The organism is Brumimicrobium glaciale, assembly GCF_004152935.1.
GTDB classification, from domain to species: Bacteria; Bacteroidota; Bacteroidia; order Flavobacteriales_D; family Crocinitomicaceae; genus Brumimicrobium; species Brumimicrobium glaciale.
The window spans coordinates 576,716-692,058 of the sequence record NZ_SETE01000002.1 but is presented as its reverse complement, the minus strand read 5'-3'; the positions used below and the strand labels follow the sequence as shown (position 1 = coordinate 692,058).

106 protein-coding genes and 1 riboswitch (1 of these 107 cut by a window edge) are annotated in these 115,343 nt (G+C 33.5%); of the genes, 41 read left to right on the top strand and 65 right to left on the bottom strand.

From position 1 onward, the window contains the following. Positions 1-675: 675 nt before the first annotated feature. The 4 genes from yajC to ERX46_RS06585 are packed head-to-tail and all read right to left on the bottom strand — an operon-like array spanning position 676 to position 3,470. Positions 676-963, bottom strand: a complete 288-nt coding sequence (yajC, locus tag ERX46_RS06600) for a preprotein translocase subunit YajC (protein ID WP_242494543.1) — start codon at positions 961-963, stop codon at positions 676-678. 46 nt (positions 964-1,009) lie between these two features. Further along, positions 1,010-1,405: a DUF1573 domain-containing protein gene (locus ERX46_RS06595; protein ID WP_130093046.1), complete on the bottom strand. Its 396-nt coding sequence runs from the start codon at positions 1,403-1,405 to the stop codon at positions 1,010-1,012. 11 nt (positions 1,406-1,416) lie between these two features. Beyond that, entirely contained in the window at positions 1,417-2,367 is a 951-nt protein-coding gene (gene nusB, locus ERX46_RS06590) for a transcription antitermination factor NusB (RefSeq protein ID WP_130093045.1), read from the bottom strand. A 5-nt stretch (positions 2,368-2,372) separates the two neighbouring features. Beyond that, positions 2,373-3,470 (bottom strand): Glu/Leu/Phe/Val dehydrogenase dimerization domain-containing protein, encoded by a 1,098-nt coding sequence (locus ERX46_RS06585; RefSeq protein WP_130093044.1) that lies wholly within the window; start codon positions 3,468-3,470, stop codon positions 2,373-2,375. 94 nt (positions 3,471-3,564) lie between these two features. Between ERX46_RS06585 and ERX46_RS06580 the strand changes: the two genes are divergently transcribed. From ERX46_RS06580 to ERX46_RS06560, 5 genes are all read left to right on the top strand, one after another. Beyond that, entirely contained in the window at positions 3,565-5,322 is a 1,758-nt protein-coding gene (locus ERX46_RS06580; protein ID WP_130093043.1) for an ABC transporter ATP-binding protein, read from the top strand. A gap of 92 nt (positions 5,323-5,414) precedes the next feature. Beyond that, positions 5,415-8,198 (top strand): excinuclease ABC subunit UvrA, encoded by a 2,784-nt coding sequence (uvrA, locus tag ERX46_RS06575; protein WP_130093042.1) that lies wholly within the window; start codon positions 5,415-5,417, stop codon positions 8,196-8,198. A 173-nt stretch (positions 8,199-8,371) separates the two neighbouring features. After that, a complete protein-coding gene (locus tag ERX46_RS06570) occupies positions 8,372-8,779 on the top strand; it encodes a hypothetical protein (protein WP_130093041.1) in 408 nt (135 codons plus the stop codon). A gap of 178 nt (positions 8,780-8,957) precedes the next feature. Beyond that, positions 8,958-9,746 (top strand): T9SS type A sorting domain-containing protein, encoded by a 789-nt coding sequence (locus ERX46_RS06565; RefSeq protein ID WP_130093040.1) that lies wholly within the window; start codon positions 8,958-8,960, stop codon positions 9,744-9,746. Between the two features lie 179 nt (positions 9,747-9,925). Continuing rightward, positions 9,926-10,333, top strand: coding sequence for a hypothetical protein (locus ERX46_RS06560; protein WP_130093039.1), 408 nt, complete (start codon positions 9,926-9,928; stop codon positions 10,331-10,333). Between the two features lie 97 nt (positions 10,334-10,430). Here the strand turns inward: ERX46_RS06560 and ERX46_RS06555 are convergent, their stop codons facing one another. Together ERX46_RS06555 and ERX46_RS06550 are read right to left on the bottom strand one after the other, a co-directional pair. Beyond that, complete coding sequence (locus ERX46_RS06555) at positions 10,431-11,003, bottom strand: TlpA family protein disulfide reductase (protein WP_130093038.1); 573 nt, start codon at positions 11,001-11,003, stop codon at positions 10,431-10,433. Between the two features lie 2 nt (positions 11,004-11,005). Continuing rightward, positions 11,006-11,371, bottom strand: coding sequence for a CoA-binding protein (locus tag ERX46_RS06550; RefSeq protein ID WP_130093037.1), 366 nt, complete (start codon positions 11,369-11,371; stop codon positions 11,006-11,008). 385 nt (positions 11,372-11,756) lie between these two features. Here ERX46_RS06550 and ERX46_RS06545 point away from each other — a divergent pair, with 385 nt between their 5' ends. Genes ERX46_RS06545 through ERX46_RS06520 form a run of 6 tightly spaced genes read left to right on the top strand, consistent with a single transcriptional unit; the run spans position 11,757 to position 18,821 of the window. Next, positions 11,757-12,950, top strand: a complete 1,194-nt coding sequence (locus tag ERX46_RS06545) for a pyridoxal phosphate-dependent aminotransferase (protein ID WP_130093036.1) — start codon at positions 11,757-11,759, stop codon at positions 12,948-12,950. Continuing rightward, positions 12,950-13,942: a bifunctional heptose 7-phosphate kinase/heptose 1-phosphate adenyltransferase gene (locus tag ERX46_RS06540; RefSeq protein ID WP_130093035.1), complete on the top strand. Its 993-nt coding sequence runs from the start codon at positions 12,950-12,952 to the stop codon at positions 13,940-13,942. The genes ERX46_RS06545 and ERX46_RS06540 overlap by 1 nt, the downstream gene beginning before the upstream one ends. Further along, the gene (locus ERX46_RS06535; protein ID WP_130093034.1) at positions 13,936-15,762 is read left to right on the top strand and encodes a TrkH family potassium uptake protein; all 1,827 of its coding nucleotides are present in this window, start codon (positions 13,936-13,938) and stop codon (positions 15,760-15,762) included. Before ERX46_RS06540 ends, ERX46_RS06535 begins: the two co-directional genes overlap by 7 nt. A gap of 2 nt (positions 15,763-15,764) precedes the next feature. After that, a complete protein-coding gene (gene ubiE / locus ERX46_RS06530) occupies positions 15,765-16,499 on the top strand; it encodes a bifunctional demethylmenaquinone methyltransferase/2-methoxy-6-polyprenyl-1,4-benzoquinol methylase UbiE (RefSeq protein ID WP_130093033.1) in 735 nt (244 codons plus the stop codon). A gap of 28 nt (positions 16,500-16,527) precedes the next feature. Then, positions 16,528-17,253: a type IX secretion/gliding motility protein PorT/SprT gene (porT, locus tag ERX46_RS06525; RefSeq protein WP_130093032.1), complete on the top strand. Its 726-nt coding sequence runs from the start codon at positions 16,528-16,530 to the stop codon at positions 17,251-17,253. Then, entirely contained in the window at positions 17,253-18,821 is a 1,569-nt protein-coding gene (locus ERX46_RS06520) for an NAD(P)/FAD-dependent oxidoreductase (protein ID WP_130093031.1), read from the top strand. The genes porT and ERX46_RS06520 overlap by 1 nt, the downstream gene beginning before the upstream one ends. A gap of 129 nt (positions 18,822-18,950) precedes the next feature. Here ERX46_RS06520 and ERX46_RS06515 read toward each other — a convergent pair whose 3' ends face one another. Then, positions 18,951-19,673: a TrmH family RNA methyltransferase gene (locus ERX46_RS06515; RefSeq protein WP_130093030.1), complete on the bottom strand. Its 723-nt coding sequence runs from the start codon at positions 19,671-19,673 to the stop codon at positions 18,951-18,953. 124 nt (positions 19,674-19,797) lie between these two features. On the opposite strand from ERX46_RS06515, the gene ERX46_RS06510 reads away from it, so the two are divergent. Both ERX46_RS06510 and tamL read left to right on the top strand, forming a co-directional pair. Then, complete coding sequence (locus ERX46_RS06510; RefSeq protein WP_130093029.1) at positions 19,798-20,124, top strand: hypothetical protein; 327 nt, start codon at positions 19,798-19,800, stop codon at positions 20,122-20,124. A gap of 156 nt (positions 20,125-20,280) precedes the next feature. After that, a complete protein-coding gene (gene tamL / locus ERX46_RS06505; protein WP_130093028.1) occupies positions 20,281-22,947 on the top strand; it encodes a translocation and assembly module lipoprotein TamL in 2,667 nt (888 codons plus the stop codon). A gap of 408 nt (positions 22,948-23,355) precedes the next feature. Here tamL and ERX46_RS06500 read toward each other — a convergent pair whose 3' ends face one another. Continuing rightward, complete coding sequence (locus ERX46_RS06500) at positions 23,356-23,817, bottom strand: transposase (RefSeq protein WP_130093027.1); 462 nt, start codon at positions 23,815-23,817, stop codon at positions 23,356-23,358. A 661-nt stretch (positions 23,818-24,478) separates the two neighbouring features. Here ERX46_RS06500 and ERX46_RS06495 point away from each other — a divergent pair. The 11 genes from ERX46_RS06495 (at position 24,479) to ERX46_RS06445 (ending at position 41,240) form a co-directional block, all read left to right on the top strand. After that, positions 24,479-25,108, top strand: coding sequence for a DUF4494 domain-containing protein (locus ERX46_RS06495; RefSeq protein ID WP_130093026.1), 630 nt, complete (start codon positions 24,479-24,481; stop codon positions 25,106-25,108). 3 nt (positions 25,109-25,111) lie between these two features. Next, positions 25,112-25,771, top strand: a complete 660-nt coding sequence (pdxH, locus tag ERX46_RS06490) for a pyridoxamine 5'-phosphate oxidase (RefSeq protein WP_130093025.1) — start codon at positions 25,112-25,114, stop codon at positions 25,769-25,771. 9 nt (positions 25,772-25,780) lie between these two features. Further along, positions 25,781-27,013: a M16 family metallopeptidase gene (locus tag ERX46_RS06485; protein ID WP_130093024.1), complete on the top strand. Its 1,233-nt coding sequence runs from the start codon at positions 25,781-25,783 to the stop codon at positions 27,011-27,013. Between the two features lie 84 nt (positions 27,014-27,097). Next, the gene (locus ERX46_RS06480) at positions 27,098-28,636 is read left to right on the top strand and encodes a PAS domain-containing sensor histidine kinase (protein ID WP_130093023.1); all 1,539 of its coding nucleotides are present in this window, start codon (positions 27,098-27,100) and stop codon (positions 28,634-28,636) included. Between the two features lie 142 nt (positions 28,637-28,778). Further along, the gene (locus ERX46_RS06475; RefSeq protein ID WP_165366171.1) at positions 28,779-30,311 is read left to right on the top strand and encodes a histidine kinase dimerization/phosphoacceptor domain -containing protein; all 1,533 of its coding nucleotides are present in this window, start codon (positions 28,779-28,781) and stop codon (positions 30,309-30,311) included. Positions 30,312-30,434: 123 nt separating this feature from the next. Continuing rightward, positions 30,435-31,955: a PAS domain-containing sensor histidine kinase gene (locus ERX46_RS06470; protein WP_130093021.1), complete on the top strand. Its 1,521-nt coding sequence runs from the start codon at positions 30,435-30,437 to the stop codon at positions 31,953-31,955. Positions 31,956-32,027: 72 nt separating this feature from the next. Further along, positions 32,028-33,455: a PAS domain-containing sensor histidine kinase gene (locus tag ERX46_RS06465; RefSeq protein ID WP_130093020.1), complete on the top strand. Its 1,428-nt coding sequence runs from the start codon at positions 32,028-32,030 to the stop codon at positions 33,453-33,455. 257 nt (positions 33,456-33,712) lie between these two features. Beyond that, on the top strand, positions 33,713-35,239 hold the full coding sequence (locus ERX46_RS06460; protein WP_130093019.1) for a PAS domain-containing sensor histidine kinase: 1,527 nt from the start codon (positions 33,713-33,715) through the stop codon (positions 35,237-35,239). Positions 35,240-36,324: 1,085 nt separating this feature from the next. Beyond that, entirely contained in the window at positions 36,325-37,863 is a 1,539-nt protein-coding gene (locus ERX46_RS06455; protein ID WP_130093018.1) for a histidine kinase dimerization/phosphoacceptor domain -containing protein, read from the top strand. Positions 37,864-38,119: 256 nt separating this feature from the next. Further along, entirely contained in the window at positions 38,120-39,646 is a 1,527-nt protein-coding gene (locus tag ERX46_RS06450) for a PAS domain-containing sensor histidine kinase (protein WP_130093017.1), read from the top strand. 64 nt (positions 39,647-39,710) lie between these two features. After that, positions 39,711-41,240, top strand: coding sequence for a PAS domain-containing sensor histidine kinase (locus ERX46_RS06445; RefSeq protein WP_130093016.1), 1,530 nt, complete (start codon positions 39,711-39,713; stop codon positions 41,238-41,240). 209 nt (positions 41,241-41,449) lie between these two features. On the opposite strand, the gene ERX46_RS06440 is transcribed toward ERX46_RS06445, so the two are convergent. From ERX46_RS06440 to ERX46_RS06405, 8 genes are all read right to left on the bottom strand, one after another. Next, positions 41,450-42,859, bottom strand: coding sequence for a hypothetical protein (locus tag ERX46_RS06440; protein ID WP_130093015.1), 1,410 nt, complete (start codon positions 42,857-42,859; stop codon positions 41,450-41,452). A 251-nt stretch (positions 42,860-43,110) separates the two neighbouring features. Further along, positions 43,111-43,524, bottom strand: coding sequence for a DUF6691 family protein (locus tag ERX46_RS06435; protein WP_130093014.1), 414 nt, complete (start codon positions 43,522-43,524; stop codon positions 43,111-43,113). Positions 43,525-43,539: 15 nt separating this feature from the next. Then, positions 43,540-44,100 (bottom strand): YeeE/YedE family protein, encoded by a 561-nt coding sequence (locus tag ERX46_RS06430; protein ID WP_130093013.1) that lies wholly within the window; start codon positions 44,098-44,100, stop codon positions 43,540-43,542. A gap of 6 nt (positions 44,101-44,106) precedes the next feature. Next, entirely contained in the window at positions 44,107-44,940 is an 834-nt protein-coding gene (locus ERX46_RS06425; protein ID WP_130093012.1) for a universal stress protein, read from the bottom strand. Between the two features lie 4 nt (positions 44,941-44,944). Continuing rightward, the gene (locus ERX46_RS06420; protein ID WP_242494541.1) at positions 44,945-45,343 is read right to left on the bottom strand and encodes a rhodanese-like domain-containing protein; all 399 of its coding nucleotides are present in this window, start codon (positions 45,341-45,343) and stop codon (positions 44,945-44,947) included. A gap of 119 nt (positions 45,344-45,462) precedes the next feature. Next, positions 45,463-46,875 carry an MBL fold metallo-hydrolase gene (locus ERX46_RS06415; protein WP_130093011.1) on the bottom strand — a complete coding sequence of 471 codons (1,413 nt, stop codon included), beginning with the start codon at positions 46,873-46,875 and terminating at the stop codon, positions 45,463-45,465. Positions 46,876-46,992: 117 nt separating this feature from the next. Then, positions 46,993-47,592 carry a methyltransferase domain-containing protein gene (locus ERX46_RS06410; protein WP_130093010.1) on the bottom strand — a complete coding sequence of 200 codons (600 nt, stop codon included), beginning with the start codon at positions 47,590-47,592 and terminating at the stop codon, positions 46,993-46,995. 104 nt (positions 47,593-47,696) lie between these two features. After that, positions 47,697-49,430, bottom strand: coding sequence for a SulP family inorganic anion transporter (locus tag ERX46_RS06405; protein ID WP_130093009.1), 1,734 nt, complete (start codon positions 49,428-49,430; stop codon positions 47,697-47,699). A gap of 215 nt (positions 49,431-49,645) precedes the next feature. Here ERX46_RS06405 and ERX46_RS06400 point away from each other — a divergent pair, with 215 nt between their 5' ends. Together ERX46_RS06400 and ERX46_RS17500 are read left to right on the top strand one after the other, a co-directional pair. Beyond that, entirely contained in the window at positions 49,646-50,068 is a 423-nt protein-coding gene (locus tag ERX46_RS06400) for a nucleoside-diphosphate kinase (RefSeq protein WP_130093008.1), read from the top strand. A 43-nt stretch (positions 50,069-50,111) separates the two neighbouring features. After that, positions 50,112-50,522, top strand: coding sequence for a hypothetical protein (locus tag ERX46_RS17500; RefSeq protein WP_165366170.1), 411 nt, complete (start codon positions 50,112-50,114; stop codon positions 50,520-50,522). A gap of 150 nt (positions 50,523-50,672) precedes the next feature. Here the strand turns inward: ERX46_RS17500 and ERX46_RS06395 are convergent, their stop codons facing one another. The 17 genes from ERX46_RS06395 to ERX46_RS17495 form a co-directional block, all read right to left on the bottom strand. Next, complete coding sequence (locus ERX46_RS06395; RefSeq protein ID WP_130093007.1) at positions 50,673-51,998, bottom strand: pyruvate dehydrogenase complex dihydrolipoamide acetyltransferase; 1,326 nt, start codon at positions 51,996-51,998, stop codon at positions 50,673-50,675. A 14-nt stretch (positions 51,999-52,012) separates the two neighbouring features. Beyond that, on the bottom strand, positions 52,013-53,065 hold the full coding sequence (gene pdhA / locus ERX46_RS06390; protein WP_130093006.1) for a pyruvate dehydrogenase (acetyl-transferring) E1 component subunit alpha: 1,053 nt from the start codon (positions 53,063-53,065) through the stop codon (positions 52,013-52,015). Positions 53,066-53,310: 245 nt separating this feature from the next. After that, positions 53,311-53,784: a cytidine deaminase gene (gene cdd, locus ERX46_RS06385; protein WP_130093005.1), complete on the bottom strand. Its 474-nt coding sequence runs from the start codon at positions 53,782-53,784 to the stop codon at positions 53,311-53,313. 220 nt (positions 53,785-54,004) lie between these two features. Next, positions 54,005-54,388: a hypothetical protein gene (locus tag ERX46_RS06380; protein WP_130093004.1), complete on the bottom strand. Its 384-nt coding sequence runs from the start codon at positions 54,386-54,388 to the stop codon at positions 54,005-54,007. 326 nt (positions 54,389-54,714) lie between these two features. Continuing rightward, positions 54,715-55,092 (bottom strand): nuclear transport factor 2 family protein, encoded by a 378-nt coding sequence (locus ERX46_RS06375; RefSeq protein ID WP_130093003.1) that lies wholly within the window; start codon positions 55,090-55,092, stop codon positions 54,715-54,717. Between the two features lie 194 nt (positions 55,093-55,286). Next, positions 55,287-55,760 (bottom strand): HigA family addiction module antitoxin, encoded by a 474-nt coding sequence (locus ERX46_RS06370; protein WP_130093002.1) that lies wholly within the window; start codon positions 55,758-55,760, stop codon positions 55,287-55,289. Between the two features lie 11 nt (positions 55,761-55,771). Further along, positions 55,772-56,248 (bottom strand): hypothetical protein, encoded by a 477-nt coding sequence (locus ERX46_RS06365; protein ID WP_130093001.1) that lies wholly within the window; start codon positions 56,246-56,248, stop codon positions 55,772-55,774. Between the two features lie 345 nt (positions 56,249-56,593). Beyond that, positions 56,594-56,902, bottom strand: coding sequence for a hypothetical protein (locus tag ERX46_RS06360; protein WP_130093000.1), 309 nt, complete (start codon positions 56,900-56,902; stop codon positions 56,594-56,596). A 36-nt stretch (positions 56,903-56,938) separates the two neighbouring features. Continuing rightward, positions 56,939-57,130 (bottom strand): hypothetical protein, encoded by a 192-nt coding sequence (locus tag ERX46_RS06355; protein WP_130092999.1) that lies wholly within the window; start codon positions 57,128-57,130, stop codon positions 56,939-56,941. 51 nt (positions 57,131-57,181) lie between these two features. Continuing rightward, positions 57,182-57,751: a hypothetical protein gene (locus ERX46_RS06350; RefSeq protein ID WP_130092998.1), complete on the bottom strand. Its 570-nt coding sequence runs from the start codon at positions 57,749-57,751 to the stop codon at positions 57,182-57,184. A 70-nt stretch (positions 57,752-57,821) separates the two neighbouring features. Beyond that, positions 57,822-59,492 (bottom strand): serine hydrolase domain-containing protein, encoded by a 1,671-nt coding sequence (locus ERX46_RS06345; protein ID WP_130092997.1) that lies wholly within the window; start codon positions 59,490-59,492, stop codon positions 57,822-57,824. A 182-nt stretch (positions 59,493-59,674) separates the two neighbouring features. After that, positions 59,675-60,373, bottom strand: coding sequence for a DNA alkylation repair protein (locus ERX46_RS06340; RefSeq protein ID WP_130092996.1), 699 nt, complete (start codon positions 60,371-60,373; stop codon positions 59,675-59,677). A 46-nt stretch (positions 60,374-60,419) separates the two neighbouring features. Beyond that, on the bottom strand, positions 60,420-61,127 hold the full coding sequence (locus tag ERX46_RS06335; RefSeq protein WP_130092995.1) for a DUF3307 domain-containing protein: 708 nt from the start codon (positions 61,125-61,127) through the stop codon (positions 60,420-60,422). Further along, a complete protein-coding gene (locus ERX46_RS06330) occupies positions 61,109-61,837 on the bottom strand; it encodes a fumarate hydratase (protein WP_207214128.1) in 729 nt (242 codons plus the stop codon). Before ERX46_RS06330 ends, ERX46_RS06335 begins: the two co-directional genes overlap by 19 nt. 159 nt (positions 61,838-61,996) lie before the next feature. After that, the gene (locus ERX46_RS06325; protein WP_130092994.1) at positions 61,997-62,557 is read right to left on the bottom strand and encodes a GNAT family N-acetyltransferase; all 561 of its coding nucleotides are present in this window, start codon (positions 62,555-62,557) and stop codon (positions 61,997-61,999) included. Between the two features lie 67 nt (positions 62,558-62,624). Further along, positions 62,625-62,870, bottom strand: coding sequence for a hypothetical protein (locus tag ERX46_RS06320; RefSeq protein WP_130092993.1), 246 nt, complete (start codon positions 62,868-62,870; stop codon positions 62,625-62,627). 65 nt (positions 62,871-62,935) lie between these two features. Then, the gene (locus ERX46_RS17495; RefSeq protein WP_165366169.1) at positions 62,936-63,091 is read right to left on the bottom strand and encodes a hypothetical protein; all 156 of its coding nucleotides are present in this window, start codon (positions 63,089-63,091) and stop codon (positions 62,936-62,938) included. A 684-nt stretch (positions 63,092-63,775) separates the two neighbouring features. On the opposite strand from ERX46_RS17495, the gene ERX46_RS06310 reads away from it, so the two are divergent. Then, positions 63,776-64,159 (top strand): hypothetical protein, encoded by a 384-nt coding sequence (locus tag ERX46_RS06310; RefSeq protein ID WP_130092992.1) that lies wholly within the window; start codon positions 63,776-63,778, stop codon positions 64,157-64,159. A 399-nt stretch (positions 64,160-64,558) separates the two neighbouring features. On the opposite strand, the gene ERX46_RS06300 is transcribed toward ERX46_RS06310, so the two are convergent. Further along, entirely contained in the window at positions 64,559-65,011 is a 453-nt protein-coding gene (locus ERX46_RS06300; protein WP_130092990.1) for a hypothetical protein, read from the bottom strand. 274 nt (positions 65,012-65,285) lie between these two features. Between ERX46_RS06300 and ERX46_RS06295 the strand changes: the two genes are divergently transcribed. Beyond that, positions 65,286-67,124, top strand: coding sequence for an AAA family ATPase (locus tag ERX46_RS06295; protein ID WP_165366168.1), 1,839 nt, complete (start codon positions 65,286-65,288; stop codon positions 67,122-67,124). Further along, positions 67,121-67,702: a retron system putative HNH endonuclease gene (locus ERX46_RS06290; RefSeq protein ID WP_130092988.1), complete on the top strand. Its 582-nt coding sequence runs from the start codon at positions 67,121-67,123 to the stop codon at positions 67,700-67,702. The genes ERX46_RS06295 and ERX46_RS06290 overlap by 4 nt, the downstream gene beginning before the upstream one ends. A gap of 205 nt (positions 67,703-67,907) precedes the next feature. On the opposite strand, the gene ERX46_RS06285 is transcribed toward ERX46_RS06290, so the two are convergent. From ERX46_RS06285 to ERX46_RS06255, 7 genes are all read right to left on the bottom strand, one after another. Then, entirely contained in the window at positions 67,908-68,597 is a 690-nt protein-coding gene (locus ERX46_RS06285; protein WP_130092987.1) for a hypothetical protein, read from the bottom strand. Between the two features lie 179 nt (positions 68,598-68,776). Then, positions 68,777-72,463 carry a phosphoribosylformylglycinamidine synthase gene (gene purL, locus ERX46_RS06280; RefSeq protein ID WP_130092986.1) on the bottom strand — a complete coding sequence of 1,229 codons (3,687 nt, stop codon included), beginning with the start codon at positions 72,461-72,463 and terminating at the stop codon, positions 68,777-68,779. 524 nt (positions 72,464-72,987) lie between these two features. Further along, positions 72,988-73,485, bottom strand: coding sequence for a glycosyl-4,4'-diaponeurosporenoate acyltransferase CrtO family protein (locus ERX46_RS06275; RefSeq protein WP_242494540.1), 498 nt, complete (start codon positions 73,483-73,485; stop codon positions 72,988-72,990). Positions 73,486-73,623: 138 nt separating this feature from the next. Continuing rightward, the gene (locus ERX46_RS06270) at positions 73,624-73,806 is read right to left on the bottom strand and encodes a hypothetical protein (RefSeq protein ID WP_130092984.1); all 183 of its coding nucleotides are present in this window, start codon (positions 73,804-73,806) and stop codon (positions 73,624-73,626) included. A 1,061-nt stretch (positions 73,807-74,867) separates the two neighbouring features. Further along, positions 74,868-75,809, bottom strand: a complete 942-nt coding sequence (locus ERX46_RS06265) for an alpha/beta fold hydrolase (RefSeq protein ID WP_130092983.1) — start codon at positions 75,807-75,809, stop codon at positions 74,868-74,870. A gap of 81 nt (positions 75,810-75,890) precedes the next feature. Further along, the gene (locus tag ERX46_RS06260; RefSeq protein ID WP_130092982.1) at positions 75,891-76,445 is read right to left on the bottom strand and encodes a hypothetical protein; all 555 of its coding nucleotides are present in this window, start codon (positions 76,443-76,445) and stop codon (positions 75,891-75,893) included. A 197-nt stretch (positions 76,446-76,642) separates the two neighbouring features. Continuing rightward, positions 76,643-78,898 carry an FUSC family protein gene (locus ERX46_RS06255; RefSeq protein WP_130092981.1) on the bottom strand — a complete coding sequence of 752 codons (2,256 nt, stop codon included), beginning with the start codon at positions 78,896-78,898 and terminating at the stop codon, positions 76,643-76,645. 225 nt (positions 78,899-79,123) lie between these two features. Next, a riboswitch (cobalamin riboswitch) is annotated at positions 79,124-79,305 on the top strand. A 93-nt stretch (positions 79,306-79,398) separates the two neighbouring features. Here ERX46_RS06255 and ERX46_RS06250 point away from each other — a divergent pair. Continuing rightward, on the top strand, positions 79,399-81,132 hold the full coding sequence (locus ERX46_RS06250; protein ID WP_130092980.1) for a T9SS type A sorting domain-containing protein: 1,734 nt from the start codon (positions 79,399-79,401) through the stop codon (positions 81,130-81,132). A 118-nt stretch (positions 81,133-81,250) separates the two neighbouring features. Here ERX46_RS06250 and ERX46_RS06245 read toward each other — a convergent pair whose 3' ends face one another. The 8 genes from ERX46_RS06245 to ERX46_RS06210 all read right to left on the bottom strand — a co-directional run bounded on the left by ERX46_RS06245 (position 81,251) and on the right by ERX46_RS06210 (position 91,838). Further along, positions 81,251-81,481 carry a ribbon-helix-helix protein, CopG family gene (locus ERX46_RS06245; RefSeq protein WP_130092979.1) on the bottom strand — a complete coding sequence of 77 codons (231 nt, stop codon included), beginning with the start codon at positions 81,479-81,481 and terminating at the stop codon, positions 81,251-81,253. A 427-nt stretch (positions 81,482-81,908) separates the two neighbouring features. After that, positions 81,909-82,496 (bottom strand): hypothetical protein, encoded by a 588-nt coding sequence (locus tag ERX46_RS06240; protein WP_130092978.1) that lies wholly within the window; start codon positions 82,494-82,496, stop codon positions 81,909-81,911. A gap of 267 nt (positions 82,497-82,763) precedes the next feature. Continuing rightward, positions 82,764-83,597, bottom strand: coding sequence for an anti-sigma factor (locus ERX46_RS06235; RefSeq protein WP_130092977.1), 834 nt, complete (start codon positions 83,595-83,597; stop codon positions 82,764-82,766). Next, on the bottom strand, positions 83,588-84,139 hold the full coding sequence (locus ERX46_RS06230) for an RNA polymerase sigma factor (RefSeq protein ID WP_130092976.1): 552 nt from the start codon (positions 84,137-84,139) through the stop codon (positions 83,588-83,590). Before ERX46_RS06230 ends, ERX46_RS06235 begins: the two co-directional genes overlap by 10 nt. A 139-nt stretch (positions 84,140-84,278) precedes the next feature. Further along, positions 84,279-84,998, bottom strand: coding sequence for a DUF4328 domain-containing protein (locus ERX46_RS06225; RefSeq protein ID WP_130092975.1), 720 nt, complete (start codon positions 84,996-84,998; stop codon positions 84,279-84,281). A 257-nt stretch (positions 84,999-85,255) separates the two neighbouring features. Next, complete coding sequence (locus tag ERX46_RS06220) at positions 85,256-86,383, bottom strand: AI-2E family transporter (RefSeq protein WP_130092974.1); 1,128 nt, start codon at positions 86,381-86,383, stop codon at positions 85,256-85,258. A gap of 695 nt (positions 86,384-87,078) precedes the next feature. Continuing rightward, entirely contained in the window at positions 87,079-90,501 is a 3,423-nt protein-coding gene (locus ERX46_RS06215) for a hypothetical protein (protein ID WP_130092973.1), read from the bottom strand. A gap of 41 nt (positions 90,502-90,542) precedes the next feature. After that, complete coding sequence (locus ERX46_RS06210) at positions 90,543-91,838, bottom strand: metallophosphoesterase family protein (protein WP_130092972.1); 1,296 nt, start codon at positions 91,836-91,838, stop codon at positions 90,543-90,545. Positions 91,839-91,975: 137 nt separating this feature from the next. Here ERX46_RS06210 and ERX46_RS06205 point away from each other — a divergent pair, with 137 nt between their 5' ends. Next, entirely contained in the window at positions 91,976-92,212 is a 237-nt protein-coding gene (locus ERX46_RS06205) for a 4a-hydroxytetrahydrobiopterin dehydratase (protein ID WP_130092971.1), read from the top strand. 131 nt (positions 92,213-92,343) lie between these two features. Further along, positions 92,344-92,796 (top strand): IS200/IS605 family transposase, encoded by a 453-nt coding sequence (gene tnpA / locus ERX46_RS06200; RefSeq protein WP_130092970.1) that lies wholly within the window; start codon positions 92,344-92,346, stop codon positions 92,794-92,796. A 145-nt stretch (positions 92,797-92,941) separates the two neighbouring features. On the opposite strand, the gene ERX46_RS06195 is transcribed toward tnpA, so the two are convergent. From ERX46_RS06195 to ERX46_RS06145, 11 genes are all read right to left on the bottom strand, one after another. Continuing rightward, positions 92,942-93,937: a S41 family peptidase gene (locus tag ERX46_RS06195; RefSeq protein ID WP_130092969.1), complete on the bottom strand. Its 996-nt coding sequence runs from the start codon at positions 93,935-93,937 to the stop codon at positions 92,942-92,944. A gap of 3 nt (positions 93,938-93,940) precedes the next feature. Continuing rightward, positions 93,941-94,834, bottom strand: a complete 894-nt coding sequence (locus ERX46_RS06190) for a hypothetical protein (RefSeq protein ID WP_130092968.1) — start codon at positions 94,832-94,834, stop codon at positions 93,941-93,943. Positions 94,835-94,912: 78 nt separating this feature from the next. After that, positions 94,913-95,842, bottom strand: coding sequence for a c-type cytochrome (locus ERX46_RS06185; protein WP_130092967.1), 930 nt, complete (start codon positions 95,840-95,842; stop codon positions 94,913-94,915). Further along, complete coding sequence (locus tag ERX46_RS06180; RefSeq protein WP_130092966.1) at positions 95,835-96,257, bottom strand: DUF6998 domain-containing protein; 423 nt, start codon at positions 96,255-96,257, stop codon at positions 95,835-95,837. Before ERX46_RS06180 ends, ERX46_RS06185 begins: the two co-directional genes overlap by 8 nt. A gap of 79 nt (positions 96,258-96,336) precedes the next feature. Beyond that, positions 96,337-97,098, bottom strand: a complete 762-nt coding sequence (locus ERX46_RS06175) for a hypothetical protein (RefSeq protein ID WP_130092965.1) — start codon at positions 97,096-97,098, stop codon at positions 96,337-96,339. A gap of 155 nt (positions 97,099-97,253) precedes the next feature. Continuing rightward, a complete protein-coding gene (locus tag ERX46_RS06170; RefSeq protein WP_130092964.1) occupies positions 97,254-97,856 on the bottom strand; it encodes an SOUL family heme-binding protein in 603 nt (200 codons plus the stop codon). Positions 97,857-97,878: 22 nt separating this feature from the next. Then, on the bottom strand, positions 97,879-98,448 hold the full coding sequence (locus tag ERX46_RS06165) for a hypothetical protein (RefSeq protein ID WP_130092963.1): 570 nt from the start codon (positions 98,446-98,448) through the stop codon (positions 97,879-97,881). Then, on the bottom strand, positions 98,448-98,948 hold the full coding sequence (locus ERX46_RS06160; protein ID WP_130092962.1) for a hypothetical protein: 501 nt from the start codon (positions 98,946-98,948) through the stop codon (positions 98,448-98,450). The genes ERX46_RS06165 and ERX46_RS06160 overlap by 1 nt, the downstream gene beginning before the upstream one ends. 51 nt (positions 98,949-98,999) lie before the next feature. Further along, positions 99,000-99,284 (bottom strand): TRL-like family protein, encoded by a 285-nt coding sequence (locus ERX46_RS06155; RefSeq protein WP_130092961.1) that lies wholly within the window; start codon positions 99,282-99,284, stop codon positions 99,000-99,002. 341 nt (positions 99,285-99,625) lie between these two features. Continuing rightward, complete coding sequence (locus tag ERX46_RS06150; RefSeq protein WP_130092960.1) at positions 99,626-100,333, bottom strand: ZIP family metal transporter; 708 nt, start codon at positions 100,331-100,333, stop codon at positions 99,626-99,628. Between the two features lie 171 nt (positions 100,334-100,504). After that, positions 100,505-100,735 (bottom strand): FeoA family protein, encoded by a 231-nt coding sequence (locus ERX46_RS06145; protein ID WP_130092959.1) that lies wholly within the window; start codon positions 100,733-100,735, stop codon positions 100,505-100,507. A gap of 57 nt (positions 100,736-100,792) precedes the next feature. Here ERX46_RS06145 and ERX46_RS17490 point away from each other — a divergent pair, with 57 nt between their 5' ends. After that, a complete protein-coding gene (locus ERX46_RS17490; RefSeq protein ID WP_165366167.1) occupies positions 100,793-100,948 on the top strand; it encodes a hypothetical protein in 156 nt (51 codons plus the stop codon). 102 nt (positions 100,949-101,050) lie between these two features. Beyond that, on the top strand, positions 101,051-101,428 hold the full coding sequence (locus tag ERX46_RS06140) for a GxxExxY protein (protein WP_130092958.1): 378 nt from the start codon (positions 101,051-101,053) through the stop codon (positions 101,426-101,428). 228 nt (positions 101,429-101,656) lie between these two features. Here ERX46_RS06140 and ERX46_RS06135 read toward each other — a convergent pair whose 3' ends face one another. The 3 genes from ERX46_RS06135 to ERX46_RS06125 form a co-directional block, all read right to left on the bottom strand. After that, positions 101,657-103,381: an amidohydrolase gene (locus ERX46_RS06135; RefSeq protein ID WP_130092957.1), complete on the bottom strand. Its 1,725-nt coding sequence runs from the start codon at positions 103,379-103,381 to the stop codon at positions 101,657-101,659. Between the two features lie 22 nt (positions 103,382-103,403). After that, complete coding sequence (locus tag ERX46_RS06130) at positions 103,404-103,847, bottom strand: hypothetical protein (RefSeq protein WP_130092956.1); 444 nt, start codon at positions 103,845-103,847, stop codon at positions 103,404-103,406. Positions 103,848-104,363: 516 nt separating this feature from the next. After that, positions 104,364-106,694, bottom strand: coding sequence for a multicopper oxidase domain-containing protein (locus ERX46_RS06125; protein ID WP_130092955.1), 2,331 nt, complete (start codon positions 106,692-106,694; stop codon positions 104,364-104,366). Positions 106,695-106,915: 221 nt separating this feature from the next. On the opposite strand from ERX46_RS06125, the gene ERX46_RS06120 reads away from it, so the two are divergent. The 7 genes from ERX46_RS06120 to ERX46_RS06090 all read left to right on the top strand — a co-directional run bounded on the left by ERX46_RS06120 (position 106,916) and on the right by ERX46_RS06090 (position 113,393). Then, positions 106,916-107,284 carry a hypothetical protein gene (locus tag ERX46_RS06120; protein WP_130092954.1) on the top strand — a complete coding sequence of 123 codons (369 nt, stop codon included), beginning with the start codon at positions 106,916-106,918 and terminating at the stop codon, positions 107,282-107,284. Between the two features lie 126 nt (positions 107,285-107,410). Beyond that, positions 107,411-107,944, top strand: coding sequence for a hypothetical protein (locus tag ERX46_RS06115; protein WP_130092953.1), 534 nt, complete (start codon positions 107,411-107,413; stop codon positions 107,942-107,944). 625 nt (positions 107,945-108,569) lie between these two features. Then, the gene (locus tag ERX46_RS06110) at positions 108,570-108,926 is read left to right on the top strand and encodes a hypothetical protein (RefSeq protein ID WP_130092952.1); all 357 of its coding nucleotides are present in this window, start codon (positions 108,570-108,572) and stop codon (positions 108,924-108,926) included. Positions 108,927-109,178: 252 nt separating this feature from the next. Then, positions 109,179-109,802 (top strand): 7-carboxy-7-deazaguanine synthase QueE, encoded by a 624-nt coding sequence (locus ERX46_RS06105; RefSeq protein WP_165366166.1) that lies wholly within the window; start codon positions 109,179-109,181, stop codon positions 109,800-109,802. A 3-nt stretch (positions 109,803-109,805) separates the two neighbouring features. After that, on the top strand, positions 109,806-111,827 hold the full coding sequence (locus tag ERX46_RS06100) for an OmpA family protein (RefSeq protein ID WP_130092951.1): 2,022 nt from the start codon (positions 109,806-109,808) through the stop codon (positions 111,825-111,827). Next, positions 111,824-112,780, top strand: coding sequence for a geranylgeranylglycerol-phosphate geranylgeranyltransferase (locus tag ERX46_RS06095; RefSeq protein WP_130092950.1), 957 nt, complete (start codon positions 111,824-111,826; stop codon positions 112,778-112,780). Before ERX46_RS06100 ends, ERX46_RS06095 begins: the two co-directional genes overlap by 4 nt. A gap of 10 nt (positions 112,781-112,790) precedes the next feature. Then, entirely contained in the window at positions 112,791-113,393 is a 603-nt protein-coding gene (locus tag ERX46_RS06090; protein ID WP_130092949.1) for a Maf family nucleotide pyrophosphatase, read from the top strand. 28 nt (positions 113,394-113,421) lie between these two features. Here the strand turns inward: ERX46_RS06090 and ERX46_RS06085 are convergent, their stop codons facing one another. Then, positions 113,422-114,354 (bottom strand): J domain-containing protein, encoded by a 933-nt coding sequence (locus tag ERX46_RS06085; protein ID WP_165366165.1) that lies wholly within the window; start codon positions 114,352-114,354, stop codon positions 113,422-113,424. 2 nt (positions 114,355-114,356) lie between these two features. Beyond that, positions 114,357-115,343: the 3' portion of an AMP-binding protein gene (locus ERX46_RS06080; RefSeq protein WP_130092947.1), read on the bottom strand. Its footprint extends 6 nt past the window's final position; the window shows 987 of its 993 coding nt (coding positions 7-993); its start codon lies beyond the right edge, outside the window — the gene reads right to left on this strand; its stop codon occupies positions 114,357-114,359.

The window sequence follows — 115,343 nt, the reverse complement described above, 5'->3', positions numbered from 1 at the left end:
ACAGTCGAAATGAAGAAGCCATTTATCTCGGTACCTTCGGCAAGCTCAGTCACCGATGAACATTCCAATTTTAAAAAGTAATCAGTTAATGAAGCTTGCGCTGCAGAGCCTGTAGAGAGCAACAAATGAACATTCCAATTTCGAAGAGTAATGCGTTGACTGAGTCTGTCGAAGGCAACAGTCGAAATGAAGAATCCATTGATCTCGGTACCTTCAATAAACTCATTCGCCGAAGAATATCTCAATTTCAAAGCGTTATCCGTTGTCTATTCTGCCGATGTGAGCTTGTGGAAATGTCATCCTTCTATTTCTGAAATCTGGAATTTCTTGAAATAATAGGATCTCTTTTTGTTTATTGGTAAAGTAACTGAAATGCATTGAATGCCTAGAAAAAAAATCTTTTATAAACTAGAGCTTACTTATTCATCACAAAACCAAAAAGACCAGTTCCGACATCAAATGTCAAAACTGGTCTTTAAATATTTTTGAAAGAAACTAATTTCTAAGAGTAGAAACTAATTTTTGATTTAGAAAGTTCAATAGCCAGCGCTGCACTGAGCATTGTCGATGTGGCGCATTTATTTTTAAAATCCAAGGCATCCCGACTATATAAGTTGGGATAACTGTTTTTAAAAATGAGCGCAAAGCAGCTATTGGGCTTTATAAATAAAAATCTTATTTGCTTGCTTGTGCTAACTGTTGCTCATCTGCTCCAGTAGAAACTGCAGATTTCTCTACACGAATCTTAGAACTTCCTTCGCAACTTAGCAAGATGCTTGTATCACCCATTTCCAAAACTTTTCCGTGGATTCCACCGATAGTAACAACTTTGTCTCCTACAGCTAATGTCTCACGGAACTTTTTAAGCTCTTTTTGCTTTTTCATTTGTGGACGTATCATAAAGAAATAAAATACACCCAAAATAAGTAATAACATAACTAATTGCATTCCACCTTCTCCCATAACTTACTTTTTAATTTAAAATTTAAAATTCTATTTATTGTTTAGACTAGTCTAAAACCGTTGCTTGAATCATAATAACAGTTGAAGACGGACGTGTATTTGCCGATACTGATATTGGCTTTCTAATTACACCATTCCCTGTTTCATCTGTATTGATTGAAGCTCTGATGATTGTTGTTTCTCCTGGTTGTATTGGCTCTTGATCATATTCTGAAACTGTACAAGCACATGCAGCAGAAATTTTCGCTATTACAAGTGGATAATCTCCTGTATTCTTCATCTTGATTTCTGCCTCAACGATTTCTCCTTTAGCAACAGAACCGGCATTGTACAACTCTTGAACTTCAATAGTCGTATATTGTCCAACTTGTGCTTCTGTTTGTCCTCCTCCACATGAAAGTAGACCAAGAGAAATTACAGCCATTAAAAATACTTTTTTCATCTTATTATTTTTTATTTCATTAAACCTCTACCCACTTTTTGAATGTCACCAGTACCTTCAAGTTTCGTGATCGCTTTGTCTAAAATTCCATTGATGAACGCATTACTTTTTGGAGTACTGTAAAATTTAGAAATTTCAATGTACTCGTTCAATGTAACTTTCGTAGGGATATTACTGAATGTTGTTAACTCAGTAATCGCCAATTCCATCAATAAAACATCCATTTTAGCGATACGATCAAGTTCCCAGTTTTCCGTTAATTCATCGATGATTTTTAAATTCTCAGGACGATTTTTAATTGCTTGTCTCAATAAGTCAGCAATAAAATCTTCTTCATCGTCATTTGGTTTGTACAAAGGTAAAATAGCATGTTCTTCGCTACCTTCTTTGAATCCTTTGATGGTTTTAATCACCATAGAACAAGCCAAATCGATATCGTCCATCCAATAAACGCTTCTTTCTTCTAGATAATCGTATAAAAGTGGAAAGTTCGCTACTTCAGTTTTAAATAACTGAACGATGAATTCTTTGTCCTCATCAAATCCTTCTTTTTCATTATTCATGAATTCAAAGTAAATCTCTGATTGACGGATGTGGTTGTACAATTTACGCATCAATTCTTGACGATCATCACCAATCCAATTGGCTTTGTTGTCTTCTGCTTGATGACGCAATTCTGCACTTTCTTCAAGGATTTGAATAATTTTATTGTCAATGAACTTTAGATTTGGATTTAGATCCTCTTCCGCCGGTAACATTTTCTTTTTATTCTCTTCCACACGATGTTCTCCCTTTAGTTTTAACTCAGGGAAAATCATGAGCAACGAAATGTACAATTCATACATTTGGTCAACTGCTTTGAATAGTTCTTTTTTAGCCCACAAAAACTCTTTGTCCTCATGCTGTGAAAAAGCATAAAGCGTTTGGAGTACTTTTATACGTAAGTGTCTTCTGTTTAACATCTATTTTAATAAGGTAATTTAACTTTACCAACAGCTTCAATTCTTTCCTCAGCTACTTTGTTAGCAATAGCGTAAGCTGGAATATTTTCGTCTGATGAACGTTTTATGATTTCGTAAATTGTATCGTAAATACCTTCTGCTTTTTGTAATGCCCAAGCAGATGTATTACTCGTTAACTCTGCGTAAACGTTAATTACACCACCAGCATTAATTGCATAATCAGGAGCATAAATAATTCCTTTGTCAAGAACAGCTTGACCATGCTTAATTTCGTTTGCCAATTGGTTATTTGCAGATCCAGCAATGATTGAACATTTCAAACGAGAAAGTGTGTCATCATTTACCGTTGCACCTAAAGCACATGGAGCATAAATGTCCATATCGATGTCATAAATATCATTTAATCCAACAACTTTAGCTCCATAAGTTTCAGAAACATGCTTCAAAGTACCTTCATCAATATCAGAAATATAAACTTCTGCATTTTCAGCACGTAAATGTTTTACAAGGTATTCACCAACATGTCCAACTCCTTGAACTGCTATTTTTTTACCTGCTAAACTATCGCTTCCGAATTGTTTTTTAGCACATGCTTTCATTCCCATGTAAGTTCCCAAAGCAGTAATTGGAGAAGGATCTCCACTCTTACCTGGCAATCCAACAACGTGGTCAGTTTCCATATTTACCCACGTCATGTCTGTTGGAGAAATCCCAACGTCCTCAGCAGTAATGTATCTTCCCGCAAGACCGTTAACAAATTTTCCAAATCGACGGAATAAAGCTTCCGATTTCATTGTTTTTGAGTTACCAATGATTACAGCTTTTCCACCTCCAAGGTTCAATCCTGAGATAGAGTTTTTGTAAGTCATTCCACGAGACAAACGCAAAACGTCGTTTAATGCCTCAATTTCGTTGTTGTACATCCACATTCTTGTTCCTCCCAAAGCAGGACCTAAAGTTGTGTTATGTACAGCGATTATTGCTTTTAATCCCGTTGCATTATCATTACAAAATAATAGTTGCTCGTGATCGTACTCACTCATTGCTGCAATGACTGGATTGTCTACCAAATCCTCAGCGGTAACTTTTCTTGTTTCTATCATTGTATTATGCTTTTTTATACTTCATATAAAATCAAATGGCTACTTTTGTAGAACAAAAATGCTCATTCATTGTGCAAAAATAGGAAATTAATAGATGAAGTCTCTAAGCTATCTCAACAAATATTTTTTTAAGTACAAATGGCGCCTTTTATTAGGTGTTTTGTTCATTATAGGATCCAACTTTCTATATGTAAATATGCCCGTTATTGTGGGTGATGCTGTAGATCAATTCAAATCTGGTTTTGATGCTGATAATTGGCTCAATTTCGCATTGTCGTTAGGTGGAATGTATATTCTACTCTCGCTGGGAAAAGGAATCTTTTTATTCATGCAGCGCCAAACTATAATTGTTGTTTCTCGATATATTGAATTTGATTTAAAAAATGAAATTTACGCCCAATATCAAAAGCTTTCTTACAACTTTTACAAAAGAAATAATACAGGTGATTTAATGAACAGGATTTCTGAAGATGTTTCACACGTGAGACAGTATTTAGGTCCCGGAATAATGTACACAATTAGTACGACTATTCTTTTCGCTTTTACCGTAACTTTTATGGTGAATATTAGTCCAGAATTGACATTTTATACGCTATTGCCACTTCCATTATTGACTTTTATTATTTACAAAGTTTCAAGTATTGTAAATAAACAAAGTGTTAAAGTTCAGTTTCAACAATCGAAGATTTCAACGAAAGTACAAGAATCATTTTCTGGAATTACGGTGTTGAAAGCTTATGGCGCAGAAGAAAAATTCCAAGCTGATTTTAATGTTCATGTGAAAGGATATTTAGATCGTCACATGGATTTAGTGAAGACAAATGCTTTCTTCATGCCAACGATTACTTTTTTAATTGGACTGAGTACAATCATGGTTATTTATTTTGGAGGAATTCTTTCTTTTGAAACTCAAAATGGATTGACTTCAGGAGATATCGTAAAATTTATTTTCTACGTTAATATGTTGACTTGGCCATTAGCGAGTGTGGGTTGGGTAACCTCTATGATTCAACGAGCTGCGGCAAGTCAAGAGCGAATTAATGAGTTTTTAAGCGAAAAGCCAGACGTTGAAAATGCGACGAATGCACCTTTTGTTTTTGATGGAGATATTGAATTCAAAAATGTAAGTTATACTTTTCCTACTTCTGGTATTCAGGCAGTAAAGGACTTAAGTTTTACCATTAAAAAAGGCGAAACATTGGCCATAATTGGTAGAACGGGTTCTGGGAAAACAAGCGTTATTAATTTATTGATGCGTCAATTTGATCCAACTTCTGGAACTATAGCAATTGATGAAAAAGATTTGAAGGATATCAACGTAAATGATTACCGTAAACAAGCTGGAGTCGTGCCACAAGGTGTATTCTTATTCTCAGATTCTATTCGGAATAATGTAAGATTTGGATTGGCTGCAAATCAAGAAGCTACCGAAGAAGATGTAATTAAAGTTTTGGAAACAACGCATGTTTGGCACAATATCAAAGACTTTAAACAAGGTTTAGATACTGTTTTAGGAGAACGAGGTGTGAATCTTAGTGGTGGACAAAAACAAAGAATAAGCATTGCAAGAGCTTTAATCAGAAAACCAAAATTATTGATTTTTGATGATTGTTTATCTGCTGTTGATACCGAAACAGAAGAGATTATCTTGAATAATTTAAAAGAGACGCTTCATGGAACAACTTCATTGATAGTAAGTCACCGAGTTTCTTCAATTCGAAATGCGGATAGAATTTTGGTTTTAGCTGAAGGTGGAAAAATAGAAGAAGGAACACATGATGAACTTTTGGACTTAGGTGGTGTTTATTCGGAGACATACAACAAGCAATTACTGGAAGAACAAGAGGATTAATAATTGATAATTTATAATTGACAATTGATAATTCGTAACGTCAATTCGTAATTGATATTCCGATAGCTATCGGAACGTAATTTTTTTTTAAAATGAGAACAGAATTTATTCATATAAAAGGAGCCAAAGAACACAATCTTAAAAACATCGAAGTTAAAATTCCACATGGAAAAATGACTGTGATTACTGGATTGTCGGGTTCTGGAAAATCTTCTTTAGCTTTTGACACTTTGTATGCCGAAGGTCAGCGCCGATATATTGAAAGTTTATCTGCTTATGCGAGACAATTCCTTGGTAAATTAGACAAGCCAAGTGTTGATTTCATTAAAGGAGTTGCACCGGCAATTGCCATTCAACAGAAAGTTACTTCAACCAATCCGCGTTCAACTGTGGGAACGGTTACAGAAATATATGATTATTTAAAAGTCCTTTTTGCACGTGTAGGAAAAACATATTCGCCAATTAGTGGAAATGAAGTAAAGAAGCACGATGTTACTGATGTTGTAAATTTGATCAACAGCAAAGAAGAAGGTGAAAAGTTCATGGTTTTAGCTCCGGTTAAGAATTATGAACGTTACGGAATTGAACGTCAATTAAACATCTTTAAGGAACAAGGTTTTGCCAGAATTCGCATTGATGGAGAAGTTTTAAAAGTGGATGAAGCACTTGAGAAATCTTTAAAGAAAATCAAGACTTTAGAATTGGTAATCGACCGTTTAGGAGTGCGTAAAGAAGATGAAGACCATCAATCAAGAATAGCAGATTCCATTCAATTGAGTTTTGCTGAAGGTGATGGTGAATGTTGGATTTATTTCCCTAAAAATGAAGAAATTGTTCCGTTTTCTAATCGTTTTGAATTAGATGGAATGCAATTCGCTGAGCCCAATTTACATTTTTTTACTTTCAATAATCCTTACGGAGCTTGCGGAACTTGTGAAGGTTTCGGATCTGTAATTGGAGTGGATGAAGATTTAGTTATTCCAGATCGTTCACGTTCGCTTTATGACCAAGCTGTAATTCCTTGGAAAGGCGAGAAAATGAGCGAATATTTGAATCAATTCATTTCCCAAACATCTTCAATTGACTTTCCTATTCATAGACCAATTAAGGATTTAACGGATGAGGAATATGACATTCTTTGGAATGGTAGAAGAGGAATAAATGGAATAAATGATTTTTTCGATTACTTAAATACCAAAAAATATAAAATTCATGTGCGTGTTATGTTGGCGCGTTTTCGTGGTAAAACGAAATGTCCAGATTGTAAAGGAACACGGTTAAGAAAAGATGCCAATTATGTAAAACTAGGAGGGAAGAACATTTCAGAAATGATTTTGACTTCCATTGAGGATAATTTGGTGTTTTTTGAGAATATTGAATTAGATGCACAACAATTAGAGATTGGAAAGCGAATTTTAATAGAAATTCAAAACCGTTTAAATTGGCTGAATGAAGTTGGTTTGGGGTATTTAACTTTAAATAGACAAGCCAATACTTTATCTGGTGGCGAATCTCAAAGAATCAATTTAGCGACTTCTTTAGGAAGTAGTTTGGTCGGTTCAATGTATATTTTGGATGAACCAAGTATAGGATTACACCCAAAAGATATTGAGAAATTAGTAGGTGTTTTGAATGAATTGAAAGATTTAGGAAATACCGTAATCATTGTGGAGCATGAAGAAGCAATTATGCAAGCAGCCGATGAAATAATCGATATTGGTCCGCTGGCTGGTGTAAATGGAGGGGAATTAGTTTTTCAAGGAACGCACAAAGAGTTAATCAATGCGAAAAATAGTCTAACCGCTGATTATTTAACTGGAAGAGCTAAAATTCCCGTTCCAGCTAAGAGGCGAAATTTAAAAAGCGCTATTCATATTATTGAGGCATCAGAAAATAATTTAAAGAAAATCAGTGTTAAAATTCCATTGCACGGTATGGTTTGCGTTACTGGCGTAAGTGGTTCTGGGAAGTCGACATTAATTAAAGATATTTTATATCCAGCCTTATCAAAACAATTAGGAATTCATGGAAATCCAATTGGTAAGCACGCTGAAATTACGGGTGATTTTTCAGAAGTTGAAGCAATAGAATTTGTAGATCAGAATCCAATTGGACGTTCTTCAAGAAGTAATCCAGTGACTTATGTGAAGGCATTTGATGAAATCAGAACATTATATTCTCGTTTGAAATTATCAAAAATGAGAAATCTTAAACCAGGTTTCTTTAGTTTCAATGTTCCAGGTGGAAGATGTGAGGTTTGTGAAGGAGAAGGATTGATCACCGTTTCCATGCAATTTATGGCAGACATTCAATTGACATGTGAAGCCTGTAATGGTAAGCGATACAAAGAGGACGCATTAGAGATTAAATACCAAGATAAATCTATAGCTGATTTGTTAGCGATGGATATTGAAGAAGCTTTAGAATTCTTTAAAGCGCAAGAAGGGAATCTAGAAAAGAAAATAGTCGATAAAATTCAACCATTAGTTGATGTCGGATTAGGTTATTTAACAATGGGACAATCTTCTTCAACGTTATCAGGAGGAGAAGCACAAAGAATTAAATTGGCGTCTTTCCTAGTCAAAGCAAAGAATCCAACTAAGACATTGTTCATTTTTGACGAACCAACAACAGGATTACATTTTGATGATGTCAATAAATTATTGATTTCATTGAATCGATTAATCGATATCGGACATTCTGTTGTAATTATCGAACACGATATGGATGTGGTTAAAAATGCCGATTGGGTTATTGATTTAGGTCCCGATGGCGGAGTGAACGGAGGGAATCTCGTTACACAAGGAACACCAGAAGATATCATTAAAGTGAAGGAAAGTTATACGGGTCAGTTTTTGAAGGAAAAGCTTTTGTAATTATTAATGGTGAATTAATAATGTTTAATGGGTTGAAACTTTCTACTTAAACATTAAAAACACACGTTAATAATTAAACCTTAAACCTTAGTCATTTAAAGACAACCGTCTAGCGATAAATACGTTAAATATTAAACATTAATTAATAATTTTTTTTAAAAAAAACTATTATTATGAAAAACATTCTCAAATTTCTATTTGCTTTTTTATCTTTTGTTTTGATATTCTCTTCATGTAACAAGTATGAATTGGGTCCTGGATTAACTATTTTAACTAAAAAACAAAGAATCACAGGGAAATGGGAAAAACATTTGACCTATTCAGGCAATGGTTTTGAAGTAAAAAATGAAGGGATTCGAGAAATGGAAATCTTCAAGGACGGATTAATAACATATACATTAGATACTACTAGGTTTACTGGAAATTGGGAATTCATAAAAGATAAAGAATCCATTTCTATTACCAATGATTACTTCAAGCCTTCATCTTATAAGATGTTTAGGATCATAAAACTTAAAAATAAAGAGTTTTTGCTGGAAGATGAATTTGGCGTTGATCACCGCTACAAAAAAATAAAATAATCTATTTTCCATTTCTCAATTCTTTAATTATACTAAAGGCTATGCAGCTGATATTCTTAATTTAAGGTGGAATTCTTCTGTTCTATCGAAGAATTCCACCTTTCTTTTTATAATAATTATATAAAAAGCCAACCCTTTGTTTTACCTGTCGTCTAAAGGCAAATCAAAACAAATAAATATGAATAAAAATTACTTTTTAGCTGGATTTGCAGCATTGTTTATGGCTTCAACGGTGAATGCTCAAATCGTTTATACTGACATAACTGATGGAATTCCTGCTGGAATTGACTTTGATACTGACGGAACATTAGAATTTGAAATTACTGACGGGAGTGGTACAGCTGATTACATCACTTATTGGAACGGAGGAGCAGATAACAATATTCACGCAATTGGTAATATGACAGCAGGTGATTGGGATACGCCAGACTGTGTTGCTGATGGATTTACAATAGATGCTTCTAATAATTGGGAAGGTCAAGGAGATGCCTCAATCACAGCTTGGGGAGGTACAAATCCTACAGTGACAGAAGGAGCAGATGAGTATCTTGCTATGAAATTCAATTTAGGTGGAACGGAAGTTTATTACGGATGGGTAAGATTTGAATTAAATGGAACGACCGTTACTTATAAAGATTACGCTTATAATTCAACTGCTGGTGAAGCAATCGATGCGGGAGCAAAAGGAGGTCAAGGTGGAGTTGGACTTGTTTCAGAATCAATGAAAACAGGGATAAACCTTTATCCTAATCCGGCAACAGAGTATATTTCAATTCAGAATGAAAACGGTTTAAATATTTCTTCTGTAAAGATCCTAAATTCTTTAGGTGTTGAGGTATTGAATTTAAACACAAATAATTTTGAAACTAAAAATATTGATGTTTCAACTTTTACAAAAGGACTTTACTTTGTTCAATTATTTGGTGAGGGAAGTAAAATTGAAGCAAAAAGATTGATTATTCAATAATATATTGAGTAGTTGTTTCTTTATCTTTAACATTGGAGACTAACTCATTATAAAGTTTAAAAGCGAGGAGCAAAATGTTTCTCGCTTTTTTTTTCCTCAAAGTCATTAAATAAGAAGGTTTAAATTTTGTGTTATGGGTTCTAAACAATATTTTTGTTACTCAATTGATAATTAATAAAATGAAAAGTAATTTTAAATTTTTCCTAGCGATCTTGAGTGTTGTATTCGTATTCACAGCATGTAACAAATACGAAGAGGGTCCGATGCTTAGTGTTTTAACTAAAAAAGCAAGATTAACTGGAGATTGGAAAGTAGAAAAGCGAATTTCTGCTTCGGGTGATGTGCAACTCTTTCAAACTAATGAAGTTTTGAAAATCAATAAAAGTGGTTCTTTCGACATTTTTGTTGCCGATTCATTAACGAGATTTGGAACATGGGCCTTCGCCAAAGAAAAAGAATATGTTTACTTCACTTACAAAAAAGAAGGTGTTGACAATATCGATGAATTTAAAATCATAAGATTAAAAAACAAAGAATTGTGGATGGAAGATACTGAAGGAGTACAGTTTAATTATGTTCCTGCATAGGAAATAGTTAGATTTGATTCTGGTTGTTGATTCTGTAAACATTTACCGTGGATATATTGTAAAGCAATAAATCCACGGTATTTTTTTTGAAACATATCTACTGCAACATCCCATCAATTTTCTCTAAAAAACTATTGCTAAACCAATCGTGCGCTCCAACTTCTTCCATTATAATCTTTCCCTCTTGGTCTAAAACATAAGTGGTAGGCAAACTATTCGACTCAAATTCTTTAGGGTAATTACTTCCAGGAATATAAACAGGGAAAGTATAATTTTTCGAATCTAGAAACCTTTTAATAGTTGCAGGCTTTTCATTACTAACGAAGTAAAAAGCCAATTGATCTCCATATTTATCATACAATTTCTGTAGCGAAGGCATTTCTGCAACACACGGCGGACACCAAGTAGCCCACATATTCACGATTGTTATTTTTCCTTGCGCTTCGGAGAAATTATGTTGTTTCCCTTCTAGATCCACCAAAACCCAATCCATAGAATTAACGGTTTTTTGTTCGTCTGCTGCAATTTCAGATGGAGAACCAGCAAAAATCCGCTGTACAAATGACATCACGGGCATTCTTACGCTCGGAATAAACATCAATCCTATAAAAGCGACAAAAACTATATCCCATTTTCTTTTCTTTAACCAAGTTTTAGTTTTATCATTCATTCTTAATAGCTATTTGTGCTCAATAAAACCAAAGTACAAGCAATTTCAGATTCAATTCCGTTTTTGCTTAATTGCTTTTCAAATTCTGGATTTTCAGTTCCAGGATTAAAAATCACACGTTTCGGTTTGAGATCAATTATTGTGTCGTAATAAGAAGTTTGATTTTTTGCTGAGAGATATAAGGTAACTGTATCAATTTCTTCATTACTCGGAAATTCAGTTGAAATAACTGTCTCATTTATTTTACCAGCTTTATTTCCATAAGCCAAAACAGGTACGTCATGCTTTTGTAACATGCGAACCGCTTTATTTGCATAGCGATCTAATTTCTCGCTAGCGCCAATTACTAATGTTTTCTTCGTTTTCATAAAAGCAAAGATAAGTAAAGAGAAGAAGGAAACACAAACGAAAATCTTTACAAATGTTAAGAGTGATAAATGTTACCTGTGGTAACTATAAATAGCTTCTTACAATGACTTATTATATCGATGGATTGACATCAGCACTTCGTATGAGATCCTTCTAATTTTAGAAATCAAAGATTTTTCTGATGGAAGGATCTTTTTGGAGATAAAGAGTAGTGTTGTCAACCGGATTCTACTTTTCTTTAGATGGGTTGTTTCATCATAAGAACCATCCTTTTCGGTCCCTCCAAACCCATTACAAAATTTACTTTCGATCATTCTTTTCATATACCAAAGGAAAAGCCTAAAAAAATTTTAAATTTGTCCCTTAAATCAATACATTATTTTAATGCTACAATTATCAGATCGTTTGTTGGCCATGGAGGAATCGGCAACCTTGGCAATGTCTCGCAAAAGTCGTGAACTGAAAAGTCAAGGACTGGATATTATCTCTTTGAGTTTAGGGGAGCCAGATTTCCATACTCCAGATTTTGTTAAAGAGGCAGCGGTTGAGGCGATGGAACAAAATTATACAACGTATACACCTGTTCCTGGTTATGATGAATTACGTCAGGCTGTTGCTGATAAATTCAAGCGTGACAATGGATTGCATTATGATATGGATCAGATTGTAGTTTCTACGGGAGCAAAGCAATCTATTGCTAATCTAATGATGAGCCTTGTTAATCCTGGAGATGAGGTTTTAATTCCTGCTCCGTACTGGGTTTCCTACATTGAAATCGTGAAAGTTGCAGGAGGAGTTCCCGTAATTGTGGAATCTTCTATCGACACTGATTTTAAAGTAAATGGCGCAGCAATTAAAGCGAAAATTACTGATAAAACAAAAGCTATTATATTTTCTTCTCCTTGTAATCCAACGGGTTCAGTTTATTCAAAAGAAGAATTGAAAGATATTGCTGGTGCTTTTGCAGATTATAAAGACATCACTATTATTTCGGATGAAATTTATGAGCACATTAATTTTGTGGGAAAACACGAAAGTATTGCTCAATTTGAAGAGGTTTATGAGCAAACAGTAACCATCAACGGAATGTCAAAAGCTTGGGCAATGACAGGATGGAGAATAGGATACATTGGTGCACCAAAAGCAATCGCAGCGGCATGTAGTAAAATGCAAGGTCAATTTACAAGTGGTGCAAATTCTATTGCTCAACGTGCTTCAATTGCGGCTTTAAAGAAAGACCCTTCTTATTTGAAGGATATGTTAGCAGCTTTTAAAAATAGACGTACTTTGGTCTTGAATGCTTTGAGATCAATGGATGGAGTAGAGGTTAATGAGCCAGAAGGTGCATTTTATTTCTTCCCAGATATTTCTAGTTTCTTCGGAAAGTCTTATGATGGGAAAACAGTTAAAGATGCTAACGATTTAGCTTTGTATTTACTAGAAGAAGCATTGGTAGCGGTTGTTACAGGAGATGCTTTTGGTGATCCAAATTGTATGCGTATTTCTTATGCGACTGATGAAGCAACATTAACTAAAGCAATGGACCGCATTAAAACGGCTTTACAAAAACTAAAGTAATGACATTGGAAACGCTCTTCGAAGAATTCAAGACAAAGAAAATTATTGTACTGGGAGATGTGATGATTGACGCATATCTTTCTGGTCGTGTAGATCGTGTGAGCCCAGAAGCGCCTGTTCCTATCGTAAATTTCTCAAAACGAGAAGAACGTTTAGGAGGAGCTGCTAACGTAGCATTAAACTTAATAAGTTTAGGTGCTCAGGTTACAATGAGTACGGTAATTGGTCAAGATCAAGAAGCCGAAACAATGCTTCAATTGATGGAAGAGCGATCTATTTCTACTTCAGGAATAATTCGTTCCAAAGAGCGTCAAACGACAATAAAAACGCGTGTTATTGGAAATCATCAACAATTGTTGCGTGTAGACCAAGAACAAACCAATGATATATCGGAATCAGAAGAGCAAGCACTTTTAAATGACCTTGAAAAGTTATTGAAAGCTGGTTGTGATGCATTGATTTTTCAAGATTACAATAAAGGAGTACTGACAGAGACATTAATTGAAAAAGTGATTGCCTTAACAAAGCAATACAATGTTTTGACAACGGTAGATCCAAAATTGAAAAACTTTTTGGCTTATAAAGGAGTGACTTTATTTAAGCCGAATTTAAAAGAGTTGAGTGAAGGTGTGCAAATGAAAATCGATTTTGCTAATGAACCATCTCAGTTTGAAAAAGCAATTGAAAAGTTAAAATCAATTGTTCATCCAGATATTGTATTTGTTACACTGAGTGAGCATGGAGTTTTTATTGAGAATAAAGATAAAAAACATCATATATCAGCGCACAAAAGAACTATTTCTGATGTTTCAGGAGCGGGAGACACAGTTATCAGTGTTGCAACATTGTGTTTAGCCGCTGGCGTAAATATTGAAACGCTTGCCGCAATGGCAAATTTGGCTGGAGGAATTGTATGTGAATACAGAGGAGTTGTGGCAATTAAAGCACACGAGTTACTTGATGAGGCTAAAAAACTAGAAATTAAATGCTAAGCGATTTTAGAGAAAAGGTCAATTTAAGCCTGTACAATTCTAAAAACGCTGTACTCTCTTTATTCAGATGGTTGCACATCATTATTGCATTGTCAATGATGGGGGTTCTCACTTATTATTATGGGTTTCCTCAAACAAGTGAATCAGAAGAATTCTTAATTAGAATAATAGAATTTAGTTTTCTATTTTACATCATTCGATATATTGTAAAGATCATTTATGATTATGATCCTCTTCAATATATGAAGCGGCATTGGGTAGAAACCATAATAGTGTTTCTGCTTGTTATAGAGGGAGTTTCGTATAATTTGTTTGGTGTTATTATCGCTTCTAAATTTTTCGAATCTATTGGTTTTGAAGATTTCACGGATTTCTCTAATTTAACAATTCAACTCTTTTTTGTTGCTTATATATTCATGGAAATCTTCAAGAAACGTGATTTTAGGCAATACTTCAAGATCCATCCTGGCTTACTTTTTACATTATCAATTTTTGGAATTATCCTTATCGGAACAGGACTTTTAATGTTGCCTGAAATGACCGTTGTAGATTATAATATTTCATTTATAGATAGTCTATTTATCTCTACTTCTTCAACAAGTGTAACTGGTTTGGCAACGGTGGATGTAGCGACAATTTTGACCACAAAAGGACAGATTGTGGTAATGTTATTAATTCAACTTGGCGCCTTAAATACCATTGCCTTTGCGGCACTCTATCTACTAATTGCAAAATTTGGTGTAGGAATTAAACAACACGATGTAATTGAAGATTTTGTAAATAATACCTCTTTTTTGGATACTGAAACGATGTTTTATAAAATAGTAAAATGGACTTTAGTCATTGAGTTTCTCGGCTTCATTTGTGTGTTTATTTTACTAGAACCTTCGGGAATGTTTGAAAATACTTCAACTAGAATGTTTCATGCATTATTTCATTCTATTTCAAGTTTTTGTAATGCTGGATTAACGACCATTCCAAATGGATTAATGAATAGTTTAGTTGTTGAAAATTATCTATTGCATGGTGTGACTTTAGGATTGTTCTTCTTAGGTGGACTTGGGATGATTTATTTGTTTGATATTTTTGGAATTCGTAGTTTGAGAAGAAGAATGAAATATCCTTGGAAAACATTGAGATTTGATACGAAAATCACGCTCTATACAACTTTAATTCTTTTGGTATTAGGTGCTGTTGTTTTCTATGCCTTTGAATACGACCGAAGTCTAAGTGATAAATCTGGGTTTGGAACATTGATTACAACTTTATTTCATTCAATGACAACAAGAAATGCTGGATTTAGTACAGTTGATATTTCTGCTTTGAGTTTACCAGTACTTGTGTTTTTCCTATTCCTTATGTTTGTTGGAGCAAGTTCAGGTTCATCTGGTGGGGGAATTCGTGTTTCTACCTTCGCTATTATGGTGAGTTCTGTAGTTTCTACAATTAAAGGGAAGCCGCATGTTGAGCTTTTTAAACGCACAATTGATAATGATTTAGTATTAAAAGCATATTCTATCTTCGTATTTTTCGTGGTAGGTAACTTAATTGGTATTTTTGCACTTTTAGTAACAGAATACGAAGCTATAGAAGCAGGGAAAATTGCATTAATTGATATTATATTTGAACATGTTTCAGCAGCAAGTACTGTTGGATTATCGACTGGGATAACAGCCGAATTAACAGAGCCTGGGAAAATTGTATTAATTATTGCAATGTTTGTTGGTCGTGTTGGAACATTAACGATTGCTTATTTGTTTGGTAAGCAAGTAATGAGTAGAAGATATAAATACCCGAAAGGGCACACAATGATTGGTTAATTATGTCAGAGAAGAAAGTTGTTAAACCGTATAACAAAGTAGATAAATCTAAAAAAGAGGAAGTTGCTGAAATGTTTGATAATATATCAGCAAAGTATGATTTTCTGAATCATTTTATGTCCTTAGGAATTGATCACTTATGGCGTAAGCGAGCTATCAATATGTTGAAAGCAAGTAAGCCAAAGAAAATTATTGATTTAGCTACAGGAACTGGTGATTTTGCTTTGGCAGCATTAAAATTGAATCCAGAAAAAGTAGTTGGAGTGGATATTTCTAATGGAATGTTAGAAAAAGGTCGCGAAAAAATGAAGAAAAGAGGAAAGGAAGATATCATTTCTATGGTGTACGGAGATTCTGAAGATTTACCTTTCGCAGACAATGAATTTGACGCTCTAACAGTAGGTTTTGGAGTAAGAAATTACGAAAACTTAGAAAAAGGATTGGCTGAAATGCTGAGAGTAATCAATGTTGGTGGTACAGCAGTAATTCTTGAGTTTTCAAAACCTAAGAAATTTCCAATCAAGCAGTTTTTTGGTTTTTATTCCAAGTATGTTATTCCTACTTTGGGGAAAACAATTTCAAAAGATAGCTCAGCTTATGAGTATCTTCCAGAATCTGTTGCTGCATTTCCAGAAGGTCAAGATTTCTTAGATATTCTTAATAAAGTTGGATATAAAAATACAACAGCAAGATTAGTATCTGGTGGAATTGCGACTATTTACACGGGTGTAAAATAAAAAGAACTGTAAAACGTTTGATTAAGGCATGGTAAGAAAGTTAATCTTCATATTGATGATTTCTCTTGTAGGAATTAATAGTGGTTTAACACAACGTAGTCCACTTACGCAGAACTATAGAAAGTTTGATCGCAAACTTGTTCACTTTGGTTTTATGTTGGGTGTAAATACGTCTGATTTTTCTACAGAATATAAGCCCAATATGCTAGTCGATTACGATATGTATTCGATTACAAACAAAAGTCAGCCCGGATTCCAATTGGGATTAATTAGTTCGCTAAAGCTGGGGACACCTTTATTGCGTTTGCGATTTGTTCCTTCCTTGTCTTTTCAAGAACGAATTTTGTATTTTACCTATTATTCTGACGATCCTTTAAAGGAATTTGAAGAATATGAAGAGCGCGTCGGTTCAACAAATTTAGACTTCCCACTTTTATTGAAGTTTAGAACAGCGCGCTATAATAATTTTGCAGCCTATTTTATTGGTGGGGCACAATACACCTTAGATTTACAGTCAAAACAAGAAAATTCACAGAAATTTGGAGATCCTTTTATCAAATTATTTCGAGATGATTTTCAAGTACAGGCTGGTGCAGGAGTAGATTTCTTCTTACCGTTTTTTAAATTCGGTATTGAAGTGAAGTATTCTCACGGACTTAAAAATGCATTGATACAAGATGATACCCGTCTGTCAAAACCAATTGAGGCTTTGTATAACAGAGTGTGGTGGATTTCACTAACTTTCGAAGGATAATGGAAAACATGGTTCAAATTCAAATCTTGCCAGAGCAGCTGCAGGACGAAGATTATATTCTCAATCTTGCCAATAAGAAAAACAGAGGGAATAGAGACGACTTGCCTTTTTTCTTTATCCGCAAACGATCAATTGACGCTCGGAAAAATCCTGTAAAATATAATCTACAAGTAGTTTTATCTAAGGAAAAGCCAGAATTGACTGTTTCAGAAGTGAAATACGGAAACGTATCTGATGGAAAACCAGTTCACATTATTGGAGCTGGACCTGCAGGATTATTTGCCGCATTAGAAGCCATTGAATTGGGATTAAAGCCAATTATTTACGAACGTGGAAAAGATGTTAGAGAACGCAGAAGAGATTTGGCCGCAATCAATAAAGAACATATTGTTAATCCTGAATCGAACTATTGTTATGGTGAAGGAGGAGCAGGAACATACTCTGATGGAAAGCTTTACACACGCTCAAAAAAACGAGGAAATGTCCTTAAAGTTTTAGAGCTTTTTGTTCAATTTGGATCGCCTTATGATATTTTAGTAGACGCACATCCACACATCGGAACAAATAAATTGCCAGCGATTATTACTGCAATGCGCGAGCAAATTATTGAAAGTGGAGGAGAAGTTCATTTCAATACAAAAGTGACTGACTTTATTATTGAAAATGATAAAATCAAAGGTTTAGAATTAAATCATGATTCAAAAGTAGAAGCGGAACATGTTATTTTAGCGACTGGTCATTCAGCGAGAGATATCTTTAGTCTTTTAAAAGAGAAGAATGTCAAAATGGAAGCCAAAGGTTTTGCTTTAGGAGTTCGAATTGAGCATCCGCAAGAATTGATTGATAAAATTCAATATCACGGCAGGGTAAATGACGATTTCTTACCACCAGCAACTTATAGTTTAGTTACACAAGTGAATGACACTGGCGTTTACTCATTTTGTATGTGTCCGGGTGGAATTGTAGCTCCATGTGCAACATCTCCAGGAGAAGTAGTTACCAATGGTTGGTCGCCTTCAAAAAGAAATAATCCATATTCTAATTCAGGAATTGTGGTGGAAATTGATCCAACGCGTTTACCAAATTACGAACCAAATAATCCATTTGTCGGATTAGATTTTCAGGCTTCTGTTGAAAAAGCATGTTGGGAAGCAGGAGGAAAAACACAAGCTGTTCCAGCACAGCGCATGATAGATTTCGTAAACGGAAGAGTTTCTAAAGACTTGCCCAAAAGTAGTCACCAACCGGGCATGAAAATTGTTGATTTGAATAAAGTTCTTCCAACATTTATCGCCAATAATTTGCGTAAAGCCTTAAAAGCATTTGGTAAGAAAATGGATGGATATCTAACAAATGATGCTGTTTTAATGGCACCAGAATCAAGAACGTCTTCACCCATTTCTATTCCGCGTGATCCAGAAACATTACAACATGTTGAAATTTCAGGATTATATCCATGTGGTGAAGGAGCAGGTTATGCCGGAGGAATTGCCTCAGCAGCTGTTGACGGATTGAATTGTATTCAGGCGATTGCGAGGGTTATTGAAGAAATGAAAAATGAAGAATGAAAAATGAAAAGAGGAAAATTCAAGGATTGAAAAATTCAAAGATTCAAGGATTTGTTGAAACCTATGTTCGTAAGGTATGAATCAACAAATTCACAAATTAACGAATTTACAAATCCTCATAGCCTGAAGTTACCTAGGTCTAGAAAACTCAGATAAAAGTACCGCAGCGGCCATTGCAACATTCAATGATTCTCCTTTTCCAAATTGTGGAATTGTAACAGGATCTGTAATAAAAGAAAGTAATTCTTCACTTATTCCATTTCCTTCATTTCCCATAACAAGAATTCCTTTCTTCGAAATCTGTTTTTCATAAATGTTTTCGCCTTCTAAAAGCGAGCCGTAAATCGGTAATTCGGTGTTTTCAAAAGCTTCTTTTAATTCAACATATTCAATATTCACATTGAAAATCGCACCCATAGAAGCTTGAACTACCTTTGGATTATAGCAATCTACAGTTTCTTTGGAAGCAATGATGTGTTCAACGCCAAACCAAGAAGCCAAACGCAAGATTGTCCCCAAATTTCCAGGATCTTGAATCGTATCTAAAGCAATGTAGAAATCTGGTCGAGTGGAAACATTTGGTAAATAACTACAAATTGCCACTTGTTTTTGCGGATGTTTTAAAGTTGATATTTGTCCAAGTGCTTTATTGTCAATTTCTTCAAACAAGGCATGCTCAGGTAGTCTTTCGTCAACAGTTTCTGTTCCATAAATTTGAATTAAACTTTCTGGAGCATATCGAATCGCTTCTGCAATCATTTTTGGTCCTTCAATTATAAATTGCTGATTGATATCACGAAATTTCTTTCTGTGTAATGAACGGATATATTTGATTTGCTCTTTTGAGATCATGGTAATTGTCTTGGAGTGTAAAAATAGAAATGTTTGTGGTAATTGACAATTTACAATTGATAAATGGCGTAAGCTTTTATCTTTAAATCTGTTTTAAGTATATTTGAATTAAAAGCAATTTAAAATGAAAAAACTAAGTTTAATAGCAATGCTTACTTTGTTGATAGCAATGTTGAGTTTTCAAAGTTTTGCTCAAAATATTTCTAGTGTAATTGTTTCTGGTTATAAGTGGGGTCCAGGAAATGTTATTATCGAAACTGTAAAGCCCGACTATACGCTTGAAACAAAAGAGTACAGTAGAAAAGAAGGGAAGCATATTTTAATTGAGATTAAGAAAGAGGTGGATTTATGGTTAAACAAAGGTTTTTCTATCGACCAATCCAATTCTAATGGAGGCGATAATACTACGGTATTTAGATATACTTATTTTCTAACTAAAAAAGAGAATTAACAATCATTACTGTCCTGTTTAAAGTTTAAATGTCAGTTTCATTCTTGAATGATGAAGTCTATTTGTATCAACAATAGTGATTGAACAATTATCAATTATCATTTTTTAATTATCAATTGGAAATTAATCACCAACTGATTCGTATTTTTGTCTGTTGTGAAGAAATTTAAACGCTATATTCTCCTTTCTGCGCTATTCTGCATTGTTGCAGCGTGTAATATTACGCGGAATGTTCCCGACGGATACTATTTGTTGGTGGAGAATGAAGTTAACATGCCAAAGGGTACCAAAGTCAGTAAAAGCGATGTGGAGAGCGTGATTCGACAGCGTCCCAATTATAAAACTTTAGGATTACGATTAAAGTTACGTGCTTTTAATTCCATTGATTCAACTAAAACAGAAATAGGGAAACGGGAACGTTATTTAAAATACCGTAAGAAGAACAAGAAACGTTTGGCGCGTCAGGAAAAAGTGAATAAACGAAGAATTGAGAAAGCTTTAAAACGTGGTGAGGATTTCTACAAACCAAAAGTAATAGATTTAAAAGATACTTTAGATCCAAGACCTACTATGCGTGAACGATTTAAATACGATTATGGGGAATCACCAGTAATTTATGATTCTGCTTCTATGGTTGTTTCAAAAGATCAAATTCAACTTTTTCTGCAAAAGAAAGGTTACTTCAATGGTGAGGTTCGTGCCGAAGTAGACCTCAACGCGGAAAAGCAATACGCAAGAGTTGATTATTTTCTTACTCCAAAAGATTTGCATTATGTGGATTCTATGTTTCTGCGAACAGAGAATAACATTGTTCGTTTAACTTATGAAAAGTACCTAAAAGAAGGTAAAGACGTTTTGATTCCACCATTTCGTTTTGACTCTGAGGCTTTAGCAACTATGCGAAAATCAATGTCAGAATACATGAAGAATAGTGCGCTTTATGGATTTAAAGAGAGTTACATCTCTTTTGAAGTGGATACCTTAAGAGCTGGCGATACTATTCAAATTGCAGTTGATATTTCCAAAAGAATAATCGGTAAAGATGAAACTGAAAAGGTAAAACCATTTGCCAGTACAAAGATTAGAAAAGTTCATTTTCACTTGATGGATACTTTGAATTATACTGGGAACTTCCAAAAAGAGCAGTTAGAACCAAGAGGCATACAATTAGGGCCTTATGACAATATACCTACTTTTGATACTTTATTGTATGATTGGTATGACGGACGAAATGCTCAATTTAGAACCGCTACTTTTTTCTTTAATGGAAAATTAACCACAAGGGCTGAATTAGTCGAATTTCAAAATTACTTAGAGGAAAACAACTATTACAAAGGAGATTTTGTAGGACAATCTTACAATCGTTTGATTAACCTCAATATTTTTAAGACAGTAAAACCTGAAATTATAGAAAATGAAGACAATAGTATTGATGTACATTACTATCTAACGCCACAAAAACAGCGTACTTTTAGTTTTGAACCAAAGGGAACACACTCCAATAGCTATTTAGGGGTTTCCACGTCTTTAAATTATATCAATCGTAATTTGTACCGTTCAGGAAATCGTTTAAAAATTAGTTTCAGTGGAGGTTTTGAATCTCAACCAGATGTCTTTTCAAAAGGTGACGAATCAACAGTTTTAAATGATGGGACAAGAAGTTTGAATACTATAGAATTTGGTCCATCCATAGAATTAGATATACCAGGATTATTTCCGATTGGAATGAAACGCCTGTCAAAAAATCAGAATCCTGTAACAACTTTCTCTGCGGTTTATAACTTCCAACAAAGACCTGAATTTAAACGTCAAACCATTCAGTTGAATTATTTGTGGAAATTTTATGATATAGACAGAACACAAGTTTTCACTGTTGGGATTCCTGTAATTGGAGGAATTCAATTTGTACGTATTGATAAAACAGATGAATTTAAAAAACGATTAGAAGAACAAAATGATTTATTCTTAATCAATGCTTATAGTAATCAGGCAATTTATAAAGACGCTGCGGTGACTTACAGCTATACAAATCCTAAATTAAAAGACGGTAAAATTATTTTTAATTATGGTTTTAGTTTTGATATGGCAGGAATGGCAATGAGTTTAATTACCAAAAACAACCCTGTCAATGAAAATGGATTTAAAGAATTTTTAGGTCAGCGTTATTCCCAATTTATGAGATTGGACAATCAGTTTAGATTGCACCATTATTTGAATAAACAGTCTTTACATTATCGAATTCAAGTTGGGGCCGGAGTTCCATTAAAAAATAACGGACCGAGTTTACCATTTGATTACAGTTTCTTTGGTGGTGGATCCAACGATAATAGAGGTTTTAGAGCACGTTCTTTAGGTCCTGGAGTGTATAAATACTATTTAGATTCCAGTAGAACGGTAACTGAAATGGGGGATATGCGCTTGGGTGCATCAGTAGAATATCGATTTAAAATCACAAGTCTGTTTGAGGGTGCCATCTTTAGCGATATAGGAAACGTTTGGACCTATAATGAGGATGTTAACCGTCCAGGTGGTCAAATTACAAATGACTTTTACAAGCAATTAAGTGTTTCAGGAGGAATAGGTTTGCGTTTAGACTTTACCTTTCTTATTGTGCGCTTAGATTTTGGAATTCCACTAAGAAACCCAACTTTACCTAAGAGTGCGCAATGGATTTTCCAAGATGACGCTCCTTACATTCAAGAAGCGATTGATAAATGGGGAATTGATCCAAGCACAGGAGATTATTATTATAAAAGTGAAAGAATAAACTTTCCTAATCCTTTTCAACCGCAATTTCATATTGCTATAGGTTACCCTTTTTAGTGGACGATTTTAATCATTTATTTATTATTTTTCTTCAGGTGAGGGGTAGAAACGGCATCCTCTGACTGTTTTGTCATATAGGATGGTGGATTGGGGTCTTGAAGAGGTGAGTTGCTCCTTCAGAGCGTGGGGTTGTGATGTTTGCCTAGGTGATGCGAATTGATGTTAATGAGTTGTTCTTGATAGCTATATTGTTCTAATCCCAAGGCGTTGTCATTGGGTTGAGGTGAGTTGCTCCTTCAGGGCGTGGGGTTGTGGTGTTAGTATTAAGGTTCTTGAATATGATGATTTATACGGGCTGAAAGTCCAGCTTATTTCAGCAGGATGCAGCGCATCCTGCTGAATGTTAGATGTTTTTTGCGCCCTGAAAGGGCAACTTATATTAGTATTTATTTCTGAATACTTCAATTAATCTTCATTCTCCCAAATGTATTGTTCGTCATATTCAATTCCATATTCATTTAAAAATAATATAAACTCTTTTTTGGTATCTTGTTTTTTATGGTGTTCTTCTTGATTTTCTATGTACTTTTCTGTTCTTTGTAGTACTGATGGACTAACCGAAAAACCTCCATATCCACCTTGCCATGCAAATTTTTTATAATAGTCATCTTGGGTTTTTATCCATCTGCTGCTGTGTCGTTTAATTTCTTCAACAAGTTTTGAGAGCGCAACATTTTTGGATAGTATACACAAGATGTGAATATGGTCATCAACTCCATTAATTTTTATGGGTATTGATTGGTTATCTTTTATAACAGATCCCATGTAAGCATATAATGAGTCTTGTTCTTGCTTTCTCATTATTACTTTTTTGTTTTTGATGTGGAATACGATGTGTACGTATAATTTTGATAGTGATTGTGACATATTTTTGATTTTATGGTTCATTCTAAGTTAGATAGAATTATTAGAGATTACAAACATTTTTTATTTTTATTGTTGTTTTTATATATTAGATGATTTTTATTTGGTTCTATCTCTGTGTTTCACTGGTTTAGATTACGGAGTAATGGAGGTTGGTTAGGATGGGCGGCTGCCCCTCAGGGCGATCCCAAGACGCTGTCGTTGGGTTGAGGTGAGTTGCTCCTTCAGAGCGTGGGGTTGTGATGTCGATAACTCTAGGCGTTGCCGTTGGGTTGAGATGAGTTGCTACTTCAAGCGTAGGATTGTGGTTTTTGATTTAGGGAATATATCTTTTCAGGTGAGGGGTAGAAACGGCATCCTCTGACTGTTTTGTCAGAGATACAGTGGATGACCCGACCCAGACATTCTTAAAAGCGAAGCGGCGAGAATAGTCTGGGGCACCTCCATATTAATCGACAATTATCAATTTTACTAATCTTCATTTTTATCAACGTTTTGGTCTAAAAACAGATATAACATTCTTTGGCAACGCTTTCTCAAAATTACTCACATATATTTTCGATAAAAACTTTAATTTCTACTAACTTTGTTGGTCTTATCTCAATTCCTTTTTTATGGAATAAAAGGTATTAAAAAGAGTACTTTAAAAAATTAAAATAGAGCTATGAATAATTGGTTTACGGTAAAGGTAAAATACACCAAACAGCTAGAAGACGGACGTTTGAAGCGTGTGACTGAGCCTTATTTGGTAGATTCAGTATCATTCACTGATGCAGAAGCACGTATGTATGAAGAAATTGGTCAAAGTGTGACTGGAGAATTTTTGATTACAGGGATTACAAAAACAGAATACGCAGATATTTTCTATTACGATGATTCTGAAGATTGGTACAAATGTAAATTAACTTACGTTTCTATTGATGGTGACGAAGGAAAAGAGAAAAAAATCACAAGCAACTTTTTGGTTACAGCAGCTAATGTAAAACAAGCTTATGAACGTATTCAAGAGAGTTTGAGCGATATGACGGTAACTTTTGAAGTGCCTTCAATTATGTTGACGCCAATTGTTGAGGTATTGCCATACAACCCAGATTTGGATGTGGAAATCGGAAGACGTCCACTAGAAGAAGGTGAAGAAATTGTGAATACACCAAGATCTGCTGCTCCTTCAAGTTCTGATGAAGAAGATGAAGAGCAAGATGATTACGAATCTTCTGATGAAGAAGAGGTGGAGTCTGAAGAAGAGTATGACGAAGAAGAGAATGATGTAAGTTTTGAAGACGAAACGAAATAAATAATGAAAGAATTTCTTGATATTTTACGTAATGATCACTCTGATTTTGATCAGGGGAAATTGGATGACAGACTAAAAAGTATTGATCCAATGAAATTATTTACAAAATGGTATCAAGAAGCTTTTGAAAAACAATGTATTTCTCCAAACTCTATGATAATAAGCACGGTGGGGGAGGATTTAATGCCTTCTTCTCGTGTTGTTTATATGAAAGAATTGCTGGAGGAAGGTTTGATATTTTATACCAATTACGAAAGTAAAAAAGGGAGTGATTTAGAAGAGAACCCGCAGATTTCAGCATTGTTTTATTGGGATGAATTGTCACGTCAAATTCGTGTGCAAGGAATTGTTGAAAAAGCACCAGAATTTATGTCTGATGACTATTTTGATTCGCGTCCAAGACCAAGTCAGTTGGGTGCTTGGGCTTCTCGCCAAAGTAATGTTATTGCAGATAGAGAAACGCTTGATGAAGAATACAAAAAGATTGAAAAGCGTTTTGAAAACCAAGTTGTTCCGCGACCTCCTTTTTGGGGTGGATATTTAATCAGACCAACAACTATTGAGTTTTGGCAAGGTAGACCCAGCCGTTTGCATGACAGGATTTGTTTTGAGAAAAATGACGTTGAAAGTAAAGAATGGAAAGTAATAAGACGCAATCCTTAAGGTAATTTCATGAATGTAGAACCAACTATTTATCATTTAGACAATGGATTACGTGTTGTTTATTTACACGATCCGTCAATTGTAGTGCATCTTGGAGTTACTGTTCGTGCTGGTTCAAGATATGAATCAGAAAACGAGGAAGGATTAGCTCATTTTTTAGAACATTGTATTTTTAAAGGAACAACGAATAGACGTGCTTTCCATGTATTGTCTAGACTTGATTCTGTAGGTGGAGAGCTGAATGCTTACACCACAAAAGAAGAGGTTTGTGTTTACAGTTCATTTACGAAAGAACACCTAAAACGCGCATCTGATTTATTGGCAGATATCATCTTTAATTCTACTTTCCCAGAAAAGGAAATCGAAAAAGAAAAGGAAGTTGTTTTAGATGAAATCAATTCTTATTTAGACAGTCCATCGGATCAAATATTTGATGATTTTGAATCTTATTTATTCCCAAATAATCCGCTTGGAAATAACATTTTAGGAACTGTAGAATCTGTTCAGTCTTTTACGAAAGCTGACTTAGAACGTTATGTAAAAAAGTTCTTCTATCCAGAAAACATGGTAATTTCCTTTGTTGGGAATTTAAAACCAGAAGCAGTTTTAAAACAATTAAACAAAGACTTTGGTCAATTCTCTCACCGTGAAGAATTGAGTAAGCCAATTGAACCCAAACCACTTGTTCCATTTGATGTTGTAAAAGCAGAAGCTAACTATCAATCACATATTATGATTGGTGGTCGAGCGCCAGGATACAATCATCCAAATAGACGTGTTTTTACATTATTGATTAATATTTTAGGCGGGCCAGCTTTAAACTCTCGTTTAGGACTTTCGATTCGTGAAAAATATGGCTACACTTACAGTATCGAAGCAAGTTACACTCCTTTTGAAGAGGTGGGATATTGGAATGTTTATGCCGGAACAGATCCAAAATATCAGAAGAAAACCACGCGATTAATCAAGAAAGAAATTCAGCGATTTATAGATGAACCATTAACAGATAATCAGCTAAAGAAGGCCAAGCAACAAATGAAAGGTCACTTCGCTTTGGGAATGGACAGCAATGGAGGAGTGATGTTGAATTTCGGGAAAAGTTTATTGGTTTTTAATCAAATTGATACTTTGGCAGAGATTTATGAAGCTATTGAGAGTATAACTCCAGAAGAAATTCAAGCGATTGCAAAGGAATTTTTAACGGCTTCTCAAATATCAAGTTTGATTTTTAGTGTAAAATAGTTTTCTACTATACAATACTATTCCCTTGATTTTCTTACTTTTATTGTGAGTCTGATAACAGAAGGCTTTAGAAATAATCATTTTATGAGAAGTGAACTCACAAAAATAAATCTTGAAATAGAAAATACTGAAGCTAAATTGTTGGAGCTTAAAAGAACAGCCTTACAACTTAATTCCTCAAACAAAAAAAAAGAGGGTAACCTAAATATTTCCAGTAATACTGAAGATTCCCAAAGAATTAAGGTAAGGTTAGAAGAGAAAGAAAAGCTTTTTCAAAAAACGGAAGAGTTCTTTAATGTCGGACGTTGGATTTATTATTTCGAAGACAAGTCTGTTGAATGGTCTGATGAAACGTATAAAATCTTTGAATATCCAGATAATTATAAAGGAAGTTTAATGGAGTTTTATATGTCGTGTATTGATGATGAAACAGTTCGTCGATTATCTGAAATGGGAGGAATATTTATCGGAGCAGACGAAAATAGGGTGATAAATCAGACCATAGTAACACCTTTGGGAAATAAAAAACTGTTATCATTTTCATCAACACCAATATATAGTGACGCGGGAGAAATTGTTGCTTTGGAAGGTCTTGTCAAAGACTTATCTGATAAAGTTACAGGAAAGAATGGCTTAGATAACTTTTTTAATTTGTCTTTCGATCTGCATTGTATTGTACACATGGATAGACATTTTTTAAAGGTGAGTCCTTCATGGACAAAGCTTTTAGGATATTCTGAGAAAGAATTGCTTTCTCGTTCTTTTATGGAATTGGTTCATCCAGATGATATGAATATAACTGTTTCATCAATTCATGATTTGGATGTTCAAGGTGCGATAACTTCTTTTGAGAATCGCTATCTTACTAAGTCAGGTAATGTTGTTTACTTAAGTTGGCATTCACGCTTGGATGAGGAAACCCAACTGGCTTATTGTACCGCTAGAGACATTACTCAATCTAAAATAGCACAAGATGAATTGCTAAGTGATTTAAGTGAAAAGGAATTGTTATTGCGTGAAATTCATCACAGGGTAAAAAACAATCTTCAAATTATATCGAGCTTATTGTCATTGCAAGCTGGTGCAAACAGTGAAGAAAAGCACTTGAATAAGCTTTATGAAGACAGTCAAAATAGGATTAAATCGATGGCTGCAATTCATGAAATGTTTTATCAATCTGATGAGTTAGATAAAATTGATTTTAATAAATACATGGATAAACTTACCGGAGATTTATCAAGATCTTTTAATTCGTTGAATAAAACAATCGATTTTAATTTGAATGTTGAACCTGTTTATGTGAATTTGGATACTGCTATTCCATTAGGATTACTGATTAATGAAGTGGTTACTAACTCTATTAAACATGGGGGAGATATTGAAGGAAACGTCAGAATATTTATTGATATGGTCGTTTTAAATGATAACAGACTTCAACTTATTATAGGAGATAATGGAGTTCAAAGTCAGGATGATATTTTGAATCAAACAGGAGGTAGTTTGGGCGTTTTGTTGATCAATAGCCTGGTAGAACAAGTTGATGGAGAAATTGAACAGCTTAAGAATTATGAAGGAACTGTCTTTAAATTGATTTTTAAAAATAGACTCAATCGTAAATTATAATTTAAAGTCAAATGTTTTATAATGAAGTGATAAGTAGCATAAGATAATTCTATCTTGATAAAAAGTGCTTTTACTCGTTTTTGGTTGAATAATTTTCATATTTTTAATGACTACTAAAATTATGTGCGTTATTCGAAACTCCATGAACACAGAACTCGACCTTTTAATTCTTGAAATAGAGAAAACAGAAACAAAATTATCCTCTTTTAGAAAGAAGGTTTTTGAACTTAAGTCTTTCATTGAAGTTGATAAAGAGTTTTCTGATTCTAATTTTAATAATGACGATTTAAATGAAATTCAGCACAGAATAGAAGAGAAAGACAAGCTGATTGAAGATACGGAGAGTTTCTTTAAAATTGGAAGATGGAGTTTTGATTTTGATAATCTGGAGTGGTCTGCTGAAACCTATAGAATATTTGAATATCCTGAAGATTATAAAGGTACATTAAGGGAGTTTTATATGTCTTGTGTTGACGAGAAAACTGCGGCTCGGTTGAAAGAACAGGGTAGATTAAGGAGACAATCACGTGAAAACTCTGTCAGGAATCAGGTCATAATTACACCTTTAGGCAATAAAAAGCTACTTACTTTTACTACGAATCCCATTCTGAATAAATCAGGAGAGATCGTTGGAATTGAAGGACTTGTTAAAGATATTACGAATAGAATAACGGGTAAAAATGGTTTAGATAACTTCTTTAATTTGTCCTGTGATTTACATTGTATTGCAAGTTTTGATCGTTTTTTCTTAAAGGTTAGTCCTTCATGGGTAAAGCTTCTAGGTTATACTGAGGAGGAGTTATTGTCTAAGTCATATATGGAATTTATTCATCCAGATGATGTCCATAAAACATATGAGAAAATTGAAGTTTTCGATGGTATTACTTCAGTTTATCAGTTTGAGAACAGATATATTACTAAATCAGGTGAAACAGTTTTGATCAGTTGGAATTCTCAACTTGATCCTGAAACACAATTGCTTTACTGTACTGCTAGAGACATTACCAAATCACAAATGGCACAAGATCAATTGCTCAGTGACTTAAGCAGTAAGGATTTATTGCTCAGAGAAATTCACCACAGGGTAAAAAACAATCTTCAAATTATTTCTAGTTTATTGTCTTTACAATCAGGCGCTAATAGTGAGGAGAAACACTTGGTGAAGCTTTATCAAGACAGTCAAAGCAGAATTAAATCGATGGCCGCAATTCATGAGATGTTTTATCAGTCAGAACAGTTAGATAAAATTGAATTTGGCAAGTACATGGAGAAACTCATTGGAGATTTGATCAACACATTTGCATCCGAAGAATATACAATTGATTTTACAGTTGATGCTGAAACAGTTTATGTCAATTTGGACAATGCAATACCGTTGGGACTGATAATTAATGAAGTGGTTACGAATTCTATTAAACACGGAGGTGATGCAGCTGGGAATGTGAGGATTTTTGTCAAGATGAAAACATTTTTGGATGATAAACTTCAACTTACAATTGGAGACACAGGTGTAAATGGGATCAAAAATGTTTTGGATTCTTCAGATGAAACTTTAGGTGTACTGCTTATTAATAGTTTAGTAGATCAAATTGATGGAAAAATAGAACAAATGAATAACTGTGGAGGAACAACCTTTCAGTTGATTTTTTCAGATAAATTGAACATCAAGTCTTAAACAGTTTTTTAAAAATAAAGTATCGTTTTTGTAAAAAAAAAGACAATTATTTAGTTTCGGGCGAAATTTATTCATAGCTTGAGTGACAACAATAATTAGTATTGTTAATCAAACTAGAATCTCATGAGATACGAACTTAAAAAGCTAAATCTAGTCCTAGAGAATGCAGAATTAAAACTCGCGGAACTCAAGGAAAAAGTTATAGATCTTAAATCACCTATTTTTTATACTAAAGAAAGTCTTGACGCTGCATTGAATGATGAAACTTTTTATAAAAACATATTAGAAGAGAAAGAAAAAGTAATTGAAGAAACAGAAAAGTTTTCTAATGTTGGGCGATGGAGTTTTGATTTTGAAACTATGGAATGGTCTGCTGAAACCTATAGGATATTTGAATATCCTGAAGATTTTAAGGGAACATTACAAGATTATTATTTGTCCTGTATCGATGAAATCACACTGTCTCGACTTGAAGAACAAGGTCGATTGTTGAAACTCTCACATGAAGGGCGAGTAATGAATCAAACTATTATCACTCCTTCAGGAAATAAAAAGCTACTCACCTTTTCATCAGCACCTATTTTTAATGATGCAGATGAGATCATAGGAGTCGAAGGACTTGTAAAAGATATCTCTGAAAATATCGTAGGAATAAATGGTTTAGAAAACTTTTTTAATTTGTCTTATGATTTACATTGTATTGTTCACTTGGACATGTATTTTGTAAAGGTTAGTCCTGCATGGTCAACTCTTTTAGGATATTCTGAGAAGGAACTTCTCTCTCATTCATTTCTTGATTTCATTCATCCGGATGATAGAGAAGAATCTACAATCACAAGCAATATTATCGAAAATTGGGACTCAACTAGATCTTTCGAAAATCGATATATTAAAAAATCAGGAGAGGTGGTTCATTTAAGCTGGAACACAAGGTTAGATAGAGAAACTCATATTGCTTATTGTACTGTTATTGACATAACAAAATCAAAGAAAGAACAAGATGAACTGCTTAGTAAATTGAGCAGTAAAGATTTATTACTCAGAGAAATTCACCACAGGGTAAAAAACAATCTTCAAATTATTTCTAGTTTATTGTCCCTTCAATCAGGAGCCAATAGTAAGGAGAAGCACTTGGTGAAACTTTACCAAGACTGTCAAAACCGAATTAAATCAATGGCTGCAATTCACGAGATGTTTTATCAATCAGAACAGTTAGATAAAATTGAATTTGGAAAATACATTAAAAAACTCATTGATGATTTATCTAATACTTTTTCAACCAAAGATAATTCAATTAAGTTTTCTATGAATGTTGAACCTGTTTATGTGAATTTAGATACTGCAATTCCGTTGGGATTAATAATTAACGAAGTCGTCACGAATTCTATCAAACACGGTGGAGATGAAAAAGGAAATGTAAAAATATTAATTAAAATGGAAACGATTGAAGGCGGTAGGCTGCTTATGACAATTGGAGATACTGGCGTAAATAGTGTCAAAAATGTTTTAAATAGTTCTGATGAAAGTTTAGGTGTTTTACTCATTAATAGTTTGGTAGAGCAAATTGATGGTGAAATAAAACAAATGGATAATTCTGAAGGTACAACTTTTCAATTTATTTTCTCCGATAGATCTGTCTTTTAAATAAAAACGCTAATGCAAAGCGAAAGTCTTATTTTTTTATAAACTTTGTAGGGGACTAATAATTAACGGTTGATGGAGAGGGAGCTACAAAGATTACTAAAAGAAATAGAGGTTGCAGAGGCTAAATTAGCCGAAAAGGAAATCCTTCTTCAGAAAGCAGAAGAGTTTTCTAAAATAGGGCGGTGGTCCTATATATTTGGAAGTAAGTTGCTAGAATGGTCGGATGAGACATATAAAATGTTTGATTATCCTGCCGATTACGCTGGAGCTTTGACTGACTTTTATAAAGACAGTTTAGACGAAATAACTTTTGATCGTCTTCCAGAACAAGTTCAAAAACTGCAAAATTCTATGTCTCCCCAAGTGATGAACCACACGATTCATACCCCTACTGGTAAAACAAAACTGTTGACTTTTAACTCTACACCGATTTGTAATTTAAATAATGAGATTATAGGTGTTGAAGGGTTTGTAAAAGACATCACAGAACAAATTGCAGGTAAAAAGGGATTAGATAATTTCTTTAACTTATCCACAGAATTACATTGCATAGTTCATATGGATAGATACTTTCTAAGAGTTAGTCCGGCTTGGACAGAACTTTTAGGATATACAGAAAAAGAAATGCTTTCTCGTTCTTTTCTTGATTTTATTCATCCGGGTGATCTAAAAGATTCAGAATTAAAAATCAATGAATTTGAAAGTGATGGTCTTCCATCCATTTATGAAAATAGATATATTTCCAAATCGGGTGAAATTTTTCATTTAAGTTGGAGTGCCAAAATGGATGATGAGACGCAATTAGCTTACTGCACAGCTAGAGACATTACAAAATCAAAGTTAGCGCAAAGTGAGCTGCTTAGTGAGTTGAGCAGTAAAGATTTATTGCTCAGAGAAATTCACCACAGGGTAAAAAACAATCTTCAAATTGTTTCTAGTTTACTGTCCTTGCAATCAGGAGCTAATAGTGAGGAGAAGCACTTGGTAAAACTTTATCAAGACAGTCAGAACAGAATTAAATCGATGGCTGCAATTCACGAGATGTTTTATCAGTCAGAACAATTAGATAAGATTGAATTTGGGAAATATATTGAAAAACTCATTGGAGATTTATCCAACACTTTTATTTCTCGCGACAAAATGATTGAGTTTTCTATGGATGTGGAACCTGTTTATGTGAATTTAGACACTGCAATTCCATTGGGATTAATAATTAACGAAGTCGTCACAAATTCAATTAAACATGGTGGAAACGAAGATGGGAATGTAACAATATTCATTAAAATGAAGTCTATTGGATATGGTAAGCTACTTTTAACGATTGGAGACACAGGTGTAAATAGTGTCAAAAATGTTTTAAATACTTCTGATGAAAGCTTAGGTGTTTTGCTTATCAATAGTTTGGTAGAACAAATTGATGGAGAGATAGAACAAATGGAAAACTGTGGAGGTACAACTTTTCAATTTATATTCTCCGATAAACCTAAGATAAAACCGTAAGCTAAAATTTTTCAGTGAAACCTAAATATATAATACCTAGTTAACCAATGTATTTAGTATTCTAAAGAACCATTATTCTTGTTGTGAAAAGTATCCTTTAAACATCGTTAATCAGGAATTTACTTGTTTAGTTTCTTCTAAAACCTAAAAAATATATTCACACCAAATTTACTCAGCGTTCATAGTTTTAATTGTATTTATTTTTATATTTGCTAGTAACACCCTATTTTACATAAAGATAAAGAAACCATCATTCCATGAGAGAAGAACTCAAAAAGTCAATTCTTGAAATAGAAAAAACAGAAGCGAAACTATCCTCGATAAAGAAGAAATTGATAGAGCAAGACTCTTTTGTTTTTGATAATGAAGTCCTCTCTGATTCTAAAAGTGAAGAATTAGCTGATATTCAATTTAAAGTTTCGGAAAAAGAAAAGTCAATTCAAGAAAAAGAGAAGTTCCTGAAAATAGGGAGATGGAGTTATAATTTTGATGTTTTAGAATGGTCGGATGAAATGTATAAGATATTCGAATATCCCGAAAATTTTGAGGGTACAGTGCTAGAGTTTTATATGACTTGTGTTGATTATAAAACAGCTGCTAGGCTAAAAGAACAATCAGATTTATTGAAAAATCCGCCTAAGAATTCAATAATGAATCAAGTTATAACTACACCGCTAGGCAATAAAAAGCTTCTTTCCTTTACTTCAAATCCTATTCATAATAATGCTGGTGAGATAATCGGAATTGAGGGTTTAACGATGGATATTTCTGATAAAATTACAGGTTCAAAAGGTTTAGAAAAGTTTTTTGATTTGTCTATGGACTTGCATTGTATTTTACACTTGGATATGTATTTTATAAAGGTAAGTCCTGCATGGACAGAACTTTTAGGCTATACAGAAAAAGAACTTCTGTCTCGTTCATTTATTGATTTCATTCATCCCGAGGATGTCAAAAAATCAACTATTTCGCCAGAAGACGTTGACAATTGGGATTCTACAACTACATTTGAAAATCGCTATATTTCAAAATCAGGTGAGACTGTTTTTTTAAGTTGGAACTCCAAAATAGACAAAGAAACCAAATTACTATATTGTACCGCTAGAAATATTACTAAATCGACGCTAGAAAAAGATGAGTTATTAAGTGATTTGAGTGGTAAGGAGTTATTATTAAGAGAAATTCACCACAGGGTAAAAAACAACCTTCAAATTATCTCTAGCCTTTTGTCCTTGCAGGCAGGAGCAAATAGGGACGAAGAAAGGTTGCTTAAGCTTTATCAGGACAGTCAAAGCAGAATTAAATCAATGGCTGCAATTCATGAGATGTTCTATCAATCGGAGCAATTGGATAAAATTGAATTTGGTAAATACATGAAAAAACTGATCAATGATTTATCCATCTCTTTTGCATCTGCCGAAAACGCTGTAAACTTCACTATCGAAGCAGAGCCGGTATATTTGAATTTAGATAATGCTATTCCTTTAGGATTGATCATAAATGAGGTGGTTACAAATTCAATTAAACATGGAGGGGATAAAGAGGGTAATGTATTAATTTTTGTAAAAATGAGATCGCTTTCAGATGGTAAACTTCAGCTTACGATTGGAGATACTGGTGTAAATGGTATCAAAAATGTTTTGAGTTCTTCAGACGAAAGTTTAGGTGTATTACTAATCAATAGTTTGGTCGATCAAATTGATGGCGAAATCAAACAAATGAATAATTGTGGTGGAACAACTTTTCAAATGATTTTTTCTGATGCTATTAACAGCACGTCTTAATTTATTGGTCTCAGAAATAGTTAAAACTATGCACTTAGTGCTTCTGGCTTTAGCTTCTAAAAATTTTTATATCGAACAATAGAGTTTAGATGTTATACTTTTTGTCTTTGGTCTAACATCTAAATATTTGATAACTACAGAATTTATTCTCATTTGAACATAAGGTACTTTTAGTCCTTAGTGGTTCAGTTTAGTAATAGTTTGATTACAAGTGTTTAATGTTTGATTTGATTAACGAAATACTTGTTAAATTAAGCGGCTACCCCTTTAAATCGCAAAATTATTTATTAAACTTAATTGGGCTACCAATAAAGGTCGTAATTATTTAAAAAGAGATTCCTCGTCGTTTCACTCCATCGGAATGACAGGTTTTCGTTGGCTTGGGTGGGGTAAAATTTGCTCAAGCGAAGCTTGAGCAAATTTTACCCCAAAGACTTCTCTACGAACTGTCATTCCGATAGTTGAGAAAATCTTAGATTTTAACAACTGAGGAATCCCTTCTTCCTTTTTGCTAAAGTTTAACTCTAGATAAAATTAATTAATGCGATTATCGGCTGTATTATTGAAAAAGCACATCGTTAAAACTAGGGATTAACGACCTATATTGGTAGCCCAAAAACTTAATTTAACTAGAACCTTACAAGAGTATCTATTTATAAGTTATTTGATAATATTTAGCTTGTTATTCAACAAGTAAAAGAGATTCTTCGCAAAACACAAAAACAAATTTTCATGTTTTCGCTTTAGGATGACAATGATTAATGTGGCCATCCGCTTTTTGATCGTACAACCCACACAATCGTCATCCTGATAATCTATAAAAAAAAAATGATTTTTTTTGGATTGAAGGATCTTTTTAATGCGTTAATTAATAGGTGTTTATTGTATGGTCGATGGTCTCTGAGATACTGCGACTTAAATGGGTAACCCAATTAAATTAAAACGAACTTCAAAGTGTTTTCATCTTAATTCAAATGTCAATTTTGGGAATCATTTTTTAATATTTCCTTTAATACAACAAACTTTACATTATTTATTTATCTTTAAGTGTCCCGTAACTGCTAAGCTCTAGAAATAAACAATTAATGAAAGACGAACTCAAAAAAATAAATATTGAAATTGAAAATGCTGAAATTAATTTAGCAGAGCTCAGGAGAAATGCTTTAAAATTAGACTTTTCAATTCAAAATAATATAATAGAATCTAATTCTATTTTGAACAAAGGAGATGTTCAAAATATACGAGCGAAACTGGAAGAAAAAGAACAACTTTTTCAAAAAACGGAAGAGTTTTTTAATGTTGGACGTTGGATATATTATTTTGAAAGTAAAACCGTTGAATGGTCCGATGAAACGTATAAGATTTTTGAATATCCTGATGACTTTCAAGGAAGTTTGATGGAGTTTTATATGTCATGTATAGATGATGAAACAGCTAGTCGTCTCTTAAAAATTTCTACAATACTAACTGGAGAAGGTGAGGACAACGTTATTAATCAATCGATAACAACCCCTTTAGGAAATAAAAAATTACTCTCATTTTCTTCATCACCTATAAAAAATGATGCAGGTGAGGTTATTGCGGTTGAAGGTTTGGTTAAGGATTTATCTGATAAAATCACAGGTAAAAATGGGTTAGATAAATTCTTTAATTTATCTCATGACTTACATTGTATCGTGCACAAAGACCGTTATTTTTTGAAAGTGAGTCCCTCATGGAGCAAACTTCTAGGGTATACAGAAAAAGAACTGCTTACACAATCTTATGAGGAATTTATACATCCTGACGATATTGTTGATACGCAAACAGTAGTTGATGTAATATACGTTGAGGGTTCTACACTTAAATTTGAGAATCGTTACATAAAGAAGTCAGGAGAAGTGGTTTATCTTAACTGGAATTCACAAGTAGATACAGAAACAGAATTAATTTATTGCTCAGCTAGAGATGTCACAGAGTCAAAATTAGCAAAAGAGAAGCTGCTCAGTGATTTGAGCGAAAAGGAATTGTTATTGCGTGAAATTCATCATCGTGTAAAAAATAACCTTCAAATTATTTCAAGTTTATTGTCTTTACAGTCTAAAATAAATGGCGATGAAAAACATTTGTCTGAACTTTATCAGGACAGCCAAAACAGGATTCAGTCTATGGCAGCCATTCACGAAATGTTCTACCAATCTGATGAAATCGATAAGATTGACTTTGGATTATATATGAATAAACTAATCGCCGACTTATCAAGGTCCTTTTCTTCAAGCAACAAGGTTATTGATTTTAATATTGTTGCAGATCCTATTTATGTAAATTTAGATACTGCCATTCCATTGGGTTTATTGGTCAATGAAGTTGTGACAAATTCAATTAAACATGGATGCGATACTAAAGGAAATGTTAAGGTTTTTGCGACTTTGGACGTTTTGAAAGAAGGTAGTTTACAACTCTTAATAGGTGATCATGGAGTAAATAGTCTGGATGATATTTTAAATTCCGATGAGGAGGGCTTGGGGATTTTGTTGATTAATAGCTTGGTAGATCAGATTGATGGAGAAATTGAACAGTTGAATAATTTTGAAGGAACTGTATTTAAATTGATTTTTAAGAACCGATTGAATAGAGAAATTTAGATAATTATGAATTTTAGAAAGTAAACATTAATAATATTTCTAAACTTTTAGATATAACGGGAAAAGCTTATTTAATTGATTGAAGGTTATTATTTGGCTACTATTGAATTGTATATATATTCTTAAATTGCAATCAATAAGAGACTTACTCAATTTTTTTATCTATAAACTTTGTCTCTCTACCTTGCGATAATTACAAAATTTTTCTACTTTTAGTGAAGAGTTAGTAAAATATGCTTCTCGAAACTTAAATCTAATGAAAAACGAACATCAGAAATTGCTTCAAGAAATAAAGAAGACTGAGGCAAGGTTGTTAGAGATGAAAGTCCAATCCCAACAGTTTGAACTGAAGGCTGTAGATTCGGCTTCAGTAAGCTTTTTGAATGAACTAGAATTAAATGAATTTAAAGTAGGGTTGAATGAGAAGCTTATTCAGAATTCTGAAGACTTTTCTAATCAGGGGAGATGGAAATATATTTTTGAAACCAACGTAATGGAATGGTCGGAAGAGGCCTATAAAATTTTTGAATATCCAGAAGATTATAAAGGTTCATTGAATGAATTCTACCTTGAATGTATAGATGAAAGAACAACAAATTTACTTCCTACACAAGTAGAAAAGCTAAAAACCAGTTATAATGATGTGATGATCAATCATACCATTCACACGCCAAACGGGAACACCAAAAATTTATCTTGTGTTTCAACTCCTATTCTTGATAAAAAAGGTGATATAATAGGCGTTGAGGGCTATATAAAAGATTTGACTTCTCATATTACTGGCAATAAAGGATTAGATAATTTTTTCAATTTATCTCATGATCTGCATTGTATTGTTCATATGGACCACCATTTTGTTAAAGTGAGTCCGTCTTGGAGCAAACTTCTTGGGTATTCAGAAAAGGAGTTGATTTCAAATTCCTTCTTAGATTTTGTACATCCTGATGATGTCGAAAAGTCCGCTGTTGTATATGACAAGTTGGAAGACGCAGAACTGATGTCAACATTTGAAAATAGATACCTGACTAAATCTGGTGAAATTGTTTATCTGAGTTGGAATTCTCAAATAGATGAAGAAACTAATTTGGCGTATTGTACTGCTCGAGATATTACCGAAACTAAGTTGGTTAAAGATTCGTTGTTAAATGATTTAAGTGAAAAAGAATTATTGTTAAGAGAAATTCACCACAGAGTAAAAAATAACTTACAAATTATCTCCAGCTTACTCTCACTTCAAGCGGGCGCAAATAGTGAGCATGAGCAGTTAACAGAACTCTATGATGACAGTAAAAATAGAATTCAATCTATGGCTGCTATTCATGAAATGTTCTATCAATCTGATGAATTAGATAAGATTGAATTTTGTACTTACACGAAAAAACTTGTAGGTGATTTATCAAAAGCTTTTACTTCAAAGAACAAAATTATAGATTTTTCATTTGATGCAGTAAAAGTTTACTTGAATTTAGATACAGCAATACCACTTGGTTTGTTGATCAATGAAATGGTTACGAACTCTATCAAGCATGGGGAAGATGAATTCGGAAATGTCAATATTTTTGTTGTTATCAAAAAATCAGAAGAAGGTTTAGTTGAGTTCACGATAGGGGATAAAGGAATAAACACGCAGAAGGATATTTTAAGTAATGAAGGAAATAGTCTAGGTGTTTTATTAATCAATAGTTTAGTGGAGCAAATTGATGGTGAAATTGAGCAATTGGATAGTGATGTTGGAACCACTTTTAAATTGTTTTTTAAGAATAGACCAAGTATAAGTCCATGATAGACAGTTCTTAATAACACAAGAATAACTTACCCTAAATTGCATATATAAAGAATAGCACCTCATGAAAGATAGGCGGAATAAAATTTATAAAGAATCAAAACTTACGGTAGGTAAGCAATTTGATCTTAAGGAAATGATTGAAATGTTTCGTTTTAAAGTCGAAGAGCATGTGAAAATAGTTCTTGATAAGAAAACGTTAAAGACTTCGAATATTAATAAAAAAGCTAGAGAACGTAAGGCTCAAAAGAATGAGGAATACTCAAAAATTGGTAATTGGGCTTACTATCATGACTATAGTATTTTAGAATGGTCTCCTGAAACCTTCCGAATCTTTGATTATCCAAAAGATTATCGGGGAACTTTACTTGAGTTTTATTTGTCTAGTATTGATGAAAAAACTATCGTGCGTTTTCCCGAAATACTTGAAATTTTTCATGGTGAAGAAGAGAGTAATGTAATGAGTCAGACCATAATTACACCCTCTGGCGAAAAGAAACAGCTATCTTTTACATCTTTTCCGTTACTGGATGATAATGGAGAATTAATAGGTGTTGAGGGTGACGTTATTGATGTTACAGATGAAATAAGCGGTAAAAGTGGATTGAACAATTTCTTTAGTATGTCTAGTGATTTGCATTGTATTACTCACTTGGATACCTATTTTTTAAAAGTAAGCCCAGCTTGGGTTAAGCTTTTAGGGTATACAGAGGAGGAGTTGCTCTCACGTTCTTACTTGAATATCATACATCCCGATGATGTTGAAGGTTCTTACGGTGCTGTCGTTGAGGTGGATAAGAGTGATGATTCTTTGGTTTTTGAGAATCGGTACATTAAAAAATCTGGAGAGGTGGTTTATTTGAGTTGGAGAGCGAGAATTGATCCTGAAACAGATTTAGGTTATTGTACAGCAAGAGATATAACAAAGTCTAAGTTAGTTGAAAAAGGGTTGTTAAGTGATCTGAGTGAAAAGGAATTATTGTTAAGAGAAATTCACCACAGAGTAAAAAACAACTTACAAATTATATCGAGTCTACTTTCACTGCAAGCAGGAAGAAATAGTGATCAAAAAGAATTGCTTAGGTTATATGAAGACAGTAAAAATAGAATACAATCAATGGCTGTCATTCATGAAATGTTTTATCTGTCGGAAGAATTGGATAAGATTGAATTTGGAATGTATTTGAATAAGCTCATAGAAGACTTATCAAGATCATTTTCTACCCAAGATAAATCTATTTCGTTCTCATTGGATATTGACTCAATCCATGTGAACCTAGATACTGCTATTCCACTAGGATTGTTAATTAATGAAGTGGTAACGAATTCTATCAAACATGGAGCAGATGATTTAGGAAACATCAATATTTTCTCAGCTATAGAGGCCTTGGATGATGATAAGCTTGAACTTACTATAGGTGATAACGGATGCAACAGTATGAAGAATGTTTTAGATTTCGCTGGGGAAAGCTTAGGTGTTTTATTAATCAATAGTTTAGTGGAACAAATTGATGGTGAAATTGAACAGTTGGAGAATACCAAGGGAACAGTTTTTAAATTGACTTTTAGAAATAAGAAAAATCGGAAAGTTTAGTTAATTTATTTTCCCCATCCGAATTTTGACATCCCCACGCAACCCACGTCATCCTGAAGTAAATTTTTAAAAACAAGTTTTTAAGAAATTTGCGAATGATCTTTTACGTAGTTTTTTGGCTTAACAAATTTGCTGTTTGTGTCATAATAAAATGATTAGCTTCTCTAGATAACGATTGAGAAACATAATTATCAATTATCAATTGTGAATTATAAAAAGTAGTTTAATGTCAAATTGAAATGCATCATATCCACTTTGTTTATTTTTTGAGAACTCGTCATGCTTCCAGGGTTCATTTCCTTTTTGTAAGTAACAATAAATCGCATGCTCAATCCTTCAAAGTATTTGCCAAATTGGTGTTTGTATTGGGCTAGGAAATGATAATAATTATCTAATCCATATTTATTTAACCGTAGATTTTGAATGTCTGGTTGATCGATAATTCCAGCACTAAGTTTTGTAGAATGGCGCTTGTTTTTTGATGAATATTCATATCTAAAAACATAAGCATTTAAACCTCCATACCCTTCAAATAACTCTGTAGTTTGACTTGCATAAAACTGTTCGCGTCCCCATTCTCTTGGAAATAAATAGCGTCCTTCATCCGAAATGCCAAAGTAGTTTAGGCTTATTTCATGCTGCTGAATGAATTTTACGCCTACTTTTCCTCCAACAGCATAAGTACTTTCCTCATTTAAGATATAGGCGTGAGTTGGATTGGGATTCCCTCCATTGTTTAAGGCTGTTTGATATAAGCCCTGCACTCCAAAAAGGAATTCAGTTTTCTTGTGTTTTATTTTAAAATCAGATTGTACGAAAGTAAGATTGAAAACATTTTCTCCAAGATAATTCCAAGCTTGGGATTCCCATTTAATAGCTGACGTATTCTTGTGTTTGTATTTCACGCCAAAAACTCCTGTTCCTAAAGTTTTGATATGTCCGTGGTAATCGTTTTTTGAACCATCTGGATTCCAACCTTCACTATAAACTCCAAAAGAGTTAGCGGTTGAATAAGTATTCATCGTTCCACGAATGGCTTCAGAGATAAACCAAGCTGCAGAAAATGTCAATTTTTTGTTTTCGTATTTTGCCGATAAACCTTGAAAGATGTTTGGACGAAAACGATTGTAGTTCTTGTTTAATAAAGGTGTTTCATGAATTTGACGACCCACTTTAAAACTTAACTTTTTGAATGTATAAGCTAAATAAAGTTCATCCAAAGCACCTAAGTTGTATTTATTACTTGGATCCTTTATGTCATAAAGTGCCTTTTCATAACGGGTGTTATTCCATTTATTTGTAGTTGAATTCACCAAGTTGTAACCCGCCAAATTGAAAGTCATGAATGCTCCTGCTTTAACTTGAAATCCATGAAAAGATGGAGTTTTGTAAAATGCTCCAATCCCTGTTCCTAAAGCGAAAAAGTCATTTCCTGCTCCTTCGTTTACCGTTGACATTAACTGAGTTTTAGAAAGAAAGTTTAATTCGCCTTTCTTTAGAAAGTCACGCAAACCTTTTGATTTTACCAGTGAATCATCCTGTCCAAAACCCTGAAAAGGAAATGCAAAAGCGAGTAAAATAATCACGTGAATAATTAAATTTTGAAGCTTAATACTCATGTTTATTATCATTTTACTCGCTTTTGTTTTATTTTAAAAAGAGATTTCAGTCGTTTCTCTTCCTCCAAATATCCTCTCTGATCCTGTCATTCCTCTATTTTTTTAAACCATTGATTTTAAAAAATAGAGGAATCCCTTTTTTGTAGTTAATTGATATAGATTGCAATAAGTTTTTGACAACAATCTAGTCTTTACCAAACAACAATTACCACCCAATAATTATCAATTATCAATTATAAATTGTCAATTACCTAATGTGGTATTTTATCTTTCACTACTCCATAAAGGAATGTTCCTAAAAGTGCAAATATGAAGATTACACCAAACGACATAAATCCATATCCGATATTTACGACCATTGGCCCAGGGCAAGCGCCACTTAATGCCCAACCTAATCCGAAAAGGATTCCTCCAATCAAGTATCTTGCAGTTGATTTGTTTTTAGGATAAAAAAGAATAGGATTTCCTGCCATGTCACGTATTTTGAACTTCTTAATCAGCGCTACTATAATTGCCGAAGTAACTACTGCAACTCCAATAATTCCGTACATGTGAAATGCTTGAAATCTGAACATTTCTTGAATTCTGTACCAAGAAATAGCTTCTGATTTTGACATTACGATTCCGAATAGTGCTCCCACTATTAAATATTTTATAAACTTCATCTCTCTCTGTAATTTTTAAAAAATAAGTGGGAATATTCCGAATGTCATGATTAATCCACCGATAAAGAATCCTACAACTGCTATCAAAGAAGGAAGTTGAAGGTCAGCCAAACCACTGATTGCGTGTCCTGATGTACATCCACCAGCGTATCTTGCACCGAAACCAACTAACAATCCACCGAAAGCAAGAATTAAAAATCCTTTGAGTGTGAATATCGCTTCGAAGGCAAATAGTTCAGCAGGTTGAATAGAAGTTGGAGCAGCGAAACCAAGTGCTCCTAAATCTTTAATTGTATTTTCTGAAATTGCTACTGCTTGATCAGGATTACTTAAAAATTCACTGGTAATATACCCTCCTAATATTGCTCCAACAAGGAATACGAGATTCCAAGTTTGTTTTTTCCAATCGAAATCAAAGAATTTTACTCGTTTTCCTGCTCCACCAATCGAGCATATTGTGCGTAAGTTTGCTGAGAATCCAAATGAATTCCCGAAGAACAATAGCAGGAACATTATGAACGCGAGTATAAGCCCTGAGAACCACCATGGCCAAGGTTGCATTAAAAAATATAACATTTTTTTCTATTTAATTTTGTATGAAATAATAGGTTTGTAAAGGTGGTTTATCAATGTTTCAGTTGCACTTTTGTGAAATATACCACCTTTTCCGTGTGTTCCGATACAGATAATATCCATGTTTTCTTCCTCTGTAAAATGCTTAATTCCTTCCTCGATATTTTTATCTCGGATGACATGCATTTCATAGTTCACAAAACCATTTTTTTGAGCGAAAATAGCCATGCTTTCTCTGATGTTTTCCTCATTGTCATCCCTGGTCGTGATTTGCAAGAAATGGAGTTTCGTACCAAAAGCTTTGATAAATGTTTTGACCAAATTCAATTTCTGAGGTTCATTTTCCTCAAAATTATGAACCAAAAGAATATCTTTTAATTCTAATCCTGAACGGTCACACATCAAAGTCATTACAGGAACATTTGATTTTCTGGCAATTAATTGAGCATTACTACCAATAAATCTTTCTGCTAATCCTGAAGTTCCTTTGGTTCCTAGTGCGATGAGGTCAAAATTATTTTCCTCTGCAAATTGGATAATCCCTGTTGCAGTATGTCCAAAAATAAGCTCAGACTTAACACCTTCATGTTTTTGTTGAAGTTCAGTGAGTTTTACAGCTGCCATATTGCGTTGAATTTCAACAAAATTCGCATCAATTTCTCCACATGTATTGATCACATTGTCCATTCCCAAAGTAACAGTATCAGGAACATTTAAAACATGAAGAAAAGTAATTTCCATGTTTGCCTTTTTCGATAGGTTGTTCACCATCATAAAAGCATATTCCGCTTCGATTGAAAAATCTGTTGGAATTAAAACCTTAATTTTTGTCACCTCCTCCATGATGTTACTTTTGATTAGCTTTTAGTTTATTCAAATGATCAAGATTAATAGCGTTGATTACATTTTGATGTCCTTCAGCTTCTAAAATGCTTTTCGCTCTTCCAGATCTAGCACCGCTTCTGCAATAAACAACAATTTGATCATGTCCTTCAAATTCCAATAGGTAATCTTCCACTTCATCAACAGGAATATTTATTGCTCCTTCAAAATGTCCGGATTCGAATTCTTGGGTAGTTCTAACATCAACAATAAAAGCATTTTCGAAATCTACTTTCTCTTCTTTCTTTTGCTCTACCTTTTGTTCTGATTTAGGACTTTCTGTAGTTTGCGAGTTTGAACAGCTTGTAAAAACAACTGCTCCAAACATTATCGCACTCAGACTAATATTTTTTAAGTAACTCATTTTGTTTAGTTTTAAATTGAGATTAAATGGTTTTTAAAGCCTATTTAAATCTCAAATGGTTAAAAATGCACAATGGTCCAAAAGATTTGAACCACTGTGATTTATAATATGTTTATGAATTAACTCATTGTTTTAGAAGCACAAACGTAGTCTGTTTTTGGGAGTTTCGTTTCTGCAATTGCAGCCATTCCACCCTCAATTTCTGTGAAGTTTCTGTAACCCCTAGACTGTAGAATACTTGCTGCAATCATGCTTCTGTAACCACCGGCACAGTGCATGAAGAAATGCTCTTCTGGATTAATATCTTTGATCCAGTCATTCATACTTGCCAAAGGACGAGAGAATGCTTCATCAACGTGTTCCGCTTCATATTCAGTTTCTTTACGAACATCGTAAACAATACTTTCTTCTAATTTGAAACGATTTTCGAATTCAGCTGGTGTAATTCTGTCCACTTTATCAGTTTCACGGTTTTCTTTTGTCCAAGATTCAAATCCTCCTTCTAAATATCCGATAACATTATCAAATCCAACACGTGTTAAACGAATCACAACTTCTTCTTCCATTCCTGGCTCAGTAACCAAAAGTAATGGTTGTTGAACATCGCCAATCATTGCTCCAACCCATGGTGCAAAATCACCGCCAATTCCAATGCTTACAGAGTTAGGGATAAATGCTTTAGCGAAGTCACCGTTGTCTCTTGTGTCTAAAATCAAAGCTCCTGTTCCTTCAGCAGCTGCTTCAAATTCTTTTGGAGATAATCCGTTAAGACCTGTTTTAATTACATCGTCAACGTTTTTATATCCTGTTTTGTTCATTGCTACGTTAGCTCCAAAATATGCTGGAGGTGGGAGTAAACCATCTGTAACCGCTGCAACGAATGCTTCTTTATTTGGTTGGTTCAATGCATAGTTCATCTTTTTCTGATTCCCTAATGTGTCCACCGTTTCTTTCATCATGTTTTTACCACAAGCTGATCCTGCACCGTGCGCTGGGTAAACGATTACGTCATCTGCTAAAGGCATAATTTTCGTCATTAACGAGTCATAAAGGTGACCAGCTAATTCATCCTGTGTCATGCTTGCTGCTTTTTGAGCTAAATCTGGACGTCCAACATCTCCTAAAAACAAAGTATCTCCTGAGAAAATTGCGTGGTCTTTTCCATCTGCATCAATCAATAGATAAGTTGAACTTTCCATTGTATGACCAGGTGTGTGCATTAATTTGATTTTGATATCACCAATTTCAAATACTTGCTCGTCTTTTGCAACAATACTTTCAAATTCTGTTTGAGCTGTAGGCCCAAAAACGATATCTGCTCCAGTTGCTTTTGCTAAATCTAAATGTCCAGAAACGAAATCTGCGTGGAAATGTGTTTCAAAAATATATTTCAATGTTACACCATCCTTTTCTAATCTTTCTAGATAAGGTTGAATCTCACGAAGTGGATCAATGATTGCCGCTTCACCATTACTAGTGATGTAGTAAGCACCTTGCGCTAAACATCCAGTATAAATTTGTTCTATGTTCATATCTCTCTTTTTATTTTGTTTTTCTTATTGACACTGCAAAGGTCGGTATTCATTATTCATTTATGGGTTACAATTGTTACAGTCTTTTACCCTGGTAAATATTGCTTTCTATAAAACTTATTGCTTCTGAAGATGAATCCACAATTCTGTATCTTTTCTCGCTGAATGGGAATTGTAACAAGCTTCCATTGTTTCAACTTTTAATTCGTCTTGCATTAATTCCAAGTATTCTTTTTTATTTCCCTGGAATGGTGGACCTCCAACAAATTCTCGGTTGAATAATAATCCACACAATTTTCCATCCTTAGAAAGTAACGATTTCATCTTCTCAACATATTGTGGACGAAGAGAAGGATGAATCGCACAAAAGAAGGTTTGTTCGATAATTAAATCATACTCTCCTTGATGTTCGAAAAAGTCTCCGTGAATTAATTGAATAGCTGAATTGTCTTTATACTCTTCTTCTAATTTTTGAATTAGTCGAGGAGCAATATCAATTACAGTAACAGAAGTAAATCCATTTTCGATTAAATATTTTGCTTCATAAGCATTTCCAGCTCCAGGAATTAAAATACGTAAATCTTTGTTTTCAATTTGATCAATGTATTCCTTGATAGGAGGAGAGACCATTCCTAAATCCCATCCGGTTAAATTATTCTCGTATTTCGAGTTCCAAAATGTCTGGTCTAGACTGTCTACTGTTGGTGTTGTTTTCAAGATTTTGTAATTTTATTTAAAGAAAGAAAGATACGAAAAAATATTGCATTTTGGATATGTTGCAATTCAACCTATCTATCGCAATTTGAATTAAAGTATTCACATTAGTTTACATTGCTTTGCAATGCATATTTTTCTCTATCGAAATTCTGATTATTTTCCACTTTATTCAAATATTGAACGGCATCATTCATATTGATAAAGATATATTCTTTTCCGATTTTCTCAATCATATTCCATTTTTTTAGAATATCACGAACTGGTCCACGTGCTCCGGCAATTGCCACTTGAATTCCTTTTTGTTGCCAATTGTGAATCCATTCTTCAATTTCATGTGCTCCGGAACTGTCAATGGAAATTACACTTTCAAAGTTGAGGACAACTTTCGATAAAGCAGCGCCTTTTTCTTTTTCCCAAACTTCAATTCTTTTTTGAATAAAGCTGATATTAGCGAAATAGATTTGTCCATCAATACGTACAAATAATTCATCTTTTCCTTCCACTAAATCCTTGAAACGACTTGTGTTTCTATAGATATTCGTGTTGGGTACTTGTGCTAATTTTGCAATGTGTGGTCGAGAAGCTTTGTATAAAACAGCTCCTAAAGAAAGTGCCATTCCAATTAAAATTCCAACAACAATTCCTAAAGTTAAAGTAGAGATAAATGTGATAATCAACAATAAAAAGTCCGTTTTATCTGCTTTCCACAGCGTTTTTGGTGTTTTAAAGTCAATTAATCCAGAAACAGCTACAATAACAACAGCCGCTAAAATTGATTTTGGTAAGTAGAAGAATAACTCAGTAAGGAAAAGTAAAGTAATAACTATTAAGACGACACTAATAATAGAAGCAAGAGCAGTTTTCGCTCCCGACTGATCGTTTACTGCTGTTCTTGAGAATCCACCAGTTACAGGAAGTCCCATGAAAAATGCTGCTCCAAAATTGGCCATTCCTAACCCAATTAATTCTTGGTTGGCATCTAATTTATAGTCTTTGTGTTTTCCTTGAATGACTTTCGCTACGGCAAAACTTTCTGCAAATCCTACCAATGAAATCGTGATGGCGATAGGGAGGAGGATGCTCCAAGTTTCCATAGAAAATGAAGGGGTAGAAACGCCAGGAAGTCCAGATGGAACTTCTCCAAGAACAGCAACTCCATTCGCAGTTAAACCAAATCCCCAAACCAATAGAATTCCAAAAACAACCGCTAATAAAGGTGTTGGTAAACTTTTGTGAATTTTCTTACCGAATTTAATAATGATTATTCCACCAATTCCAATAGCAAAAGCTGTCCAGTTGAGTGTTCCAATATTGTGAAAAATACTGACCATAATATCTTGGACATATTCGCTTCGTGGTAATTCAATTCCGAATAAATGCTTGATTTGACTCAGTCCAATAATAATTGCAGCTGCGGAGGTAAATCCGTTAATTACTGGATGAGAAAGGAAATTTACAAAGAATCCAAAACGCAAAATTCCCATTCCAAATTGAATTAATCCAATCAGAAATGCCAATGTTAACGCATAAAGTAAATATTGTTCAGGAGAACTTGGACTCAAAGCTCCAATTCCGGCAGCTGTTAATAAGGAAACCATTGCAACAGGTCCAACCGCTAATTGTCGCGATGTTCCAAAAATGGCATACAATAAAATAGGAATTGTTACCGCATATAAACCATGAATTGGATTCATTCCAGCCAGCATTGCATAAGCCATCCCTTGGGGAATCAACATAATTCCAACAGTTATTCCTGCGGACATATCACCCTGTAAATTCTTCTTTTTATAGTTAGGTAGCCAATCTAAAATAGGCAGATATTTCTTTAGTAAATGCATTCTCTCTCTTGTTTTCTCTGGTGATAAAATATTTCACAAAAGTCTCCATTTTTATTTGTTATTAAGGTGACTTTTGTAACGCTGGTTTTTAATTTCTTCTCGATTATAACTAAATAAGGGTTTCAATTTTCTGTTTTAAAAAATATTCTCTTAGAAAATTTACTTATTCAATTCGTATTCACTATTTTTGCGCCACATTTAGAAAAAACAATAAAATGGCAACGAATAGAACTTTTACAATGATTAAGCCTGATGGCGTAGAGAGCAAAAACATCGGGAATATCCTTCAAATGATTACTGATGCAGGATTTTCAATTAAAGCAATGAAATTAACTAAGCTTTCTGTAGAGCAAGCAAAAGTATTTTATGCTGTTCATAAAGAGCGTCCTTTCTACATGGAACTTGTTGATTATATGGTTTCTGGTCCTATCGTAGCGGCAATCTTAGAAAAAGATAACGCAGTAGCTGACTTCAGAACATTAATTGGAGCAACTGATCCAGCTGAAGCTGAAAAAGGAACTATCCGTGCAAAATATGCTGAGTCTAAAGCGAAAAACGCTGTTCATGGTTCAGATTCTGACGAAAATGCAATGATAGAAGGAGAATTCCACTTTTCAAAAGAAGAGTTGGTAGGATAATTTTCTTTTACATATATAGAATTGAAAAGCTGTACCGAGAGGTATGGCTTTTTTTGTTGTTAACCGCGGATTCGCTGAGGTTTGCGCAAAGGTCGCAGAGGAGAGAAAAGGAGAGATCGTTGGTGTTTTAAGGGTGACGCAAAGGTGTTGGGATGTAGAGAGCGCCTGCGGCACCTGGCGTTTTCACAGAGATAAAGGAGGGTTTTCACAGAGATTCACGGAGAAAGGAGAATTACGCAAAGATACGCAGAGGAGCAAAGGAACGCGGAGAGCACCTGCGGCACTTGATGTTTTTCACAGAGAGCACCGAAGAGAAGAGAAGAGAAGAGAAGAGAAGAGAAGAGAAGAGAAGAGAAGAGAAGAGAAGAGAAGAGAAGAGAAGAGAAGAGAAGAGAAGAGAAGAGAAGAGAAATGTTTGTTTTTTATAAAGATCATATCGATTAATGCGGTATAGGTTTAGAATAATTTCCTCGGAAGCTTATAAAAGTATGAAAACTTATAGTATTGGAAATTATAGGAATAGAAAAAGTCCAAACGCTAACGTCTGGACTTTTTAAATATAGGTTATGTGGTATTGTATGCTTTCCCTAGTAGGGCATGCATACTATACCATCATCATCATTGGGTTTTCCATGTAAGATTTGAAAGTATTCAAGAACTCTGCTCCTGTAACACCATCTACAACTCTATGGTCACATGATAAAGTTACCTTCATCACATTTCCTGGAACAACTTGTCCGTCTTTAACAACAGGCACTTGTTTTATTCCTCCAATTGCCAATATACAAGCATCAGGTGGATTAATAATCGCAGTAAATGATTCGATATTGTACATTCCTAGGTTAGAAATTGTGAATGTATTTCCTTCCCAATCTTTTGGTTGTAATTTCTTTTCTTTTGCTTTTTGAGCAAATTCTCTAACCTCAGCACCTATTTCCATTAAGCCTTTTGTGTCAGCAAAACGAACTACAGGAACCAATAAACCGTCTTCAACTGCTACAGCAACTCCAATGTTGATGTGGTCGTATTTACGGATTTTGTCTCCTAACCAAGCACTGTTAACTGCTGGATGTTTTCTTAATGCAACAGCACAGGCTTTAATTACCATGTCGTTAAATGAAACCCTGACACCTTCGTTTGCATTAACTGCTGAACGCTGCGTCATTGCATTGTCCATGTCAATATCTAACGTTAAGTAGAAGTGAGGTGCAGTAAATTTACTTTCAGCCAAACGTTTTGCAATGGTTTTACGCATTTGCGAAATGTTGGTATCTGTGTAAGATTCTGTTAAAGTTGAACCTGATGTTGAACCTGCAGCAGCCGGAGCTTTTGCACTATTCTGTGGTTTGTTTTCTGGCTTGTAATTTTCAATATCGCGTTTTACGATACGTCCATTTTCTCCAGAACCCTGTACATCATTCAAATCAACATTCTTGTCTTCTGCTAATTTTTTAGCCAAAGGTGAAGCAAAAATTCTTTCTCCGTCTCCACTTGATTGTGTAGAAGTTTCAGATTTTTCAGTTGTTTCTTTTGGTTTGTCATCAGAAGATTTATCAGCTGCAGGTTTTTTCTCTGTTTGCTTTTCCTCTTCTTTCTCCTCTTCTGCTTCTAGAGTTTCTTCCTTACTTTCAGCAGAATCTTCTTTATCGTCTCCTTTTTTAGAGTCAGCTATTATTTTATCAATATCTTCTCCTTCTTCCCCGATAATAGCTAAAATAACGTTTACTGGTGCAGTTTGACCTTTTTCAACTCCTATATATAAGAGTTTACCATCATAGAATGACTCAAACTCCATTGTTGCTTTATCCGTTTCGATTTCAGCAAGTAATTCACCTGATTCTACATCGTCACCAACTTTCTTGTGCCATTCTGCAACGACACCCTCAGTCATCGTATCCGATAGTTTTGGCATTAAAATAACTTCAGCCATTTTTCCTTAGTTTTTTAGTATTCTTTAATAAATGGGTAATCCTCAGATTTATATACGTCTTTGTATAATTCATCTTTTGTTGGATAAGGCGAACTGTCAGCAAACTCAATTGCTTCATTAATTTCGTTTGTTACCCATGATTGGATGTCTTTAATCTCATCTTCTGATAAGTAAGAATTATCTTTAATCACTTTTAAGCAGTGCTCAATAGGATCTTTTGATTGATATTCTTTCACCTCATCTTTTGTTCTGTATTTTTGAGGATCAGACATTGAATGTCCTTTGTAACGGTAAGTTTTGATGTCCAATAAAGTTGGGCCTTCACCTTTACGTGCACGGTCTGCAGCCATTGCAACAGCTTCGTGTACATCTTCTGGTGACATTCCGTTAACTACAAAAGAAGGCATTTCATAAGAAGAACCTAGTTTTGATAAATCCAATACGTTTGTAGTACGTTCTACAGAAGTTCCCATTGCATAATTATTGTTTTCTACAATAAAAATTACTGGAAGTTTCCACAGCATCGCCATGTTGAATGTTTCGTGAAGTGCACCTTGACGTGCCGCTCCATCACCAAAAGAAACCATAGTTACGTTATCCGTACCTTTGTATTTCTCAGCAAAAGCAACACCCGCTCCCATTGGAATTTGTGCTCCAACAATACCGTGTCCACCCATGAAGTTTTTCTCTTTGTCAAAAAAGTGCATTGAGCCACCTTTTCCTTTAGAAACTCCAGTTTGACGACCATATAATTCAGCCATTAATCGGCGAACATCCGTTCCTAATCCAATAGGATGCGCATGATCACGGTAAGCTGTCATGTGGAAATCTGTTGGTCTTGTCGCACTCACAGTTCCCGCTACAATAGCTTCTTGTCCGATATATAGGTGACAAAATCCTCCAAATTTTTGTTGGATATATAGTTGTCCAGCCTTTTCTTCAAATTTTCGCATCAAAAGCATATCCTTATACCATTTGATATAAGTTTCTTTTGAAAACTTTTGCTTCTTTGAAGAGCTTTCCTTTTTAGTGGTTTTTGTAGGCTTTTCTGATGATTTTGCTGCCATAGTTTAATACAGTTTAATTCGATTAGACAAATATAGAGTTTATATTTTTTTAAAATAGATAATCCATTAAGAGAATTCTTGAAATTCCTAACTAGTGTATGCAAGAATACTAAGTATTACTTAATATTTGAAAAGAAAGCTTCAAATACAAGGCTTGTGACGTTTTTAATTGCAGGAGTTTATTTTTATAAATGACTGCTATTTAAAACGAGCATAACGCAGTAGTTGGAGTTTTCTATCAAATATTATTTGCTTCCAAAAATAAAGGGTAGGAGTTGATGAACGCCCTCAAAAATCAAATAGCTTCCATCTCCGTTTTTCATGATTATCTCAAATGGAGCTTTCTGAATTTCAGTATATTCTGCCATCGCTTGACGACAACCACCGCAAGGTGAAAAAATATCTCCTTCTTTCAGCAAATCTCCAACACAAGTGATGGCTAAAATTTTAATTCCTTGCTTATTTTGTTGCGCGCCATAAGAAAAAAGAGCTACGCGTTCTGCACAAAGTCCTGTAGGATAAGCCTTGTTCTCTTGATTACTTCCAATTACAATAGTATCGTCGTTCAATAAAAGTGCTGCTCCAACTTTAAAGTTTGAATAAGGTGCATGTGCCTTTAAAGTTGCTTTTTCAGCGGCTTGGGCAACTATTTTTTGATCTTCATTTAATTCTTCAAAAGAGGCTAAATGATGGTAAGAAAATTTGAATTCTTTTTTCATATTGAGATTTTTGCTCCATACGCAGATCACATAGCCTTGTATGGGTCGCTAAAATAGTAGGATTATCTTAAGCGCTAATGTTTAGTGTGCTTTTTTATCGTAAAAAGTGTGAAAGTTGACGAATTTAGGGCTTAGATTTCAAGAATTTGATTTCTAATAAACGCCATTAAACGAATATACTGGTAAATATTAGAGGTGTTAAAACAGTACTGATGCTACTTTAGTCTTTAATAACCTTAAAATCCATTACTTCATTCGAGTTTTTACTTTTGACTTGGCATGTGAATTTATCTTTACCCATTTCAATAATCTCAGCATGAATTTTCTGACCAATCATTGATTGAAATTCTTCTGGAGCATTTTTGAATTTTTCATAAGTGAGAACATATTTACAATCAGATTTCCATTCAATTGAAGTATAAGCTTCGACTTTCGACTTACTATTGACTTCGATCTGTGTTTTTTCAGTTCTTGTAATTTCAATTTGAGCATAATCTGGATCTGCGTATGCAAATTTACCTACGTGAAAATCACTACATGTTGATTTTTCTGGAACGCAGGATATTAAAAGAAATATTGTAAATAAATAAATAGAAGCTTTCATTTTAATTAGTTATTGTTTAGTGAATTGAACTAAATTACTGCCATAGTATTAAGAATATGAACGGAATTTAATATTCATCGATAAAATTAAACAATTTATCGATGAATAACGCGTATTTAAAGAATAAAATAATTTATGAGGCTTAGTAGCCAGTTGATTACAATTTTCCGTCATGGTATAGGGATTATTGAACGCTCTGGCTATAAAATATTTTCGATTTTAAAGGTTTACTGCTATTTAATAAAGATTGTAATGCTCACTAAATTTTATATTTCGATTGGGTTTTATTGATTTGGGCTCTTCTATTGTTGTACTGTATTTTTGAATTAAACCAGCAATTTAGCTTTTACTACAGCCAGGTTATTAATTATTTTCCAATTGTTCTCAGTGTCTAAAACCAATGAGTTGTAAGAAATGAAATCATTTTCGAAACTTTCAATTTTTAATTTTACCATTGCAATAATTCCATCATGGTCAATAGCTAATATTTCCATTTCTCGCGGAATCCCGCCAAATTCTCCATTTCTGATTCTTTCCAAATAATCTTGTTTGTCGATAATCATAACACCTGATGTTCCCATAAAGCCGTTATTGGTTACTCGAAAATCTTCGTGCAATACTGCGTCCAAAAGTTCAATGTCGCTATTGTCGCCACCCTTTACAAAGTCAGTAATGCATTGGGTAATTCTTTCTATTTCGTCCATGGTAGATGATTTATGAATTCGATTCTAAAAATAAATAATTCTGAACTTCTGTGTACTGTTTAATTCTAAATTTCTATTAAAGAGATGCATCTATCAGCGAATACTGCAGGAATGTTTTACTTCAATATTTAAACATATAACTCCTCTTAAAGTAAGCTCATTTAATTATTCGTCAAAAAATGCAGAATATTTTATTAAGCTATTAAATCATCTAACGAGTACTTTTTAATATCTTTTTTATTCTTAGATAACTCATAAAGTTTGTTTTTATCCTGAATATCGAGCCATAGCATTGGATCGTTTCCGAAAATGGAACCCAGTATTAAAGCTAATTCATGATTTAATGAACGCTCACCCTTTATGAGTTTAGTTAAGTTTGAAGGTTTTATTCCAATATATTCTGCAAATTTATACTGTCTAATATCGAAAGCTTTTAAATATGCTTTAATGAAATCACCAACTTTTTTAGAGTGTTTGTCTTTCGAGTTTAAATAATCCTCCATTTTGAATTTAAGGGCCAATAATTCAATTGTTCTCTTTTGTTCGTTACTACGTTCTCTCGATTTATTCAAAAGGATCGCTTGAAATTCATTGAATTCTTGCGAGCCAACGTCTGTTCTCTCTGTTAAAACAGAAGGTCTGTTTTTATTATTTTCTTGTACGTTCATATCTCTTATTTTTAGTATAAGTACTTATTGATTAATTTCAGTCCCACCACATCATCGATATACATTCTTTGTCCAATTGCTTGTGTGGCACCATATTTTGATTTACACCAACTAATTAAGTTAGTTTTTGAAGTAAAAGTGACAAAACCTCTGTAGTCGCCCTGCATCTTTAAACTTTCTCGACAAGCGAATGCTATTAAACATCCTGCCACGAAATCATACCTTTTGTTTGTAGATCCCAAGTTGTGCGGCGCTATTTCTATAACATCCATTATCAACATATTACTTTCAACTTTTAATTGTAAAATACCTTCAATATTTTGAGAAGTATCTTTTAGACGTAATACATAGCTTTCCGAACCTTTTTCTTTCGAAAGTATTTTCCAATCAAATTTCCATCCGTCTTTTTTAGTTGGCATTTTTCCAGAAGCGGAGATTATTTCCACTTTAATAAGTTTGTTACTTCCTAGGTCAAGAATAAATGCCATAATTCATTTCTAAGAAGTTTAGTAGATATAAAGATAGATATATATATTGCCAAATTAGATAATATATATCTTAATAGTTTCGATAAATGATTACTTATATTGCCAAATAAAACCATTCAATAGAAATGTTCATTCCTTGAATCCTTCACTTCCTATAAACCGACCTAGGATAATCAGACATCCGAATTCTTTCCTTCTCAGATCACCCAAAGAATTCGTATCAATCCAATTTGTTGATTTACTTTCTAATTCTAGTATTCTATAGATAATCTTTGGTTTTTGATTTAGATATCCCAAAAATCTTCCTCAAATCATGTCCGACCACCAATAAAAATTCATATTTATTTAAAGTTCTACTTTTACCATTGAGTTGTTCGGCCAAACTTCTTCAAGACAATCCCATCCAGCTCCAAACCAAATAGTATCATCTTCCTCAATCATCATTTCATATTTATATTCAGGATGGTTTTCTTCGAATTTTAAATACCTACGAAGGTCTCTTTTTTTTAAGCTGTATGCTGGATCTTTTGAGTGAGCAACATCAATAGGAAAATCAATTGTTCCATTTTTATTACTCAAATAGTCATCATCTTCATTTAAAGTAAAGAACAAAACTCTATCATTAGCTAGCCATCTTCCGGTATTTGTCCACAAGGTGTCAAAATTACAAACTGCCTTTATTTGAATGTGTCAAGTCATTCTATAGGTAGAATCGGGATTTAGAAAAAGTTCGGCTTTCATGGAAATAGTGGTGTCGAGCTTTTTGTCAGAAATAGAATCTGTGACTACTGTTCCGATATAATAACCAGTGTATTTGTCCATTTGCGCATTTGAGTTTTGCCAAATGAAGGTAGTCAATAGAAATGTAAAAATATATTTCATGATGTTTCTTTCTCGTTTCAGGAATAGATTTCTCAGTTTTAATAAATTCCCTTAATTCAAAACATCTCGAACAAATACTTCTGTACTGTCTAAATTACTCCAAATTGTTTGAATATTTCTGTGATTTTCTGAACTATATTCATAAATCACAATGGTATCGCCTAATAATTTGGGATTAAACCAGTGTGAATTTTTATCATACGGAATTCTAGAAATTTGCTTATTTGTTAAACTCCTCTCTGCTATGAAATCATGTTTCGATAAAATGCGTTCTAATTCCTTAGGACAAGTTTCAAAATGCATCCAAATAGCAGCATCTAATATTGGAACTGTTTGCTCTTGGTACTGAATGACATTCACACAATTGTTTTCTCTTTTGTCGAATAAAGCATCATAGATTTCTTCACCAGTTCGTGGTTTCATTATTTCAGAAATCTTGTTGAATGACTTATTAATGACGGTATAAGTTGTCCAAGTTCCTAAACCGATCACAACAAAAAATAGAACTAATGCGCTAATTAAAAGATTTTTGTTGCGGTTGACCAAACCGAAAATCAAAACCGTTAGAAATGCTAGGAAGCTTATTCCTGAAAGTGTTACTAAGATTACTATTTCTAACATTTGCTACAATGACTTAATTTATTCGGATAAAGTTGACAAAAATTTATGAAATTTTAATCCTTGGATCCTTTTATTCATAATTCATAATTAATCCCGGCAATACAAATTTCTCAAAAATCATCTCCGGTTGCTGTGTTTTACCATTTCTGAAATTCCCCGAAGTAATAACCACAACTGCATCTAAAGTTGGGACAACAAAAATATATTGTCCTCCAGCTCCTCTTGCTTCTATGGTTTTATATGTTTTTCCATTCAAATGATATTCATGATGCCACCATAAATATCCATATCCGTTTTTGTCTTCGGTGTTTTCTAAAACTCTGTAGTTTTTGAAGGAAGCTTCAATCCACTCCTTTGAAAGAATTTGTCTGTCATTTACTTTGCCTGAATCCAGATACAATTCACCAAATTTCACCATGTCTTTTGGGGTAAGATACATTCCTCCACCAAAATATGGACTCCCTTTCAAATCCGTTTGAATAATGTAATTTGAAATTCCAAGCGCTTGAAATAAATGCTGATCTATAAACAATTCCAAAGGATCTTCAACCAATGAATCCATTGCTAATCCTAGTAAATATGGATTGGCAGAACCGTAATTTGCTTTGGTGTTGGGCTCATTGATCATTGGAGCTTTTAAAACTTCATCAGCCCAGTCTTGCGACATTTGATAATTGTCTTCTACCGCCGAAGATTTAGGATTTGAATTGATTCCATAATCAATAGCATCGAGTCCAGAACTCATGGTTAAAAGACTTTTTATATCAATTTTCGATTTTAAACCAGTGTTGTATTTTTGATATGCTGACGGCAGAAAATCAAATATGGATTGATTGACATTATCGAATAATTCTTGCTCTTTTACTAAACCAACAAATGCAGAAGAAATACTCTTGGAGGCTGAACGCATATCATGGGGAATGTTGGAATTGTAGCCATGAAAGTAATTCTCGTAAATTAATTTTCCATTTTTAGATACCAAAACTGAATGTGTATTGGGTAAAGAATCGTTTAGAACATACTTTTCTAGATTTGAGAATTTTTCATTAAAAGTTTCAGGTTTGACATTCATTCGTACGATTCTCCATGGATGAGTAGATTTTTTCAGTTTAATTAAAGTAAGTAAATGATCTTCTAAAAGAATTTCTAATTCAATTTTATCAGCCAATAATTTTCCTTTGAATTGTAATCCTGTTTTTAAATCAGAGAATGAAATCACATCATTTTCTTTTTGGAAGTCAGCACACCAAGTTCCAGTAAATCGATTATCCGCTAGAATAGGGTAGGCCTGATAATCTTCGCCATTTCCATTTTCTAGACTCAGATAAAAAGATTGTGATTTCAATTCGTCAACCATCAAAATATTCCAAATTCCAGAATAAATATTGGATTCTGACTTTATTAATTTCAAATGATAAAGTAATAATCCAGATTTAATAAATCCATTGATTTCATTTTCATCGTCTGAAATCGTTCCGTTGAAATAGATATTTTTGGTAATGGGAATTCTTAATTCTATTTCACCATCGGACTCAAATTCATATTCCACAATACTTCTTTCATTATAGATTTTGAAAGTGGCAATCTCTGTTTCAAGATTCGAAATTTCTACTTTTAAATTGAAAGTTGTTGGATTTTCGATTTTCCCCTCCCAATTAGAAGTGTAATCTGCCATGTTTTGTGAATGGAGAGAAAGGGAAAGGATAAGTGCCAAGAAGAAAGTGAAGTGTTTTTGTTTCATTTTAATGGTTTTTGTGTTTAGTTTTCAATCCATAATGACATCGAAACCTTCGACATTTCGACGCCTTCGACAAGCTCAGTCACCGAAAAGTAATCCGATCACTACGGTGACTAGCTTGTCGAAGGCCCGTGTCATTCGCGTTCCAATCCTTGAATCTTTGAATTCTTGAATTTTTCAATCCTTCATTTCCTATAATCAACCCGAGGATAATCAGACATCCGAATTCCTTCTTTTTCTAATTCCGTTAAAGCATTCTTTGCAATCCATTTTGCCGATTTACTTTCGAATTCTAAAATTTCATCAGCTACAATAATCGCTTTTTGACGAAGATCAATATTTCGTTTTCCGATGCTTCGCAGTGCCCAATTTACAGCTTTTTTTACATAAATTCTATCATCGTTGGCTTCACGTTTAATAAGTTCGAAATACTGTTCGAATTGTTCATTGCCAGAAGTCTTGTCTGCCATGCAATAAGAAGCCAAAGTGGTGAATGCTGCTCTTTTTTGAAATTCACTTTCTCTTTCTGACCATTCCATTATTTTTTCGTGTGCAAATTTACTTTTGGAAAATAATCCCATACAGAAACTATCACAAACCTCCCAATTCTCAAAGGTTTTTACCCAATGTTCCATGAGTTCTTCGGTAACGTCTTTTGCTTTGAAAACCTTACTGCATAAAATACGAGCTTCGTAAATTCCACTATCGAAAAGCTGTATTGCCAATTCATTGTCGTGACCAATTTCCTTGGCAATCACTTTTAAATCCTTGTGGTAAATTCCCAAAGAGTTGTTTGATATTATTCCAAACTTCTTTTCTTTGAAAATTACCTTCTCTTTGTCTTGAAGGGAGTGGAGACGTTGTATGGTTTCTTTATAAGTCAATGTTTTTTGGAGTTATTTTAGTAAAATAGCTAAATTTTGAAGCCCATTATTTTAGATGTAGAATTAGAATTCCTGTTCCTATTGCTATACCAAAGCTTAACATAGTTCCAATGAGAACGTATTCTGTTTTTCTAGTTGCGCCATCTTTAAATCTTAATATAGATTTAGCGGCAATTAGAAACCCTAAAGCTTCATATTGACTAAGAATAACAAATGTAAGTGCAAGAATTCTTTCTAGTGATCCAATTAATCGTCCTGCGCGTTGGAGATCGTCATTTGTTTGGTCTGTTATAGAATAAGACTTAAAAATTTGTTTGATAAGAATGTTAGCTGGTTTTAGACAGAATAAATATCCTGCAATTAAGAGCACAATATACCAATCGAATTTCATTTCATAAAAATCAATTAGTGGAGTTGTTTTCTCGAATAATAGTGAAACAATGATCAAAATCAACAAATGTAAAAGCTGAGATATGTAAAATGAGTACTTCCCAATTTTCCTATCCTTGTCGAGATACTTTTTTAAGCCATCTATTATTACATGAATTGCTGCAATTACGATAGCTGCAACAACAAAAAGAAGCTGGAATGAAAGTACCCATGAACAAATAAAGGCTATTAAAAAATGTTGAGGTAGAAACTTGCTTTTAAAACCCTTTTCGTTTAAATCCTCTACTTGTTTCTCCGATTGAAAAATATAATCAGTCAATAAATGAGCGATAAATTGTAGTGTTATCAGTGTCGAGATGTCCATTCGAAATTGTTTTGTCGGTTTTGTAGTATTACTTTTTCGTAGTACATCATGCCTTGTTCTATAGCGTTCCAACCAATACTGGTCGATTGCCTATTGATAACCGGTTGAGAAACATTCGTTTGCTTAGCTATCTCATTTTCAGTCTGACCAATTAATTTTCTGTACAAGACATCGCTTTGTTTAGCTGTTGCTTTGTTTATTAGAACTTCGATCAACGATAATATTGAGTTAAAACCATCATTTAAATGTTCATTTTTAGATATAAAATTCAAAGTTGTCCGTACGTTCATTCTTTCTTTGTCATGAGTAGAATGTTCTTTCAAAAATCTGCCTGACATATATATTGCTTCACCATCAATAATTTCCTGTTCTGGATCTATTCGATTTATTTCCCCATACCCTATAGCGATTCGAATTCCATAGGTTCTAAAGGCTTTAACCCTATTGTCATTTTCATATCGTGGATTATTACTGATAGGAAGAGCTTTAATATAGCTTTTGAGTATTAACGCAATTTCTATAGCCTTTTCTGAATGCGGCGTTACGCATTCTATATAATCACCTTGTACAATTCGGCAATACGCTTCATATTTAGACTCTATTTTATTTAACAAAGTTTGTAATTGCTCTATTACAAATGTTCTGTCTCTTTCATCTAGGCTGGTGGAAGCTAATATATCCCCCGATATTACTGCTACTTTACTTATCATCATTTAAATATAATCATAAATATCAAATATAGTCTAAATAAGACATAATATTAGCATATATCCTTTTTAAGACATAAGTATTGTTTATAGCTTTATTATGACATAGAGGGCTTATGTCTTAAAATAGGCTTGTTGTGTTAATGGTTATTTGTGCTTGAATTAATTATCTCTCCATTCCCAAACCACAACAGCCCATTCAACTCCATCACCATCCACATAACTATGAATCTCTTCAAAGCCTACTTTCTTGTGTGCCTTTAGAGAACGAATATTAGATTTAGCAATCTCAGTAATCGAGAAATCATAACGCCCAGAAAAAGCTTCTTTATAGACACGGAAACAATTCTCGATTAATCCTTGACCTCTATAATCTTTATCAATACAAGCCTGACCGACCAGCATATAATCATAGTCAGAAACTATTTTTCCTTTGTAAATGATTTTATCAAATTCATCGAACATAGGAAAGATTATGGGAAGTTCATAGCGTGAAGATTTGGTCATGGCGAGCACGTAACCGACTACTTTATCTCCGTCTTTTGCAATTGCATGAGCTTCGATATTGGCTAAATCAGTAAGTGCTTCTGGTGTGTGATCAACAGTAACAAAACCGTTCTTTTCAATTTCTTCTTGTGAAAGGTTTTTCTTTAAATTGGCTTTTTGAAGGGTGAGTATGCCTTGGAGGTCGGTTTTGTTGGAAGATGTGGAGTATGTTATCATTTGGGGTGCTATCTGGACTTTATCGATTCGAAAGATATAAATAGATTCGGGTTTTTTATGTTATATTCTATAGCCCCTTTCCATAAATGTTTTTTGCTTCTGAATTTGACTTTAATCGCCCATTATCAGCATCAGCTATTCCTAATTCGATAGATTTATTTTCTTGATTAGATATCTCATCTGCCCAATCTGTTTTACTGCTTTGTTTCTGAATACCATATTTAAAAGCCTCATATTTTGCTTGAAATTCTTCTTGTCTATCAGTTCCTTTGATATCGATTTTATGGTCATTAAACTGATCAAGACTTTTCATATTTTTATTATTGGCTTTCATGATGTATTAAGATGATTCTTATAAAGTATACTGTTGATAGGCTGTTAAGATTCTTTAAGCTCAAGCTTTGGGAGCCCTGTTTTATTTAACATTTCATTTGCTTTCTCAAGTTTTTTAGGAAAAAGTATTTTATCATTAAAAAAATCTAATGACTTATCAATCAGAACTACTGATTTCAATTCGTATTTGTCTAGCTTCATAAATCAATTTCAGTTTAAACAGATATCGTTTTTAAATTCATAAGGTTAATAATAATTTCGCGCCATTTAATCAATCAAACAATTGATTTCTATCTTATTGAGCATTTAATATATAAATGTACAAAACAAACTAATCATTCCATAATGGATCAATCAATAAAATCGAAGAATAAAAATATCACTTCACCTTTAGAATTTGTTTTCTTATCATCTAACTGCTAGTAAATGACTGGCACAAAACGAACAGCTTTATCCATTATCCAAATGACAAAGTTCTTTGTCGTAGTTGTTTTGAAATATTCTATGTTATTTAGCCAGTTGTTAAGTAATCCTTAATAACTGAATTCTGCTCTAACTCTCCGTATTTCAGTATGTTTGATGTGTGGATGCTAATGTTTGGTACAGAGGTGGAAAAAAGTTTCACAAGTTTATTTTGGTTCATCCAAATATTGCCGCCTTTGGCGCATAAAACAAAACAGCTGCTTTTCCATCAGCAGTTTTATAGATGATTATATTTGGTTTGTTGTCCATTGAACTTGTTTTTTGAAAGATTAAAAATAAGGAATTAGTTTGAAGAGTGTAAGGGAAGTGTTGGATTTGATACATTTGACATCGATTTAACTTTTCGTATATTGTATTTAGTATTATATTGCATACATTTGAATAATTAAATAAACTTTTATTATGTCTAGTTTACATGTCAGAGCTGATTTGGGTTTTAATGATGGGAAGTATCATGTAGGTCTTTCATTAGTAGAATTTGAAGAAGATAACGTTACTATAATATATTCTCCTGCGTTAGACTTAAGTGGCTATGGTTATAGTCATTCTGAAGCAAAGGATTCTTTTTCTGAAGCTTTAAATGAATTTTTCAGATATACCAATAATAAAAACACTTTAGACAAGGTGCTCAAAGACTTAGGATGGAATATTAAAGGATCCAAAAAGAAGCCTAAATTTGATCCACCAAAAGATTCCGAATTAGTTACTTCAAATGCAATGTATAATGAAATTGTAAATAGTAAAAGTTATAAAGTGTCAAGAGAAAACGTTGAATTTGCTTATTAATTTTCATGTCGACTAAACACTTAAGAAATATACCACTCAAACTTTATCGAGATTTTTTACTAGATCAAGGTTGTTCATGTAATAGGACAAAAGGAGGACACGAGCATTGGTCCCGATCAGATTTATTAAGACCAATTACAGTTCAAACACACGTAGATCCAGTTCCAGAATTTATTATTAAAAATGCATTGAAACAACTAGGGTTAACAAAAAAAGATTTTACTGATTGGATTTAGTAAATTGAGAATGATTTCTTAAACAATTTATTTCCGGCAACATTTTTCTTCAATATTCTATGTTATTTAAGCAGTTGTCAAGGATTACTTGATAACTGAATATCAGCATAACTAATTGTACTACATGAGGTTATTTTTGAAAAACTTAATCCCTACCCGAAGGTCACAAAAAACTCTCCTCAAGAGCTTCCTTCAATCGTTCCGGTTCCGCTGTTCCCACCATCACAGATTTACTTTTACCATTGCTGATGTATTTTATTCTCACTGCTTTCAATCCATGAATGTTGTAAAGCATTCCCTTTGAAGTGAATCTAATTCCTAAGCCGTTATACCATGGAGTTTTTATTACTTGAACTTCTTCAAGCTGGTCAATTTTGAATTTGATTCTGATGAGTCCAATTCCATAGCTGAGTTTTAAAACTCTTCCATCAATTTCAATGCTTAGCTTGTAAAATAAAGCAACTATAATTACGAAGATTAACACAATGGCTTTAAAAGAATCCAAAGGAATTGGATCGCTGCCCCATTGGTTTTCATAGGCTAAATAAAAGATGAATAGGATGGGGAGGAATATTCCGATTATGAGCCATCCGATTTGTGTTTTTTTGTAGGGCATGGGAGTTATGATTTAAATAAACACTTAATATCTGATTGCTTGTTACTTTAGTGTTTTTTGTTGAGGTATCAATATTTTTGAATGAGGGAGGAGGTTTTGAAAACCTATTTTGAGTTAAAAAAAAAGTTAGCGTAATTATCCCTGTACAAGGCGCTTCTCATTATCTATAAAAAGTGTTATAAATGCGTTGATGTAATTTTTATAAAATTACTAAATATGATTTTAAATTATAGTCATCTAAAATACTATCTTTAACGATAGATACATGTTTAATATGAAAATTAAAAAAATTAGGATACAAAAGTTTCGAAGTATTAGTGACATTACTATTGATTTTTCTAAAAATCTTAATGTTTTCGTAGGTATTAATGGTTCAGGTAAAACATCTGTTTTAGACGCCATATCCATCTCTTTATCATGGTTAGTCAATAGGATACAAAGACAGAATGCATCAGGTTTGAGGATTCAAGATGACGATATTAGATATGATAACTCTTTCTCATCAATTGAGATTTTGGTTGAAGAAAAAAAGAATAATTATGAATGGAAAATTGTTAAAGGCGCTAGGGGAATAAATATTTTAGAAAAATCAGAGTTAAATGAGGTGTCCGAATTGGCTATTCAATTTCAAAAGAATCTGACCCAAAAGGAAGAGCTCCCAGTTATTGCGTACTACCCCATATCCAGAGCTGTTGATATTACAACACCCAGAATTAGCAATAGAGAGAATTTATACATTTTAGATGTATACGATAATGCCTTAAGTGGAAAAAGAAATTATCATTCTTTTTTCGAATGGTTTAGAGTTCAAGATGATATTTTAAATGAAAAATCTGTATCTAAAACTAAATGGATGCTGCAAAATAAGATGTTAATAAAAACTAGGGTTAGTAACATTGTAAATTTACTGAAGGACTCATTTAGATCTCATGAATCTAAAGAAGAATTGACGCACCGTGCCAATCGATTATTGAGAGATAAATTTATTTATGAAGACCCTAGAATTCTTTTTCATGAGCTATTAAACTTAATACGAATCATTGAAAAAAGAAGTGATCGAAATTCCCAAAAAGATTTTTATGAATTAGAATATATGTTTCATAAAATGGAAATATATAGTAAAGAATATGGTGATGAATTAATATCAATGAATGTTCGATATGAAGAAATTATTTTGGACACTATTAGTGATTTTAAATTTATTTATAAAGAAAATGAACAGAATTCTGAATTAACACATATTCTATGGGAGTTTTTCTCTTTGGCCATTGTATTAAGTTTATGGTGGATAAGTGAAAGAGGTAGAAAAAAGCTTGAAATAGCATTCAATGATTCCTTTATATATATCAAAGAAAGTTCTAGATATTTCGACTTAATTTTTGATGATCTTAATAATGCGATAAGAGGAATAATTAAAAGCGAGCTATTACAAAAAAAGAAAAATCAAAGAAGTGAGGGTAAAGAACTAAAGACAGTCGCCATGGCAATAGAGCAATTCGTACCTGAATATTCATTATTAAGAGTTAAAAGAACGCCAAGGCCTCACATGCTAATAAATAAGGGGGATTTAGAATATAATCTTAATCATTTATCAGATGGAGAAAAAAACTTAATAACACTTGTAGGGGATATAGCACGTAGGCTGGCTATTGCTAATCCATACTCTAACAACCCGTTGAGTGGAGATGGTATTGTGTTAATAGATGAAGTCGACATGCATTTACATCCTAGATGGCAAAGATTAATGATACCACAATTATTGAAGGTTTTTCCGAATTGTCAATTTATTATAACGACGCATTCTCCTCAGATAATCAGTCATATAAAACCTGAAAGTCTATTTTTATTTGAACAGAAAAACAATAGTCTTTCTTTCAAAAAGATTAATGAAACTTACGGAATGTCAATAGATCGAGTTGTTGAAAATATCATGGATGATGAAGCTAGGCCAGTAGAGGTACAAAAAAAAATAGATCATATTTTTGAACTTATTGAATTTAATAATTTATTAAAAGCAAAAGAAATGATTTTAGAGTTAAAGATTGAGATGCCTCATGATCCTGAGCTTTTGCGTGCAGAGATGTTAATTAGAAAGAAAAGGTTAAACAGATGAGGCAAATTATTAATAGGGCTGAGCCTATGTCATTCGTCTTTTGGCTGAAAAAAAATAAAAACAAGGAATGGAGTGATTTCTCTGGTTCTTTTGCTTATCATGAGTTGAGAGAGTATATGATAACAATTCAAGAAAAAATGTGTTGTTATTGTGAAATCAGCTTAAATACTAATAAAGAGGCTCATCTTGAACATTTAAAAAGTAGACATAATTATCCTATTGAAAGGTTTAATTTTGATAATATCTACGCTTCATGTCAATTCAATGATTCATGTGGTCACTTTAAAGGTCATGCTAATTATAATAAAATGGTATTACCGGATAGTGTTTGTGACCAGCGCTTTACTTATACGAATAATGGTTTGATCATTCCATCTGTTTCAGGTGATACTGCTGCTATTAACACAATTGAATCACTTAATCTAAATTGTAAAAGGCTAAAAAATGCAAGACAAGATATTATTCGCATAATTGAAGATATTAATGATACAGCTTTAGTCGATGAATATTTAATGAACTGTGTTGAATGGGTAAATGGTTTTTATACAGTTATTGAATACGCCAAGGTTGAAGGCTAAATTATAATCAGAATTAGTGGTATTTAGCGTAGCTTTTGTTTTGAAAAATCACTTATCTTTTTAATTGATAGATTTATTAAAGTAGAACGATGTATGAGTCGTTTTGCAACAAAGTATATTCCTGTAGCGTCTAATATCATTGCTGTGTAATCTGATTCGTTAGTATTTTAAGAACTTTAAAAGCTACTATTTCATGAATGGTTATTTATTTAATACTATTACCAATTTTTTTCACTTGCCAATTGATTCTTCTTTTATCAAATCGACTCATGTATGCCAAAGTGCTAGTAAATAGGATAGGAGTATTTATTAACACGTCGTTTAAGCTTTCAATTATACTTTCTGAATGCTTATCTTTTATGATATCCAATCCAAACTGTTCATCAAAAATAAATTCATAACCAAACCATATATTTTCGTGTTTATTATCTTTCTCAAACTTGTCTATTCCAAAGAAATTTGCCGCTCTGCTGTTACATACAATAATAATTTCTGGATTTATTGCTGATATAAGACTATGGCTTAATTTTAATTGTTCAACAATGAATTGAATATCATTTTTAAAAAATAAATTTATTTTATTTTGGTCAGTCTCTCTGTATTGGAAAAGATCAATGTACGACCAATCATTTTCATATTTTGTTCCTATAAGAAGTTCGCCAAAAGCCTTATAATGCCTTGGATAATCAATTATCGCTTTATCAATATCATATTGAAATGATTCATTTATAGATCCTAACGGAAATGATGGATTAATACCAATAAATAATGCTTTTCCCTTTTTGAATTTAGCAGCTACAAAACCTCTTTCAATAATAGCTTGTACATCTTTTGATGAAGATTTGTATTTAAATAATTCAGTCAGTTTACCTTGCGTTATATTATCAATTCCCATATTATTTATTACATTAATTTATTATCAACTAGCTAACTCATAATTGTCATACTGACTTGACCCTCTCCCCAAATTTAACATTTATTCCAAACCAACCCCTTATAATCCAGTATTATAAACAAAAAAAAGGAGCCCCATCTCTGAAACTCCTCTTCCAATACTATATAAAACTAAACCTCTTACTTCCTCTCAATCCATTCCCTTGCATTCACAAAAGCCTCCAACCAAGGAGAAACTTCGTCATTTCTACCATCTGGATAGTTCGCCCAGTTCCATTGGAATGTTGAACGTTCGATGTGTGGCATTGTTACCAAGTGTCTTCCTGAAGCGTCGCACATCATTGCTGTGTTGAAATCAGAACCGTTTGGATTTGCTGGATATTGATCGTAGGCATATTTCGCTACGATGTTGTATTTATCTTCAGCGTATGGTAATTTGAATTTCCCTTCACCATGCGAAATCCAAACTCCTAATGTTGTTCCTTCTAATGAAGATAGCATCACTGAATTGTTCTTTTGAATTTTCACAGAGGTAAATCCACTTTCGTGTTTCTTCGAATTGTTGTAGGTCATTTTTCCGTGGGCATCATGTTCTGGATTTACCAGGTCTAACTCCATAAATAACTGACAACCGTTACAAATTCCAACTGAAAGTGTGTCTTCACGTTTAAAGAATGATTCTAAGGCTAATTTTGCTTTTTCGTTGTATAAAAATGCACCAGCCCATCCTTTCGCCGAACCTAAAACGTCCGAGTTAGAGAATCCACCAACTGCACCAATAAACTGAATGTCTTCTAAAGTTTCACGGCCTTCAATTAAATCCGTCATGTGAATGTCTTTAACGTCAAATCCAGCTAAATACATCGCATTTGCCATTTCACGCTCACTATTACTTCCTTTTTCACGTATAATTGCAGCTTTTGGACGCAATTGAACGTTTTCCATTATTGGAAGTTTACCTGTGAACCCTTTAGGGAAAGTATACTTTAATGCTTGATTTTTGTAATTGTCAAAACGCGCTTTCGCTAATCCGTTTGCCGTTTGTTTTTGGTCTAACAAATAAGAAGTCTTAAACCAAGTATCACGCAATTGTGAAACCGTCATTGTGAAAGCATCCGTTCCGTTGATAATACTTACGAAATCGTTTTCTACCACTTTACCAATTTCATGGAACTTGATGTTGTTCGCTTCTAAAACAGTCGTAATACTTGCATCTTTCGATTGGAAAACAATTCCTGAATTCTCTGCAAATAATACCTTAAACGAATCTTCTTCATTCAAACTCGTCAAGTCGTATTCTGCTCCAAGGTTATTGTCTGCAAAACACAATTCCAATAGTGTAGTGATCAATCCACCAGAAGCCACATCGTGACCTGCAACGATTTGATCGTTTTGAATTAATTCTTGAATCGTATTGAATACCGTTTTAACATACCCAGCGTCTTTAACATCTGGTGCTTCATTCCCCAATTGACCCATAATTTGAGAGAAAGAACTTCCGCCCAATTTGAAATCATCTTGTGAAACGTTGATATAATAAATTGGACCTGCTTCTTTTTTGAAAACTGGCTCAACTACTTTTGAAATTGCATTACAATGTCCAGCCGCTGAAATAATCACCGTTCCCGGAGAAATTACTTCGTCGTTTGGATATTTTTGTTTCATCGATAATGAATCTTTCCCTGTTGGAACGTTAATTCCTAAAGCGATAGAGAAATCTGAAACCGCTTGCACCGCTTTGTATAGACGCGCATCTTCTCCAGGGTTTTTACAAGGCCACATCCAGTTTGCAGATAAAGAAACACTTTTCAAACCTTCTTCTAACGGCGCCCACATAAGGTTCGTTAAAGATTCAGTAATTGCATTTCTACTTCCTGCCGCTGGATCAATCAATGCTGCGATTGGAGCATGTCCAATTGATGTTGCAACACCTTCTTTTCCTTTGTAATCCAACGCCATCACCCCAACGTTGTTGAGTGGCAATTGCAATGGACCAGCACATTGTTGTTTGGCAACTTTCCCACCCACACAACGGTCAACCTTGTTCGTTAACCAATCTTTTGAACCTACAGCTTCCAATTGTAATAATTGGTCTAGGTAGTCGTAGAATTTATCTTTCTTATAATCTAAATCAGAATAAACACGTTTAACTGTGCTGTCTGTCATGATTGTTTTTGGCGAACTTCCAAACATATCTGTCAAAGCAAAATCCATTGGTTTTAAACCTGTAGATTTCGATTGGAATGTAAAGCGATTGTTGTTCGAAACATCACCTACCGTGTACATTGGAGAACGCTCACGATCTGCAATCTTCTGAAGTGTTTCAATATGTTTTTCGGCAATCACCAGACCCATTCGTTCTTGTGATTCGTTTCCGATAATTTCTTTAGCCGATAGAGTAGGATCTCCAACAGGAAGTTTATCTAAATCGATTAATCCTCCAGTATCTTCAACTAATTCACTCAAACAGTTTAAGTGACCTCCAGCTCCGTGATCGTGAATAGAAACGATGAAGTTCTCATCACTTTCAACCATTCCACGAACAGCGTTTGCCGCACGTTTTTGCATTTCTGGATTAGAACGTTGTACAGCATTCAATTCTATTCCTGAAGAAAACGCTCCAGTATCAGCACTTGAAACTGCTGCTCCACCCATTCCAATGCGGTAATTTTCTCCACCTAATAAAACGATTTTATCGCCTTCTTGTGGAATACCTTTTATTGCTTGGTCTGCTTTTCCATAACCAATTCCACCGGCTTGCATGATGACTTTATCAAACCCTAATTTTCTGTGGTCAGCATCTGCATGCGTATTCCCAGCATCGTGGTGTTCAAAAGTTAAAACAGAACCCGTAATTAAAGGTTGGCCAAATTTATTTCCAAAATCAGAAGCACCATTCGACGCTTTGATTAAAATATCCATTGGCGTTTGGTACAACCATTTTCTTTCTTCGAAAGCTTGTTCCCATGGACGCTCTTGCTCTAAACGAGAATAAGAAGTCATGTAAACCGCTGTTCCAGCAAGTGGCAAAGAACCTTTCCCACCTGCTAATCTATCTCTAATTTCTCCACCCGCACCAGTTGCAGCACCGTTAAAAGGCTCAACAGTTGTTGGGAAGTTATGCGTTTCAGCCTTCAATGAAATAACTGAATCGAATCTTTTTATGTCGTAATATTCTGGAATGTCAGCACGTTTTGGAGCAAACTGTTCAACGTTTGGACCTTTTACAAAAGCCACGTTATCCTTGTATGCCGAAACGATTCCGTTTGGATTTGCTTTTGCCGTATCTCTGATCATTCTGAATAAAGAGCGTTCTTTCTCTTCACCATCAATAACAAACGTTCCATTGAATATCTTGTGACGACAGTGTTCTGAATTCACTTGTGAAAATCCAAAAACTTCAGAATCCGTTAAAGGACGCCCGATTTTTTTAGCCATGGTTTCCAAATATTCAACCTCTTCATCGTTCAATGCCAAACCTTCCTTTTGGTTGTATCCGGCAATGTCTTCAATATTTAGAATCGCTTCTGGATCAATCTGAACGTTAAATGAATCTTGTTGAAGACCATCATATTTTTCAGAAATCATCGGGTCAAAATCCGTTGTATCTTTATCTACCGCTTGAAATTCTTCAATACGGAGGATATCAGAAATCCCCATGTTTTGTGTAATTTCAACTGCATTTGTACTCCACGGTGTAATCATAGCCGCACGAGGACCAACAAAAAAAGCACCTAATGATGCTTGTTCTATCTTTGGTTGGTCACCAAATAACCACACCAATTTGGCAGTAGTTTCAGTTGATAATTCTTTTGTTGTTTGAACAGTAAATACTTTACCGTTTACGTTTCCAAAGAAGTGAATCATTATATAGGATTTGAATGTTATTTTATGGCTGCAAATTTAAGCTTTTAAAATGAGAATGTGGTTTAAAAAGTGGCTTGAATAAAATGTATTTAGGGGAATGGTTGGTGGGGTTGTGTTGGTGGTGGTTTTGATGACGGAACGCGGGACTTCGGCAAGCTCAGTCACCGCATAACGGATGCAAGCAGCGCGGATTTACACGGATTTTATTTTGGTGCGGAGAAGTGTAAAACTTAAGAAATAAGGGATTCCTCGTCGTTGCACTCCATCGGAATTACAGGTGTTGGGGTGTTATGGGACGGGAGAAATATTGTTCAAGCGGAGCTTGAGCAATATTTCTCCCGAAAACCTCCTTATAAGATTGTCATTCCGAATGTTTTTCAAAACCAACGGTTTTAAAAAATAGAGGAATCCCTTCTTTTTTTTTGAAATAGACATTTTAGAATTGCAGGTAGATAAATACTAGTGATACAAGATAAAAAATTATGGGTTTTTAATCCGTGGAAATCATAGGTCGGAGATCCGTGTCATTCATCAACCATAATTTTCGAAATCCTCACCCGATGCAATCTCTGCAATAAAATTGGATACAAATTTCCAATGATATTTATTATTGTCATGATAATTACGAGAGAATAATATCCTCGTGGAATTAGAATAATTGAAAGAATAGATATGCCAATCAAAGCGGCGAAATGACCAAATTCTGATTGTTTTGTTTGAAAAATGAAGTTTTTTAATCCAGATTTTGTTCCATTAAAGTATTTTTTTCTATTCTTCTTAGTTCCCCAAAAGGCAAGCATGAGAAGCATTTGAAAATATTTAACACCAAGAATTCTGCTAATTTTAACTAAGATTTTTGGATTCTTTAGTTTGTAATAGCTTTTGGGTAAAACTTTATTTGTTGGATAAGCAAAACCTAAAAAGGCGAAAATTCCGGTGATGTATAGCGTGAGTAGAAATGCAAAGAAGAAAGTTAATCCAAATCCATACTCTTTTGGTTCTGTCGAGATTAGAATCCTCATTAGTTCGATCATTCTAAATGCTAGAAAAATGGAAAGTAATGGAAATATGATTTTCTTTAATAAGTTCAAATGGGTTGAGTTAAATAGAGAAAAATTGATTCATTAATATTTGTTTAGCATGCGTTTTTGTTGTGGAAATCATTCTCTTTTATTGGCCTGAGATCTTTTGTAAAGTATATATACGATCAATACTCCTCCAATCATCAATTGAATATAGGCTTTGTAATTGTCTTGGAAATTCAAATTGTCGAAGTCCAAATAAGTAATTCCGAAAGTCATTAGAAGTATAGCTGAAAGCTCAATTATTCCAAATTTTTTCATAGTGTATGTATTTTGAATAAATGTACAATTAAAAATGATACTTTTTCACCGATTTATGTTTTTATTGAAACATGACTTTTGAACGGTTTTCAATTAATTGTAAGAACTATTAATCTGGTCTATTTAATATTTTGATACTTTCGTAATGAGAATTTAAACGATTAGAATATGAGCACACCCTATATAATTTTTGGAATAGTAATGCTTCACATTGTGGTTGGTTTTGGTTATGTTTTTTGGAAAATTTTCAAGAAAAAACCCTAATCTATTTCTTGTGTTATATAACTTACATGACTGAATATCAAAGTAAATGTGATTGGTGTTACCATCTTTTTTAACCAAGTCTAGTCTGCACATCTTTTGACTGATTACACCTCGAGATTTCAAAAAGAGTAAAATAAAAGAGCGTTTATAAATAAAATATGTTAGTTTAGTGTTGTAAAACACAACTACATATTATGACAATAGCTTACGTATTCTTCACCTTAGTGATTCTGCATTTTTTTGCATTAATAGGATTAGTGGTTTGGAAATTTTATAGAGGGAAGTGAAGAGTGGGGGGGAGAGAGTGAGAAAGAGAATGAGAGCGGAGAAAAAGGCTTCGATTTGTTGTTTTGCTTTTCTTGAATGTTTAGGTTTCAATTTTGGGGTTAGAATAGAGTGAGAAAGAGAATGAGAGCGGAGTTTGGGCTTCGATTTGTTGTTTTGCTTTTCTTGAATGTTTAGGTTTCAATTTTGGGGTTAGAATAGAATAGAGTGAGAAAGAGAGTAAGAGCGAAGAAAAAGGCTTCGATTTGTTGTTTTGCTTTTCTCGAAGGTTTAGGTTTCAATTTTAGTGTTAGAATAGAGTGAGAAAGGGAATGAGAGCGGAGGTTTGGCTTCGATTTGTTGTTTTGTTTTTCTCGAAGGTTTTGGTTTCAATTTTGGAATTAGGATAGAGTGAGAAAGGGAATGAGAGCGGAGAAAAAGGCTTCGATTTGGTGTTTTGTTTTTCTTGAATGTTTAAGTTTCAATTTTGGGGTTAGAATAGGGAGCTAGAGCGAAGAAGGAATAACGATATACTATTCGTCTTCCATTTTATCATTTATGATTTTCAAAACTTTTCCGGACTGTTCCAATTGAATGTAATGTCCTGTATTTGAAATCAAAATTAATTTACTGTTCTGAACTTCGCTATGTAAATTCTCAGCATCTTTTCTAAATGTACTTTTAGCATTTTCCGCTGTAATAAAAGTCATTTCAACATCAATATTCTTGTATTTTCCTGATATAGCTTTTAAATCTTCTGGTAGATTAACAATCTCTTTTGCATTAGAGTAAATCACTTTCGGCTGAGACCAAATATTTTGTCTTTCTTCAATATAGAAATCAATATTTTTTTCATTTTCTGGAGATTTAAACATGGATAAAACTCCTTTTTTCATCTCATGTTTCCCAATAGTAAAAGCTGAAATAAAAGCGATACCTTTTCCTAAAATAGGAGCGGAGACCAATCTATTAGTGATGTTTGGTTCGACTTTGTAAAATGGCGAATCAATAATCAGATATTCCCGATTTTTCATTTCTGAATGAACAGCCATATAAGCCGCAACAGAACCACCATAAGAATGACCAATAATCATCGGAGATTCTAATTTCAATTCCTTAATTAATTGCTCAGCGAGTTCAGCATTGTCTTTTAAATGATAAGTATATTCATTCGAAGAACTAAAACCATGTCCCAATCTATCAAAAGCAGTAACCCTAAAATCTTTTGCTAATTTGTCAATCATAATCGTCCAATCTTCAATTGATCCTGGCGTTCCGTGAATAAACAAAATATCTTTACCACTTCCTTTTTGGATGAATCTAATTTTTTCATTTCCAATAGAAATAAAGCTGTTTTCTCCATTTTCATCTTGATAAAAATTCCCAATATCTGTTTGTCCAAGAAGTATGGAGAAAAGCAATAAAAATCCAATTATTGAGAAGATATATTTTAGGGCTTTCTTGATGTTTTTCATAATTGGGTTTTAAAATAAATACTCTCGTTTCATTTTTGTTTTAAAGATATTCTTTTTGACAATATAAAATGCTTGCTTGTTTTACCAGTTTTCACCTTTTCCTACTTTATGGATTATTTTTCGACCCATTCCTGAAGTTACATAACTCATGATAGTTTCATATTGAGCATCACCTTTAGCATTTTGATAATGCAGTTGAATAGAACAATCATTTGGAATATTTATCCAAACATTTTCAGTTTCTCCATTTTTAATCAAATCGATGTTTTTGTTTTCACATCCAGTAATACTCATGTTTTTAATATCTGATCCAGAGTTATTTTCAATAGTAATTCGTATTGTTCCAATAAAATAGATACCCATCATAAAATAGAATATTGCCACCGGAATATTCAACAATATCCAAGTAATACTTCGGTAAATTTTTTTAGAATTCTCAGAATTTGAAGCTTTTACCAATAGAAAAATCATGATGCCAAAATTAACTACCAAAGCACCGAGAAAAAAGAAATATCCCCTAAATCCATATTTCGTATCTCCAGTAAATAAAAATAACAAACAGATTAGTGAGGCTATTAAGAATGTAATTATCGCTGTTCTTTTACCAAGTTTTTCGTATGAATATTGTTTTTTCATTCGTCTCTAAAGTTTACTTTTCCTCTCTGTGAAACTTTGCGTCATTCTTCCTTTTCCCTCCGTGCAACTCTGTGAAAACCTCTCTTTTATCCTCGTTTAAAAAACAAGTGCTTTAGGCTCTCTCTGCGTCCCGACAACTGTACGGGACTCTGCCCCTCTGCGAATCTTTGCGTCATTCTTCCCTGAAGAACTTTTCCTTACTTATCTCCGAAGTTTGTTTCATACCTCAAAATAGCCTTTCTCAAATTACTAGACAAAGCCACCAACCAAATCAGCTGATTACTCACCAAGTGCGCTTCTTGCAATTCATGCAAATCTGCTTTATTAATTTTTAAAACACCTTCCTTGATATTCGCATCACGCTCTTCAGATAATACCTGATAGTTTTCCAAAAGCCTTTCTTTCGCTTCTTTGATATTTCCGTGAGGTTGAACTTTGAATTGGTGATCGGTATCTAATAAAATTGCCGTTCTGGACAAAGTATTCGTTATTTTCGAAAATAATGCACTCGTTTCAACAGAAATTGGAGTCGTTTTGTGACTTTGGATGAAACTACCTAACGAAGCAATTCCAGACAAAATAGTTTGATTTAGCGTTACAATATCATAAATCAATTTGAATTCTACTTGTTTAGATTTTGGATCTTGTGTAATTCTCTGAAATGCTGCACTCAATTCGCTCAAAGCTAAAAAAGCCTCTTTTCGAGCTAATTTATAAGTAAGAGAATTAGCTTCTTTATCGATGTAAAATTCTTGTGTTGCATTCAAATAAGCGTTGTTTTTCTTCACCGCTTTAAATAAAACTGTTTTTAGGTTGAGCGCCTCCCAACTCGGAAATAAAGTCGCAATCGCCAAGTAGGAAATGACTCCTCCTAAAACGGTGTCTATAACGCGGTATTGAATAACGGAAAATGCATTCGGATGAATAAATGAGTAGATAAAGACAACATTCAAAGTAATAAAAGCAGCTGCCCATCTATAATTTTGCTGCATTAATGAAAACGCCAGAATAAGAGAAATGACTGCAAGAACTCCGTATACATAAGGGTTTTGAGTAATGATGACTATCCCAAAAGCAATTACACCACCGATCACAGTTCCAACAATTCTGTCTTTTGCACGCTCTTTTGTTAATCCATAATTTGGACGAAGAATTACCAAAACAGTTAACATAATCCAATATGCATTTTGTATTTCAAAGATGTTTCCCAAAACATAAGCAAAGACCATAGCAATTGTCAATCGCAATGCATGGCGCAAAATCACAGAATCTAAAGCAAAATGTTGCAATAAAATCTTCGGTTTATATTCTTGAAGTGTCAAGAATTGCTTTGCCTCACTTCGTTTAAGCGTAACTTTAGAAGTATCATTTATGTTCGCTAAAGCATAACCAATAGCTTCGACTTCTTGAAATATTTGTTTCTGGAAATCGTGTAAATTCCGCATCATCAAAGCGCCTTCACGTGCTTGTGGAAGTTTGTGAATTTCAATATAATCCGCAATGGTATTGTGCGCTTCTTTCAAACATTTCTCTATACTTTCTTTACTCGGAATTGCTGATTTAGTTATGAGCACAGTTGAAAGCGCTGATAATTGTTCACTCATCGACATATTCAGTCGACTAAATTTTTCTAAGTGCTTATTTTCTTTTCCAAACAGTTTATCAAAACTTTCATAATCCCAGCTATTGGCAATCACCAATTCATAAATATCAACTAATGAAATAAAAATCAATAAACGTTTTTCATCGAAATGAGAACGACCAGAACGTTTACGACTAGCCAATAATAGTTCTCTTAAAGTTTCGTGTTTTTCATTAATTTGAGATTGTAAAACGAAAGTTTGCTTGATTAATGGCTTTCTATCTCCTTCTTCAATTAATAGTTTCGCACGAACTTCAAGGTATTCTCCAGTCAGTTTTAATGTTTCCGACAAGAGTTGATCATCATCTTTTTTAGGAATGATTTTGTGGAAAGTCACTGAAGCTAAAATGTACCAAAGTCCACCCAATACCATATAAAAAGCATGGATCCAGATCTCAGCAGATGTAGTTTTGTCAACCACCAAGGCCAATGTCATGGCTAATAAACTTGAGAATCCAACCAATGAAGCCCTAAATCCGAAAGCAGATAAAAACGATAATCCAAAAGTGAGAATACTGATGAAAAACAAAATTAAATAGAAATTGGGTCTGGCATATAAAATCAGCACGGTCATTAAAGTCGTGAGTAAAATACTGATTAAAGTTCCGTTGACTTTTCTGCGTAAACTCCCAGGAATATCACTTGGAGAGTTTAGAAAAGCTCCAAAAATAAACGATGGAGCAAGACTCATATAACCAAGCGCATTGAAGGACAGCAAAGGTATAATTAACGACAAAGTAATGACCACACCTCTGAAAAAGTGGGAGCTTTTTATGAATAACTCAAATCTTGTGCGTCTACTTTTTGTCATGCTTGGAATTGTAGGGTGCAAAGGTAAGGAAACTTGAAGGTTTTAATACAAAGAATTGTGCCTGTGGCAAATTAAAAATTAACCGCCAAGTTGCAGAAATTTTCGCTGAGGTCGCAAGGAAGAAGAAATTTATGGCTTTTAATAATTAACCAAGCTGCGGCGAGATTTTATCTCATGGTCTTGGTTAATTATTAAAAAGAAAGCTAACCTTCCAATAATATCACTACTTTCGCGCCACATTTCGGTTTCACTTTGTGAATGAAAAGGGAATTCTGTGAAAATCAGAAACTGTTCCCGCAACTGTAAAAGTTCGTATTTAATTAGAAATACCACTGACTGTCACTCGACAGTTGGGAAGGTTAATTAATGAGCTAAGTCAGGAGACCTGCCAGAATGTAAATAATTCACTTTCGGAGAAAAAGTAGAATGAGAGACATTTTGGCCATTTGTCTGTGCTTTCTATTGTTTTTCCATTTTATTAATTTTTAATCATTATTAAAATGAGAACACAATTTACCTTTTTATTATTTGTAATTTTTTCAGCGTTTAGTTACGCGCAAACTTTCTACAACCTAGAGGTTGTTGCCGAAGGAAACTTTGGTTCTACAAATGCAGATGTTTACACAGTGACTAACTATACAAATCCAACGTCAACATCGGCAGGAGCGTATCAAACAGCAAACTCCTCAGCAGGGTTTGATGTCTTACAAGATTTTGGAGTTTTTGGAAACAAAGCTTTGATGATCGAAAAACCTTCGGGACCAGGCAGAATCACTATTGTTGATTATCCAGCATTCACAGAAGTACATACTTTTACAACTTCAGATGCACCACAAACATTGGTAATGGCGAGTCAAACTAAAGGGTACGTTGCAACTGGAAATCCGAAAACAATTCAGTTTGTGGATTTAGTGAATAACACAATTGCACCTGTTGCTGACCCAAATAATAATATAAGCGCAACAGCTCAATTCATGTTGCAAGCGAATGGATTTATTTATGCTCAAATGGGATCAAACGTTATCAAAGTGGACACACTCACGCAGACTATTTCTGGTGTTGTTGCTCCAGGAATTGGTACTATCAAAGGAATGGTTTTCGATGAACTAACAAATTTAGTTTGGGTAATGAATGGTTCAGGATCATTGATTTCTGTTGATGTTTTAAATAGTGATGTAATAGGAACTGAAATCTTAACTGGCGTTCCTGGATCAACATTATTGCGTAAATATGATTCGAAATTGTATTTCTGGAATTTATCAAATAAAGAATTATTCATCTATAACACAGTAACGTCATCAACTTTACCATTGGTTTCATCGTACACAAGCACATTGGCTGGTGGTTCATGGTCATTTGGATACGGTCGCTCGTTTGATATCGACGAAAACACTGGAGATTTCGCAATTTGTTCAGCAGATGGATTTGCTGCACCTTCACTTTTTGAAGTAGTTGACGGAACAACATTTACTGTAATTGATTCTGGATCAGCTACTGGTGTTGCAATTGCAAATAAATGCATTCTAAAAACTTTCCCAGCTGGAAGTGCTGTTCCGGTTCCTGATGTTGCAATTTTAGCAACTGTAAATGCAGAATGTGAAGCTACGTTGACCGCACCAACTGCAGATGTAGGAACAATCACAGCGACAACTAATGATCCATTGACATATTCAACGCAAGGAACTTTTACTGTTACTTGGACTTACACAAATTCAAATGGTACAGAAACGCAAACACAAGAAGTTGTGATTGAAGATGAAACTGCACCAATGGCGGATGTAACTCCTTTGCCAACTTTGGAATTGTCGTGTGATAGTATTATTGTAAACTTCCCAGTTGCAACAGATAACTGTGCTGGAATTATTATTGCAACCACAGTTGATCCTTTGAGCTATGCAACAGCAGGGACTTACACAATTAACTGGACTTATGTAGACGCTGTAGGAAATGAAACTCAGCAAACACAAGCTGTTCAAGTGACTTGTTCAGATTTAGGTTTATCAGATTATGCAGTAAATAATGTGAATATTTATCCAAATCCAGCAACTGATGTTTTAAACATTGAAACGGATGAGGTGAATTTTGTAGGACAATTGATGAATACGCAAGGACAGACATTAATGAAATTTGAAAATCAGAAAACGATTCAAATTGGAGATTTACCAAATGGAGTTTATTATTTGAAAATAAGCAACATTTCAGGAGTTGTGATTAAGAAAATAGTGAAAAAGTAGAAGGAATTCAAACTACTAATTTTACTGCAATTTAAAAAAGCTGGTCTCGATTTGGGACCAGCTTTTTATGTTTTTTAACGAGGTTAAAATGAAGCTTTTTCCTTTAAAAAGTTAAGATTCAAATAATATTACGAGCATAGTCATCCATCCCTTCCTCTGAAATAGCAAGTAAATCCTTATCATTCCTCATGCGTCTAAAAGACTTGATATATTCCTTTCTATTCAATTCGTCTAAATAATTATTAAGCGCTTTCTCGATGAGGATGTTTTTATCAACCCCCATTTCAATGGCTTTTTCTTCTAAAAGTCGGAGTAGGGAGGAAGGAAGTGAAATAGTGAAGTCTGACATTTTTTATTGATTTAGAATTACGTACAGTAAATATAACTATTTATTCTTTAATTAGTTGCGTTATAATTGGTTGATTTTTTTCTTTAGGGAGCCTTAATCTGTCTGCGTTTTCTAGTTGCTTTCTCGCTTTGTTACGTGTTTAAAAAGCTGGCAAAGAGCTTCCGTAGGTCGCTTTCACCAACTTAAAACACTGTGCAAGCAAGTTCAGCAAGCTATTCATCTCCGTCAGGGCTTGGCGATGGGAACATTTTGAGATTTTGAAAGGAAGAAATGAAGATGTTATTGCTTTAAATGAAAATGTGTTTTGATAACTTCTCAAATTGGTAGTGTAAACCTATAGGAATGGGGAAAATGAATAAGAAAGACTACAGAGAACTAGCTCATAGAAACTAATGTCTTTCCAGTAAAAATATTTTCAAAATCTCCATCATCTGTAACTAAAATTAAGTTTCTTGAGTTCAAAAATTACATTTAAACCTAACCCTCCTGATGTGTCGCCTACCTTTGTTGTATTTCCTTTTTCCATTGCCCACTTGATTGCCTCATCAGCTTTAATGTCCTTTTTTAAATAATCACGTACATTTTGTTGAATGTTAATTCCTTTATCTACAATCGTAAAGTGAAGAGGTTTATCTGGCTTTTTTGGAAAAAACTGACCACAAGTATGAATATATTCGCAAGAACCATGAGTTCTAGCATTTTCAAAAATTTCAAAAATATTACGTAAAATGGCCTTGCCTAAAGCTTTACTATGTGATGGAAAGCCCGACATTGCTAGTAATTGTTGCGTTATATACTCATTAAATCCTTCATCGTTGTCAGGAGTAAATTTATGATAAGTTATTGTTGTCTGATAAAAATCATCTATTGCTCCATAACCATACTTTAGTAGGAAAGCGTTTTTTCGCATTATTCTCTCTACCTTGGGTTGAAGGTTGATAAGTCTAATTTCATTACCATTTTTTTCTAGAATTTCAAAACAAACTCCTAAAACCGCACATAAATTAGCCTCCAAAAATGAGACAAGTTCAAAATCTAATTCAATTGTAGTATTATTAATATCACTTGCACTTTTAATGAATCGAATAATTTAATTATAACCGTATAATTCGCTTGTTATTTTATTTGGAATCTTTATTCGCATAGGCGTAATTTCTTTATAAAGGTCAATTTTTCTTATAACATCTTACTTTATCTAATAAACATAAGCATCATTCGCAAACCAAAAAGAGAGCAGACTAATCTGCTCTCTTTTCTATTAATATAAGATGTTTTCAAATTCCTAAACCCCACCATAAACATACATATTCTCCATTGTTGGTGATTCACTACCTCCTTTAGGCTCAAGTGTTACAGCGTAAGCTTGTGCTTTAGGGAAATACTTCATTTCAAGTAATTCTTCTTTGTTTTCTGTATTAAATACACCTAAACTTTCTGGTTTTCCGTCAACAATTGCCCAAAGTTGATAATCGTTATTCTCAGAAATACCTGGAAGATTCCCTACTTGGAGATAAACATTTTCATTTTCTTCACTAACAAATACATTGGCCAAAGAAGTGGGTTGACTCTCTGTTCCCTTCATCAAAATTTTCGAAGTACTAGCACTTGTTACTATCTCAAACTTTTGATTTATAGATTCGTTCGTTGCAGCCATTTGATTGTAATCACCTTCTAGATCAGTTATTTTATTGTCATTTGCTGCAATGGTTCCTTTCAAATCAGTGTTAAGATTATTCAAATAAAAGCCACCAGCCAATAACAATATCATTCCTACTGAACAAGCTGCTGCTAGATATTTATAAATATTCTTATTCGATTCCAATTTTTGATTCGTCCTATTAATAGAAATGATTTTTTCATCTTTGTCCTCTGTGGTAGAATGATCTTGCGACGTGTTGCTAACCTTTAAAAGAATTTGTTGCTTTAATTCTTGAGGAGGAGTAACTGAATATTTTGAAACCATTTTCTCAACACCTAATTGGTGTGCAAATAGTTCTTTTTGAATTTCTGGATAAATTTTAGATAAACACGCTACTTCTTGCTTCTCTTGTGAAGAAACTTCGCCAAAAACATAGCGCTCTAATATGCCAGATGAAATATAGTTTTTTACATCCATAATACGAATAATTTAAAAATTTCTCTCAAGGATGCAATAGCTGTTCTCGATCTTGTTTTAACAGTTCCAAGTGGAATATTTAACTCATCAGAAGTTTCTTGTTGAGTATACCCTTTAAAATATAAATATTCAATCATTTCTACTTGTTCATCGGGTAATCCATTAACGAGATCCTTCAGTCCAATATGATGAATTGGGATATCCATTTTATCATCCTTTAATATATGTACGGATTTTTCGTTGTTTTGGATTGAAATTGTTTGATGTCTTGTAATTTTACGATAGTTGTCAATGGCCAAATTCCGAGTGATATTAAGCATCCACGTAAAAAATGAACCTTTATTATTATCGTAAGTATTTACCTTCGACCAGATTTTTACAAATGCTTCTTGTAAAATATCTTGTGCTAATGCTTCGTCTTTTACGATTTTTAAACACAACCCAAATAGGGCAGGGGAATAGTTATCGTATATCTTTTCCAAAGCAACGTGATCGCCTAATTGCAGGCTCGCAACATTTTGGATTATTTCGTTTTCACTCATCGGTATTAAAAGTAGTGTTTTATTTTACAAAGAAATGAAAAAAGTTTAAGGAATTACTAATCAATTATTTCAATTCTAATTTTCAATTCTAACTTTTACCTTAAGAATAGTTCGATGTAGCTTAGCAGAATACAGTGTTTTAATCATCCAAAAGAGTTGTACTGGTTCCGATGTTGAACGAATCAGAGTTAATTTGATCATTCAGATCTTCTGTTTCGAAAAGTAGCGGTTCAACTTTGGCATAATCTGAAATTATTTTCACAGTAATTATTGCGAGTACTATTCCAATAACATTACCTATAATTGAGATGTTTGTTGAAAAAATAAATTCTACTGCTTCTTCAGCCCTTCTGCTTAATTGAGACCCTATATTTCCCAATATACCACCTGTAATCCACAAAGTCCACCAGACTATTAGAGACCATTTCTGAAGTTTGTTTTCGAATTCAATACCTTTATTTGTGAGGAATTCTGGCGTATAAGTATATAACTCTTTCATGATTTGCAAAGGACGAAACCAATTCATTATAGGAACAAACCAAGCTCCTGCAGCCCATCCATCGTCATAAGAAAGATATGAAACCTTTTGATGTAAATTGTAATATGCACGTCTAAACCACATGATAAAAGTCACACCAGAAATTATTGAAACTATGATATACATTATTGCAATAACCTGAACTCTTAAATTATTGCTATTTAATTCTTCCATGGTGATTAGTTCACCTGCTTCGGAATTGTGGAGTAGGTTGAGTTGTAAAAAACTTGAAATTAATGAGATAATTTCAAATCCTAAAACAATCCATATAAGTATGATAGCTGTTTTTGCTCTGGTTTCATTCGGTTTTAATTTTGCCATTGTAGTTGAGTAGAATTAAAGTTAAAGTATCATTTGTAGTTTTAAAAAGAGCTAAAAGTAATTATTTCAACCTGATAACTTGAAGGTTTACTTTCTTTTAAAATTCGTCTGATTAATTTTACGGCTTCATGAACTTCTCAATTCTAAATTAGAAATCAAAGTTTGTAAGCGAATGATAATGTCTTTACTCCCTAAAATTTACTTGATATCAATAAATAATGTTCTAATTCAAGTCCATTAATCTTTTTATAACCATCCTACTTCTCTTTCCCAAACTTCCCTTTCACCCAACTCCAAGCTTTCTTAAACTTCCCAACATTTTTCTTCTTGCCATTATCATCTACATAATTCTTGGTCCCAATCAGCAAAGCAATTGGTTTCAGTTCGTCAAATTCTTCACAAACCACCTTCAGCATTGCGGCAAAAGGAAGGAACAGAATCATTCCTGCGGCTCCCCAAACTGAAGCACCAACGATTATACTTAAAATAGAGGCAAGGGCATTGACATCCAAACTACTTCCTACGATTTTTGGCGTGAGGAAATTATCTGTCACCAATTGGACAGCCCAAAATAGAATGATTACTCCAACAGCTACCCAAATCGTATCGTAAGAAACCAATGCAAATACCGCTGGAATAATCGTTCCGATGGTTGTTCCTATATATGGAAGAATGGAGAAAGTGGCGCCTAAGAATCCGAAAAAGAAGGGGTTGTCTAGACCGATAATCCATAATCCTACACTGTTGATTAATCCGACCAAATTAATAAGAATAACCATTCCAATAATATATTTTTGTCCGACCTGCTGAACAGATTTTAACATTTTAACGACTCTTGGCCTGTTTTCTACTTTAGCAAAACTAGCGAATGCATTCGTTAATCCTTTTCTGTAAATTAAGAATAGGAAAGTAAAAATAATAGAGATGATGAATCCAGCGAAAAATGCACTCGTTCCGCTGATGGATTTACTTAATAAGGTTCCACTTGATTCACTAGCCCAGGTTTTAATTTTTTCAATTAGATCTTCTTTTTCTAAATCTGGTAGAAAAGGAACATGTTCGTTGATGTATAAAGTAAGGTCAGTAAAAGCCGTCAGTATTTCTTCTTTAAAATCAGAAAATTCAGATGATAATTTGATGAATTGAGTAGAAAACAGAAGTAAAATCCCTCCAATTATTATAAACACTCCTAGAATGGAAAACGTTACAGAAAGAGATTTATTGACTCCCCATTTCTCGAGTTTTTTTACTACTGGTAGAAGTATAAATGAACTCAGCAATGCTATACTTAGCGGAATAAGAATCGTTTTTGCCAAAATCATGATTGCGAAAAGGGCAAATATTGATGCTACAGCAAAAAATAATCTTTGGAAGGACAGCGTCATTGTGTATAGTTTTAAGAGTAAGTTTACTAGTGTTTTATCTGGTTTTCCTTAACCAATGATAATGCATTTATCGAGAATAAAACTACATCTTTAGATTGAATATAACTAATGTTCTTTTTGTGATATATGCTAAATAAAATGGTTCTATATGATTTTGTGTGAGTAGATTTAAAATCTATGGTTTTCAATGAAGCTAAACGATTGCTAATTTGGTTCTACTTTTATTTTAATAGAAACTTTCTATTAAAATACATTTCGCTTAATTTTATAAGTCTCTGTTATTTAAGTATTTATTGTTCTAAGTCCCAGAGGGACGGCATGTTAATAAGGATGGACGTAAGTCCATCCGCCAAACGATACAAACCGAAACAAAACCCAACAAAATCGACCTAATTGCATGCAATTAGGTCGATTTTGTTGGGTTTTGTATTATATCTATTTGTTTTAAACCAAGGACTTACGTCCTTGGCTATTAATATGCCGTCCCGACGGGACTAACCAGCTGAAAGACAGGTTTCCATATGCTTGCTTGTAAAAATGAAATGATGACTTGGATAATTACTTTAAAATACAAATTATGTAGGTTACAGTTAAATTCGTAGTAGAACTATTAATTTTTCAAAGGATTAAAATTGAGTACCAACAGTATTTCAAACAGAGCCAATAAAATTAATTTTCGCTATTCTTGAAATAAGTTAAATTCTCTTTAAAAAACGTTCTATGTCCTCAGCTTGCAAATCTAAATTAGAAATCAAAGCCTGCATGCGAACCAGAATGTCCTCATTTTCTAAAATTTCATTGTCATCAATAAATCTTTCAGTCAATAAATAATGTTCCAATTCATCAGCGCTGTCTGACCTAAATCGTAAGATTTCTCCGCTCCTTAATGCTTGAATTAATAAAACTGGATCTCCTTTTAACTCTATTACCTTTTCTGAAACTTTGTCTATGAACGAACTTGATATAGCACCTGAGTCTTGTAAAATACTTCTGTCAATTTGCTTAGAACGTCCAACTTTATGTAGTTCCTGAAAGCGATTTAAAACTGTAATTTGATCAGAAAGTTGATTGAAAATTACTTCATCGAAATGCTCAATCTTTCCGTTGTTCTTGTGGTAACTTTCTAATTGGCCCCACGTTTTCAATCCTCTGTTTAAAGCAGAATAAAGCAATTCAAGATCTTCGATTAAATACCAAAGATGAAGTTCACTGTTTTCTTGAGTTAGTAAATTAAATGCAGGAACAGCCAAAATCCCTCCATATTCTTTATGTGATTTTCCAATCGGTTTTGGAATGTCTTGCGTAAAAATTAGATTACTCAATTCTGGTTGAAACTGATCAGCATTATAAATTTCGTTCCCTTTACTGTTCAATTGAATTACTTTATATTCAAGATCTGTTGGAGCTAAATGCGCCATCCACTTTCCAACTTCGTCTGCTTGTGCTGTAAAGTAAAATACTTGTCTGCCTTCTCGACTAATTTCAATCAATGCTTCGATGATTGCTTTGGCACGTTCGTCATCGCTATTTGCCAAAAGTTCGTCTGCTAATAAAGGTAATTTGATTGCCGATTCTACAGTTTCTACATACGCTAATCTTACAGAAAGTAAAAGCTGAACACGCGTTCCTGTAGATAATTCAGATAAATTATAACTGCGTTTTAGCACTTTGTCATTCGCTTCAAAACTAGAACCTTCTTTTTCGTTTAATTTCAATTCATAACGTCCTAATGTGATTTTATTAAAGATTTCATTAGCACGTTTAAAAACTTCTGGACGATTTTTATTTTGCGTTTCTTTCTTTAATTCGCTGATAATTAACTCTCCAGTTGTAGAAGCAAGATTTCTTTCATAAAGTAGATGTAATTCATCCAAAGCTTCTTCTTTTTCGGTGAGTAAATCTTCTAATTCGTGACCTTTCTTTTTGTCATTAATTAAAGTCTCAATTCCTACAATTTCATTTTGAATCTCTTCTTTTTTATTGGCGATTTCTTTATTCAAATTCGCTTTTTCTTTCGCTTCATCAATTGCTAAACCTTTAATTTCTTCTTCGTAATCATTGAATAAAGAATGCGCGTGTAATTGACTTTCAAGTTTCAGAAAAGCTTGTTCTGAAGAATAGAAATCTTTCTCCAATAGTTTAAATCCCGCTAATTGCTTAATCAATTCTTGAATACTGTCTTTGTCCTTTTCATCTATTCCGATGGTTTGAAAAATACTTAAACGTCTTTCATTACTTTTCTTTTTTAAATTTGATAGCTCATTAATACCCTCTTCTTTCTGTTGAATAATTTGCGTCTCGTTTCTACGAATAATTTCTTCTTTTTTCAATTCAGAGAAAGTCGCTTTGGCTTCAATTATATCCTTTGTTTCAGTTAGGTTAGAATTGTTAAATAATGCATTGATTTTATTTAATTCGTTTTCGTATTGTTCTTTTGCTTCGGAACTTTTCACTTCTAAAGCTTTTCGTTGAATAAACGCTTCCTGCCAATTTTTTACGTGAGTCAAAAACCAATACAAACTACTGAAATCATTGGAACTGCTTTCTGGAAATCCTGGAGCAGCTTGTAGTTTTTCTATCCAATGTTGACGAACAGCATTGAGCGAATCCATTCTGATTTGTAAATTCTTCAATTTAGATTGACAATCCTTCAATCTTTGACCAATTCTTTCTGATTCTTTTCCATCAGAAAGTTGAGCAATCAATTCATCAATTCGATTCGCTACATTTTCATTATCCCAACTTGATGGTGATTTTAATCCCGACTTTTTAAAGTCATTTTCGCGAATATCAAGAGAGTTTGAGCCGTTTCCATTTGCTGATTTTGCAAATAAATACGCAGCTATAAAAAGTAGTATTCCCAACAAAATTCCAATCCAACCAATGAAATAAGTTACAATCGCAGCGATTATTCCAGAAGTAGAAATTACAATCACTGTTTTTAGAGGAATTCCTTTTGAATCAGTTGGGTCTTTCAACCATTCCGCTAAAGTTTTTATTCCGTAAGTATAGGTTTCTGATTTTAGATTTTCCTTTTGAAACTTTTTCGCTTCTACTTCAAGTAAATCAATTTCTGAATTTAAAAATCTATTTTCTCCTAATGCTTGATGCGCATCACGTAACATTTTGTCTAATCCAGTAACATCTTGAATATTCAAATTCTTCCATTCTGAAGGATCAATTGAATCGTCAACACTATTTAAAGCAGTCTTCTCTTTTATTTTCTCTTGAATGATCTGACTTTTGAAATCTGCAATGTTTCTATCTAAATCTCCTAATTTCTCTAATCGTTCTTGAATCTCTAAAATTGTTTTTTCTTCAATTCCAGATGCTGAAATCGTTAACTTCTTTAATTCGTTTTTACTCTTTTCTATTTCAGCTGAAGCTTTGTCAATTTTGATTACACATTCTTCAATTTCTTTTTCATATTCCTGAATTTGATTGTGTTCATTTCCAGTCAATTTAGTAATCGATTCTGGAAATTCATTAATTTGATCAGTCAGCTGATTGTAAATCAATTTCGATTCAAGGTATTCAGCAACTTTGGTATAAAATTCATTCAGTTTATTCGCTATTTCAGCTTTTTCTTTTTGACTTCTCAATTGAACAAGCGAATCTTCTTCTCTCTTTAAAGACTTTTGTTCTTCTCGAATAGCTCTGTATTTATTCTCTGAATCTTTAAATTTCTTAAAATCTGTCGCTCCTAAATTTTGAATTCTATCAGAATAACCAAGCTCATTTTGTGCAGCATCTAAATCAAATCCACCAATCGATTGTTTAGCAATTTCCTTCGCTAAATCGTTTTCATCACCTTCCACAAAGTTGTGCAAAGCTAGTAAATAACGTTTGTGTCCTTCTAAAGATGGAAGTCCTTTGAGTTGTTCATCTATTCCGTTTCTTTCAGTGCGAATTCGACCAGAATCGATATCAATTTCCCAAGCGTCATTGTCAATTTTAACAGAACCTTGAAGGCGTAAACCTTTGGTGTTGTTGTGCCAAATCAATTCTTGAATTGCACGAGCAGTCGAGCTTTTACCCGAAGCATTTGGGCCAGTGATGATATTCACATTTGCGGCCAAATCATTCAAAGATTCCATGCCAGATGGAAATCCCGGCATTTTTTTAATCGACAGCTCTTTTAATATGTAAGGTGATTTTTTCATTGATTCTGTTGTTCGATTAGTTCTGTAAGAATGCGATTACATTCATTAAGGATATACTTTTCTGCATTATGATTTTCTTCAAGATCGAAGCTTTCCGAAGTATTCAACGGTTGATAAACGGGAGCTTGTTTAATATTTGAATGAATCGATTTCCATTGCAAAAGCAGTTTCTCCGAAAAATCAGTTGTCTCGCCATTATTTAAAGCAATAATTGTATTCGCTAAAATTCCTGCAGGAGAAGACTCCAAAGCCAATTCTTTTAAATTATCAACTTTCGGTCGGACATTCATTACCACTTTTCTTACCGAAATTCGGGTTTCGGTAGCATCAATTTCTTGATCATAAGCGTCGATTATTGGTTTAACCCAAGTTTCTAGTTCCTTGATTTTACTGTGCTGACCTACTAAATGAATGTCATAAATCAAAAATGAAACTTTCTCCAATTCCATAATTCTTGATTTTGCATCATCATATAAAGTAGAAGTCAATTTATTTCTAACATCAGCTTCAGTAATTTGATCCGTAATATCAATCGCGATAGTTTCATACCTCACTGGCGATAAAGGAATCTGAATTTTTTCAATCGAAGTAGTAGAGTGTATAGTCAATAAAACTGGTCCATGAATCCCCGTTTCCTTCGAACTCAAAGCATGCGGAGATCCTGGATAATAAACCAAAGGTTCAGCAGCTCTCAATATTTGAGGTTTGTGAATATGTCCCAACATCCAAGCATTCACAGGAAGATTCGAAAAATTATTCAAATCAATTGGCGCATAATTACTGTCAGGAACATCAACATCTCCATGCAAAAGTCCAATTGTCGTCAAACTAGAATCAATTCCTTCAATATTAAAAGTCATCAATGGATCTTCATTGAAGTGTCTTTTCGGAAATGACCATCCCACAAATTGAATGTATTCGCCATTCTTAGCAAAGGTTTTCATTTCCCAAGTTCCATTTTTCCCCAATAAATGAACATTTTCGTAAGAATTAGAGTCGACCAATTGAGAAAGTACATCAAAATCATGATTTCCCGAAACCATAAAAACATCAATTCCAGCTTTCTTTAATTTCTCAAATCCGGTCTGCAAAGGTCCAATAGCTTCAAAATAACGATTGTCTTGATCCACAACATCTCCAGTAAGCGCCAAAACAGCCACATCATTCATTATAGCATAATCAACGATTTTCGCCCATGTAGATTTCGTAGCGCTTTCGTCTGTATCCTGCTTAACACTTGATGATTTCTTCCCGATATGAATATCTCCTGTGACTAGAATTTTGAGTGCCATAAATTTGATTTAATTGTGATGATTTTTCGATTCATGAAGATAAGAGGATTGTTTGGTTTATACAATTTTGGCATTAAACTGTTTTCTAAATAAAAAGAAATCTCTACCTTATGAACTCACTCAAAAATACAAAAAATATGAATTGGAAAGAAGAAGACAATAAATTGAAAAAAGAATTTGAATTCGAAAATTTTAAGAAAGCTCTTGATTTTACAAACAAAGTAGGTGAAATTGCAGAAGCTCAAAAACATCATCCTGATATCATTTTACATGATTACAAAAATGTTAGAATTGAAGTTACCACTCACGATGAAGGGATGAAAGTGACTAAAAAAGACCATGATTTTGCCGAGGCTGTAAATCAAATAACTTAATAAAATAAAGAAATCTTATTTTTTATCCCAAAAGTTTTTCTATCTTAATTTAGAGACGTGTCAAAATCTAAATCAAACGGCATAAAATTAAGATGGAAAATAGCCATCAAATTAACCTAAAATAAATCACCATGGGACAATCAAATGTTAAGAATTACTTACACATCGTGTTTAGCACAAAATACAGGAAAGAGTTTATAAAAGGCCCTATCGAAAAGGAATTGCATGCCTATCTTGGCGGTGTGTGCAACGCAATGGGATGTCAAGCCATAATTGTTGGTGGATATACAGATCACGTTCATATATTATGCAAGCTATCGAGCAGGGTTGCATTAATGGATTTACTTAGAAACGTAAAAGCTAAATCTTCGAAATGGATGAAAACGAAAGATGAAAGTCTTGAGAATTTCAGTTGGCAAAGGGGATATGCTGCATTTGCTTTAAGAGATAATGATGCGCCAATTGTGATAAATTATATCAAAAACCAACATGCCCATCATTCCAAGAAAACATTTAAAGAAGAATATATTCAACTTTTAGAAGATGAGAATATGGACTATGATGAAAAATATCTTTGGGACTGAAAAAAAACAAAAAAATCTTTAGTCATGGGATTAAAATCCCATGCGGAAATACACCACCCCTTCAGGGTTCACTCAATGTAAATCCCAGCGGGATGGTGTATTTCCGCATGGGGTAAAACCCCATGTTTTCGATTTTATTGTTTTTCTATTTTATCTCCAAAATTCCTCGCTCTAAAATTTCATCCGTCTCCAAATCATTCCAATCAAAAGCCACATTTATATCTGCTGGAACGCCATTTTCAGCATAATTATTTCCATTCAAATCAAGTAATTGACTTATGCTAAATCGATAAGTCCAGCCATTAGGAAGTTGACCACCATTTGGTAAACCTCCTCCACCGCCAGTTGCATCGCCAATCAGTGTGATATTTGGAAACGCTTTTGTTGCAACAGCAAAGAACGTTGTCGCGCTGTACGAACCTCTGTCAATTAACACGATTACTGGTTTCAAATATTGAACATTTCCATGCGGAGTAATGTAAAAATTCTCTTTCTCTCCAAAATCATCATGCGCTTCACCATCTCTTGTAATACTATAACCAACCAATGTTTTTGACTGAGTAAATCTGCCCAATAATTTCGGAATATTGAAGATACTTCCTCCACCGTTTTCACGCAAGTCTAAAATAATTCCTTTGGTGTCTTTATATCTTTCTAAGACCAAGTCCATTTGTGCATCGCTGAAGTTTGACATAAAACTTCCATAGCGAATATATCCAACTTCGCCGTTGCTCAAGAAGTCGTGTTTTAAAGCTCCTGTTCTCCAAGGATCTGTTAGGTAAAATTCATCAATTGTTCTTGCACGATAATTCTTTGCTCCATTGAGTGCTACATTATAAACCGAAACATTAAAAGGAGAAATCAAATTTGTGTGATCATCCTTTAATTCGTTTAACATAGAAGCTAAAACGGTGAATAATTCCACTTCTGATGAATTTTCATTCAGCATAGGACGATACGTATCTCGCATTTCATTCCAATCGATGTTTTTCAATTCAAAGTAGCTGTATTTCTTATCGACTTCATTCCATAAATAATCGAAATTATCTAACGGATTTGCTGAACCCATATCTTTTTTGAACAAAACTTTCTCACACGAAGTCAAAAGTAAAACCGATAATATTAAAAGTAAATGTTTCATGATTTATTTTGTTTTAGCGTGAAAATAAATTGTGTATTTAAGCTGGTGACTCGCCATTTGAAAGTCCTCAAATTTCCCTGGAGCATGCGCTGCTTCCCAAACGTAGGATAAGCTTGTGGCATTCCCATTCGGAAGATATTTGATGTATTCTACTTGTGTTTTTAATCTCCAACCATTCAGTGACCATTTATAATTTTCAAAAGCCCATTCAACAGGATTGGTTTCCATTCCATTTAATTCACTATCATAGGAATAAGCATAGCCAGGACGATAATTGAAATTCAAAAGACCAACATTAAGTAAGATTCTTAAATCTCTTTTTACAGGTTTTAAAGTGGGTTTCCAGAACCAAAGATTCAATTGCTTAGTTTCTGTTCTAGAAACATCAAGTGACCATTGCGCTGATGCCATTAAATTTGAAATATTTTCCAAACCCATAGTATTGTTTTGTAAATCAGGATTAGCCCTCACATTTTGAGTACTCACAATTGCTCCTCCAACTTTCGTGTTGTATTTAATGTCCGAAAGCGCTTCAATTTTCCATAATTCTTGGTAGAATATTTGAAACTTTCCATAACCTGCAAAGCTTCCCGGTTGAATGAAATCACTTTTTGGAACGCGTGCAGTTTGAGCACTAATTCCAAGTCCTACTTCAAATAAACTTTCTCGTTTTTCTGAACGCATCAATCGAGCTGAATTCAATTCAATTCCAATTCCGCTATAAAATAGGGGAGAAGTGGCAAAATCTCGGTAAATAGGATTCGTTAATCCAAAAGAAAATGTAGTGTAAATTTCTTTCGGAAGTTGCGTTTCTGATAAACTATCTCTTTCTTGACTGAAACTTTGAAAGCTTCCAAAAAGGAATAATAAAAGAAATGGTTTTATTAGTTTATTCATTTTATCAAAATTGAAAATTAATGTGCTAATTTAGAATAAATTTCAGTGGAATAGAGGCTTTTGTTTTCTTATAAGATTTTATTCTTTCTCACCTTGAGGCTCTTTACCATCAGGATGATTTGTACCTTTAATAGCCATCATGTAAGTTACGATTTGACCAATTTCTATTGGAGTCAGGACACTCTTTGAAGCTGGCATTCCTCTAGGTGAACCATTGATTATAATTTCCGAAATATCTTTTGTGCTCCCTCCATTTATCCAATAATCATCAGTTAAATTTGGACCAATCATTCCTTCTCCATTCTCGCCATGACACATTGCACATCGATTTTCGTATAATTCTTTTCCAAGAGAAATGTTTTTGTCGTTTTTGGCCAATTGTTCAACAATGCTATCGCTATTTTTAATAAAAAAACCTTCCGCTTTATTTTCTTTATCTACTTCCTGTTTTTTAATTTGATTAATTTCTTTCTGAGCTTCACTACTTGGGATATTTTGCAAAAAAGCAATCAAAGCAGTAGCTTCAGATATAGGATGTGTGTAAACGCCTTCCTTATCTATTTCTTTTTTTAATGAATTCGCTTCCTGATTTATAGTTTTCCAAGCAGTTTCAAAATCCGCATCTGAAATACTTATATCTTTGAAAACATCTCTTAAAACACTTTTTTCAAGATTTGTAGTTAACAGTTTTTTGAATGAAGGCATCCTTGTACCCGGATTTACATCTTTAGGATTAATTAAAAGTGTTGCGATGAATGTTGATGATTTTAATCCACCATAACCATCCAAACTTTTCTTTCTTTTATTTTCATCTTCAACATTGAGCACATGACAACGAGAACATTTTTCATTTTCAAATACTTGCTCTCCATATTTCACCAATAAAGTTCTTGGAGAATTTTCATCGTATTTGGAAATTTCCTCAGTTGATGAATTGAAATTCAAGGAGATGAATAGAATTCCTATTAAGAATAGTGAAATATTAAAGGTTGTATTTGATTTAAACATTCTTTTTTAAATTTTTTAATTGATTAATCGAAATAAATTTTTGCTTGCTTTTTTTATGTTTTATACTTTCCCAAACAAGCTTTCCACATCCGTTATAAGTAATGATGGGTATACCAGTTTCTTCAATTTTTATGACAATTAGATTATCTGGTTCATATCTTAAACCAACCTTATTGCGTTGAGTTATTTTAATCTGATATTTTTCATTAGTTAATTCATTAATGGCATCATGACACTTTTCAGAATTTCCCAATAATTTCAAGTTGAATTTTTCTTTTGCATAAACCTCTCCTATACTTCCTAATAAATGACCATCAACTGTGAATTTTCTATTGTCCTCTTTGTAATTGTCTTCAAGTTTCTTGACAATGCCCCACAATTCTAGGATAGTCTCTTGTAATTCTTCTGCTTTCATAAATTTGCATTAGATTTTAAGGTTAAAGATACAATGATAATTAGAGTTTGTTCATTATTTATAATCAAAACCATCCGCCCTAAAATCCACTCGTAAACAACCCACGTGCTCCTTTAATCCCGCATTTTTGATATGTATTATAAGCCTGAGCCGCTCTTTCATCAATTTGAGCTCCAGTTTCATTAATGACATAACCGTTCAAAGCGCCATGAAGAACGTAAGCTTCTGGAGCCATTAAATGAGTTGTCCAAAGTACCGGATTGGCATTGGCTTTTTTGATGTGTTCCTTGAAATACGACTTGGAATAACAACCCAAAATCATCACGTCTTTCGGGTTTTTGTTTTCTTTGAATTTAGGATTCAAATCGAAATCCATTAAACCATTGTGGCCGATATAAACAAATAAATCAGCGCCGCCTCCAAACTCAAATTGTTTGTTTTGATAGGTAATTGTTTCGGGACTTTGTCCATTAGAACTCAATAGGAAATTCTCGGTACATTCTTTAATGTTTCGTCCATTGTAAGCATCTGCTAAAAGGTAAATGTCTTTGGTTCTATGCTTGAAAAGTATTCTGTCTAAAATCATTGGGTTTTCCGATTCTAAATCAGCGATTAAAACCCAATCTGTTGTTTTTTTATCGAAGAAATTTCTCATTCCATATCCTGCTCCCCAATAAAGATTAGTATTTGGTTTTGTGCCATCTCCTATAGATTTTGGAACAGGAACAATTCCTTGAGAATCATTGTCACAAAGCGCTACAAAAACATGAATGAGTTTTTCTTGAGCAATAATACCAGTTGAAAAGAATGTGATTACAGTCAGAAATAATATCGATTTCATAATTTCAGCAGGTTTTCGTTTACATTTTTTGTACACGTTTATAACCAATAAAATCAGATATTATTATGCGAAAATATTTTTAAAGATTGATTGAAATGCTTTTTTGAATAGAAATTGTTCGAATATGCTTGAAAACTTAGCGGATATTCTAGATTTTATGGCTTTTCAACTCCTAAATCCAATTCAACAATCACTTCATTTTTTCTATTCACCATATCAAAAGGAGGATTATAACCCAAAAAGAAAAAATGTTTTGTGTAAGTTATTCCTTCTGCATCTAAAGCGTCAGTTAATTGCTTTTTATAATCCTGAATTTTTTCATCACTTGCCCAACCACCAAAAGTTATAGCAGCAACAGTTTTTGCAGGTTCTTCTTTGAATTGAATTTGAGACTCATTTGGCTTAGGAAGGGATTCTTTACTTTTGTCTTTTGGTACCATAAACATTACTGTCATTGAGTCTTCAAGCGACATGGCAACAGGAGAAGTCATGGCGATTTTCTCGTTTTTTTCATTTCCGCCAAAGATATAACCTGCCAAAATGGAAAATCCTTTACTCGACGCTTTTTTATATTCTTTATAAGGTAGTTTAACCGAAGTAAATAAACTTGCTTCGTATTCACGCACTTCAAAATTATCATATTTTTTAATGACAATAAAAGGATAAGACTCCGTGTTTCTTTGTGTACTCATAGCGAAAACTTGCACTGCAATAAAAAGGGCAACTATAACTCCAATTATAATTAAGACAACTTTCATTCTTGCTATTTATTTGTTCTACTTAGTTAAACAAAATAAACACGTTATCGTTCAGTATTTTAATCTTTTTTTTCGATTTATTTGAAGGATAAAAAATATGCTCTTTTCCAGTAGCGTAAACTTTTACTGCCCATTCATTATTTCCAAATAAATCTTTCAATTTTTTCAGCGGTACTTCTGTTGAATAACGCGATTGAAATCCATCACCTTCTCTGGTGTTAAATAATAATTTATTAACTGAACTGGTCATCGAATTTGATGCATTGATAATTACCAAGCTATCCACTTCTCTGATGATTTCATCTATTTGAACGCTGTAATTAATGACAGCATTGCTATTCATATTGTCTCTGTATCGAAAAGTGAAATCCAAAAACACTTCATCTTTTCCTTTTTCTTTTTCAAAGCTTATAGGCTTAATGAAATATTGCGTTCCACCTTCACCAACATAAAAGGATTCGTAATATTTTTTTCCAGATTTTGAAGATCCTGGTTTTATAGACATACAACTGGAAAGTAGAAATAGTATAGAAATGATAAGTAAAACTCCTAAAGTGGCTGATTGGTTAAATGTACTTTTTACTAATCTCATTATTCGTTGTTTTTTAATTGTAATCTGTTAGATAGTTTTTCAAAATTAAATAAACTATCTGAAATTTCTTCTGAATCTGTAACCGATAAAATATAAATTAAATTACCCTCTTTTTCTGAAACATATTCAGAAATATAATTCTCTTCATATTTGAATTTTTTATAGTCATAGGAAGTAGTATCGGTTTTAAATTCAAGTTTAATACTGTCATTAAACAGCGGTGCTTTAAATATTTCTGTCAATGAAGTATTTACAGGTAGACCAATGAAAATATGATATTTTGGACCTTTAACAATTTTAAATAATGGGATTTGTAAGCTTTTTTCTTTAATAAGATCAAGGTAGCTTTCCTTAATGTGTAATGTCATAGCTAGTTCTTTTTCACTTTCATTTAATTCAAATGTTGAACCATTGAAAAGATCTAAGCTTTTTTGATTATCTGAGTTTGAAGTGCAAGCGGTAAAGAAAAGTAATAGTGAGAAAATGATAAATTTTTTCATAAAGGAATGATAGAGGAAGGAAAGTATTAACTCTCCTTCCTATAAGTAAAGTTATTTTCCTGTTACGATAGTTTCGTAAGTAACGAGAATATTCAAGATACTAGTGTGCTTGATATCAACTGTAGAAATTTGTGTAATTCCACCATTTTTAGCAGCAGTACTAATGCTAGCATCTGCATCAAAAAATAAAATACCCAAGAAACCAGTTGCTTTTGCAGTACCCACTTTGTCTCCAATTGGATTACTTGTAGCGTTAACAGGAAGGGTCAAAGAACAGCTTGACACCATAGCGACGATAGCTAATAAAGCTACAATTGATTTGATTTTTTTGATCATAATAAGTAATGTTTTAAGTTTTCCTACTCTTATGGCTTTTCAGATTCGCCCCGTTTTTTAAAATGGTTTCTAGACTCCATTGTAAAGTTTATAATATTAATATTTTTTTTAAAATAGATTTTATTGAAAGTGAAACTGTTCATTTTACATGCGATAAATAGTGTGCAAAATTTAAATTTATTATACTTTCTAAGCTACTTTATTTGATTCCATTGCCAAACTTAATAATTATTTTTTCTGAATGAAATAAATATTAACGTAATTATCAAAGATTGGAAAGAAAGTTAAGATTTATTCAGTTTACAGGTAGTAATTAAGTTTCCATGGCGCATTAATTGAGTTTAAACCAACTTTTCACCAATTATTCCCACTAAAAAACCCAAAGTAGCTCCCAGAGAGGTTAAATAGTTTCTACTCAACTTACTTTCTGGAATAATATCTTGAATCAATAAATAGAGAATTCCACCACTTGCAAAGTTCATCAGATGAGCTGTCAGTCCTTGGTGATTACTCAAAAAGTAATGTCCGATTAAAGCTCCAACAATTCCGAAGAAACTTAAGAAAAAGAAGATGATTAATGTTTTTTTTGGAGTGAATCCGCTTTGGACTAAATCCCTAAATGAATTAAAAGCTTCTGGTAAATTTTGGAGTCCGATAAAAACGGCGAGTAACATTGCCATGTTTGGATCGATTACAAAAACAGCACCTAATGCAATGGCTTCAGGAATAAAATCCATCATCATAGCCAGTAGCGTAGCAGTTTGACCTCCTTTTTTCGCTAAGTATCGATCAATAAACATGAAAGATAAAGCACCTGATAAAAAGGATAAAACCATAGGGATTAACTCCAATTCTTCCAATGCTTTTGGAATCAGAACTAAAGCTAATGCCGATAAAATAATCCCTGCACCAAACGACATCATCGTATGTGTGATTTCATATTTAACTGGTGTATCTTTTACGTGGTGATTAAAATAATTCGCTAAAAGTCCACCAATAAAAACAGTAATTCCCGCTAATCCTGAGAAAATAATTAGTTCTTGCATCATTACAGTGAAGTTATTCTTTTTGGTGAGAAATAACAAAGGAAATTGAAGTGGAAGTTTAAAAATCGACTGTTAGAAGTTGGAAACGCTGAAAAAGGAAGCTTAAATAGAAAAATAAAATAAGTGGTAGAACATTAATTCTACTGTATAAGTATTAGAGTTTATAGAGATTCTCTATTTTGAGCGTACCATAATATTCAATGCATCAGACAATCTCAAGCTTATTGCAAAATCATTTAAACGAATAGCAATTGGATCGCCAAATGGTGAAATTGAACGGATCTCAAATGGAGTTCCTGGAGTTAATCCCATTTCTATTAAACGCTGAGAAACCTTACTGTGTCTGATTTCAGTAATTATTCCGCTAGCTCCTTTACGCAATGTTGTGATGCTTCTATCTTCCATGACACAAAAATAGAGTAGAAGATGGTTTTCTGCAATACCATTAACAGGGTATTTTGAATGAGTCTAAATAAGAGAGGTGAAAGGAACGCAGAGATTCGCAAAGGTGCAGAGATTCGCGGAGAAGAAAAAGAGGGGAAAGGTGACGCAGAGATTAGAGAAGCTTTCAGAGGAGAAAAACATGAGGATGGTTTTCGCGGAGGCTCACAGAGATGAAGAAGAGAGATTTTTTTATCTTTTATTTTTATTTCTATTTGTATCTGAGAACTCAAAACTTTCACTATCTTAATTTAGAGTTAACCACTAAATCAAAATATAATGAAAGAAAATGAAATTTCCTCAGTAATTATTGGTTGTGCGATAGAAGTGCATAATAAATTAGGTCCCGGACTATTAGAGTCGGCTTATCAAAAATGTTTAATTTATGAATTAGAGAAAATAGGATTCCTTGTTGAGCAAGAATTGAAAATGCCTATAGTTTATAAAGACTTAACTTTAAATCATGGTTACAGAATAGATTTATTAGTTGAAAAGAAGATTGTCATTGAACTAAAGTCTGTTGATGCTATAATTGATATTCATGAAGCTCAATTAATGACATATTTGAAGCTTGGAAATTATAAGTTGGGTTTAATTCTAAATTTCAAAACCAAACTATTGAAGCATGGGATTAGAAGAATGGTGAACGGACTTTAAAGAAAGGGAAGAATTACGCAGAGACACGCAGAGGAGCGGAGTTTCGCAATGATAAGAAGGGTGGCGCAAATTGGTTCCTCTTTATTCGCTTTATTTCTTTTTTTTCTCTGCGCATCTTTGCGCCTCAGCGTACCTCTGCGTCATTCTTTTTTATCCTCCTTTACTTCTTTTTTCTTCTCTGCGTATCTCTGCATCTCAGCGAAACTCCGCGTAATTCTTTTTTTTTCCTTATTCCCTCAAGTAAACCGACTTCCCTTCCTTCACAGTCTCCACAACCTGAATATCTTTAATACTCCCAGCTTCAACTTTCAAAGGATTCTTATCCAAAATCACAAAGTCAGCGAGTTTTCCTTTCGTCAATGTTCCTTTCAAATCTTCGTCGTATAATTCATATGCAGCATTGCTAGTTATTGCTTGAATCGCTTGGTAAGGCGTTACTCTTTCATTTTCTCCTATGATTTTACCTGAACGAGAAATACGATTTACTGCCGACCAAATAGTAAATATTGGATCAATAGGCGTAACCGTTGCATCAGAATGATTTGTTGGTTTTAAACCTAATTTAATCGAAGTAGCCATTGGACTCAAGAAATCTGCTCTTTCTTTTCCTAAATTTTCTACGTGAACATCACCCCAGAAATAAGCGTGATTTGTAAAGAAGGAAGGTTGCATATTGTATTCTACAAACTTTTCTAGTTGATCTTGTCTAGAGAATTGAGCGTGAATAATAATAGTTCTGCGGTCTTTATCTAACGGGTGATTTAATTCCTCACATGCGTTTTCGTGCGCTTTCATAATCATGTCAACCGTTGCATCACCATTGCAATGAATAAATAATTGATTGTTGTTATCATAAGCGGTCAAGAATAATTTATCGAGTGCTTCTTGTGTTAAACTCGGTAATCCTCTACATTGATGCGCACAACCAGGGACTTCTGTTAAGAAAGGCTTCGTGAAAAAAGCTGTTTTCCCTTGTGGCGAACCATCTGCAACAATTTTAGTTCCTTGCGTTTTAAATCCGTTTTTGTATTCCTTAAAAACCAATGTAGAATCATTGATGTTGTCTTCTAGTTCAGAATAGCCAGCTAAAACAACCAAGTCAATTTTCATTTTTCCAGCATCTGCTTGATCTTGGTAAAATTGTATCGTGCTGCGACCTGTCATTCCATCATGAGCAGTTGTAATTCCGTTTGCTGCATAATAATCTTGTGTTGTCCCAAAATGTTCGGCTTGTGCTGCTGCCATCACTCCCATCATTTTCTCTACAAATGGATACATCGCAGTTTCTTGAACTAATCCTGTTGGTTCTGTTGAATTTGGGAAATGTTCTATATTTCCTCCATCTGGATTTTTTGATTCCGCTGTAACATCAAATTTCGCAAGTGCAGCAGAATTCGCAACGCCCATATGTCCACTCGTATGCTGCAAGTAAACTGGATTGTTCGGCAAAACAGCATCAAGCTCTCTTTTATTTGGGTGACGTTTTTCTTCTAATTGTCCATCGTCATATCCCCAACCATAAATCCATTCACCATCTGGAATGTTATTGTCCGCTTTATATTGCTTCATTTTCTCCATAATGGCTGGAATGTTATTCACATCTCCAACGGGCGCCGGATTCAAATCTACTTGTCCCATAGTATTCGAAACCATTCCAAAATGAGAATGTGGATCGATAAATCCAGGAAGCATTGTCTTTCCTTTTAAATCGATTTTCTTTGCATTTCCATACTTTTCTTCAGCGTCTTTTTGACTCCCTACGAAAACGATTTTTCCTTCTTGTTCAACAACTGCTTCAACATAAACGACTTCATCTGTTTCCATTGTGAGAATTTCACCATTGAAATACATTTGAGTTGGCGTCTCATCTTTTTGAGCTGTTTCTTGTGTTTCATTCTGGCCACAGCTGGAAAATAAAGCAAGAAAGAACAGTGAATAAATAATTTTCTTCATGATTTTTAAATATTGTGATTGCTTATTTTTGAATGTTTTTCAACGTTAAATAATTAATGACTGCAGAAACAATTCCCGTGATTACTCCTATAATTACTAATCCCCAAATCAATGAAACTTCTACTGTTCCCATATACTTTTGCCATAAAACTGCTACAGATGTAATTACCCCAAAAGTAAAAAATCCATGTTTGATGGTTAACCAAAAGGCAGTTGGAAAGAATTTTACTTTTTCTCCTTTCAAGGTAAAATAGCCAATTAATGTAAGAATTATTGATAATGTAATTGCTAAAGAGACCGCTGTTCCTAAAACAGTGACTTCCGTATTTGTAATCGCATCAACAGAAATTGGAATGACTTCTTTGTCATTCAATAGGAAATATTGGATTCCACCGTTGATAATGGCATTGATGACGCCTGTGGTTATCGCTCCTTTTAGTATTGCTGATTTATCCGTCTTTTCCATATTTTGAAAAAAGGTTTGACAATGAAAATAATAATTATTCGTGAGAATCAAATATGAAAATTCACTTTTTGATTTTATTTGAGTCTTAACTATTGTTTAAATGATATTTAGAATCATTGCTTTCCGATTAAAAATTCTAATTCATTCCAGATTCGATAGTTTTTCTAGTTTGTAGCTCTTCTTAAAAACTATAGGCTTGAATTTTCATAAATGCTAAAATCGAAGCGCTTGGGATTCCTCAGCGAAAGTGAGTTTTCATGCAGAATTACATTTCTTGCAAAGAAATATAGCATTCAGCATAAGAAAATCTCATGGTGTCATATGAATGCCTTGGTCCCGATGTATAATCGGGATGATTTTTTTGTTTCGTTTTTTTATCAAGAACCGACGTGAAGCTAGCTCATGAAAATAATTTAAAAGCAATTTAGGAATTGAATAAAAAAATGAAAAAAGAATTTTGTTAATCGGAAATTTCATTCAGTGATGGAAGAGTTATGTTAATCGGACAATAGTGATTTAGAATCTTATCGATAATCCTCCACCAACTCCAAATCGATTATCATAACTTGCCATTAATGAAAAATGCTTAGTCATCAGAAATTCAATTCCAGCATTCCAAACCACTTCTTCTCTGTAATTAATTCCTGGTTTAAATTCATCAACCCAGCCAAAATCTGCTTGGTATTCAACTTCTCCAAAAAGCACTGTTCTTGGGAAAATCATAATCTCCTTTTCCAAACTAATTTGTGGACGTAATTTATTATCTATTCTAACATCCAAATTAAATAGAAATGGTGTCAAATAACGAATACCTGCAACAGCAGTTGTAGAAAAATCATCTAAGTTTTCACTTTTTTCGTTTTCTACATTCACTCCACCAAAAACGCGAAAGTAATCTTGTAAATATCTTTCATAGGTAAATTCTCCTTCAAAATTTTGATTCCATCCATATTCTGCTGATAAATTGAATTGATTTCGCATGTTGGAAGCTACAAAGTCATAATCCACATCATTTGAAGCGAGATCTAGTGTATGCCAAGCAAAGAATTTATTCCCTTCTTTAGTTATATTTTTCATTGGATAATCCTCCATTCTAGGATCACGAGGTGTATCGTAACTAATTACACGCGCCATTCCACTCATCATGTGGTAAAGTACGTGACAATGGAAAAACCAATCTCCATTTTCATCGCCTCCATTTTTATAAAACTCAATGGTAACTTTCTCCATTGGAGCAACGTTTACGGTGTGTTTTAAAGGTGAATATTCTCCGTTTTTATTAATAACTCTAAAAAAGTGACCGTGTAAATGCATTGGATGGTGCATCATTGTAAGATTGTTGAAAGTCATTCGTGTAACTTCATCGCTATTGATTTTAATGTTGTCTGTTTCACCTAATGGAACACCATTTATACTCCATATATAACGGTTCATGTTTCCAGTCAGATTCATAAGAATATTGTTCACGTGAACTGAATCAGGATAAATCGTTTTTTCTTTTGCTTTTAAATAATCGTAGTTGTATTCTGAGTTCATATCCATCCCTTCCATATCCATATCCATATCCATATCCATATTTTTCATCTTAGAATGATCCATTTTGGAATGATCCATGTCTTTCATCTCAGAAGAATCTTTACTCATTTCTTGATGTTCTTTCTTTGACATCTCATGATTCATTTCATCTTCACCTTTGTCCATTCCCTCCATTTTCATTCCATACTTTTCCATCATGGCGTGACGTTCATCTTTCTTTGGACGAAATTTAATAGCTGGAGCACCCATTTTCATGTCCATTTTCGCCATTTTTTTCATCATTTCAATTTTATCTGGAACTGGAATGTCTTCTGCTGGAAGAATTTCACCTTTTCCTAAATAAGCATTTGATTTTCCTGAACCATCTTGTGCCATCGCTTGAAATTCTATTTGACCATTTTCTGGAATTGTCACGATGAAATCATAAGTCTCTGCAATGGCAATAAATGTTTTGTTTTTAGCTATTGGCTCAACGTTTAAACCATCAGCGGAAACTAAAATCGGCTTTTCTCCACCAAAAGTCATCCAAAAAGAGGAAGAAGCAGCACCATTTATTATACGTAAACGTACTTTTTCTCCCGGATTAAAATCGGGATAGGAAATAGAATCTTCTCCATTCACTAAAAATGCTGGGTAATAAATATCAGCGATATCAGCACCTTCCATGCGTTGTTTCCAAAAGTTAAGTTGTGCTCCTAAAGCTCCCCGACTAATCACTTGATTCAGTGGAGTAGAAGTTCCTTTTTTAATTCCGTACCATTCATTCCCACGTTTTAAATTTCGCAATACATTCTTAGGTTTTTCATTTGTCCAGTCTGATAAAATCAATACTAAGTCCTTATCATAAGCTAACTCTTTTTCTTTTGGGTGAATTACAATTGAACCAAATACACCGCTTTGTTCCTGTAACATGGTGTGCGAATGATACCAATATGTACCCGATTGTCGAATTGGAAATTCATATTTAAGCGTCGTTCCTGGTTTAATTGGTGGAGTTGTAAGGTAAGGTACGCCGTCATAAAAGTTAGGAAGTAAAAATCCATGCCAATGCACTGACGTTTCTACATCCATTTCATTTTTCACGTAAATAACGGCGTATTCTCCTTCTTCGAATTCTAAAGTCGGTCCAGGAATTGTTCCATTGACTGTCATTCCCATAACTTCTTTTCCTGCTTTATTAACCATTTCTTTTCGAATAGTCAATGTATGTTCTCTAACTGGTAAGTTCTCAGTGTTTTCTTCGTTTTTTTGACTGAAAATCAAAGGGGTGCAAATGAAAAATGAGATGCAGAAAAGTAAATATTTTATCATAATTAAAATTTTAGTTTTGCAATGCGTCAAAATATACAATCTCATCTATTTCTCTAGGTTCAAGAGTACTAAAGTATGTTAATTGATCTACTTTTGTCTTGGAAACCTCTAATCTCTGAATTATTGAATCTTTCAATCCTTGAATGCTTGAATTGATTTATTCCACTTATAAAATATCATAAAATCAATTTTCTAATTATAATTTAATTTACATTTGTCCTGTGAAAACGATATTTAAAAATATTTTTCTGACACTCTGTTTTACTGTTTACTGTCTATCGGTATTCAGCACAGTTGCATTACCATCGTTTGACACAAATTTCTCTGACCAACAACAAACAGAAGGAGTTCATTTAACAGAATTATCCAAAATACTCTTCCCACAAGCAATTAGTGCGGAAGGATACGGTGTTTCTATCGCTCCAATTACCCCTGCTTTTGATGGTGGAACTGACAAGGCATTTATTGCGACTCAGTATTTGAGTAAACTGATTGTTCAAAATAACATCAGTTCTATCAAGGAATCTAAAACCTTGGAGTTACAATTCCGAACAGAGGATATCATTTTCCCTTTCCATAATTTCTGGTAAAATTCTTTTGCTTTATTGAAATGACCAATGCGCTTGGTCATAATTCTTGTGCTTTAATAAATAGCACATCTTTAAATTGTTAAAAAGAAATTCACCCCGTGAAACATCGGATTTAAAACATAAAAAATGGAAACTGGAAATATTTTAATTGGAGTAATCTCCATCATCGCAATCGTTTTACCTTTTATTATCATGTACCGCAAAAGCAAAAGTACAGAGAGAGGTTTAATCAAAAATTTAAAAGAGTACGCTAATAAAAATGGCTTTCAACTTGATAAATGGGAGTCTGTAGGGAATTTAGCATTAGGAATTGATAATGTAAATCAGTTAGCTTATTTTGTTGAAGTGGATGGAGTGAGTTACGAAACACGTCACATTGCTTTATCTGAAATATCAATTTGTAAAGTGGATCGTGAAGTGCGCGATGTTGATTACCATGGAGAAAGAGATAAAGTTACACACAGTTTAAATATTTGTTTTTATCCTAAAAATAAAAGGGATGAAATCATTTGTTTTAGACTCTTTGATGAAGATAATAACAGAATGTTAAGTGGCGAAATACAATTGGCCAACGATTGGGTTTCGAATTATAATGAAGTAATTAATTCAACGAATGCATCTTCAACGGTCGTATTTGAACATAAAATTGCAGTAGGTTAATTAAGCGTTTTTCATAATTTAATAGTAAAAAATCCCTTTGAGCAATCTGAGGGATTTTTTATTTTAACAATTAAGCTTTATTGGTCTCAGAAATAGTTAAAAATATGCACTTTAGTAAATCTAGTTTTAGCTTCTAAAAAGCTTTGTATCAGGCAATAGGTTTTAGACAAAAGACGATAAGTCTAAGACCTAATATCTAACATCTTGATTTTAGATGGTTATAGAATTTTATTCTCATTTGAACCTATGCTACTTTCACTCCATAGTGGGTTCAGTCCATACATGATTACAGAAGCGCTCTATTTATGTTTAATTATTTGACACCTAAAACTTTAAAATGAGATTTATCTATTTTTTTTAAAACCCCACAACAAACCATCCTCACTTTCCGACAGAACACAGCGAGAAGGAATCCCTTTTTTTCTTTCAAATATTTAATTTTCTAGTTGATCAAGCATTCATATAAAATTTCAAAATAAAATTTAATTCTATACTATTGTAATGAGCTCTTATTCTACAATTTGATTAAGTTTTTGACGAGTATTTTTCTATGCATTCATAACTTTTTTCACACCACAAACCAACCTATCCCTTCATTCATGCGTCTAGTAAGAAACCAAACACCATGGAAGCAAAAAACATCAAGTCGTTAAATTCAGCTGTATATGTAATGCGCCATTTTGTAGAATTGAGTGCTACATTACTTCCTATTTACGAGAAAATAACTAGAAATGAACCACATAGTGTTCATTCGGAAGACGATAAAAAACGAATTGACATCGTTTATGAGACCTATAATGTGAACCCTAGAACAAGTGAATTCTTGTTAGGATCTAATATTGTAGCCTTGATAAAAGATACTTACTATGAGTTAAAGAATCGCTCAAAAAGCAATGAAAAAATCGCTCAGGAACAATTAGAAGCTTTTCAAGATGAATATGCCAAATTGAAACAAGATTGGTATATTACTTTGATGAACTAAAATCAATTACGAATTGGATAATTACGAATTACGAATTTTAAAATTCATGATTCAATTATTAGTTCTCTATCCTATCCTATTTTAATTTTATAGTTAATCCAATTTTGTTTGGAGTTATTGAGATAATACTATCTAAGTATTGGAGATGCAAAAGTAAAAGCGAAATCATCAATTACGGAATTGTACAGAATTCGTAATTCCTAATTGATAATTCTTAATTGAGTTTAAAAGGTTTTCACTACTTTTGAAGTAATGGAAAATAGTATTGAATCAAAACGCACATCTTGGCCTGTAATGGAGTCATTTTACACTATTCAGGGAGAAGGACATTATTCAGGGAGAGCTGCTTACTTTATTCGCACAGGTGGCTGTGATGTGGGTTGTGTTTGGTGTGATGTAAAAGAAAGTTGGGAGGCTAAAGATCATCCTGATACTTCTTTGGAAACTTTATTGGATGGGGTGAATTCAACACCTACAGACTTTGTTGTAATTACGGGTGGTGAACCGGCAATGTATCCTATTGAAACACTCGTTTCGGCATTACAAGATAATTATAAAGAAGTCGCAATTGAAACTTCTGGTTGTTATCCTTTGGATGCGAAAGTGGATTGGTATTGCTTTTCACCTAAGAAATTTAAAAAACCTGTTGACGAAGCCTATATCAAAGCAAACGAACTCAAAATTGTAATTTTCAATAAAAATGATTTCTCTTGGGCAGAAGAACATGCTGCAAAAGTGAATGACGATTGTTTACTGTATCTTCAACCTGAATGGTCAAAAGAGGCACAAATGTTGCCATTGATTATCGATTATGTAAAAGATAATCCAAGATGGAGAATTTCATTACAGACGCATAAATACATGAATATACCTTAGGATATGACAAAATATATCAGTTTACTTTTCACACTTTCTCTTTTGCTTTTTTCAAGTTGCGCAACTGCCCAAATGGGATATGGAACAAAAAGTAAAAAGGCAATTAAGCTTTTTGAAGAAGCAAGAAACGCTCCTCAAGAAAATTTCGATATGGAAAGAGGTCGACCAAATTATCAATCTGGAATTGACCTACTGAAAAAAGCTTTAGAAAAAGACAATAACTTTTTGGAAGCACACCAATTGATTGGTGAATATTACAGAATAACGAATCAACCCAAAGAGTCCGTTTTTCATTTTAAAAAATCTTTGGAAATTCAACCTTCTGCTAATTTGAATGGACAATTGTACATCGATATTAGTGATCAACAACTCCGAAATCATGAATTTGAAGATGCTATTTTCTTTGCAGATATGGTTTTGCAATCCAATAGTAGGTCAACACCAGAACACTTAATTATGATTGCACATAAATTGAAAGCCAATGCTGAGTTTTCAATTTTCGCAATGAAAAATCCATCGAAGATAAGCCCTGTAAATATTGGGACATCTATTAATACAGAACATCCTGAGTATTTTCCAACGATAACTGTTGACGGTAAAACTTTACTTTTCACTAGAGAAATTCCGAATAATGATGGTATGCCAAGAGGCCAAGAAGATTTCTTTATTTCCACATTAACAGAAAATAATACTTGGTCAACCGCTGTTCCAATGCCACCCAATATTAACACAGAGCAAAATGAGGGCGCGCCAACAATATCAGCTGATGGAAGAACGCTTATCTTTGTAGGTTGTACAGATATCACAGGAACATATTACGGTAGAAATCGTGAAGGAAAAGGAAGTTGTGATTTATTCATTACTGAAAAAATAGGTGGAGAATGGACAAATCCTGAGAATCTTCCTGGTGAGGTGAATAGTTACAATTGGGAGACACAACCTTCACTTTCAGCAGACGGAAAGACACTTTATTTTATCAGAAGAGTAGGTAAAAATAATCGCCACAGAAGTGATATTTTCATGAGTAAAAAATTGTCAGACGGTTCTTGGGGAAGGGCAGTTCAATTGCCAAATAATATCAATACCGAAATGTCTGAATCTTCAGTGATGATTCATCCTGATGGACAAACTTTATATTTTGCGTCTAATGGACACGTAGGAATGGGTGGAACGGATATTTATATGTCAAGAAAAGATCCTTTAGGAAATTGGGGTAATCCTGTCAATTTAGGATATCCAATTAATACCGAAAGCAATGAAAATTCATTATTGGTTGGGCCAGATGGAGAAATCGCATTTTTTGCTTCAGATAGAGATGGAGGAGAAGGGAAATTAGATATTTATTACTTTGAATTACCAGAAGAATATCGTCCAATCAAAACAACTTATTTTGAAGGTTTAGTTTTTGACGCAACAACTAGAAAACCTTTAAAAGGAGAGTTTGAGTTAATCGATTTGGCAACAGGAGAACAGGTTATTGCTTCTGAAGCAGATCCTATTACTGGAGAATTCTTGGTTGCTTTGCCAACAAAAAAAGAATATGCACTGAATGTTTCTTTCCCAGGTTATAGTTTCTTTTCTAAGAATTTTGACATGATAGCAGGAAGCGATAAACCTATTTTTATGGAGATTCCTTTAGTTCCTTTAAGTGACGAACAGCCTGTTTTATTGGCCAATGTATTCTTTGATTTAGGAAAATCAACTTTACGAAAAGCATCTTATGTTGAGTTAAATAAACTCTCGGCTTTAATGACTCAAAACAGCAAAATAAAGATTGAAATTGGCGGTCATACGGATACGAGAGGTGATAACGATGACAATCAAAAATTATCTCAAGACAGAGCAAAAGCAGTTTATGATTTCTTAATAACAAAAGGAATTGATGCGAATCGTTTGTCTTATAAAGGCTATGGAGAGGCAAAACCAATTAATTCTGATGAGCAAATTGGAAAAATAGCTACAGAAGCTGGCAAGGAAAAAGCACACCAAGAAAATAGAAGAACAGAATATAGAATTGTAAAATGATTCATTTTTTAAGATTAATTCGTCCAATCAATTTATTGATCATCGCTGTAACAATGTACAGTGTTGGTGGATATTTAGACCTCGTTTATTCGAGTTTCAATGATGGAATAATGCTAGTTCAATCATTCAACTTTTTCTTGTTGGTAATTTCAACTGTTATGATTGCAGCTGCAGGAAATATCATCAACGATTATTTTGATGTAAGAGCAGATCGAATCAACAGACCAGAAAGAACCATCATAATGAAGCACATCAAAAGAAGATGGGCAATTGTCTTTCATTGGGTGCTCAACTTTGTGGCCTTCGGAATTGCTATTCATTTAGGACTTGTATTAGATACTTTTTGGTATGTATTTATTCATCTATTGTCTATCAATTTATTGTGGTTCTATTCTATGCATTTGAAAAGAACTTTAGTCATTGGAAATGTCGTTATCGCGATGTTGACAGCCTTAGTGCCTGTATTGGTTGGGATTTATTATCAAGATTATTTCAAAACAGTAGTTCTTGAAGAAGCACATCCGTTTCATTTGAATAATTACAGATTCTTTCCGCTTTACATAGGACTTGGACTAGGATTATTTGCTTTTGTTCTCAATTGGACACGAGAAATAATCAAAGACATGGAAGATGTAAAAGGTGATTTGGTTTTAAAAGCACGAACGATTCCAATTGTTTATGGACTTCAAAAATCGCGTACAATAGCAATCATTTTTGTGCTCATTACAATGACTTTAACCATTCCAATTATTTGGTTTTGGAGAACAGGTTATATCGATGGAATAGCATTAGTTCCTTTGCTTTTGAGTGCAATTTCTTCTGTTATTACATTAATGATTTTATTTAGACCAATAAATCAAAAAAATCTTAAACAAGCTAATCTAGGAATTAAGTTCACAATGATATTTGGAATGATTTTACCATTGTTTTGGGTTATCCAATTGCTGAATTAAAACATAAATTATGTTCTCGAAAAAGATAATATTAGGTTCCGCTTCTCCACGCAGAAAACAATTGGTTGAACAACTTGGAATAAGCTGTGAAATTCGCAAAAAGGAAGTTGAAGAGGTTTTTCCTAAAGAACTTTCGCATTATGATGTTCCTGAATATTTATCAAAATTAAAAGCAGAACCGCTCAAAGCTTCTATTCTTGAAGATGAGGTTTTACTGACTTCCGATACGGTAGTAATTCATAACAATCAGATTTTAGAAAAACCGAAAGATTATGCAGATGCTGTTCAAATGTTAGAACAATTATCTGACAGCATCAATGAAGTGGTAACTGGAGTTTATCTGTTTAATCCAAACCACGAAAAATCATTTTCTGTTCGCACAAAAGTATTCTTTAAGAAATTAACAACCGAAGAAATTGATTATTACGTTACCAAATACCAACCTTACGACAAAGCCGGAGCTTACGGAATTCAAGAATGGATTGGTATGATTGGCGTTGAAAAAATTGAAGGATGTTTTTACAATGTGATGGGGTTGCCAGTCAATGAATTGTGGAAGGTTTTAAATGATGAGTTTGCGCTCATCACAACTGTCCGCATCAACCAAAAATAAATCGTTTATCCAATTCAACATCAAAAAATCAACCCATCATTCCTAAAGTGATCAACTGTGCCCATCTGTCATTTGAAAAAAGAAGAACCACCAAGAATACAGGCATAACTTTGACGCTTACATGGTAAAGAACGCTAAAGTAAATTGTTTTATTCTTAATAAAGAAGGTTAGTAAAGGAATTAGTAATACTATAGGAATTAATGGAAAAGTGAACGATTGACTGTAGATTGGTGTATAATAAAACCACCTATCGTGTTCATAAAACTTCACATATTTAATGTCTTTAAATAAAGGCGTCCTTTCCAGATAGATAAAATTATTGTTAGTCAATGAGAGGAAATCTCGCGCAATCCAAGCTTTTTGACCGTTATCAAAAACCACTTGCAATGAATTCATGTTTGGACTCCTTCCGTAAGCTGGTTGAGAATCTTTGCTCTCAACTGATGACGGAATTGTTTGTGTTGAAAAAAAATGCGAATCTAATATGATGAGAAGACTAATAAATGAACAAGCAATCATGATGATTTTGAATCTTTTCCAATTTCGTCCAGACGTTATGTCTCTATAATAACGCTCGTTTTCCAACGCTTCTTTGCGCTGCATTTTTTCGTAGCGCTGACGAGCTTTTTTCACTCTTTCTTCCCATTCTGTGTTGGTTTTACTTTGTTGGGGACTTTTACTTTGCTGTGTATTTGTATGCGTTCTTGATTGGTGAGGACGCCCTGTTGTATTCGTTTGTGTATACGTAGTATTTTGAGAAGTATATTTAGGTTTTTTCGCCTGTTCAAGAGCCAGAAGAATTTGATCATAAGCTTCTGTAACTTGAATAAATTTGTCTTTTGCTGCTTCAGAAGGATTTCTATCAGGGTGATATTTCATCGCTTTTTTGCGATAAGCTCTCTTAACGATTTCCTCATTCTTAATTGGTGGAATTCCTAGTATTTCAAAATAACGCTTCATACTCATAGAATTTCTGCGGTAGTTTTATTTCGGTCAATTTTCCCCGATGGTGTTTTGATTAACGAAGATATAAAAAAGTAAGCTTTTGGACGTTCATATTTTGTCAATTCATTGTCAATCTTCTCTTTTAAATCTTTTGTATCTAAGTAAGATTCACCAATAAAAACAACTTTACTTCCCAATTTCTGATCATCAATTTGACCAATAATAAAGTCCGTAGAATCAATGACGTTTGCAATTTTTCGTTCGACTTCTTCAGGGTGAATTTTAACTCCACCTGAATTAATTACGAAGTCAGCACGACCTAACCAATGAAAGCTTTTTTCATCAATTAATTGAATAATGTCGGTTGTTTTTAATCCTTTAATCTCTAATTCTTCACAATCAATTACCAAACAATCATCTTTAGTTGAGAATTTCGTATTTCCAATTGCTCGATACGGTTCGTTTTCATTTTTTAAATTTCGCAAAGCAATATGAGAAACCGTTTCCGTCATTCCAAAAGTAGAGTAGGCGTTACATTCAAAATTCTTAATCTTTTCAATCAATTCATCCGAAACTGGCGCACCTCCAATAATTAAATGCTTGATGTAATTCAATTTTTCTGGATTCTCTTGTAGCGTTTCTTCCACTTGTATGGGAACCATTGCCACGAAATCTATAGTGTGAGAAAGGTTTTTGAGTGGATTACGAGTGACATTTGTTACATACAATGTGAGGTCAAATAGGAGAGAACGCACCACCATCATTTTTCCTCCAATATAATCTATTGACATACATAGGAGCGCTGATTCACAATTGTCTAAGTCCAAGAATTTACCTGTCATTTTTGCCGAAGCTTCCATTTTTGACTTTAAAATTTCTATTGCTTTTGGAGGTCCAGTAGAGCCAGAACTCAGCTGAGTAATCGATTGGCTATCATTATTCCATATTGAAATGAAGGTCTCAATATCTGAAATACTGTCTTTTGAAATGTCTAGTTTTTGTAA

Bases quoted from the DNA above. Each gene is read 5' to 3' on its own strand.
- ERX46_RS06445 (WP_130093016.1), top strand. From the start codon at position 39,711: ATGAAAGATAGGCGGAATAAAATTTATAAAGAATCAAAACTTACGGTA.
- ERX46_RS06365 (WP_130093001.1), bottom strand. From the start codon at position 56,248: ATGGCATTTATTCTTGACCTAGGAAGTAACAAACTTATTAAAGTGGAA.
- cdd (WP_130093005.1), bottom strand. From the start codon at position 53,784: ATGAAAAAAGAATTCAAATTTTCTTACCATCATTTAGCCTCTTTTGAA.
- ERX46_RS06545 (WP_130093036.1), top strand. From the start codon at position 11,757: ATGCTACAATTATCAGATCGTTTGTTGGCCATGGAGGAATCGGCAACC.
- ERX46_RS06190 (WP_130092968.1), bottom strand. From the start codon at position 94,834: ATGAATAAACTAATAAAACCATTTCTTTTATTATTCCTTTTTGGAAGC.
- ERX46_RS06475 (WP_165366171.1), top strand. From the start codon at position 28,779: ATGAACACAGAACTCGACCTTTTAATTCTTGAAATAGAGAAAACAGAA.
- ERX46_RS06430 (WP_130093013.1), bottom strand. From the start codon at position 44,100: ATGTTATATTTTTTAATGCAACCTTGGCCATGGTGGTTCTCAGGGCTT.
- ERX46_RS06585 (WP_130093044.1), bottom strand. From the start codon at position 3,470: ATGATAGAAACAAGAAAAGTTACCGCTGAGGATTTGGTAGACAATCCA.
- ERX46_RS06440 (WP_130093015.1), bottom strand. From the start codon at position 42,859: ATGAGTATTAAGCTTCAAAATTTAATTATTCACGTGATTATTTTACTC.
- ERX46_RS06105 (WP_165366166.1), top strand. From the start codon at position 109,179: ATGGAAAATAGTATTGAATCAAAACGCACATCTTGGCCTGTAATGGAG.
- ERX46_RS06355 (WP_130092999.1), bottom strand. From the start codon at position 57,130: ATGAAATATATTTTTACATTTCTATTGACTACCTTCATTTGGCAAAAC.
- ERX46_RS06165 (WP_130092963.1), bottom strand. From the start codon at position 98,448: ATGAGATTAGTAAAAAGTACATTTAACCAATCAGCCACTTTAGGAGTT.
- ERX46_RS06215 (WP_130092973.1), bottom strand. From the start codon at position 90,501: ATGCCGGGATTTCCATCTGGCATGGAATCTTTGAATGATTTGGCCGCA.
- ERX46_RS06285 (WP_130092987.1), bottom strand. From the start codon at position 68,597: ATGGGAATTGATAATATAACGCAAGGTAAACTGACTGAATTATTTAAA.
- ERX46_RS06435 (WP_130093014.1), bottom strand. From the start codon at position 43,524: ATGAAGTTTATAAAATATTTAATAGTGGGAGCACTATTCGGAATCGTA.
- ERX46_RS06405 (WP_130093009.1), bottom strand. From the start codon at position 49,430: ATGCATTTACTAAAGAAATATCTGCCTATTTTAGATTGGCTACCTAAC.
- ERX46_RS06245 (WP_130092979.1), bottom strand. From the start codon at position 81,481: ATGTCAGACTTCACTATTTCACTTCCTTCCTCCCTACTCCGACTTTTA.
- ERX46_RS06485 (WP_130093024.1), top strand. From the start codon at position 25,781: ATGAATGTAGAACCAACTATTTATCATTTAGACAATGGATTACGTGTT.
- ERX46_RS06095 (WP_130092950.1), top strand. From the start codon at position 111,824: ATGATTCATTTTTTAAGATTAATTCGTCCAATCAATTTATTGATCATC.
- ERX46_RS06195 (WP_130092969.1), bottom strand. From the start codon at position 93,937: ATGAAACATTTACTTTTAATATTATCGGTTTTACTTTTGACTTCGTGT.
- ERX46_RS06210 (WP_130092972.1), bottom strand. From the start codon at position 91,838: ATGGCACTCAAAATTCTAGTCACAGGAGATATTCATATCGGGAAGAAA.
- ERX46_RS06565 (WP_130093040.1), top strand. From the start codon at position 8,958: ATGAATAAAAATTACTTTTTAGCTGGATTTGCAGCATTGTTTATGGCT.
- ERX46_RS06470 (WP_130093021.1), top strand. From the start codon at position 30,435: ATGAGATACGAACTTAAAAAGCTAAATCTAGTCCTAGAGAATGCAGAA.
- ERX46_RS06090 (WP_130092949.1), top strand. From the start codon at position 112,791: ATGTTCTCGAAAAAGATAATATTAGGTTCCGCTTCTCCACGCAGAAAA.
- yajC (WP_242494543.1), bottom strand. From the start codon at position 963: ATGGGAGAAGGTGGAATGCAATTAGTTATGTTATTACTTATTTTGGGT.
- ERX46_RS06180 (WP_130092966.1), bottom strand. From the start codon at position 96,257: ATGAAAGCAGAAGAATTACAAGAGACTATCCTAGAATTGTGGGGCATT.
- ERX46_RS06420 (WP_242494541.1), bottom strand. From the start codon at position 45,343: ATGAGTTACTTAAAAAATATTAGTCTGAGTGCGATAATGTTTGGAGCA.
- ERX46_RS06155 (WP_130092961.1), bottom strand. From the start codon at position 99,284: ATGATCAAAAAAATCAAATCAATTGTAGCTTTATTAGCTATCGTCGCT.
- ERX46_RS06160 (WP_130092962.1), bottom strand. From the start codon at position 98,948: ATGAAAAAATTTATCATTTTCTCACTATTACTTTTCTTTACCGCTTGC.
- purL (WP_130092986.1), bottom strand. From the start codon at position 72,463: ATGATTCACTTCTTTGGAAACGTAAACGGTAAAGTATTTACTGTTCAA.
- ERX46_RS06260 (WP_130092982.1), bottom strand. From the start codon at position 76,445: ATGAAAAAACAATATTCATACGAAAAACTTGGTAAAAGAACAGCGATA.
- ERX46_RS06370 (WP_130093002.1), bottom strand. From the start codon at position 55,760: ATGAACGTACAAGAAAATAATAAAAACAGACCTTCTGTTTTAACAGAG.
- tnpA (WP_130092970.1), top strand. From the start codon at position 92,344: ATGGGACAATCAAATGTTAAGAATTACTTACACATCGTGTTTAGCACA.
- pdxH (WP_130093025.1), top strand. From the start codon at position 25,112: ATGAAAGAATTTCTTGATATTTTACGTAATGATCACTCTGATTTTGAT.
- ERX46_RS06350 (WP_130092998.1), bottom strand. From the start codon at position 57,751: ATGTTAGAAATAGTAATCTTAGTAACACTTTCAGGAATAAGCTTCCTA.
- ERX46_RS06205 (WP_130092971.1), top strand. From the start codon at position 91,976: ATGAATTGGAAAGAAGAAGACAATAAATTGAAAAAAGAATTTGAATTC.
- ERX46_RS06275 (WP_242494540.1), bottom strand. From the start codon at position 73,485: ATGAGGATTCTAATCTCGACAGAACCAAAAGAGTATGGATTTGGATTA.
- ERX46_RS06380 (WP_130093004.1), bottom strand. From the start codon at position 54,388: ATGAAAGCTTCTATTTATTTATTTACAATATTTCTTTTAATATCCTGC.
- ERX46_RS06535 (WP_130093034.1), top strand. From the start codon at position 13,936: ATGCTAAGCGATTTTAGAGAAAAGGTCAATTTAAGCCTGTACAATTCT.
- ERX46_RS06540 (WP_130093035.1), top strand. From the start codon at position 12,950: ATGACATTGGAAACGCTCTTCGAAGAATTCAAGACAAAGAAAATTATT.
- ERX46_RS06130 (WP_130092956.1), bottom strand. From the start codon at position 103,847: ATGGAAAAGACGGATAAATCAGCAATACTAAAAGGAGCGATAACCACA.
- ERX46_RS06150 (WP_130092960.1), bottom strand. From the start codon at position 100,333: ATGATGCAAGAACTAATTATTTTCTCAGGATTAGCGGGAATTACTGTT.
- ERX46_RS06295 (WP_165366168.1), top strand. From the start codon at position 65,286: ATGAAAATTAAAAAAATTAGGATACAAAAGTTTCGAAGTATTAGTGAC.
- ERX46_RS06225 (WP_130092975.1), bottom strand. From the start codon at position 84,998: ATGGCAAAATTAAAACCGAATGAAACCAGAGCAAAAACAGCTATCATA.
- ERX46_RS06270 (WP_130092984.1), bottom strand. From the start codon at position 73,806: ATGAAAAAATTTGGAATAATTGAGCTTTCAGCTATACTTCTAATGACT.
- ERX46_RS06145 (WP_130092959.1), bottom strand. From the start codon at position 100,735: ATGGAAGATAGAAGCATCACAACATTGCGTAAAGGAGCTAGCGGAATA.
- ERX46_RS06500 (WP_130093027.1), bottom strand. From the start codon at position 23,817: ATGTCACAATCACTATCAAAATTATACGTACACATCGTATTCCACATC.
- ERX46_RS06310 (WP_130092992.1), top strand. From the start codon at position 63,776: ATGTCTAGTTTACATGTCAGAGCTGATTTGGGTTTTAATGATGGGAAG.
- ERX46_RS06300 (WP_130092990.1), bottom strand. From the start codon at position 65,011: ATGCCCTACAAAAAAACACAAATCGGATGGCTCATAATCGGAATATTC.
- ERX46_RS06085 (WP_165366165.1), bottom strand. From the start codon at position 114,354: ATGAAGCGTTATTTTGAAATACTAGGAATTCCACCAATTAAGAATGAG.
- ERX46_RS06230 (WP_130092976.1), bottom strand. From the start codon at position 84,139: ATGAGTGAAAACGAAATAATCCAAAATGTTGCGAGCCTGCAATTAGGC.
- ERX46_RS06520 (WP_130093031.1), top strand. From the start codon at position 17,253: ATGGAAAACATGGTTCAAATTCAAATCTTGCCAGAGCAGCTGCAGGAC.
- porT (WP_130093032.1), top strand. From the start codon at position 16,528: ATGGTAAGAAAGTTAATCTTCATATTGATGATTTCTCTTGTAGGAATT.
- ERX46_RS06515 (WP_130093030.1), bottom strand. From the start codon at position 19,673: ATGATCTCAAAAGAGCAAATCAAATATATCCGTTCATTACACAGAAAG.
- ERX46_RS17490 (WP_165366167.1), top strand. From the start codon at position 100,793: ATGAGTCTAAATAAGAGAGGTGAAAGGAACGCAGAGATTCGCAAAGGT.
- ERX46_RS06140 (WP_130092958.1), top strand. From the start codon at position 101,051: ATGAAAGAAAATGAAATTTCCTCAGTAATTATTGGTTGTGCGATAGAA.
- ERX46_RS06425 (WP_130093012.1), bottom strand. From the start codon at position 44,940: ATGGAGGAGGTGACAAAAATTAAGGTTTTAATTCCAACAGATTTTTCA.
- ERX46_RS06465 (WP_130093020.1), top strand. From the start codon at position 32,028: ATGGAGAGGGAGCTACAAAGATTACTAAAAGAAATAGAGGTTGCAGAG.
- ERX46_RS06510 (WP_130093029.1), top strand. From the start codon at position 19,798: ATGAAAAAACTAAGTTTAATAGCAATGCTTACTTTGTTGATAGCAATG.
- ERX46_RS17500 (WP_165366170.1), top strand. From the start codon at position 50,112: ATGGCTTTTTTTGTTGTTAACCGCGGATTCGCTGAGGTTTGCGCAAAG.
- ERX46_RS06185 (WP_130092967.1), bottom strand. From the start codon at position 95,842: ATGTTTAAATCAAATACAACCTTTAATATTTCACTATTCTTAATAGGA.
- ERX46_RS06220 (WP_130092974.1), bottom strand. From the start codon at position 86,383: ATGACGCTGTCCTTCCAAAGATTATTTTTTGCTGTAGCATCAATATTT.
- ERX46_RS06290 (WP_130092988.1), top strand. From the start codon at position 67,121: ATGAGGCAAATTATTAATAGGGCTGAGCCTATGTCATTCGTCTTTTGG.
- ERX46_RS06455 (WP_130093018.1), top strand. From the start codon at position 36,325: ATGAAAGACGAACTCAAAAAAATAAATATTGAAATTGAAAATGCTGAA.
- ERX46_RS06170 (WP_130092964.1), bottom strand. From the start codon at position 97,856: ATGAAAGTTGTCTTAATTATAATTGGAGTTATAGTTGCCCTTTTTATT.
- ERX46_RS06115 (WP_130092953.1), top strand. From the start codon at position 107,411: ATGGAAACTGGAAATATTTTAATTGGAGTAATCTCCATCATCGCAATC.
- ERX46_RS06560 (WP_130093039.1), top strand. From the start codon at position 9,926: ATGAAAAGTAATTTTAAATTTTTCCTAGCGATCTTGAGTGTTGTATTC.
- ERX46_RS06325 (WP_130092994.1), bottom strand. From the start codon at position 62,557: ATGATAACATACTCCACATCTTCCAACAAAACCGACCTCCAAGGCATA.
- ERX46_RS06400 (WP_130093008.1), top strand. From the start codon at position 49,646: ATGGCAACGAATAGAACTTTTACAATGATTAAGCCTGATGGCGTAGAG.
- ERX46_RS06580 (WP_130093043.1), top strand. From the start codon at position 3,565: ATGAAGTCTCTAAGCTATCTCAACAAATATTTTTTTAAGTACAAATGG.
- ERX46_RS06175 (WP_130092965.1), bottom strand. From the start codon at position 97,098: ATGAAATCGATATTATTTCTGACTGTAATCACATTCTTTTCAACTGGT.
- ERX46_RS06480 (WP_130093023.1), top strand. From the start codon at position 27,098: ATGAGAAGTGAACTCACAAAAATAAATCTTGAAATAGAAAATACTGAA.
- ERX46_RS06250 (WP_130092980.1), top strand. From the start codon at position 79,399: ATGAGAACACAATTTACCTTTTTATTATTTGTAATTTTTTCAGCGTTT.
- ERX46_RS06110 (WP_130092952.1), top strand. From the start codon at position 108,570: ATGGAAGCAAAAAACATCAAGTCGTTAAATTCAGCTGTATATGTAATG.
- ERX46_RS06460 (WP_130093019.1), top strand. From the start codon at position 33,713: ATGAGAGAAGAACTCAAAAAGTCAATTCTTGAAATAGAAAAAACAGAA.
- ERX46_RS17495 (WP_165366169.1), bottom strand. From the start codon at position 63,091: ATGAAGCTAGACAAATACGAATTGAAATCAGTAGTTCTGATTGATAAG.
- ERX46_RS06495 (WP_130093026.1), top strand. From the start codon at position 24,479: ATGAATAATTGGTTTACGGTAAAGGTAAAATACACCAAACAGCTAGAA.
- ERX46_RS06100 (WP_130092951.1), top strand. From the start codon at position 109,806: ATGACAAAATATATCAGTTTACTTTTCACACTTTCTCTTTTGCTTTTT.
- ERX46_RS06135 (WP_130092957.1), bottom strand. From the start codon at position 103,381: ATGAAGAAAATTATTTATTCACTGTTCTTTCTTGCTTTATTTTCCAGC.
- ERX46_RS06450 (WP_130093017.1), top strand. From the start codon at position 38,120: ATGAAAAACGAACATCAGAAATTGCTTCAAGAAATAAAGAAGACTGAG.
- ERX46_RS06235 (WP_130092977.1), bottom strand. From the start codon at position 83,597: ATGGATGTAAAAAACTATATTTCATCTGGCATATTAGAGCGCTATGTT.
- ERX46_RS06415 (WP_130093011.1), bottom strand. From the start codon at position 46,875: ATGAACATAGAACAAATTTATACTGGATGTTTAGCGCAAGGTGCTTAC.
- ERX46_RS06375 (WP_130093003.1), bottom strand. From the start codon at position 55,092: ATGGACGAAATAGAAAGAATTACCCAATGCATTACTGACTTTGTAAAG.
- ubiE (WP_130093033.1), top strand. From the start codon at position 15,765: ATGTCAGAGAAGAAAGTTGTTAAACCGTATAACAAAGTAGATAAATCT.
- ERX46_RS06330 (WP_207214128.1), bottom strand. From the start codon at position 61,837: ATGATAAGTAAAGTAGCAGTAATATCGGGGGATATATTAGCTTCCACC.
- ERX46_RS06550 (WP_130093037.1), bottom strand. From the start codon at position 11,371: ATGAAAACGAAGAAAACATTAGTAATTGGCGCTAGCGAGAAATTAGAT.
- ERX46_RS06555 (WP_130093038.1), bottom strand. From the start codon at position 11,003: ATGAATGATAAAACTAAAACTTGGTTAAAGAAAAGAAAATGGGATATA.
- ERX46_RS06320 (WP_130092993.1), bottom strand. From the start codon at position 62,870: ATGAAAAGTCTTGATCAGTTTAATGACCATAAAATCGATATCAAAGGA.
- uvrA (WP_130093042.1), top strand. From the start codon at position 5,415: ATGAGAACAGAATTTATTCATATAAAAGGAGCCAAAGAACACAATCTT.
- pdhA (WP_130093006.1), bottom strand. From the start codon at position 53,065: ATGGCAGCAAAATCATCAGAAAAGCCTACAAAAACCACTAAAAAGGAA.
- nusB (WP_130093045.1), bottom strand. From the start codon at position 2,367: ATGTTAAACAGAAGACACTTACGTATAAAAGTACTCCAAACGCTTTAT.
- ERX46_RS06345 (WP_130092997.1), bottom strand. From the start codon at position 59,492: ATGAAACAAAAACACTTCACTTTCTTCTTGGCACTTATCCTTTCCCTT.
- ERX46_RS06570 (WP_130093041.1), top strand. From the start codon at position 8,372: ATGAAAAACATTCTCAAATTTCTATTTGCTTTTTTATCTTTTGTTTTG.
- ERX46_RS06125 (WP_130092955.1), bottom strand. From the start codon at position 106,694: ATGATAAAATATTTACTTTTCTGCATCTCATTTTTCATTTGCACCCCT.
- ERX46_RS06595 (WP_130093046.1), bottom strand. From the start codon at position 1,405: ATGAAAAAAGTATTTTTAATGGCTGTAATTTCTCTTGGTCTACTTTCA.
- ERX46_RS06335 (WP_130092995.1), bottom strand. From the start codon at position 61,127: ATGGACATCTCGACACTGATAACACTACAATTTATCGCTCATTTATTG.
- ERX46_RS06255 (WP_130092981.1), bottom strand. From the start codon at position 78,898: ATGACAAAAAGTAGACGCACAAGATTTGAGTTATTCATAAAAAGCTCC.
- ERX46_RS06265 (WP_130092983.1), bottom strand. From the start codon at position 75,809: ATGAAAAACATCAAGAAAGCCCTAAAATATATCTTCTCAATAATTGGA.
- ERX46_RS06395 (WP_130093007.1), bottom strand. From the start codon at position 51,998: ATGGCTGAAGTTATTTTAATGCCAAAACTATCGGATACGATGACTGAG.